General features: G+C 43.0%; 127 protein-coding genes, 1 tRNA gene, 3 pseudogenes, 3 riboswitches and 1 other annotated feature (2 of these 135 running past the window's edge). Of the genes and pseudogenes, 87 read left to right on the forward strand and 44 right to left on the reverse strand.

Translation table 11 applies throughout. The features are described from left to right. Both MKY10_RS05885 and MKY10_RS05890 read right to left on the reverse strand, forming a co-directional pair. On the reverse strand, window positions 1-1,626 hold the 5' portion of the coding sequence (locus MKY10_RS05885) for a bifunctional homocysteine S-methyltransferase/methylenetetrahydrofolate reductase (RefSeq protein ID WP_003245847.1). Its footprint begins 213 nt before the window's first position; the window shows 1,626 of its 1,839 coding nt (coding positions 1-1,626); its start codon is at window positions 1,624-1,626; its stop codon lies off the left edge, out of view. An 89-nt stretch (window positions 1,627-1,715) separates the two neighbouring features. Next, window positions 1,716-1,833, reverse strand: a riboswitch (SAM riboswitch). A 106-nt stretch (window positions 1,834-1,939) separates the two neighbouring features. After that, a complete protein-coding gene (locus MKY10_RS05890) occupies window positions 1,940-2,431 on the reverse strand; it encodes a YajQ family cyclic di-GMP-binding protein (protein ID WP_014479415.1) in 492 nt (163 codons plus the stop codon). Window positions 2,432-2,529: 98 nt separating this feature from the next. On the opposite strand from MKY10_RS05890, the pseudogene MKY10_RS05895 reads away from it, so the two are divergent. Then, a pseudogene (locus MKY10_RS05895) lies at window positions 2,530-3,427 on the forward strand (S1 RNA-binding domain-containing protein). 52 nt (window positions 3,428-3,479) lie between these two features. Here the strand turns inward: MKY10_RS05895 and MKY10_RS05900 are convergent. Genes MKY10_RS05900 through MKY10_RS05910 form a run of 3 tightly spaced genes read right to left on the reverse strand, consistent with a single transcriptional unit; the run spans window position 3,480 to window position 5,511 of the window. Further along, the gene (locus tag MKY10_RS05900; RefSeq protein ID WP_003244950.1) at window positions 3,480-4,064 is read right to left on the reverse strand and encodes a sporulation delaying protein family toxin; all 585 of its coding nucleotides are present in this window, start codon (window positions 4,062-4,064) and stop codon (window positions 3,480-3,482) included. Further along, on the reverse strand, window positions 4,061-4,990 hold the full coding sequence (locus tag MKY10_RS05905) for a sporulation-delaying protein SdpB family protein (RefSeq protein ID WP_032730460.1): 930 nt from the start codon (window positions 4,988-4,990) through the stop codon (window positions 4,061-4,063). The genes MKY10_RS05900 and MKY10_RS05905 overlap by 4 nt, the downstream gene beginning before the upstream one ends. Then, window positions 4,975-5,511, reverse strand: coding sequence for an SdpA family antimicrobial peptide system protein (locus tag MKY10_RS05910; RefSeq protein ID WP_003245405.1), 537 nt, complete (start codon window positions 5,509-5,511; stop codon window positions 4,975-4,977). Before MKY10_RS05910 ends, MKY10_RS05905 begins: the two co-directional genes overlap by 16 nt. 177 nt (window positions 5,512-5,688) lie before the next feature. On the opposite strand from MKY10_RS05910, the gene MKY10_RS05915 reads away from it, so the two are divergent. The 4 genes from MKY10_RS05915 to nprB all read left to right on the forward strand — a co-directional run bounded on the left by MKY10_RS05915 (window position 5,689) and on the right by nprB (window position 8,685). After that, window positions 5,689-6,036, forward strand: coding sequence for a PadR family transcriptional regulator (locus MKY10_RS05915; protein WP_003245674.1), 348 nt, complete (start codon window positions 5,689-5,691; stop codon window positions 6,034-6,036). Further along, on the forward strand, window positions 6,033-6,620 hold the full coding sequence (locus MKY10_RS05920; protein WP_061891211.1) for a hypothetical protein: 588 nt from the start codon (window positions 6,033-6,035) through the stop codon (window positions 6,618-6,620). Before MKY10_RS05915 ends, MKY10_RS05920 begins: the two co-directional genes overlap by 4 nt. Window positions 6,621-6,639: 19 nt before the next feature. After that, on the forward strand, window positions 6,640-6,933 hold the full coding sequence (locus tag MKY10_RS05925; protein ID WP_003233021.1) for a DUF3784 domain-containing protein: 294 nt from the start codon (window positions 6,640-6,642) through the stop codon (window positions 6,931-6,933). 135 nt (window positions 6,934-7,068) lie between these two features. Further along, on the forward strand, window positions 7,069-8,685 hold the full coding sequence (nprB, locus tag MKY10_RS05930; protein ID WP_019712362.1) for a neutral protease NprB: 1,617 nt from the start codon (window positions 7,069-7,071) through the stop codon (window positions 8,683-8,685). 46 nt (window positions 8,686-8,731) lie between these two features. Here nprB and MKY10_RS05935 read toward each other — a convergent pair whose 3' ends face one another. Then, complete coding sequence (locus MKY10_RS05935; protein WP_003245785.1) at window positions 8,732-9,583, reverse strand: DegV family protein; 852 nt, start codon at window positions 9,581-9,583, stop codon at window positions 8,732-8,734. A 137-nt stretch (window positions 9,584-9,720) separates the two neighbouring features. Here MKY10_RS05935 and MKY10_RS05940 point away from each other — a divergent pair, with 137 nt between their 5' ends. Both MKY10_RS05940 and MKY10_RS05945 read left to right on the forward strand, forming a co-directional pair. Then, window positions 9,721-10,563, forward strand: coding sequence for a YitT family protein (locus tag MKY10_RS05940; protein ID WP_003245017.1), 843 nt, complete (start codon window positions 9,721-9,723; stop codon window positions 10,561-10,563). An 18-nt stretch (window positions 10,564-10,581) separates the two neighbouring features. Next, on the forward strand, window positions 10,582-11,037 hold the full coding sequence (locus MKY10_RS05945; RefSeq protein ID WP_014479419.1) for a BsuPI-related putative proteinase inhibitor: 456 nt from the start codon (window positions 10,582-10,584) through the stop codon (window positions 11,035-11,037). Window positions 11,038-11,067: 30 nt separating this feature from the next. Here the strand turns inward: MKY10_RS05945 and MKY10_RS05950 are convergent, their stop codons facing one another. The 3 genes from MKY10_RS05950 to yitU all read right to left on the reverse strand — a co-directional run bounded on the left by MKY10_RS05950 (window position 11,068) and on the right by yitU (window position 12,334). After that, the gene (locus MKY10_RS05950) at window positions 11,068-11,265 is read right to left on the reverse strand and encodes a DUF3813 domain-containing protein (protein ID WP_003233010.1); all 198 of its coding nucleotides are present in this window, start codon (window positions 11,263-11,265) and stop codon (window positions 11,068-11,070) included. Further along, window positions 11,266-11,418, reverse strand: a complete 153-nt coding sequence (locus MKY10_RS05955) for a hypothetical protein (RefSeq protein WP_017695668.1) — start codon at window positions 11,416-11,418, stop codon at window positions 11,266-11,268. A gap of 103 nt (window positions 11,419-11,521) precedes the next feature. Beyond that, window positions 11,522-12,334 (reverse strand): 5-amino-6-(5-phospho-D-ribitylamino)uracil phosphatase YitU, encoded by an 813-nt coding sequence (gene yitU, locus MKY10_RS05960; protein WP_003233007.1) that lies wholly within the window; start codon window positions 12,332-12,334, stop codon window positions 11,522-11,524. 120 nt (window positions 12,335-12,454) lie between these two features. On the opposite strand from yitU, the gene MKY10_RS05965 reads away from it, so the two are divergent. The 13 genes from MKY10_RS05965 (at window position 12,455) to MKY10_RS06025 (ending at window position 25,717) form a co-directional block, all read left to right on the forward strand. Further along, window positions 12,455-13,222: a prolyl oligopeptidase family serine peptidase gene (locus MKY10_RS05965; protein ID WP_003233006.1), complete on the forward strand. Its 768-nt coding sequence runs from the start codon at window positions 12,455-12,457 to the stop codon at window positions 13,220-13,222. A 63-nt stretch (window positions 13,223-13,285) separates the two neighbouring features. Next, the gene (locus MKY10_RS05970) at window positions 13,286-13,594 is read left to right on the forward strand and encodes a metal-sulfur cluster assembly factor (protein ID WP_003232998.1); all 309 of its coding nucleotides are present in this window, start codon (window positions 13,286-13,288) and stop codon (window positions 13,592-13,594) included. Between the two features lie 64 nt (window positions 13,595-13,658). Next, window positions 13,659-13,829, forward strand: coding sequence for a YqaE/Pmp3 family membrane protein (locus MKY10_RS05975; protein WP_003232996.1), 171 nt, complete (start codon window positions 13,659-13,661; stop codon window positions 13,827-13,829). Between the two features lie 60 nt (window positions 13,830-13,889). Next, a complete protein-coding gene (locus MKY10_RS05980; RefSeq protein WP_003232994.1) occupies window positions 13,890-15,320 on the forward strand; it encodes an FAD-binding oxidoreductase in 1,431 nt (476 codons plus the stop codon). Beyond that, window positions 15,320-15,859, forward strand: a complete 540-nt coding sequence (locus tag MKY10_RS05985) for an MFS transporter (RefSeq protein WP_003232993.1) — start codon at window positions 15,320-15,322, stop codon at window positions 15,857-15,859. Before MKY10_RS05980 ends, MKY10_RS05985 begins: the two co-directional genes overlap by 1 nt. 206 nt (window positions 15,860-16,065) lie before the next feature. Beyond that, window positions 16,066-17,103 (forward strand): N-acetyl-gamma-glutamyl-phosphate reductase, encoded by a 1,038-nt coding sequence (argC, locus tag MKY10_RS05990; protein ID WP_003232991.1) that lies wholly within the window; start codon window positions 16,066-16,068, stop codon window positions 17,101-17,103. A 19-nt stretch (window positions 17,104-17,122) separates the two neighbouring features. Further along, window positions 17,123-18,343 carry a bifunctional ornithine acetyltransferase/N-acetylglutamate synthase gene (gene argJ, locus MKY10_RS05995; protein WP_003232989.1) on the forward strand — a complete coding sequence of 407 codons (1,221 nt, stop codon included), beginning with the start codon at window positions 17,123-17,125 and terminating at the stop codon, window positions 18,341-18,343. Window positions 18,344-18,357: 14 nt separating this feature from the next. Beyond that, window positions 18,358-19,134: an acetylglutamate kinase gene (argB, locus tag MKY10_RS06000; RefSeq protein WP_003232987.1), complete on the forward strand. Its 777-nt coding sequence runs from the start codon at window positions 18,358-18,360 to the stop codon at window positions 19,132-19,134. Further along, on the forward strand, window positions 19,131-20,288 hold the full coding sequence (locus tag MKY10_RS06005) for an acetylornithine transaminase (RefSeq protein WP_113713001.1): 1,158 nt from the start codon (window positions 19,131-19,133) through the stop codon (window positions 20,286-20,288). Before argB ends, MKY10_RS06005 begins: the two co-directional genes overlap by 4 nt. 70 nt (window positions 20,289-20,358) lie before the next feature. Further along, the gene (locus MKY10_RS06010; protein ID WP_003232984.1) at window positions 20,359-21,420 is read left to right on the forward strand and encodes a carbamoyl phosphate synthase small subunit; all 1,062 of its coding nucleotides are present in this window, start codon (window positions 20,359-20,361) and stop codon (window positions 21,418-21,420) included. Beyond that, the gene (locus tag MKY10_RS06015; RefSeq protein ID WP_003232982.1) at window positions 21,413-24,505 is read left to right on the forward strand and encodes a carbamoyl phosphate synthase large subunit; all 3,093 of its coding nucleotides are present in this window, start codon (window positions 21,413-21,415) and stop codon (window positions 24,503-24,505) included. The genes MKY10_RS06010 and MKY10_RS06015 overlap by 8 nt, the downstream gene beginning before the upstream one ends. Then, window positions 24,493-25,452 (forward strand): ornithine carbamoyltransferase, encoded by a 960-nt coding sequence (argF, locus tag MKY10_RS06020; protein WP_003232980.1) that lies wholly within the window; start codon window positions 24,493-24,495, stop codon window positions 25,450-25,452. Before MKY10_RS06015 ends, argF begins: the two co-directional genes overlap by 13 nt. Before the next feature lie 85 nt (window positions 25,453-25,537). Continuing rightward, a complete protein-coding gene (locus tag MKY10_RS06025) occupies window positions 25,538-25,717 on the forward strand; it encodes a YjzC family protein (RefSeq protein ID WP_003245356.1) in 180 nt (59 codons plus the stop codon). Window positions 25,718-25,762: 45 nt separating this feature from the next. On the opposite strand, the gene MKY10_RS06030 is transcribed toward MKY10_RS06025, so the two are convergent. Further along, window positions 25,763-25,948 carry a DUF2929 domain-containing protein gene (locus MKY10_RS06030; RefSeq protein ID WP_003245236.1) on the reverse strand — a complete coding sequence of 62 codons (186 nt, stop codon included), beginning with the start codon at window positions 25,946-25,948 and terminating at the stop codon, window positions 25,763-25,765. Window positions 25,949-26,196: 248 nt separating this feature from the next. On the opposite strand from MKY10_RS06030, the gene MKY10_RS06035 reads away from it, so the two are divergent. The 4 genes from MKY10_RS06035 (at window position 26,197) to comZ (ending at window position 28,820) form a co-directional block, all read left to right on the forward strand. Beyond that, on the forward strand, window positions 26,197-26,931 hold the full coding sequence (locus tag MKY10_RS06035) for a hypothetical protein (RefSeq protein WP_003245223.1): 735 nt from the start codon (window positions 26,197-26,199) through the stop codon (window positions 26,929-26,931). 81 nt (window positions 26,932-27,012) lie between these two features. Continuing rightward, window positions 27,013-27,570 carry a hypothetical protein gene (locus MKY10_RS06040; protein WP_003232974.1) on the forward strand — a complete coding sequence of 186 codons (558 nt, stop codon included), beginning with the start codon at window positions 27,013-27,015 and terminating at the stop codon, window positions 27,568-27,570. A gap of 90 nt (window positions 27,571-27,660) precedes the next feature. Then, window positions 27,661-28,614 (forward strand): transcriptional regulator Med, encoded by a 954-nt coding sequence (med, locus tag MKY10_RS06045; protein WP_003245494.1) that lies wholly within the window; start codon window positions 27,661-27,663, stop codon window positions 28,612-28,614. Between the two features lie 14 nt (window positions 28,615-28,628). Then, window positions 28,629-28,820, forward strand: a complete 192-nt coding sequence (gene comZ, locus MKY10_RS06050) for a ComG operon transcriptional repressor ComZ (RefSeq protein ID WP_003224559.1) — start codon at window positions 28,629-28,631, stop codon at window positions 28,818-28,820. Between the two features lie 29 nt (window positions 28,821-28,849). Here comZ and yjzB read toward each other — a convergent pair whose 3' ends face one another. Next, a complete protein-coding gene (gene yjzB, locus MKY10_RS06055) occupies window positions 28,850-29,089 on the reverse strand; it encodes a spore coat protein YjzB (protein ID WP_003232972.1) in 240 nt (79 codons plus the stop codon). 164 nt (window positions 29,090-29,253) lie between these two features. Between yjzB and fabH the strand changes: the two genes are divergently transcribed. The 9 genes from fabH (at window position 29,254) to MKY10_RS06100 (ending at window position 39,109) form a co-directional block, all read left to right on the forward strand. Beyond that, window positions 29,254-30,192 carry a beta-ketoacyl-ACP synthase III gene (gene fabH, locus MKY10_RS06060; protein WP_003232971.1) on the forward strand — a complete coding sequence of 313 codons (939 nt, stop codon included), beginning with the start codon at window positions 29,254-29,256 and terminating at the stop codon, window positions 30,190-30,192. 22 nt (window positions 30,193-30,214) lie between these two features. Beyond that, complete coding sequence (fabF, locus tag MKY10_RS06065) at window positions 30,215-31,456, forward strand: beta-ketoacyl-ACP synthase II (protein ID WP_003244890.1); 1,242 nt, start codon at window positions 30,215-30,217, stop codon at window positions 31,454-31,456. Between the two features lie 75 nt (window positions 31,457-31,531). Further along, entirely contained in the window at window positions 31,532-32,317 is a 786-nt protein-coding gene (locus MKY10_RS06070) for a DUF2268 domain-containing protein (RefSeq protein ID WP_003232967.1), read from the forward strand. A 191-nt stretch (window positions 32,318-32,508) separates the two neighbouring features. Further along, complete coding sequence (appD, locus tag MKY10_RS06075) at window positions 32,509-33,495, forward strand: oligopeptide ABC transporter ATP-binding protein AppD (protein WP_003232965.1); 987 nt, start codon at window positions 32,509-32,511, stop codon at window positions 33,493-33,495. Then, window positions 33,492-34,481, forward strand: a complete 990-nt coding sequence (gene appF, locus MKY10_RS06080; RefSeq protein ID WP_003232964.1) for an oligopeptide ABC transporter ATP-binding protein AppF — start codon at window positions 33,492-33,494, stop codon at window positions 34,479-34,481. Before appD ends, appF begins: the two co-directional genes overlap by 4 nt. 87 nt (window positions 34,482-34,568) lie before the next feature. Then, complete coding sequence (locus MKY10_RS06085) at window positions 34,569-36,197, forward strand: peptide-binding protein (RefSeq protein ID WP_015252363.1); 1,629 nt, start codon at window positions 34,569-34,571, stop codon at window positions 36,195-36,197. A gap of 74 nt (window positions 36,198-36,271) precedes the next feature. Next, on the forward strand, window positions 36,272-37,222 hold the full coding sequence (locus MKY10_RS06090; RefSeq protein ID WP_015252362.1) for an ABC transporter permease: 951 nt from the start codon (window positions 36,272-36,274) through the stop codon (window positions 37,220-37,222). 15 nt (window positions 37,223-37,237) lie between these two features. Next, window positions 37,238-38,152, forward strand: coding sequence for an oligopeptide ABC transporter permease (gene opp4C / locus MKY10_RS06095; protein ID WP_114523659.1), 915 nt, complete (start codon window positions 37,238-37,240; stop codon window positions 38,150-38,152). Window positions 38,153-38,356: 204 nt separating this feature from the next. Then, complete coding sequence (locus tag MKY10_RS06100; RefSeq protein ID WP_003239298.1) at window positions 38,357-39,109, forward strand: YjbA family protein; 753 nt, start codon at window positions 38,357-38,359, stop codon at window positions 39,107-39,109. A 34-nt stretch (window positions 39,110-39,143) separates the two neighbouring features. On the opposite strand, the gene trpS is transcribed toward MKY10_RS06100, so the two are convergent. After that, complete coding sequence (gene trpS, locus MKY10_RS06105; protein ID WP_003245134.1) at window positions 39,144-40,136, reverse strand: tryptophan--tRNA ligase; 993 nt, start codon at window positions 40,134-40,136, stop codon at window positions 39,144-39,146. A gap of 58 nt (window positions 40,137-40,194) precedes the next feature. Next, window positions 40,195-40,409: a binding site (T-box leader), on the reverse strand. 470 nt (window positions 40,410-40,879) lie between these two features. On the opposite strand from trpS, the gene oppA reads away from it, so the two are divergent. From oppA to spx, 8 genes are all read left to right on the forward strand, one after another. Then, the gene (oppA, locus tag MKY10_RS06110) at window positions 40,880-42,517 is read left to right on the forward strand and encodes an oligopeptide ABC transporter substrate-binding protein OppA (RefSeq protein WP_015252360.1); all 1,638 of its coding nucleotides are present in this window, start codon (window positions 40,880-40,882) and stop codon (window positions 42,515-42,517) included. Between the two features lie 107 nt (window positions 42,518-42,624). Then, entirely contained in the window at window positions 42,625-43,560 is a 936-nt protein-coding gene (gene oppB / locus MKY10_RS06115; RefSeq protein ID WP_003245554.1) for an oligopeptide ABC transporter permease OppB, read from the forward strand. 3 nt (window positions 43,561-43,563) lie between these two features. Continuing rightward, window positions 43,564-44,481 carry an oligopeptide ABC transporter permease OppC gene (gene oppC, locus MKY10_RS06120; protein WP_015252359.1) on the forward strand — a complete coding sequence of 306 codons (918 nt, stop codon included), beginning with the start codon at window positions 43,564-43,566 and terminating at the stop codon, window positions 44,479-44,481. 4 nt (window positions 44,482-44,485) lie between these two features. Continuing rightward, complete coding sequence (oppD, locus tag MKY10_RS06125; protein ID WP_015252358.1) at window positions 44,486-45,562, forward strand: oligopeptide ABC transporter ATP-binding protein OppD; 1,077 nt, start codon at window positions 44,486-44,488, stop codon at window positions 45,560-45,562. 1 nt (window position 45,563) lies between these two features. Further along, on the forward strand, window positions 45,564-46,481 hold the full coding sequence (oppF, locus tag MKY10_RS06130) for an oligopeptide ABC transporter ATP-binding protein OppF (protein WP_003245567.1): 918 nt from the start codon (window positions 45,564-45,566) through the stop codon (window positions 46,479-46,481). 106 nt (window positions 46,482-46,587) lie between these two features. After that, window positions 46,588-47,805, forward strand: coding sequence for an MFS transporter (locus tag MKY10_RS06135; protein WP_080019554.1), 1,218 nt, complete (start codon window positions 46,588-46,590; stop codon window positions 47,803-47,805). Between the two features lie 163 nt (window positions 47,806-47,968). After that, the gene (locus tag MKY10_RS06140) at window positions 47,969-48,547 is read left to right on the forward strand and encodes a GNAT family N-acetyltransferase (protein ID WP_003244921.1); all 579 of its coding nucleotides are present in this window, start codon (window positions 47,969-47,971) and stop codon (window positions 48,545-48,547) included. A 180-nt stretch (window positions 48,548-48,727) separates the two neighbouring features. Then, the gene (spx, locus tag MKY10_RS06145) at window positions 48,728-49,123 is read left to right on the forward strand and encodes a transcriptional regulator Spx (RefSeq protein WP_014476435.1); all 396 of its coding nucleotides are present in this window, start codon (window positions 48,728-48,730) and stop codon (window positions 49,121-49,123) included. Window positions 49,124-49,165: 42 nt separating this feature from the next. On the opposite strand, the gene MKY10_RS06150 is transcribed toward spx, so the two are convergent. Further along, on the reverse strand, window positions 49,166-49,822 hold the full coding sequence (locus tag MKY10_RS06150; RefSeq protein ID WP_015252355.1) for a YjbE family putative metal transport protein: 657 nt from the start codon (window positions 49,820-49,822) through the stop codon (window positions 49,166-49,168). A 169-nt stretch (window positions 49,823-49,991) separates the two neighbouring features. Between MKY10_RS06150 and MKY10_RS06155 the strand changes: the two genes are divergently transcribed. Continuing rightward, window positions 49,992-50,132 (forward strand): hypothetical protein, encoded by a 141-nt coding sequence (locus MKY10_RS06155; RefSeq protein ID WP_119122854.1) that lies wholly within the window; start codon window positions 49,992-49,994, stop codon window positions 50,130-50,132. After that, window positions 50,099-50,755 carry an adaptor protein MecA gene (gene mecA / locus MKY10_RS06160; protein ID WP_015252354.1) on the forward strand — a complete coding sequence of 219 codons (657 nt, stop codon included), beginning with the start codon at window positions 50,099-50,101 and terminating at the stop codon, window positions 50,753-50,755. The genes MKY10_RS06155 and mecA overlap by 34 nt, the downstream gene beginning before the upstream one ends. On the opposite strand, the gene MKY10_RS06165 is transcribed toward mecA, so the two are convergent. Beyond that, window positions 50,750-50,872: a hypothetical protein gene (locus MKY10_RS06165; RefSeq protein ID WP_003245684.1), complete on the reverse strand. Its 123-nt coding sequence runs from the start codon at window positions 50,870-50,872 to the stop codon at window positions 50,750-50,752. The genes mecA and MKY10_RS06165 overlap by 6 nt on opposite strands. 43 nt (window positions 50,873-50,915) lie before the next feature. Here MKY10_RS06165 and coiA point away from each other — a divergent pair, with 43 nt between their 5' ends. Continuing rightward, window positions 50,916-52,067, forward strand: coding sequence for a competence protein CoiA (gene coiA / locus MKY10_RS06170; protein WP_044052564.1), 1,152 nt, complete (start codon window positions 50,916-50,918; stop codon window positions 52,065-52,067). Window positions 52,068-52,296: 229 nt separating this feature from the next. Next, window positions 52,297-54,126, forward strand: a complete 1,830-nt coding sequence (pepF, locus tag MKY10_RS06175; protein WP_003245178.1) for an oligoendopeptidase F — start codon at window positions 52,297-52,299, stop codon at window positions 54,124-54,126. A 37-nt stretch (window positions 54,127-54,163) separates the two neighbouring features. On the opposite strand, the gene MKY10_RS06180 is transcribed toward pepF, so the two are convergent. The 5 genes from MKY10_RS06180 to MKY10_RS06200 all read right to left on the reverse strand — a co-directional run bounded on the left by MKY10_RS06180 (window position 54,164) and on the right by MKY10_RS06200 (window position 57,515). Then, complete coding sequence (locus MKY10_RS06180; protein WP_003244944.1) at window positions 54,164-54,331, reverse strand: hypothetical protein; 168 nt, start codon at window positions 54,329-54,331, stop codon at window positions 54,164-54,166. A 313-nt stretch (window positions 54,332-54,644) separates the two neighbouring features. After that, window positions 54,645-55,544, reverse strand: coding sequence for a protease adaptor protein SpxH (gene spxH / locus MKY10_RS06185; protein WP_003245184.1), 900 nt, complete (start codon window positions 55,542-55,544; stop codon window positions 54,645-54,647). Next, the gene (locus MKY10_RS06190; protein WP_003232928.1) at window positions 55,541-55,939 is read right to left on the reverse strand and encodes a group 2 truncated hemoglobin YjbI; all 399 of its coding nucleotides are present in this window, start codon (window positions 55,937-55,939) and stop codon (window positions 55,541-55,543) included. The genes spxH and MKY10_RS06190 overlap by 4 nt, the downstream gene beginning before the upstream one ends. A gap of 254 nt (window positions 55,940-56,193) precedes the next feature. After that, a complete protein-coding gene (gene cwlQ / locus MKY10_RS06195; RefSeq protein ID WP_033883583.1) occupies window positions 56,194-56,928 on the reverse strand; it encodes a bifunctional muramidase/murein lytic transglycosylase in 735 nt (244 codons plus the stop codon). Between the two features lie 14 nt (window positions 56,929-56,942). Then, window positions 56,943-57,515 (reverse strand): CYTH domain-containing protein, encoded by a 573-nt coding sequence (locus tag MKY10_RS06200; protein WP_015252351.1) that lies wholly within the window; start codon window positions 57,513-57,515, stop codon window positions 56,943-56,945. 124 nt (window positions 57,516-57,639) lie between these two features. On the opposite strand from MKY10_RS06200, the gene MKY10_RS06205 reads away from it, so the two are divergent. Genes MKY10_RS06205 through MKY10_RS06220 form a run of 4 tightly spaced genes read left to right on the forward strand, consistent with a single transcriptional unit; the run spans window position 57,640 to window position 60,405 of the window. Continuing rightward, complete coding sequence (locus MKY10_RS06205; RefSeq protein WP_015252350.1) at window positions 57,640-58,008, forward strand: hypothetical protein; 369 nt, start codon at window positions 57,640-57,642, stop codon at window positions 58,006-58,008. A gap of 28 nt (window positions 58,009-58,036) precedes the next feature. Continuing rightward, the gene (gene yjbM, locus MKY10_RS06210; RefSeq protein ID WP_003245294.1) at window positions 58,037-58,672 is read left to right on the forward strand and encodes a GTP diphosphokinase; all 636 of its coding nucleotides are present in this window, start codon (window positions 58,037-58,039) and stop codon (window positions 58,670-58,672) included. An 18-nt stretch (window positions 58,673-58,690) separates the two neighbouring features. After that, window positions 58,691-59,491 (forward strand): NAD kinase, encoded by an 801-nt coding sequence (locus MKY10_RS06215; protein ID WP_003232918.1) that lies wholly within the window; start codon window positions 58,691-58,693, stop codon window positions 59,489-59,491. Window positions 59,492-59,505: 14 nt separating this feature from the next. Further along, on the forward strand, window positions 59,506-60,405 hold the full coding sequence (locus MKY10_RS06220; RefSeq protein ID WP_021479542.1) for an RluA family pseudouridine synthase: 900 nt from the start codon (window positions 59,506-59,508) through the stop codon (window positions 60,403-60,405). Between the two features lie 12 nt (window positions 60,406-60,417). Here MKY10_RS06220 and prpE read toward each other — a convergent pair whose 3' ends face one another. Beyond that, window positions 60,418-61,152, reverse strand: a complete 735-nt coding sequence (prpE, locus tag MKY10_RS06225; RefSeq protein ID WP_003244765.1) for a bis(5'-nucleosyl)-tetraphosphatase PrpE — start codon at window positions 61,150-61,152, stop codon at window positions 60,418-60,420. 234 nt (window positions 61,153-61,386) lie between these two features. On the opposite strand from prpE, the gene MKY10_RS06230 reads away from it, so the two are divergent. From MKY10_RS06230 to cotO, 10 genes are all read left to right on the forward strand, one after another. Then, window positions 61,387-63,231 (forward strand): monovalent cation:proton antiporter family protein, encoded by a 1,845-nt coding sequence (locus tag MKY10_RS06230; RefSeq protein ID WP_015252348.1) that lies wholly within the window; start codon window positions 61,387-61,389, stop codon window positions 63,229-63,231. A gap of 61 nt (window positions 63,232-63,292) precedes the next feature. After that, window positions 63,293-63,401, forward strand: a riboswitch (TPP riboswitch). Window positions 63,402-63,479: 78 nt separating this feature from the next. Beyond that, window positions 63,480-64,190 carry a thiaminase II gene (gene tenA, locus MKY10_RS06235; protein ID WP_003232909.1) on the forward strand — a complete coding sequence of 237 codons (711 nt, stop codon included), beginning with the start codon at window positions 63,480-63,482 and terminating at the stop codon, window positions 64,188-64,190. Continuing rightward, a complete protein-coding gene (tenI, locus tag MKY10_RS06240; protein WP_015252347.1) occupies window positions 64,165-64,782 on the forward strand; it encodes a thiazole tautomerase TenI in 618 nt (205 codons plus the stop codon). Before tenA ends, tenI begins: the two co-directional genes overlap by 26 nt. Next, entirely contained in the window at window positions 64,766-65,875 is a 1,110-nt protein-coding gene (thiO, locus tag MKY10_RS06245; RefSeq protein WP_015252346.1) for a glycine oxidase ThiO, read from the forward strand. Before tenI ends, thiO begins: the two co-directional genes overlap by 17 nt. Then, a complete protein-coding gene (gene thiS / locus MKY10_RS06250; RefSeq protein WP_015252345.1) occupies window positions 65,875-66,075 on the forward strand; it encodes a sulfur carrier protein ThiS in 201 nt (66 codons plus the stop codon). The genes thiO and thiS overlap by 1 nt, the downstream gene beginning before the upstream one ends. After that, on the forward strand, window positions 66,072-66,842 hold the full coding sequence (gene thiG / locus MKY10_RS06255) for a thiazole synthase (RefSeq protein WP_010886483.1): 771 nt from the start codon (window positions 66,072-66,074) through the stop codon (window positions 66,840-66,842). Before thiS ends, thiG begins: the two co-directional genes overlap by 4 nt. Then, entirely contained in the window at window positions 66,839-67,849 is a 1,011-nt protein-coding gene (thiF, locus tag MKY10_RS06260; RefSeq protein WP_015252344.1) for a thiazole biosynthesis adenylyltransferase ThiF, read from the forward strand. Before thiG ends, thiF begins: the two co-directional genes overlap by 4 nt. An 18-nt stretch (window positions 67,850-67,867) precedes the next feature. Next, the gene (gene thiD, locus MKY10_RS06265) at window positions 67,868-68,683 is read left to right on the forward strand and encodes a bifunctional hydroxymethylpyrimidine kinase/phosphomethylpyrimidine kinase (protein WP_015252343.1); all 816 of its coding nucleotides are present in this window, start codon (window positions 67,868-67,870) and stop codon (window positions 68,681-68,683) included. 135 nt (window positions 68,684-68,818) lie between these two features. After that, on the forward strand, window positions 68,819-69,595 hold the full coding sequence (gene fabI, locus MKY10_RS06270; RefSeq protein ID WP_003232896.1) for an enoyl-ACP reductase FabI: 777 nt from the start codon (window positions 68,819-68,821) through the stop codon (window positions 69,593-69,595). Between the two features lie 100 nt (window positions 69,596-69,695). Then, on the forward strand, window positions 69,696-70,379 hold the full coding sequence (gene cotO / locus MKY10_RS06275) for a spore coat protein CotO (RefSeq protein WP_080348081.1): 684 nt from the start codon (window positions 69,696-69,698) through the stop codon (window positions 70,377-70,379). A gap of 92 nt (window positions 70,380-70,471) precedes the next feature. On the opposite strand, the gene cotZ is transcribed toward cotO, so the two are convergent. From cotZ to MKY10_RS06300, 5 genes are all read right to left on the reverse strand, one after another. Next, window positions 70,472-70,921 carry a spore coat protein CotZ gene (gene cotZ, locus MKY10_RS06280; RefSeq protein ID WP_014479464.1) on the reverse strand — a complete coding sequence of 150 codons (450 nt, stop codon included), beginning with the start codon at window positions 70,919-70,921 and terminating at the stop codon, window positions 70,472-70,474. A 127-nt stretch (window positions 70,922-71,048) separates the two neighbouring features. Further along, a complete protein-coding gene (gene cotY / locus MKY10_RS06285; protein WP_014479465.1) occupies window positions 71,049-71,537 on the reverse strand; it encodes a spore coat protein CotY in 489 nt (162 codons plus the stop codon). A gap of 151 nt (window positions 71,538-71,688) precedes the next feature. Then, the gene (gene cotX, locus MKY10_RS06290) at window positions 71,689-72,201 is read right to left on the reverse strand and encodes a spore coat protein CotX (protein WP_015252341.1); all 513 of its coding nucleotides are present in this window, start codon (window positions 72,199-72,201) and stop codon (window positions 71,689-71,691) included. 94 nt (window positions 72,202-72,295) lie between these two features. Beyond that, entirely contained in the window at window positions 72,296-72,619 is a 324-nt protein-coding gene (locus MKY10_RS06295; protein ID WP_015252340.1) for a hypothetical protein, read from the reverse strand. 39 nt (window positions 72,620-72,658) lie between these two features. Further along, a complete protein-coding gene (locus MKY10_RS06300) occupies window positions 72,659-73,045 on the reverse strand; it encodes a spore coat protein (RefSeq protein ID WP_029726269.1) in 387 nt (128 codons plus the stop codon). A 159-nt stretch (window positions 73,046-73,204) separates the two neighbouring features. Between MKY10_RS06300 and yjcA the strand changes: the two genes are divergently transcribed. The 4 genes from yjcA to spoVIF all read left to right on the forward strand — a co-directional run bounded on the left by yjcA (window position 73,205) and on the right by spoVIF (window position 74,662). After that, entirely contained in the window at window positions 73,205-73,561 is a 357-nt protein-coding gene (yjcA, locus tag MKY10_RS06305) for a sporulation protein YjcA (RefSeq protein ID WP_014476457.1), read from the forward strand. A 279-nt stretch (window positions 73,562-73,840) separates the two neighbouring features. Then, on the forward strand, window positions 73,841-74,047 hold the full coding sequence (locus MKY10_RS06310; RefSeq protein ID WP_017695696.1) for a hypothetical protein: 207 nt from the start codon (window positions 73,841-73,843) through the stop codon (window positions 74,045-74,047). An 81-nt stretch (window positions 74,048-74,128) separates the two neighbouring features. Next, window positions 74,129-74,275 (forward strand): sporulation protein YjcZ, encoded by a 147-nt coding sequence (yjcZ, locus tag MKY10_RS06315; RefSeq protein WP_015252337.1) that lies wholly within the window; start codon window positions 74,129-74,131, stop codon window positions 74,273-74,275. Between the two features lie 132 nt (window positions 74,276-74,407). Continuing rightward, window positions 74,408-74,662 (forward strand): sporulation-specific transcription regulator SopVIF, encoded by a 255-nt coding sequence (gene spoVIF / locus MKY10_RS06320; RefSeq protein ID WP_003232870.1) that lies wholly within the window; start codon window positions 74,408-74,410, stop codon window positions 74,660-74,662. A gap of 73 nt (window positions 74,663-74,735) precedes the next feature. Here the strand turns inward: spoVIF and MKY10_RS06325 are convergent, their stop codons facing one another. Further along, window positions 74,736-77,015, reverse strand: a complete 2,280-nt coding sequence (locus tag MKY10_RS06325; protein ID WP_339226307.1) for an ATP-dependent helicase — start codon at window positions 77,013-77,015, stop codon at window positions 74,736-74,738. Window positions 77,016-77,131: 116 nt separating this feature from the next. Between MKY10_RS06325 and MKY10_RS06330 the strand changes: the two genes are divergently transcribed. After that, window positions 77,132-77,386 carry a hypothetical protein gene (locus MKY10_RS06330; protein WP_003232866.1) on the forward strand — a complete coding sequence of 85 codons (255 nt, stop codon included), beginning with the start codon at window positions 77,132-77,134 and terminating at the stop codon, window positions 77,384-77,386. A gap of 73 nt (window positions 77,387-77,459) precedes the next feature. Here MKY10_RS06330 and MKY10_RS06335 read toward each other — a convergent pair whose 3' ends face one another. Genes MKY10_RS06335 through MKY10_RS06345 form a run of 3 tightly spaced genes read right to left on the reverse strand, consistent with a single transcriptional unit; the run spans window position 77,460 to window position 79,160 of the window. After that, entirely contained in the window at window positions 77,460-77,882 is a 423-nt protein-coding gene (locus tag MKY10_RS06335; RefSeq protein ID WP_015252333.1) for a GNAT family N-acetyltransferase, read from the reverse strand. A gap of 3 nt (window positions 77,883-77,885) precedes the next feature. Then, the gene (locus MKY10_RS06340) at window positions 77,886-78,401 is read right to left on the reverse strand and encodes a YjcG family protein (protein WP_003232861.1); all 516 of its coding nucleotides are present in this window, start codon (window positions 78,399-78,401) and stop codon (window positions 77,886-77,888) included. Window positions 78,402-78,437: 36 nt separating this feature from the next. Beyond that, window positions 78,438-79,160, reverse strand: a complete 723-nt coding sequence (locus tag MKY10_RS06345; protein ID WP_015252332.1) for an esterase family protein — start codon at window positions 79,158-79,160, stop codon at window positions 78,438-78,440. Between the two features lie 530 nt (window positions 79,161-79,690). On the opposite strand from MKY10_RS06345, the gene MKY10_RS06350 reads away from it, so the two are divergent. From MKY10_RS06350 to metC, 5 genes are all read left to right on the forward strand, one after another. Further along, window positions 79,691-80,890, forward strand: coding sequence for a hypothetical protein (locus MKY10_RS06350; protein ID WP_048655262.1), 1,200 nt, complete (start codon window positions 79,691-79,693; stop codon window positions 80,888-80,890). Continuing rightward, window positions 80,874-82,850, forward strand: a complete 1,977-nt coding sequence (locus MKY10_RS06355) for an AAA family ATPase (protein WP_044052559.1) — start codon at window positions 80,874-80,876, stop codon at window positions 82,848-82,850. Before MKY10_RS06350 ends, MKY10_RS06355 begins: the two co-directional genes overlap by 17 nt. Next, window positions 82,834-84,663, forward strand: coding sequence for a DUF2357 domain-containing protein (locus MKY10_RS06360; protein ID WP_048655263.1), 1,830 nt, complete (start codon window positions 82,834-82,836; stop codon window positions 84,661-84,663). Before MKY10_RS06355 ends, MKY10_RS06360 begins: the two co-directional genes overlap by 17 nt. Before the next feature lie 86 nt (window positions 84,664-84,749). Next, a riboswitch (SAM riboswitch) is annotated at window positions 84,750-84,870 on the forward strand. Window positions 84,871-84,937: 67 nt separating this feature from the next. Further along, window positions 84,938-86,059: a cystathionine gamma-synthase/O-acetylhomoserine thiolyase gene (gene metI / locus MKY10_RS06365; RefSeq protein ID WP_003232857.1), complete on the forward strand. Its 1,122-nt coding sequence runs from the start codon at window positions 84,938-84,940 to the stop codon at window positions 86,057-86,059. Beyond that, on the forward strand, window positions 86,052-87,224 hold the full coding sequence (gene metC, locus MKY10_RS06370) for a cystathionine beta-lyase (protein ID WP_015252329.1): 1,173 nt from the start codon (window positions 86,052-86,054) through the stop codon (window positions 87,222-87,224). The genes metI and metC overlap by 8 nt, the downstream gene beginning before the upstream one ends. 32 nt (window positions 87,225-87,256) lie before the next feature. Here metC and MKY10_RS06375 read toward each other — a convergent pair whose 3' ends face one another. Both MKY10_RS06375 and MKY10_RS06380 read right to left on the reverse strand, forming a co-directional pair. Further along, entirely contained in the window at window positions 87,257-87,802 is a 546-nt protein-coding gene (locus MKY10_RS06375; RefSeq protein ID WP_015252328.1) for a GNAT family protein, read from the reverse strand. Between the two features lie 69 nt (window positions 87,803-87,871). Then, entirely contained in the window at window positions 87,872-89,062 is a 1,191-nt protein-coding gene (locus MKY10_RS06380; protein ID WP_015252327.1) for a DUF819 family protein, read from the reverse strand. A 172-nt stretch (window positions 89,063-89,234) separates the two neighbouring features. On the opposite strand from MKY10_RS06380, the gene MKY10_RS06385 reads away from it, so the two are divergent. Further along, window positions 89,235-89,307 (forward strand) — tRNA-Val (locus MKY10_RS06385). A 303-nt stretch (window positions 89,308-89,610) separates the two neighbouring features. Here the strand turns inward: MKY10_RS06385 and MKY10_RS06390 are convergent. Further along, entirely contained in the window at window positions 89,611-89,745 is a 135-nt protein-coding gene (locus MKY10_RS06390; RefSeq protein ID WP_272904528.1) for a hypothetical protein, read from the reverse strand. Window positions 89,746-89,918: 173 nt separating this feature from the next. Between MKY10_RS06390 and MKY10_RS06395 the strand changes: the two genes are divergently transcribed. Further along, window positions 89,919-90,077 (forward strand): hypothetical protein, encoded by a 159-nt coding sequence (locus MKY10_RS06395; protein ID WP_003245507.1) that lies wholly within the window; start codon window positions 89,919-89,921, stop codon window positions 90,075-90,077. Window positions 90,078-90,147: 70 nt separating this feature from the next. Here MKY10_RS06395 and MKY10_RS06400 read toward each other — a convergent pair whose 3' ends face one another. After that, on the reverse strand, window positions 90,148-91,377 hold the full coding sequence (locus MKY10_RS06400; protein ID WP_003245203.1) for an amidase domain-containing protein: 1,230 nt from the start codon (window positions 91,375-91,377) through the stop codon (window positions 90,148-90,150). Window positions 91,378-91,502: 125 nt separating this feature from the next. On the opposite strand from MKY10_RS06400, the gene MKY10_RS06405 reads away from it, so the two are divergent. From MKY10_RS06405 to MKY10_RS06440, 8 genes and pseudogenes are all read left to right on the forward strand, one after another. After that, entirely contained in the window at window positions 91,503-91,823 is a 321-nt protein-coding gene (locus MKY10_RS06405; RefSeq protein WP_009967025.1) for a hypothetical protein, read from the forward strand. Window positions 91,824-91,964: 141 nt separating this feature from the next. Further along, entirely contained in the window at window positions 91,965-92,096 is a 132-nt protein-coding gene (locus MKY10_RS06410) for a hypothetical protein (RefSeq protein ID WP_009967026.1), read from the forward strand. Window positions 92,097-92,111: 15 nt separating this feature from the next. Beyond that, a pseudogene (locus MKY10_RS06415) lies at window positions 92,112-92,281 on the forward strand (hypothetical protein). A 36-nt stretch (window positions 92,282-92,317) separates the two neighbouring features. After that, the gene (locus tag MKY10_RS06420; RefSeq protein WP_048655264.1) at window positions 92,318-92,779 is read left to right on the forward strand and encodes a hypothetical protein; all 462 of its coding nucleotides are present in this window, start codon (window positions 92,318-92,320) and stop codon (window positions 92,777-92,779) included. 265 nt (window positions 92,780-93,044) lie between these two features. Next, the gene (locus tag MKY10_RS06425; RefSeq protein ID WP_044052556.1) at window positions 93,045-93,278 is read left to right on the forward strand and encodes a hypothetical protein; all 234 of its coding nucleotides are present in this window, start codon (window positions 93,045-93,047) and stop codon (window positions 93,276-93,278) included. Window positions 93,279-93,385: 107 nt separating this feature from the next. After that, window positions 93,386-93,913 (forward strand): annotated as a pseudogene (gene terS, locus MKY10_RS06430) (phage terminase small subunit). 173 nt (window positions 93,914-94,086) lie between these two features. Next, the gene (locus tag MKY10_RS06435) at window positions 94,087-94,404 is read left to right on the forward strand and encodes a putative quinol monooxygenase (protein WP_015252322.1); all 318 of its coding nucleotides are present in this window, start codon (window positions 94,087-94,089) and stop codon (window positions 94,402-94,404) included. A gap of 236 nt (window positions 94,405-94,640) precedes the next feature. Next, window positions 94,641-95,396, forward strand: coding sequence for an SDR family oxidoreductase (locus MKY10_RS06440; protein ID WP_015252321.1), 756 nt, complete (start codon window positions 94,641-94,643; stop codon window positions 95,394-95,396). Between the two features lie 158 nt (window positions 95,397-95,554). Here the strand turns inward: MKY10_RS06440 and MKY10_RS06445 are convergent, their stop codons facing one another. After that, complete coding sequence (locus MKY10_RS06445; RefSeq protein WP_003232839.1) at window positions 95,555-95,902, reverse strand: Ig-like domain-containing protein; 348 nt, start codon at window positions 95,900-95,902, stop codon at window positions 95,555-95,557. A gap of 561 nt (window positions 95,903-96,463) precedes the next feature. Here MKY10_RS06445 and manR point away from each other — a divergent pair. From manR to MKY10_RS06465, 4 genes are all read left to right on the forward strand, one after another. Continuing rightward, window positions 96,464-98,410 carry a mannose transport/utilization transcriptional regulator ManR gene (gene manR / locus MKY10_RS06450; protein ID WP_015252320.1) on the forward strand — a complete coding sequence of 649 codons (1,947 nt, stop codon included), beginning with the start codon at window positions 96,464-96,466 and terminating at the stop codon, window positions 98,408-98,410. 148 nt (window positions 98,411-98,558) lie between these two features. Beyond that, complete coding sequence (gene manP, locus MKY10_RS06455; RefSeq protein ID WP_015252319.1) at window positions 98,559-100,511, forward strand: PTS mannose transporter subunit IIABC; 1,953 nt, start codon at window positions 98,559-98,561, stop codon at window positions 100,509-100,511. A 14-nt stretch (window positions 100,512-100,525) separates the two neighbouring features. Beyond that, complete coding sequence (manA, locus tag MKY10_RS06460) at window positions 100,526-101,473, forward strand: mannose-6-phosphate isomerase, class I (RefSeq protein ID WP_003232833.1); 948 nt, start codon at window positions 100,526-100,528, stop codon at window positions 101,471-101,473. A 169-nt stretch (window positions 101,474-101,642) separates the two neighbouring features. Further along, the gene (locus MKY10_RS06465; RefSeq protein ID WP_015252318.1) at window positions 101,643-102,125 is read left to right on the forward strand and encodes a YjdF family protein; all 483 of its coding nucleotides are present in this window, start codon (window positions 101,643-101,645) and stop codon (window positions 102,123-102,125) included. A gap of 45 nt (window positions 102,126-102,170) precedes the next feature. Here the strand turns inward: MKY10_RS06465 and MKY10_RS06470 are convergent, their stop codons facing one another. Both MKY10_RS06470 and MKY10_RS06475 read right to left on the reverse strand, forming a co-directional pair. Next, window positions 102,171-102,677, reverse strand: a complete 507-nt coding sequence (locus tag MKY10_RS06470) for a GNAT family N-acetyltransferase (protein ID WP_015252317.1) — start codon at window positions 102,675-102,677, stop codon at window positions 102,171-102,173. Between the two features lie 218 nt (window positions 102,678-102,895). Beyond that, on the reverse strand, window positions 102,896-103,291 hold the full coding sequence (locus tag MKY10_RS06475; protein WP_009967031.1) for a hypothetical protein: 396 nt from the start codon (window positions 103,289-103,291) through the stop codon (window positions 102,896-102,898). 228 nt (window positions 103,292-103,519) lie between these two features. Here MKY10_RS06475 and ybaK point away from each other — a divergent pair, with 228 nt between their 5' ends. Further along, a complete protein-coding gene (gene ybaK, locus MKY10_RS06480; RefSeq protein WP_015252316.1) occupies window positions 103,520-103,999 on the forward strand; it encodes a Cys-tRNA(Pro) deacylase in 480 nt (159 codons plus the stop codon). A gap of 39 nt (window positions 104,000-104,038) precedes the next feature. Here the strand turns inward: ybaK and MKY10_RS06485 are convergent, their stop codons facing one another. The 4 genes from MKY10_RS06485 to cotT all read right to left on the reverse strand — a co-directional run bounded on the left by MKY10_RS06485 (window position 104,039) and on the right by cotT (window position 106,675). Then, the gene (locus MKY10_RS06485; protein WP_041344716.1) at window positions 104,039-104,233 is read right to left on the reverse strand and encodes a DUF4177 domain-containing protein; all 195 of its coding nucleotides are present in this window, start codon (window positions 104,231-104,233) and stop codon (window positions 104,039-104,041) included. A 132-nt stretch (window positions 104,234-104,365) separates the two neighbouring features. Continuing rightward, window positions 104,366-104,695, reverse strand: a complete 330-nt coding sequence (locus MKY10_RS06490; protein ID WP_003232822.1) for a YjdJ family protein — start codon at window positions 104,693-104,695, stop codon at window positions 104,366-104,368. A 619-nt stretch (window positions 104,696-105,314) separates the two neighbouring features. Beyond that, window positions 105,315-106,304, reverse strand: coding sequence for a heme o synthase (cyoE, locus tag MKY10_RS06495; RefSeq protein ID WP_114523682.1), 990 nt, complete (start codon window positions 106,302-106,304; stop codon window positions 105,315-105,317). A 122-nt stretch (window positions 106,305-106,426) separates the two neighbouring features. Further along, the gene (gene cotT / locus MKY10_RS06500; RefSeq protein WP_003245601.1) at window positions 106,427-106,675 is read right to left on the reverse strand and encodes a spore coat protein CotT; all 249 of its coding nucleotides are present in this window, start codon (window positions 106,673-106,675) and stop codon (window positions 106,427-106,429) included. Window positions 106,676-106,928: 253 nt separating this feature from the next. On the opposite strand from cotT, the gene pdaC reads away from it, so the two are divergent. Beyond that, window positions 106,929-108,332, forward strand: coding sequence for a peptidoglycan-N-acetylmuramic acid deacetylase PdaC (gene pdaC / locus MKY10_RS06505; RefSeq protein WP_046160296.1), 1,404 nt, complete (start codon window positions 106,929-106,931; stop codon window positions 108,330-108,332). Between the two features lie 39 nt (window positions 108,333-108,371). On the opposite strand, the gene MKY10_RS06510 is transcribed toward pdaC, so the two are convergent. Further along, entirely contained in the window at window positions 108,372-108,845 is a 474-nt protein-coding gene (locus tag MKY10_RS06510) for a YjfA family protein (RefSeq protein ID WP_014663593.1), read from the reverse strand. Window positions 108,846-108,973: 128 nt separating this feature from the next. After that, window positions 108,974-109,141 carry a YjfB family protein gene (locus tag MKY10_RS06515; protein WP_339226316.1) on the reverse strand — a complete coding sequence of 56 codons (168 nt, stop codon included), beginning with the start codon at window positions 109,139-109,141 and terminating at the stop codon, window positions 108,974-108,976. 126 nt (window positions 109,142-109,267) lie between these two features. On the opposite strand from MKY10_RS06515, the gene MKY10_RS06520 reads away from it, so the two are divergent. Then, window positions 109,268-110,167, forward strand: coding sequence for a DUF2268 domain-containing protein (locus MKY10_RS06520; protein ID WP_046160297.1), 900 nt, complete (start codon window positions 109,268-109,270; stop codon window positions 110,165-110,167). Between the two features lie 8 nt (window positions 110,168-110,175). Here the strand turns inward: MKY10_RS06520 and MKY10_RS06525 are convergent, their stop codons facing one another. Together MKY10_RS06525 and MKY10_RS06530 are read right to left on the reverse strand one after the other, a co-directional pair. Continuing rightward, window positions 110,176-110,574 carry a DUF2809 domain-containing protein gene (locus MKY10_RS06525; protein ID WP_017697549.1) on the reverse strand — a complete coding sequence of 133 codons (399 nt, stop codon included), beginning with the start codon at window positions 110,572-110,574 and terminating at the stop codon, window positions 110,176-110,178. Between the two features lie 100 nt (window positions 110,575-110,674). Further along, window positions 110,675-111,250 carry a YjgB family protein gene (locus MKY10_RS06530; protein WP_014476503.1) on the reverse strand — a complete coding sequence of 192 codons (576 nt, stop codon included), beginning with the start codon at window positions 111,248-111,250 and terminating at the stop codon, window positions 110,675-110,677. A gap of 145 nt (window positions 111,251-111,395) precedes the next feature. Between MKY10_RS06530 and fdhF the strand changes: the two genes are divergently transcribed. Then, window positions 111,396-113,498, forward strand: partial view of a formate dehydrogenase subunit alpha gene (fdhF, locus tag MKY10_RS06535; protein ID WP_061891203.1) — the 5' portion only. 855 nt of this gene lie beyond the right edge of the window; 2,103 of the gene's 2,958 nt are visible here — the first part of the coding sequence; its start codon is at window positions 111,396-111,398; the stop codon falls past the right edge of the window.

Raw genomic sequence — 113,498 nt, forward strand, 5'->3', positions numbered from 1 at the left:
ATCAGACAGCTTAATGCCGGGAATTTCATTATGGATGAATTCGGCATTCCGGCTGCTTGTCAGCGGCATGATGCCGATATAGATCGGCGTCTTCAGATGTTTTGTTTCGTTATGGATATCGACAAGCTGCTGCTCGGAATAGACAGGCTGAGAAACAAAATAATCTGCGCCGCAATCTATTTTTTTCTCAAGCCGTTTTACCGCTTTATCCAGATGGCGGACGTTAGGATTAAATGCGGCGGCAACTGAGAAATTCGTTTTCTTGCCGAGCGGTTTTCCAGACAGAGACAGACCTTCATTGAATTGTTTGATCAGCCTGATTAAATCAAAAGATGTTAAATCATATACAGACGTCGCACCAGGAAAATCCCCGATTTTAGAAGGGTCACCTGTAATAGCAAGCACGTCATTCAGCCCTAACGTATCAAGGCCCATTAAATGTGACTGTAAGCCGATAATGTTACGGTCACGGCACGTAATATGGACAAGGGAACGCATATCGAGCTGCTGCTTGACAAGGGCACCGCAGGCAACATTGCTGATCCGCGGGGTCGCCAAAGAATTGTCGGCGAGTGTCAGGGCATCGATTCCCGCTTCTTTTAATTCAGCAGCCGCCGATAGAAATTTGTCAAAGCTTAGTTTTTTCGGCGGGTCCAGTTCTACGATAATAGAGCGTTTTTTCGCTGCGATCTCATCCAGGCCGGGCTCGGTTCGCTCGTGATGAACAGAAATGAATTCTTTGGCCCGGGTTTTGACTTCTTTTTCCGTAATCGGAGCCAGCCCGCCAACTGCTTCCGCCATCGCCCTGATGTGATTCGGCGTTGTGCCGCAGCAGCCGCCGATAATCCGCGCACCTTGCTTACGGAATTCTGACGCGCTGTTTTGAAAATACGTGTCGTCTGTTTCATAGACGAGCCGTCCCTCTTCAAGCGAAGGAAGACTGCTGTTCGGATAAACGGATAAGAATACGTCATCAAAAATCGGCACTTCGCTTAGCGCTTCAATCATGTGATAAGGGCCGAGGCGGCAGTTAATGCCGACAATATCAGCTCCGAGATCCGCAATCGAGCGCAATGCGTCAGAAAGCGGCGTTCCGTCCTGCAATACGCCTTGCTCGTGCATGGAGACATTGAGCATAATCGGAAGATCAGTCTCTTTGCGCGCGATTTTCAGCACTTCACGGGCTTCTTCCAAATCATAATATGTTTCTAACAGCAAGCCATCCGGCTCTTCATGCAGCAGCAGATACAGCTGCTCGCGGAAGCTGCGCTTAATTTCGTCAAGACTGTATGCGTTTTTATTAAATGTGCGTATGCCGCCCATCGTTCCAAGCACGTATGCATCGCCTGCTGAAGCCCGCGCGATCTTTACGGCCTCCTGATTCATTTTTTTGATGTCATCCTCAAGCCCGTGTCTGGATAATTTAATATAGTTGGCCCCGTACGTATTCGTTTGAATAATGTTGGCTCCCGCTTCAACGTACGCTTTATGTATGCGCTGAATTTCCTCCGGCTTTGAAATATTGAGCTCCTCAAAACACCTGTCAATGCCATAGGAGTAGAGGAGCGTCCCCATGGCGCCGTCACCGATTAACACCTGTCTTTGCAAATCTTCTAAAAGTCCCATTGTCTGCCTCCTTTATTCACATCAGCAAGGAAAAAAGAGAAATAAAAAAAGTCCTCTTAAGAAGAAGACTTTGTCAGTGATTTTGTCTCTTCTTATCTTCCAAGCTGTTCGAGCTTGCTGGATTTAGCACCTTGGTCATGGCTGATCGCCATTACACCGGTTGCTGAAGCTTCGTCGGGCCAGTCCCTCTGCTTCTCTTGATAAGAACGGATATGAAATTTTCGTGTCAGGAAGTGCCAAAAGATACCTGGCGTTTTTCCCTTTCTCCAAATTTACCGAAAATAAAGACAATAATCAATAGGAATCAGAAAATTTATCTGAAATTTATAAATTGAACGTCAATTGGCAGATCTGCTCCCCGCACAGCTGAGATAATCTGCTGCAGGTCATCTTTGTTTTTTCCGGTGACACGCACTTGATCATCCTGCACCTGAGACTTTACTTTCAGTCCGGAGTTTTTGATGATCGTATTGATTTTTTTTGCGTTGTCCTTGTCAATGCCTTGAACAAGCTTTGCACGCTGGCGTACCGTTCCGCCTGACGCGTTTTCAACCTTGCCGTACTCAATGTTTTTTGTCGGTACGTTTCGTTTAATCAATTTGCTGACCAGCACATCTTTCAGCTGGCTTAATTTGAATTCGTCATCGGAAACGAGGACGAGCTCCTCTTTATCTAAAGAAATGTCGCTTTTGCTGCCTTTAAAGTCATATCGGGTACTGATTTCCTTCAGTGCAATTTGGATTGCGTTTTGCACTTCAGGCAATTCCACCTTGGATACAATATCAAATGAGCTTTCTTTAGCCATATGAAAACCTCCATAACATTTAACTTATGTGTTGATTATAGTAGAATAAAGAGAAACTTCCAACAGAACAAAGAATCAATTTGTGATGATTGGAAAAAATGTTAACAAAATCCGCAGAGGAATAAGCGGAACAGGAAGGACGATAGCATGAGACCAGGGCAGCAATTAACCTTGAGTATAGATCACCAAACCGACTTCGGTTACTTTTTAACCGATGGGGAAGATACGATTCTCTTACATAACAGTGAAATGACTGAGGATATCGAGGACAGAGACGAAGTAGAAGTCTTTATATACGTCGACCAGCAGGAAAGGCTTGCGGCCACGATGAAAATTCCGGTCATCAGCGCGGATGAATATGGCTGGGTTGAAGTGGTGGATAAAGTGGAAGATATGGGCGTTTTCGTTGATGTCGGTTTATCGAAGGACGCACTAGTCGCAACTGAGCATTTGCCGCCGTACGAAGATGTCTGGCCGCAAAAAGGGGACAAACTTTACTGTATGCTGAAGGTGACGAACCGGGGGCGCATGTTTGCGAAACCAGCGCCGGAAGATATCATCAGCGAACTGTTTACCGACGCTTCAGAAGATCTGATGAATAAAGAGCTGACAGGTACGGTGTACAGGCTGATCGCATCGGGTTCATTCGTGATCACGGATGACGGTATCCGCTGTTTTATTCACCCGTCAGAAAGAAAAGAGGAGCCAAGACTGGGTTCAAGAGTCACAGGCCGAGTGATTCAAGTGAAAGAAGACGGTTCAGTCAACTTGTCGCTGCTTCCGAGAAAACAGGATGCAATGTCAGTTGATGCTGAGTGCATTCTAACGTATATGAGAATGAGAAACGGTGCCATGCCGTACAGTGACAAAAGCCAGCCTGACGATATCAGAGAACGTTTTAATATGAGCAAAGCCGCCTTTAAACGCGCACTGGGCCATTTGATGAAAAACGGAAAAGTGTATCAGGAAAATGGATGGACATACGAGAAAAAATAGCATGAAAACGGCTCGCCTGCAGCAGACTGCGGAGCGAGCCGTTTTTTTATGTCTAGTTTAATTCATCAACCAGTGTTCTGATTGCCATTTCGCGATCCACATTGTCTGAAATCGCAATCGGCGTAATATCAATGGCGAGAATGATCAGAATCAGGGCACCTGCTGCAGCAACATAAGAAACATAATAGAAATAGTTAGCGGTATCAACAGTGTTGACAAGCTCGGCCTGAACTCTGGATGTATCATCCTTAGAAGCGGCGATTTCCTTTGCAGCTTCTACTTTTTCTTCAACGATTTGACCTGCTTTTTTCAGCAGTTCATCCACTTTCAATGCATCTTTGCTGTAAACAGCTTTCTTCAGGTTATCAAAAAAGTCAGCATCCTCTTTTTTAATATCAGCGACAACCTGATTGGCAAAAGCCTTTGCCTGTTTTGTGTTGAGTTTGTCTGTCATCGCTTTATTAAAGACCTCTGGAAGCTGTTTGCCAACTTCCCCTTGGGCAAACACAAAGCCTTTAAAAATTTCCTCACCTGAATACTCAAGCTGCTTTGCCTGTGCCACACTTTCTTGCTGCTTCACCAAAAACACAGTCGTCACCAATACAACCGACAAAAATACTAGAAACGCCTTCTTCAAACTGAAACCTCTCCCTTCTTGTGTTTTTTATTCCACAACAGTCTGCGAATATATGTAAATTGAATCGTGGAATCGATAGGAGTGAGATACAATATCAAAATGCCGGCCATGATAATCGAAAAACTGATGAGGCCCAGCATGACTGCAAAAATCTCATGCATAAAAACAGCGATGATCAAAATCAATCTCCAATGCTTCTTCGGCGCAAACAGCGCCGCGAAGATGACAATTTGAACCAGCAGCGTCCCCCATGTCGGAATCACCACGAACGGACTTGTTACAATTGGCTTCGTTAACGCCTGAAAAAAGCCGTTGAAGCCTATGGTTTTTTCCTGGGCGAAATAATAGACGGCCGTTCCGTCCACCCATTCCTGCTGAGACAGCTTAGCGACGGTAGAGTGAAAATAAAGCACCGCCACTTGGATTCTGATCACAAAATAAGAAATAAAAGCTGTTATTTTTCCAAGTGTTCTTTTGCCCTCTATAGGTCTCGTACTCCAATGCCATTTTCTCGGATCGGTCAGCGTGATGGGAAGCAATAAAAAGGTCATGACGGCTGCTGCCTGCTCGCCTCCGTCGATGACGATCAGCGATGACTGCAGACTGTAACTGACATACCAATGCAGAACCCCGGTGATTCTGGGGCGCCAGCCAATGACAACAAGCACCAGAATGACAATGCAGACCCACCTGAAAAGATTTAACATCATATAGTTATTTTCGCCGAGGCAAAAGAGACTGAGATTCATTTTACAAGCTGGATAGCTGCTGATCCCGCTGGCTGGCTTCATAATGAGGCTCGGGTGATTGATGAGCAGCGTCAGCAGGCTGGATAGCGCAATGATGCTTCGCGCGAGGCCGTATACATTTGTCCACGGGTTTCTTTCGTCCCATCTGGTGATGGTCTGTTTTATGTTTTCGAGCATGAAATCACAACCTTGACTATGCTTTTTACCTGATAAGACGAAGGGGTGTATTTAGAATAGCTCCAAGGAACAATATCCTCTTTCGTCAAATAGTAGCTGCCACAAAGCAGCGGGCGGGGAGCGGGTGTTTTTAATTGCACGGTTTTGGCTTTGCTTTTGCATGCGCCGAGGTCCTTTTCTTTACATGCTGTCCACTGTTCCTTGCCGACTTGGCTGTAGATCACGCCCATTTCAACGCCTTGTGACCGCCCATACCGATACAGGCCGAATAGGTTGTCAGCCCTCATATTGGGCCATCTGACCTTGGCGCTGGCATTTTCAGCCTCATATAAGCCGATTGCAGTATCACGCGGATTTTTGCTGAAAAAGCCCCAGCCCTGAGGGAGGATGCTGGACATGAGAAATTTGGAGTCCTTTGTCAGCGGAATCGGGGTTGTCCCTAAGCTGCCAATAATAGAAAACAGAAATAGCGAACCCCAAAGGATTGAAAAAATGACAAAAAATGATATCGATTTCTGCATTCGACTGCTCCTTTTAACCTGAAGAATCGTTTTTACACTTTTCATAATATAAAAACATTTATGTAATAAAAAGGTTAAAAAGTATGAGAAATTCCATTTTTGTTAAAAGAAAAAACAGGACATTTTACACTGCTATATGTGATTGATATATAGTGGTTTTTTCGATATATTTAAACCATGAAAACGAATCAAGTTAATGACCGCTGGATTGTTCAATTTCGAAAAGGGATTTTCGAGCTGGCCATCCTATCCCTTCTGCGTTCTAAACCGATGTACGGTTATGAGCTGACGTCATCCTTAAAAACCACCTCGGCTCTGGCTATTTCAGAGGGAGCGATTTATCCGATTCTGAAACGTATGACCGAGAAGGGATGGATCGAATTTTTTTGGGAAGATTCACTGGACGGCCCGAAAAGAAAGTATTACAAAATGACACAAAAAGGAGAAGAAATGTTAAAAGAACGGCTGGAGAAATACCTGGAAACCCATCAAGCCTTACTGTCTTTATCGGGGGATTTGCTATGAATGGACAGCTTATCATTGACCGATACATGGAGGAACTAAATGCAGAGCTGGCGAATATGCCTGATGTAGAGAGAGAAAACGCTATCGACGAATTAAAGGGGCATATCACCGCATTCGTTCAAGACAGAATCAAAGCCGGCCTTAGTGAAGAGGAACTGCAGGAAGCTGTTGAATCTGAATTTTCTCATCCGAAGGAGCTTGCCGAATTGATGATAGGTGATGGGGGAGAGACGAAAAGGAGGAGGTCTTTATTGGGCAAAAGCTGGCTTTCGGTCCTTCTCATTGTCACGATTATCGCCCTGCCGCTGCTGCCGTCCGACTTCAGACATCTGCCGCTGGCTGTTTATTTAATGGTGCTCGCCGGATATGTATGGAAGCGGAAAAAATTGATGATGTTTGCAGGTGTCAGAAAAAACAAAATGCGCTCTCAAAAGGAGATTGTTACGATTTCGCGAGTCGGTGCGGTTTATCTGCTGTTTTTAGCAGTGGTGCTTCTTTTGAGCCCGTTCCTCAATGCGCTTGTCGTCCTGCTGCTGATTGCAGTAAGCTGCGCCGCTTTTTTTCTTTTTCTTAACATCAAGTAATCTTGTAGGAGGCTGTAAGATGGAAATCAGCATCAATTATCTATTAATTGTCATCGCGCTTTTATTCTTTGTGGTTGCCTATTTTGTCGGAATCAAAAAACAAACCTGGATGCTGGCTGGGTTTAACGAGGCGCGTATACGGGATAAAGACCGGCTGGCCAGAATAGCAGGCTACTTTTTCTTGAATTCCGGTTTGTTCATTTTGCTGAATAGTTTTATCTCATTTCAAGGTCAGGAGCAGCTCATACCTCCGCTTATACTGGCATATGGAGCAGGGGTTATTATTTATGTCAATAAAAAATTAGTAGAGTAGAAAAAGAAGGGCAGAGCGAAATATCTCTGCCCTTCTTTTTTGGGAAAATAAGAACGAAGCACCACATACAAGTTTTTGTATTTTTGATAGGATGAAGAAAAATGGTAGATTCCAAAATAGGAAGGATGTGGTGTTTTGCGCAACCTGACCAAGACATCTCTATTACTGGCCGGCTTATGCACGGCGGCCCAAATGGTTTTTGTAACACATGCCTCAGCTGATCAAAGCATCAAATACGACCATACGTATCAAACCCCTTCATACATCATCGAAAAGTCACCGCAGAAGCCGGTACAAAACACAACCCAGAAAGAATCGCTATTTTCCTATCTTGACAAGCATCAAACGCAGTTTAAGCTCAAAGGGAATGCGAACAGCCATTTTCGTGTTTCGAAAACCATAAAGGATCCAAAGACAAAACAAACGTTTTTTAAATTAACGGAGGTTTACAAAGGAATTCCGATTTACGGCTTTGAACAAGCGGTCGCGATGAAGGAAAACAAACAAGTGAAAAGTTTCTTTGGAAAGGTGCATCCGCAAATCAAGGACGTCTCCATCACACCGTCTATTTCTGAGAAAAAAGCAATACATGCAGCAAGGCGTGAGCTCGAGGCTTCCATTGGAAAAATCGAATATCTTGATGGGGAACCAAAAGGCGAATTATATATCTATCCACACGACGGTGAATATGATCTCGCCTACCTTGTGAGACTCTCGACATCTGAACCTGAGCCTGGCTATTGGCATTATTTCATCGATGCCAAAAACGGAAAGGTCATTGAGTCCTTTAATGCCATTCATGAAACGGCAGGTACAGGAATCGGCGTATCAGGTGATGAAAAAAGCTTTGACGTCAGAGAACAAAATGGGCGCTTTTATTTGGCTGACGAAACAAGGGGAAAAGGGATCAATACATTTGACGCGAAGAACCTGAACGAAACCTTGTTTACGCTTTTGTCTCAACTGATCGGGTATACGGGCAAAGAAATAGTCAGCAGCACGTCCGTATTTAATGAACCTGCGGCTGTAGACGCACACGCAAATGCGCAAGCCGTTTACGATTATTACAGCAAGACATTTGGCCGTGATTCTTTTGATCAAAACGGAGCAAGGATTACGTCTACCGTGCATGTCGGCAAACAATGGAACAATGCTGCGTGGAACGGTGTCCAGATGGTATACGGGGATGGAGACGGTTCGAAATTTAAGCCGCTGTCTGGATCGCTCGACATTGTCGCGCATGAAATCACACACGCAGTCACACAGTATTCCGCCGGTCTTTTATATCAAGGAGAACCCGGTGCATTAAATGAGTCCATTTCTGACATTATGGGCGCGATGGCTGACCGTGATGATTGGGAGATCGGCGAAGATGTCTATACTCCTGGTATTGCAGGAGATTCATTGCGGTCATTGGAGGACCCATCTAAGCAGGGAAATCCAGATCATTACTCGAACCGCTACACAGGAACAGAGGATTATGGCGGAGTCCATATCAATTCGTCCATTCACAATAAAGCAGCTTATCTTCTTGCAGAAGGAGGCGTGCACCACGGTGTACAGGTTGAAGGGATTGGGCGTGAAGCAAGTGAACAAATTTACTATCGGGCTTTAACATATTATGTAACGGCATCTACAGATTTCAGCATGATGAAGCAAGCGGCGATTGAAGCTGCCAATGATTTATACGGTGAAGGCTCAAAGCAATCAGTTTCAGTCGAAAAGGCGTATGAGGCTGTCGGCATTCTATGAGCAAACAAAAACAGTCAGGACACAGAGTCTGACTGTTTTTGTTTGCTCATTTTCTTAAAAAGAATATCGCCAATGTACCTGGGCCGGCATGCGAGCCGATTGCTGAACTGATTGGATGCATAATGATTTCTTTCGGCTTGAACGCTTCCTCAATCAGGTGTTTCATGTCCGTGGCTTTTTCTTTGTTCGCGGCGTAGCTAATCCCGACGGTTTGATTGCTCCAATCATCCCCGCGCTCTTTCATAAGCTCGATGATCCGTTTGAAAAGTTTCTTCTGTCCGCGGATTTTTTCCAGAGGCACAAGCTTGCCGTCCTCCATCTGAAGCAGCGGTTTAATATTCAACAGGCCGCCGACAAAAGCGGACGTTTTGGATATCCGGCCGCCCCTCGCGAGATATGTTAAATCATCAACGGTAAAAATGTGTTCAAGCTGGCTGCAAAAGTTCTTTACAGACGTTTCAATTTCTTGTATTGTATTCCCGTTGATACAGAGATCGGCAGCATGCCGGACAGCCAGACCGTATCCTAATGAAGCGCATTTGGAATCAATGACCCGCAAATCGAAATCGGGGAATTCCTCCTTCACTTCATTGGCGATCATTACAGCTGTCTGATACGTGCCGGAGAGACCTGAGGAAAAGGCAATGTAAAGAGCGGGATCACCTGTTTCGGCATATTGCAAAAACACATTTTTAATTGTTTGCGGTGAGGCTTGGGATGTCTTAGGCGTTTCTCCATTTTGCATCGCTTCAAATATTTGATCCGCATGAATTGTGACTGCATCTTCGAATTCTTTATCGCCGAGAGAAACCCTGAGCGGAATAAAGCCAATGCCTTTTTCTTCAAAATAAGAACGAGGCAAATCAGTGGCGCTGTCAGCGATGAGATGAACTGTCATATTGCTTCCCTTCTTTCCGTTATCGCTCGTTATCATGAGAGTTAAGCCAACTATATCATATTAATTTGCCAAAATCGTGTTCAAATATTTGTTTTAAGGGAAAACATAATAAAGAAGAAAGAGCGGAGGAACATGCCATGGTACTAGATCAAACAAAAAAATTACTCATCGTCATCATCGGCGCTTTACTCAATGCTGCCGGGCTGAACTTATTTTTGATACCTGCAGATGTATATGCCAGCGGATTTACAGGTGTTGCCCAGCTTTTATCAAGCGTCGTTGATCAATATGCCCCCTTTTACATATCGACGGGAACGCTCTTGTTCCTCTTAAACATTCCAGTCGGTATTTTAGGATGGCTGAAGGTCGGCAAATCGTTTACAGTGTACAGCATTTTAAGTGTCGCACTCACTACTCTGTTTATGGGGATCCTGCCGGAAACAAGCCTGTCACATGACATTTTGCTGAACGCGGTGTTCGGCGGCGTCATTTCCGCAGTCGGTATCGGCTTAACATTAAAATACGGAGCTTCGACAGGCGGGCTTGATATCGTCGCCATGGTGCTTGCAAAGTGGAAGGATAAACCCGTCGGCACGTATTTCTTCATTCTGAACGGGATTATCATCTTGACGGCAGGATTATTGCAAGGTTGGGAGAAAGCATTATATACCCTGGTTACACTATATGTGACAACGAGGGTGATCGACGCCATTCACACTCGCCACATGAAGCTTACGGCAATGATTGTGACGAAAAAAGCGGACGAAATCAAGGAAGCCATTTACGGAAAAATGGTGCGCGGCATCACAACTGTTCCGGCAAAAGGAGCTTTTACGAACGAACAGAAAGAAATGATGATTATCGTCATCACGAGGTATGAACTGTACGATTTAGAAAAGATCGTCAAAGAAGTTGATCCGAAAGCATTTACGAACATTGTTCAAACGACAGGGATTTTTGGTTTCTTTAGAAAAGACTGACGAAAGCAGGTGGAAGTCGTGAAACGGCTGCTTGTGATGCTCCTCCCCGTGCTGCTTTTGATAGGCTGCGGGAAAGATGAGCAGACAGAACCCGATAAGGAGGTATCAGGCGGAATGGAGAATCAAGAGGTTGTTTTATCTATTGACGCAATTCAGGAGCCTGAACAAATCAAGTTTAACATGTCGCTGAAGAACCAAAGCGAACGTGCTATTGAGTTTCAATTCAGCACAGGGCAAAAATTTGAACTTGTCGTGTATGATTCTGAGCACAAAGAAAGATACCGTTATTCGAAAGACAAAATGTTTACGCAGGCTTTTCAAAACCTGACGCTTGAATCCGGAGAAACATATGATTTCTCTGATGTGTGGAAGGAAGTCCCTGAGCCCGGAACCTATGAGGTAAAGGTGACATTTAAGGGCAGGGCGGAAAATCTTAAGCAGGTTCAGGCTGTTCAGCAGTTTGAAGTCAAATAAGAGGCTATGGCGAGTCGCCATAGCCTTTTTTTATTGCAGTTTGTCCAGCTGATTCTGAAATTGATGCAGCTGGCGACGTTCCGCATCTGTCGAATTGGCATACGCAGAAGATACAGCATTTTTGGCTCTCAGAATCGCTTGCTCCTGATCGCCTTCCTCAAAGCCGTTTGTCACCATGACCGCCTGTTGAACAAATGATTTTGCCTGCTGAAACAGTTCATTTCTCATTTAATATTCAACCTGGCTTTCGGCCGAGTCTCGTGCCGCGGCATGCTGGTGAGCTTCTTCTAAAGTAGACCGATATGGAAATCTTGCGGCGTGTAGCCCGATGGAGTCTTTACCCTGCTGAATAAACCTTCTGGATTTGCTTCGTTTACCCATTTTGAGACTGCCCCCTTCCATACTTTGACGAGATGAGTCGTCTTCAATAGTATGGTGGGGTAAAGTAAGGTTTATGAGTGGGAAAAATTAATACGGGCCTTCTTTAAAGTGAGAAATATTCTTTCAAAAACCTTGCCACGCCGTCCTCTTCATTTGTAGCCGTTGTTCGGTTGGCAATCTGTTTGACCGCGTCAATTCCATTTCCCATTGCAACGCCGCAGCCTGCAAATTCAAGCATTTCCAAATCGTTATCCTCATCCCCGAAAGCAATGATCCGCTCCCTCGGCACGCCGTAATAATCGCTGATTTTCTGCAGGCCGACCGCTTTATTCATGCCGCTTTTGATAATTTCAATGACATGCCACGGAGCGGCCCATCTTCTATGGTCGATTACCTCGGCATGCACATCCGATAAATATGAGCGTATTGCCGGCACATCCTCTTCTTTTGCATGTATGAGTACAGACGTCACATCTTCACCGAGATTTTCCCGCAAGTCTCCGACTGTTACATTTGTTGTGTTCATGTTAAAGGCATCTATCAGGTGCTCATCATGGTAATGAAAGTATACGTCGTCAATCACTTCAGCAAGCACGTTATGTACGTTGTAGCTCTCGCTGATATCCACGAGCTGTTTGACAACATCAAGCGGCAGTGACGTATGATACCGTCCCCAGCTGTCGTCTTGCGGATGATGGACAAATGCTCCGTTAAAATTGACAATTGGCGTTGTCAGCTCCATCTGCTGGTAGTACATGGAACTTGAACGATACGGACGGCCTGTTGAGATGCAGACATAATGCCCGTCATCTTTTAGGCGCTGTATCGTATGAAGGGTGTTTTCAGATATGGTTTTATCATCCTTTAATAATGTTCCATCTAAATCTAATGCGATTAAATAGGGTTTTGTCTCCATGAAAAGCTCCTTTAACCTTAGATTTTGCTTGTTTTGCCTTACTTACAGTGTAGCTTTTTACCATCTTTATTGTCTACATGTTACACTTATGATTATGGTTATCCTAAGGAGGGGCACATTGTGATACAAATTGAGAATCAAACCGTTTCCGGTATTCCGTTTTTACATATTGTAAAGGAAGAGAACAGGCACCGCGCTGTTCCTCTCGTGATCTTTATACATGGTTTTACAAGCGCGAAGGAACACAACCTTCATATTGCTTATCTGCTTGCGGAGAAGGGTTTTAGAGCCGTTCTGCCGGAGGCTTTGCACCATGGGGAACGGGGAGAAGAAATGGCTGTTGAAGAGCTGGCGGGGCATTTTTGGGATATCGTCCTCAACGAGATTGAAGAGATCGGCGTACTTAAAAACCATTTTGAAAAAGAGGGCCTGATAGACGGCGGCCGCATCGGTCTCGCAGGCACGTCAATGGGCGGCATCACAACGCTTGGCGCTTTGACTGCATATGATTGGATAAAAGCCGGCGTCAGCCTGATGGGAAGCCCGAATTACGTGGAGCTGTTTCAGCAGCAGATTGACCATATTCAATCTCAGGGCATTGAAATCGATGTGCCGGAAGAGAAGGTACAGCAGCTGATGAAACGTCTCGAGTTGCGGGATCTCAGCCTTCAGCCGGAGAAACTGCAACAGCGCCCGCTTTTATTTTGGCACGGCGCAAAAGATAAAGTTGTGCCTTACGCGCCGACCCGGAAATTTTATGACACGATTAAATCCCATTACAGCGAGCAGCCGGAACGCCTGCAATTTATCGGAGATGAAAACGCTGACCATAAAGTCCCGCGGGCAGCTGTGTTAAAAACGATTGAATGGTTTGAAACGTACTTATAAAGCACTAAGTTATTAACAAGAGCTGAATTTACGTTATACTGTAGAAAAAAGGAGTGAGGGAACGTGGAAGAAGCATTAAAAGAAAACATCATGGGCGCCCTGGAACAGGTTGTCGATCCTGAGCTTGGCGTTGATATCGTGAACCTCGGCTTGGTATATGACGTTGATATGGATGAAGATGGCTTGACGCACATCACCATGACGCTAACATCAATGGGATGCCCTTTAGCGCCGATTATCGTGGATGAGGTGAAAAAAGCATTAGCGGACCTTCCTGAAGTGAAAGACACAGAGGTTCACATTGTATGGAATCCGCCTTGGACTAGGGATAAAATGTCCAGATACGCAAAAATTGCGCTTGGCATTCAATAAAACAAAAAAGGACAGCCTGACATGTGAGGCTGTCCTTTTTTACAGCTGAAAGGAGTGAAAGGAAATGATGTACCTGCTGGCAGTTTTATGCCCGCCGCTTGCTGTTTTGTTTTCGGGAAAACCGTTTCAGGCCTTGCTGAATCTCATATTGACCTGTATCTTTTGGCTGCCGGGCGCGATTCACGCCTGCTTTATCGTCGCCGACCGCCGTGCCGAAAAACGGGCAAGAAGATAATTTGGAAAAATGAGGACGCAGTCATGGTATAATGGTCATAAAAACAGCAGGGAGAGCACTATGAAAAAGAAATTGCTTGCATTCGCGCTTTGTACTGGCGCGTATGCGGCCCTGTTTGCGTACTCTGTGAACTCAGAGCAAAAAACAGCCACAAGCGAGATGACGGATGTCAGCCGCCTGATGCCTGTAAAAATAAAGCAGACAGTGAAAGGGCAGGAAGAGGAAATGCTCATTGACACAGTCAAAGAGGCAAATCGAAAAAACATAAAAATTTCAATCGCCGGGGCCCAGCACTCCATGGGCGGCCATACATATTATGAGGACGGCATCGTTCTCGACATGACGGGCTACAACAAAATCCTGTCACTCGATCAAGAGAAGAAAACCATCAGGGTGCAAAGCGGTGCAACGTGGAATGATATCCAGAAATACGTGAATCCATACGGACTCGCGGTAAAAGTCATGCAGTCACAAAACATTTTTACAATCGGCGGATCTCTCAGCGCAAATGCACACGGACGTGATATTCGCTACGGCTCGCTAATTGATACAGTCAAATCATTCCGGCTTTTAAAAGCTGACGGGATGATTATCACTGTCACTCCAAAAGATGATTTGTTTACGGCGGTCATCGGAGGGTACGGCCTTTTTGGCGTGATTCTTGATGTAACGCTTGAGCTGACAGATGATGAGCTGTATGTCATGAAGACAGAAAAAATGAATTACAGCACATACTCAGACTATTTTTCAAAGCATGTAAAAGGAAATCCAGATGTCCGAATGCATCTGGCGCGAATTTCAACAGCGAAAAAAGGATTTCTGAAAGACATGTATGTCACGAATTACGTATTGGCTAATCATCAGGATCAGCTGTCCTCATACAGCGAACTTAAAGAAGACGAGTATACGGGAGCCACAAAGTTTGCACTCGGCTTGTCAAGACGGTATGAATGGGGGAGGAATTGGCTGTGGGACACACAGCAATCCTATTTCCTGAGCCAGAACGGCACAGAGATTTCACGCAATAACGTCATGCGGTCCGAATCAAAGTTTCTTGAGTATGAAAACAATGACAACACAGATGTTTTGCAAGAATACTTTGTGCCCGTGAAGGAGTATGGGTCCTATATTGATGACCTGAGACAAACGCTGTCGGACGAAGATCTGAACCTGCTGAACATTACGATCCGCTACGTGCAGAAAAATGAAAAGGCCGACCTTTCCTATGCGAAGGACGATATGTTTTCGCTCGTACTATTAATAAACGAGGGCTTTTCAAAAGAAGACCAGGCAGATACCGCCCGAATCATCAGGCGCATGACAGACGTTGCCATCAAGCACGGCGGCAGCTATTATCTGCCTTATATGACCTACCAGACAAAAGCGCAAATGAGACAGGCATATCCGAAAAGTGAAGCGTTTTTTCAGAAAAAACGAACCTATGACCCGGATGAGCGCTTTATGAATTACTTTTATCAGAGGTATAAATAATGGGGAAAAACAAATTAAAATGGCTGACATTATCACAAAGCAGCGTGTTTTTCGCAAGCAGCTTAATCTTTCCGTTTTATATTCTGTTTGTGAAAAATATCGGCTCAAGCTACACACAGTTCGGTTTTTCCTACGGATTGTTCGGGTTGAGCGGAGCGCTTATTTACCCGCTCCTCGGACGGCTGTCTGAAAGGTTTGACAGCCGTTATTTTCTGCTTCTGAACTCGTGGGGGATGGCTGTTCTGCTTTTATATGTCCCGCATATCGGAAGCGTCGTTCAAGTGTATATCGTCCAAGTGCTGTTAGGGCTCTTTGGAGCGATGCAAAAGCATGGAGAAAAAGTGCTGATCGCTAATTTTACAGACAGTGGAGAGCGTGGAAAGAAGATCGGGAATTACCATTTTTGGACAGCTGTCTTTTCAGCAGCAGCCATTATGCTCGGGGGCTTTCTCGCTGACTTTTTCACAGTGCAAATGATTTTTTATGCAAGCTCTATTCTATATTTTTTGAGTGGATTGATGATGATGAAAACAGGCTGACGCGGTCAGCCTGTTTTTTTATGCGGCTGAAATGCGGCACCGCATCAACGTTTTTGTGCTGGAGTCGTGCTGATTTTTTTTGAGCGGAATTCCCATTGAACAGAAAATTTATAAATGAATAAAAATATTAAATATACGATTGAATTAATTTTTATTCATGTTATAATGTTAAATAATTTCACAAAGACCAAGAGGGTGAACTTGTTTTGAAAATAGGAATTGTAGGTGCTACAGGATATGGAGGCACCGAACTTGTCAGGATTCTTTCGCATCATCCTCATGCAGAGGAATGCATACTTTATTCATCCAGCGGAGAAGGGAATGTCTATAGCGAGGGTTATCCTCATCTTACCGGCTTAGCGGATCAGCAGCTGAAGCCGATTGATATGAATACGATCAAACACGAAATAGATATCATGTTTCTCGCTGCGCCGCCCGGAGTATCAAGTGAATTGACTCCAAAGCTGGCAGACGCGGGAATTCCGGTTATTGATCTGTCAGGTGATCTGAGGATAAAAGAACCGGCTGAATATGAAAAATGGTATAAACGGACAGCGGCACCGAAGGCGGTGATTCAAGAGGCGGTATACGGTCTGGCAGAACTGAATCAACTGCAAATTCAACAGGCGAAACTCATTGCCAATCCAGGCTGTTTTCCAACAGCTGTTTTGCTTGGCCTCGCGCCATTGGCTCAAAAGAAACTGCTCGATGAATCTTTCGTTATCGTTGACGCGAAGACCGGTGTTTCCGGAGCGGGAAGAAAAGCATCCATGGGAACTCATTTTTCTGAGCTGAACGACAATTTTAAAATTTATAAAGTCAATGAACATCAGCACACGCCGGAAATTGAGCAGGCGCTGAATGAATGGCAGCCAGGTCTCGGGCCCATTACATTTTCGGCTCACTTGGTTCCGATGACAAGGGGCATCATGGCGACGATGTATACCAGATTAACCTGTGACCTAACCGCAGATGACCTGCATGATTTATATTCGGAATTTTACCAAGATTCATATTTTGTGAGAGTGAGGCCAAAAGGTCAGTACCCGCAAACGAAAGAAGTGTACGGCAGCAATTTCTGTGATATCGCCGTGACCCTCGATGAGAGAACGAACAGAGTCACGATCGTCTCGGTAATCGATAATTTAATGAAGGGTGCCGCCGGTCAGGCAGTGCAAAACTTTAATTTGATGAATGGCTGGAATGAAGAAACTGGACTCACCATCACGCCAATTTATCCATAGAACGGGAGAGAATCGAACCATGATTCAGTTAAGTGAAGATCAAATTGTAAAAGTAACAGGTGATGTATCCTCGCCAAAAGGGTTTCAGGCAAAGGGTGTGCATTGCGGACTGCGCTACTCGAAAAAAGACCTCGGCGTCATTATCAGCGAGACACCGGCCGTGAGTGCAGCAGTTTATACCCAAAGCCACTTTCAGGCTGCTCCGATCAAAGTGACACAAGACAGCTTAAAGCACGGACCGACACTGAAAGCCGTCATCGTCAACAGCGCCATTGCCAACGCCTGCACGGGAGAACAGGGCTTAAAGGACGCATACACAATGCGGGAGAGCTTTGCTTCACAGCTTGGCATTGAGCCGGAGCTTGTCGCTGTTTCATCAACGGGTGTCATCGGCGAGCATTTAGACATGGAAAAAATCCACGCGGGGATCGAACTGCTGAAAGAAACACCTGCGGGATCAGGCGATTTTGAGGAAGCGATTTTAACAACTGATACGGTGATCAAGCAGACGTGCTATGAACTGGCAATCGGCGGCAAAACAGTCACGATCGGCGGAGCGGCCAAAGGCTCTGGGATGATACACCCGAACATGGCCACGATGCTGGGATTTGTGACAACTGACGCGGCAATCGAAGAAAAAGCGCTGCAAAAGGCGCTTCGGGAAATCACTGACGTTTCATTTAACCAAATCACAGTTGACGGAGAAACATCCACGAACGACATGGTATTAGTTATGGCGAATGGCTGCGCCGAAAACGAGTGCCTGACAGAAGACCATCCAGACTGGCCGGTCTTTAAAAAAGCGCTCTTGCTCACTTGTGAGGATCTAGCTAAAGAGATTGCCAGAGACGGAGAAGGCGCGACAAAACTAATTGAAGCCCAAGTACAGGGAGCGAAAAACAATCTTGATGCAAACGTCATTGCCAAAAAGATTGTCGGCTCAAATCTTGTAAAAACGGCAGTATACGGAACAGATGCCAACTGGGGGCGGATCATCGGAGCCATCGGACACTCCGCAGCACAGGTGACGGCAGAAGAAGTAGAGGTTTATCTTGGCGGCCAATGCCTGTTTAAGAATAACGAACCTCAGCCATTCTCTGAATCTATCGCCAAGGAATACCTTGAAGGAGATGAAATCACCATTGTCATCAAGATGGCTGAAGGGGACGGAAACGGGAGAGCGTGGGGCTGTGACCTGACCTATGACTATATCAAAATTAACGCGAGCTATCGCACGTAATAAAGGGGAGCGAAATGAAGAAAACAATCGTTTTTAAATGCGGGGGAAGCGTCATCCGTGAGCTGTCGGAGGAATTTTATCAAAATCTGAAAGAGCTGAGGGCGTCAGGCTGGAAGCTGGCAATCGTACATGGCGGGGGACCGGAAATCACAAATATGCTGAAACGGTTAAATATCAAGACAGAGTTTTCGGGCGGACAGAGGAAAACAACGAAGCCGGTGCTGGAAGTGGCGGAAATGGTTTTATCCGGTTCTGTCAATAAATTTTTCGTTGCTGAGCTTGCCAAACACGGACTGCGAGCCGCGGGCATTTCTGGTAAGGATGGCGGTCTTTTGGAGGCTGATTATCTAGATCCGGAAACATACGGAGAAGTGGGAGAAATCAAAAAAGTCGATGCGTCCATGGTGAACGCGCTGATGGAAAATGGCATCATCCCCGTTATTGCGCCGCTGTCTATGACAAGCGACTGCAAAACGCTGAATGTAAATGCTGATCTGGCTGCTTCAGCAGTCGCCGGAGCGCTTGAAGCCGATAAGCTGATGTTCGTCACGGATGTCGATGGAATCATGAAGGAAAAGCAGCGTCTGGACGTCCTGACCCCTAAGGAGATTCAGATGCTGATCAAGCAGGAAGTGATCACAGGAGGGATGATCCCGAAGGTCAATTCAGCCTTGTCAGCTTTATCAGATCAGGTGTCTGAAGTCATGATCGTAAACGGTAAAGGATCATTCTTCGCAGAACAAACCTTTCAAGGGACAAAAATTGTCAAAGCAAAGGAGGCTGTTTCATGAGCAGCTTGTTTCAAACCTACGGCCGTTGGGATATTGACATCAAAAAAGCAAAGGGAACGTACGTTGAGGATCAAAACGGCAAAACGTACCTTGATTTCATTCAGGGGATTGCGGTATCAAATCTAGGACACTGCCATGAAGCGGTGACAGAGGCAGTCAAAAAACAGCTTGACAGCGTATGGCACGTATCCAACCTGTTTCAAAACAGTCTCCAAGAGCAAGCGGCGCAGAAGCTGGCAGCGCATAGTGCGGGAGATCTTGTCTTTTTCTGCAACAGCGGCGCGGAGGCGAATGAAGGTGCGATAAAGCTTGCCAGAAAAGCAACTGGAAAAACAAAAATCATCACTTTTCTTCAGTCGTTCCATGGCCGCACGTATGCAGGGATGGCTGCGACCGGACAGGATAAAATCAAAACAGGCTTCGGCCCGATGCTTGGAGGCTTTCACTACCTGCCATACAATGATCCTTCTGCTTTTAAAGCTCTTGGGGAGGAAGGCGATATTGCCGCGGTGATGCTTGAAACAGTGCAGGGAGAAGGAGGAGTCAATCCGGCGAGTGCTGAATTTTTATCAGCCGTACAGTCGTTTTGCAAGGAAAAGCAAGCCCTTCTCATTATTGATGAAATCCAGACCGGCATCGGACGGACGGGAAAAGGCTTCGCATATGAGCACTTCGGACTCTCACCGGATATCATCACAGTCGCCAAAGGATTGGGAAACGGCTTTCCGGTCGGCGCTGTCATCGGAAAGAAACAGCTTGGAGAAGCGTTTACCCTTGGTTCTCACGGAACGACTTTCGGAGGAAACATGCTGGCGATGGCTGCTGTGAATGCCACATTGCAAATTGTATTCCAGCCTGACTTTTTGCAAGAGGCTGCTGACAAAGGGGCGTTTTTAAAAGAACAGCTTGAGGCAGAGCTAAAGAGCCCTTTTGTTAAACAAATCCGAGGTAAAGGATTAATGCTTGGAATTGAGTGTGATGGCCCGGTTGCTGACATTATTGCTGAATTGCAGACATTAGGCTTGCTTGTATTGCCGGCCGGCCCGAACGTGATTCGGCTGCTGCCGCCGCTCACCGTGACTAAGGATGAAATAGCAGAAGCCGTCAGCAAGCTGAAACAGGCAATCGCTCATCATTCCGCTGTAAACCAGTGATTTTTTTTCGATATAAAGGCATAAAAATTCATTTTTATAATTAATTATTCATCAAGAGGTGGGCTGTTAGATGGAAGGTTATTTAGTGTTAGAAGATGGGACATCGTTCAGCGGCGAGCTGGACGGTCATGAAAACTGCACGGGAGAAGCTGTTTTTTTCACAGGAATGACAGGCTACCAGGAAGTGCTGACAGATCCATCATATAAGGGACAGATTATTGTATTTACCTACCCGCTGATTGGCAACTACGGCATAAATGAAAAGGATTTTGAAAGCAAGAAACCGCAAGTAAAAGCCGCGGTTGTCTATGAGGCGTGTGATCACTTTTCTCATTATGAAGCGGTATACAGCCTCAAGGAGTATCTACAGAAATGGAATATTCCGCTGTTAACCCATGTTGATACGAGGGCTGTCGTGAAGAAAATCCGGGCAAACGGGACGATGGGTGCGACAGTCACAGCCTCTAAAGAAGGAGCTGAGATTGCCCTTCAACCAGAGAATGTGGCAGAGCAGGCTTCCGCCCAGGAAATCAGCACATTCGGCGACGGGAATAAACATATCGCTCTCATTGATTTTGGCTATAAAAAGTCAATCGCATCATCACTTGTCAAACGAGGCTGCAAGGTTACCGTGGTGCCATACCAGCAAATGGAGGCCGTATACAACATCAAACCCGATGGAATTGTGCTATCGAACGGACCTGGAGATCCGAAAGCCATTCAGCCATATTTAGGAAAGATCAAAAGCATCATCAGCCGCTTTCCCACTCTAGGCATTTGTCTCGGACATCAGCTGATCGCGCTCGCGTTTGGAGGGAATACTTTTAAGCTGCCATTCGGGCACAGGGGAGCTAATCATCCGGTCATCGACCGTAAGACGAAACGGGTCTTTATGACAAGCCAAAACCACAGCTATGTGGTTGATGAACAGTCGATTAATGAAGAAGAGCTCACCATCAGGTTTCATCATGTCAATGATACGTCAGTTGAAGGGCTTGCCCATAAAAAACTGCCTGTCATGAGTGTTCAATTCCACCCGGAAGCCCATCCCGGACCTGCGGAAAGCGAATGGATTTTTGATGATTATCTAAAGAATGTGATACCAGCAAGGAGAGAAATCGCGCATGCCTAAAGACACCAGTATTTCAAGCATATTAGTAATTGGCTCAGGCCCGATCATCATCGGGCAGGCGGCAGAATTTGATTATTCAGGCACTCAAGGGTGCATCGCGCTGAAGGAGGAGGGCTACCGGGTAATTCTCGTCAACAGCAATCCGGCGACAATTATGACTGATGAAGCCTTCGCTGATGAAATTTATTTTGAGCCTCTGACAGCAGAAAGCCTGACAGCCATCATTAAGAAAGAACGGCCTGATGGGCTTCTTGCCAATTTAGGCGGTCAGACCGCGTTGAATTTAGCGGTGGAGCTTGAAGAAACGGGTGTTTTAAAAGAGCACGGCGTCAAACTCCTCGGCACATCCGTTGAAACGATACAAAAAGGAGAGGACCGGGAAAAATTCCGTTCGTTAATGAATGAATTAAAACAGCCTGTGCCGGAGAGTGAAATTGTTGATAACGAGGCCGATGCCCTCCATTTTGCGGAATCCATCGGTTTTCCTGTTATTATCAGACCAGCTTACACATTAGGCGGAAAGGGCGGAGGAATCGCCCCTGATAAAGAAGCCTTTACAGCTATGATTAAGCAGGCGCTATTAGCAAGCCCGATCAATCAATGCCTTGTCGAAAAAAGCATTGCCGGCTTTAAAGAAATTGAATATGAAGTCATGCGTGACAGCAATAACACATGCATTACCGTCTGCAATATGGAAAATATCGATCCGGTCGGCGTGCATACAGGTGACTCTATCGTTGTGGCGCCGTCACAAACATTGACAGACGAAGACTATCAAATGCTGCGGACAGCAAGTCTGACGATCATCTCAGCACTTGATGTTGTAGGCGGCTGCAACATTCAATTCGCGCTTGATCCATTCAGCAAGCAATATTACGTCATTGAAGTGAATCCGCGTGTAAGCCGGTCATCGGCTCTCGCATCTAAAGCGACCGGTTATCCGATTGCGAAGATGGCCGCGAAACTGGCAGTCGGATACACTCTTGACGAGCTGAAAAATCCGCTCACAGGCTCGACTTACGCAAGCTTTGAACCGGCACTGGATTATGTGATCGTCAAATTTCCGCGCTGGCCGTTTGATAAATTCAAAAACGCAGACCGCAAGCTTGGCACAAAAATGAAAGCCACCGGTGAAGTGATGGCGATTGAACGGAATTTAGAAGCGGCGATACAAAAGGCAGCCGCGTCGCTTGAATTAAAAAATATCGGGACACACCTTCCAGAGCTCAGCGGGTTGTCAATTGATACGCTATGGGATTTGGCAATCACTCCGGATGACCGCAGATTTTTCGTTGTCATGGAGCTGTTGAGCCGCAGCGTCTCGATTGATGACATCCATGAAAAAACAAAAATTGATCCGTTTTTCCTTCATACCTTTGACAACATCATCAAATTGGAAAACCGCCTGATGGAAGCAGGGAGCGATCTCTCTTTTGAATTATTGAAGAAAGCAAAGGAAAAGGGATTCTCAGACGCAACGATTGCCTCGCTGATCAGCAAAACAGAAGAAGAGGTGCGCGCGCTTCGCAAGGAGATGGGCATTACGCCTTCCTTTAAAATCGTAGATACATGCGCGGCAGAGTTTGATGCGAAAACAAACTATTTTTACTCCACATATTTCGGAGAGACCGATGGAGACATCAGCCGCAAAGAGAAAAAACGCGCGCTCATTATCGGATCAGGCCCGATTCGGATCGGCCAAGGCGTTGAATTTGATTACAGTGCTGTTCACGGTGTGCTGACACTGCAAGAGCTTGGGTTCGAAACCATCATGATTAACAATAACCCGGAAACTGTCAGCACCGATTATGAAATTGCGGACCGCCTGTATTTTGAACCGATGACAACGGAGCATATTGTAAACGTGGCGGAGCAGGAAAATATTGATTTTGCAATTGTGCAATTTGGCGGTCAAACTGCAATCAATGCTGCTGAAGCGCTCGAAAAAGCCGGCATTACTCTTCTTGGCACATCATTTCAAACGCTCGACGTGTTAGAGGATCGGGATCAATTTTATCAGCTTCTTGACGAGCTGGGATTGAAGCACGCAAAAGGAGAAATTGCTTATACAAAAGAAGAAGCCGCTTCAAAAGCGAGTGAGATCGGCTATCCGGTGTTAATCCGCCCATCTTACGTTATCGGCGGAATGGGCATGATCATTGTTGACTCGCAAGCCCAGCTTTCTCAGCTGCTGAATGATGAGGACAGCATGCCATACCCGATTTTAATTGATCAGTATGTGTCTGGAAAGGAAGTCGAAATTGATTTGATTTCCGACGGCGAGGAAGTCTTTATCCCGACATATACCGAGCATATTGAACGGGCAGGTGTCCATTCAGGGGACAGTTTTGCCATTCTTCCCGGACCGTCCATCACGAGCGGGCTGCAGCAGGGCATGAAAGATGCGGCACAAAAAATTGCCCGAAAACTTTCATTTAAAGGCATCATGAACATTCAATTTGTGATCGACAATGGAAACATACTCGTTCTTGAAGTGAATCCGAGAGCGAGCCGCACGGTTCCTGTCGTCAGCAAAGTAATGGGCGTTCCGATGATTCCGCTCGCCACACGTCTGCTGGCGGGAGCGTCCTTAAAAGATCTAAATCCGGCAGTTCAAAATCATCATGGAGTTGCCGTGAAGTTCCCTGTTTTTTCTTCTCATGCGATCCAGGATGTGGATGTCAAGCTTGGACCGGAAATGAAATCAACGGGAGAAGGCATGTGTGTCGCATATGATTCTAACAGCGCCTTGAAAAAAATCTATACAAGAGTCTGGAGTCAAAAAGGAAGCATTTATTTGCAAAACGTTCCGGAAGATGTGAAGGAGTTAGCAGAAAACGCAGGTTTTACAATACATGAAGGAACATTTGCCTCATGGATGGAACAGGAAGGAAACTCGCTCCACATTAATCTGAGCGGTTCTGAAGAAGCACGCAAAGAACGTTTGGAAGCCATGACGCACGGCATCCCCGTCTTTACAGAAGAAGAAACTGTGCGGGCGTTTTTACAAAGCGGTTCAGGCCATCCGCAGCCTGTATCTCTCAAAGACCTCTATAAAAAGGAAGTGGCATCATGCACACAGTGACGCAAACCAGTTTATACGGAAAAGATTTATTAACGTTAAAGGACCTTAGTGAAGAAGATATAAACGCCTTGCTCGCAGAAGCCGGTGAGCTGAAACAAAACAAAATTCAGCCTATATTCCATGGCAAAACCTTGGCGATGATTTTTGAAAAATCATCAACGCGGACCCGTGTTTCATTTGAAGCGGGCATGGCGCAGCTGGGCGGGAGCGCCCTCTTTCTAAGCCAGAAAGATCTGCAGCTGGGGCGCGGTGAGACTGTCGCTGATACGGCAAAAGTGCTGTCAGGCTATGTGGATGCCATCATGATCCGGACCTTTGAACATGAAAAGGTGGAGGAACTTGCCAAAGAAGCTGACATTCCGGTGATCAATGGACTTACCGATAAATACCACCCATGCCAGGCGCTGGCGGATCTCTTGACGATTAAGGAGATAAAAGGGAAGCTTAAAGGCGTAAAAGTCGCGTACATCGGTGACGGAAATAACGTGGCGCACTCCTTGATGATCGGCTGCGCGAAAATGGGCTGTGATATCTCGATCGCTTCACCAAAGGGATATGAAGTGTTAGATGAAGCAGCTGAAGCGGCAAAGACATATGCACTTCAATCCGGCTCTTCTGTCACGCTGACAGATGATCCGATTGAAGCTGTAAAAGACGCGGACGTGATTTATTCTGATGTGTTTACAAGCATGGGGCAGGAAGCGGAAGAGCAAGAACGTCTTGCTGTCTTTGCGCCTTATCAGGTGAATGCGGCGCTGGTCAGCCATGCCAAGCCTGACTATACATTTTTACATTGTCTCCCTGCGCATCGCGAGGAAGAAGTGACTGCGGAGATTATTGACGGGCCGAACTCTGCAGTGTTCCAGCAGGCGGAAAACCGTCTTCATGTGCAAAAAGCACTGCTGAAGGCCATTTTATATAAAGGGGAATCATCAAAAAACTGCTGAGCCAAACTCAGCAGTTTTTTTGATGGCAACATATTCACAGCCGCTTAGGCGCATACTACAGCAAAAAGGAAAAGGAGGAAAAACAGTGGGACAGCAGCACCAATTCCGGCCCGGACAGAAAGCGCCTAATAACGGTGTCTACGTAGAAATCGGCGAGACAGGGAGCATGGTTAAAAACCCTCAAAAGGTCCATCTGTCAGCAGGGGAAATGTTCCCCGAAACATCAAACCACAACCGGCTGTGGACCTACAAAAGAAAGCCGTGACCACTAAAAAACCCAAAACAATAAATGTTTTGGGTTTTTGGCTTTTTAATGCTGGCTTGCATTTTTGTTCATAGGCATGATTTCTGCTAAAACCATGATTAAGACATACAGTACAACAGCAATGACAGATGATGTTTTGAAATTATACGTAACGCTGTTCATGCTTGCAACCAAGTAGCATGCCATATGTGATAAAAGGAACGTCCAAATAAAGGCAATAATATATCGCACGTTTCCACCTCGTCCTTCTCATTCTATTCTAAAAGTTATCATACCATACAAAAAGCGAAGGGGGAATCCAATTTTAGCAGAAAGTGAGGTGACAAAAGAGTCTGATTCGTCACACTTTAATGGTAAAATATAAAACGTCAATCAGTATAATAGCCAAAAATGTAAAAGGCTAGGACTTTACCTTATTCGTTTCTTTTCTATTTACATAAGATAGCGTGAGATGAAGTGTGAAAGGAGGCGGGCAAGCGATGGGAATAACGGAAAGATACTTTCAACTGGGAACGGAGCATAATGTCATTCATCTGCCCTATCGCCCGAACGGCTTCGGCATCTTTATCTTGGGGGACAGAACCCACTTTGTCGGACATGATTCAAGCTTTTGGCAGCAGCATTATGGCAGAAATCAGCTTCTGAGCATGTTGATGAATGAAGGATACACTCTTTTTAACAGCAATCTGTTCGGAAGGCATTGGGGGGCGGAAAAAGCAGTCACCTATGCCAAACAGCTGATACATTCTGTGCTGAAGCAGGAAATCCTCAATCCGAAGATTCATATTTTAGCAGAAGGCATGGGTGCTCTCGTGGCCGATGAACTGCTTCGTTTTTCCCCGGATCATATCCGCTCAGCCGCAATGTTGAATCCTTGTCTCGATCTTCAGGCACATTATGAATCGGAAAAAGAAAATAAATTTTTCTATAAGCAATTTTTGAAAGAAGTATCGAAAAGCTACGGAATTTCTGAAAAAGAAGCGGAAGCGATTCGTTATAAAACAATTCAAAGCTACCCGAGCGGCGTACCGGTTCATATATGGCAGCGTATGACCGGAGCTCCATATCCCTACAGCGTACATGCGGAAGTTTTCAAGGAAAAACAGCAAAAGCAAGGCTCACCGGTCGACATGACATTTCATTTATTTGAGCATCCAAGCAGAATTTATGCATCAATTTGCAAATTCTTTCATAGTCATGAAAAAGAATTATAGAGAATATAATGACAACAGCCTTCTCTTTTGCGGAGGCTGTTTTGTTTTGGGAAATGAAAAACCGGAAGGGCGGCAGATGCAATGGAATCAACGCTGATTGTAGGTGCGGACGAATTTTTCGGCCTTTCATTATGTGAGCGAATGATGGATGAAGGCATACATGTTGACGTTGTTCTGGCGGAAACAGAAGATAAAATGAGACAAATGTACTTAGAAGAAAGACTCATGTGGCTTGGGAGAAATGAACTCTTTCGCCAGCTTGAACACATTGGAGACCAAAATTATGATACAATTTGTATCCAGTTCGGAAGTTTTTTGCCTTTAGACCAATATGATTCTCCTTATATTTTAGTATATGAAGAAGACCGAAAAGAATGGGATAAACGTGAAAAAACAGGCTCGGAAAAAACCGTGATCCTGCCGAAAATGTACGGGCCATGGAAAGAAGAAACAGAGGAAGACGGCTATTACACAAACGACGTGGCTGACGAGTTGCTGAGATTCCTGTTAGAACCAAGCCGTCATAGCAAAGATCAGCTTTTTGAATTGCAAGTCACAGAGAAAACCTCAAAAGAAGAAGCAAAAACAAAAATTATCGAGTGGAAAAGACAATTTTCATCAATTTTCGACAAATATTAAGAAAAACCTTCCATGTTTCGAGTTTTCTAGATACAATAAACGTATAAAAATAATACATGTTATAGCTTGTCAAAAGGAGTTGAACATGACTTGATCACAAGGCTTGTCATGATCTTTTCTGTCCTCCTTTTATTGAGTGGATGTGGACAAACTCCGTTCAAAGGAAAAATTGAGAAGGTCGGCATGCTCTTTCCTGATACGATTAATGACCTCGTATGGGGCACAAAAGGGTATAAAGGATTACTGAATATACAATCCAAATACAATGTGGACGTCTATTATAAAGAAGGCGTTAAAACAGAAGAAGATATCATAAATGCGATTGAGGATTTTCATAAGAGGGGCGTCAATCTGCTCTACGGCCATGGGAGTGAATATGCTGAGGTGTTTAACTTGGTCGGCGAAGATTATCCAGATATGGAATTCGTCATTTCCAATGCGAAAGCGAAAGCTGATAATGTAACAAGTGTCCATTTTAGCGGGGAAGCAATGGGCTTTTTTGGAGGAATGACTGCTGCCCATATGTCGAAAACGAATCAGGTCGGTGTAATTGCTTCCTTTACGTGGCAGCCTGAGGTTGACGGTTTTATCAAAGGGGCCAAGTATGAAAATCCGGATATAGAGGTAAATACGAAATATACGGATCATTGGGATGATGATACAACAGCAGTAAAGCTTTATCAGAAAATGAAGAACGAAGGCGCGGATGTTGTGTATCCCGCCGGAGACGGGTATAATGTTCCTGTTATTCAGCAAATCAAAAAAGACGGTCTTTATGCCATAGGCTACGTCACAGATCAATCGGATCTGGGCGAGAATACCGTATTAACCAGCACGGTGCAAAATGTGGACAAGGCCTATGAAATCATTGCTGAACAATTTAATAAAGGCACCCTTGAGGGCGGCGATCATTACTACGACCTGAACACGGGAGTCGTTGAGATGGGAACATTCAGCCCGCTCGTCGATCAAGACTTTCAGCAAAGAATCGCCAAGCTGATCAAAACATACAACAAAACAGGCGAGCTGCCAAAAAACGAGTAATGGAGTGACGTCACATGCAGCACGAAAAATCACTTGAATTCTTGCAAATTGCCATGAAATATCTCCCTGAAGCGAAAGAACAGCTTGAGAAATCAGGCATTGAGCTCTCAATGGAGGCCATCCAGCCGTTTATGAATCTATTTACAACGGTAATGGCGGAAGCTTATGAGCTTGGCAAGTCTGACGCTAAATCTGAAACAGAATAAGAAGAAGCCACTTTTTTGAAAGTAGCTTTTCACATGATTTTCTTTTTAATAGCGGAGAGCATGGGCGCAAGCTCCTTTAAAGCGGGCTTGATTTGATCAAGAGAGTTCATAATTGAACCGATTTGGTCCATAATATGCATGTAATTAATCGTCTCTTCGTCGTTTGTCTGAGAAACCTGAGAAACTTCCTCTTGCTGTTCCTCCTCCTTCTCTTCTGTTGGTTTTGCTGCATCGCCGAACATCATTCTTGAAAACACATCCAACTGCATACGCCTCCTTTCCATATACCATACTCTATGAGTAAGATGAACTGATAGTTTAGACGAATATATTGCCATGTGAAAAAAAATAGGATAGAATTAGTACCTGATACTAATAATTGATCACAACCTGATTGATCTTCTAAATTTAAGATATAAAGGAGTCTTCCCTAATGAAAGCTGGAATACTTGGTGTTGGACGTTACATTCCTGAGAAGGTTTTAACAAATCATGATCTTGAAAAAATGGTTGAAACTTCTGACGAGTGGATTCGTACAAGAACAGGAATAGAAGAAAGAAGAATCGCAGCAGATGATGTGTTTTCATCACATATGGCTGTTGCAGCAGCGAAAAATGCGCTGGAACAAGCTGAAGTGGCTGCTGAGGATCTGGATATGATCTTGGTTGCAACTGTTACACCTGATCAGTCATTCCCTACGGTCTCTTGTATGATTCAAGAACAACTCGGCGCGAAGAAAGCGTGTGCTATGGATATCAGCGCGGCTTGTGCGGGCTTCATGTACGGGGTTGTAACCGGTAAACAATTTATTGAATCCGGAACCTACAAGCATGTTCTAGTTGTTGGTGTAGAGAAGCTCTCAAGCATTACCGACTGGGAAGACCGCAATACAGCCGTTCTGTTTGGAGACGGAGCAGGCGCTGCGGTAGTCGGGCCAGTCAGTGATGACAGAGGAATCCTTTCATTTGAACTAGGAGCCGACGGCACAGGCGGTCAGCACTTGTATCTGAATGAAAAACGACATACAATCATGAATGGACGAGAAGTTTTCAAATTTGCAGTCCGCCAAATGGGAGAATCATGCGTAAATGTCATTGAAAAAGCCGGACTTTCAAAAGAGGATGTCGACTTTTTGATTCCGCATCAGGCGAACATCCGTATCATGGAAGCTGCTCGCGAGCGTTTAGAGCTTCCTGTCGAAAAGATGTCTAAAACTGTTCATAAATATGGAAATACTTCTGCCGCATCCATTCCGATCTCTCTTGTAGAAGAATTGGAAGCCGGTAAAATCAAAGACGGCGATGTGGTCGTTATGGTAGGGTTCGGCGGAGGACTAACATGGGGCGCCATTGCAATCCGCTGGGGCCGATAAAAAAAGGTGAGGTGCACACAAGATGACTAAAAAAAGAGTAGTTGTTACAGGACTTGGAGCATTATCTCCACTTGGCAACGACGTCGATACAAGTTGGAATAACGCAATCAACGGTGTGTCCGGAATCGGTCCGATCACTCGTGTTGACGCTGAAGAATATCCGGCAAAAGTTGCCGCTGAATTAAAAGATTTTAATGTTGAAGATTATATGGATAAAAAAGAAGCCAGAAAAATGGACCGCTTTACACAATATGCGGTTGTGGCTGCGAAAATGGCGGTTGAAGATGCAGATCTTAACATTACCGATGAGATCGCGCCGAGAGTCGGTGTTTGGGTAGGCTCCGGTATCGGAGGACTTGAAACACTAGAGTCTCAATTTGAAATCTTCTTAACAAAAGGCCCAAGACGGGTAAGCCCGTTTTTCGTGCCAATGATGATTCCTGACATGGCGACAGGCCAGATTTCTATTGCATTAGGAGCAAAAGGGGTGAACTCTTGTACGGTTACAGCATGTGCTACAGGAACGAACTCCATCGGTGACGCGTTTAAGGTTATTCAGCGCGGTGATGCAGACGTGATGGTCACAGGCGGAACAGAAGCGCCGCTGACAAGAATGTCATTCGCCGGCTTTAGTGCCAACAAAGCGCTGTCTACTAATCCAGATCCGAAAACAGCGAGCCGCCCGTTTGATAAAAACCGTGATGGCTTTGTCATGGGGGAAGGTGCAGGGATTATCGTTCTTGAAGAACTTGAGCATGCCCTGGCCCGCGGCGCTAAAATTTACGGAGAAATTGTCGGCTACGGCTCAACCGGAGACGCTTATCATATCACAGCGCCGGCCCAAGACGGTGAAGGCGGAGCGAGAGCGATGCAAGAAGCCATTAAAGATGCAGGCATTGCACCTGAAGAAATTGATTACATCAATGCTCACGGGACAAGCACGTATTACAACGACAAATACGAAACAATGGCGATTAAGACCGTTTTTGGCGAGCATGCGCATAAACTTGCGGTAAGCTCTACAAAATCGATGACAGGCCACCTCTTAGGAGCAGCCGGCGGTATTGAAGCCATTTTCTCTATCCTGGCCATTAAAGAAGGCGTGATTCCGCCGACAATCAATATTCAAACACCTGACGAAGAATGTGATTTGGATTATGTGCCTGATGAAGCCCGCAGACAGGAACTTAATTATGTTCTCAGCAACTCATTAGGATTCGGCGGACACAACGCAACATTAATCTTTAAAAAATATCAATCATAATCAAGCCAAACCGGCTGCCCTTAAAGGGTAGCCGGTTTTTTTTGTGTGCATAGGATTAAAAGAGGAGGCGATCACATGAGTGTAGAACAAACATATAGCTGGCTCAGGAAGGCCGGTTCAATAGATGATTTGGCGCATTACATTATCCCGCTTTTTTCAGGTGCGGAGAAAAAGAACTGGAAGGGCATTCTGGGGCATCTTCAGCATCATGGGATGTTTAAAAACATAAAAGAGGGTATTCAGACGGTTTCCAAGCTGAAGGAAAAAGGTTTTTACGGACATATCCAAAAGGAAGAACAGTACCTCAAAAACAAATGGCAAGGTCCTGATGTACCAATTGTTACGCTGCCGGTTGATGAACGAAACAGGAGAATCCGTTTAGAATTCGGATCAAAATCAGGACTCGCCTTTCAAGACAAAATGTTCCTTTTTCTTTCGTCAGATTTAGATTTTGGGTCGGTATCTGCCCTTATGACGCATGAGTATCATCACGTTTGCCGGTTAGGTCATCTGACAAAAGAGGAAAAGGATGTCACATTACTTGATACAATCATCATGGAAGGGCTGGCGGAATATGCTGTTTATGAGAGGTTCGGCCGAAGTCAAACGGCTGAATGGACGACTTGGTATACACCGGAACAGCTTCAGGCTTTATATGAAAAAAAGATTGCGCCCCATCGGGATATCAAACGGGATAATCGATTATTTCCCCAGCTGTTATTCGGCAAAGGATATCAGCCAAAAATGCTTGGATACGCAGTTGGATTCAATATTGTAAAAAAATATTTAACCGCCAGCAAGGCAAGCACCGCAGACGGGCTGTCCATTCCTGCTGAGACCTTTTTGGATGCAATGCTTTAAAAGGATAAAATAATGGAATTTCATTAATAATATTACATTTATCCTAAAAAATTCTTGATTTTGCAAAATGATTGTAATAATATACAACTATAAAATTTTTCGATAATTCAATATTATTTATTATTTCTGAATAAAGGGATTGCTTTCTCTTGAAAACGTTTGACAACAAGAGGGGGGAAAGGGGAGCTAGCATGAGCACACTTTTAGAAGTGAATAATTTAAAGACTTATTTTTTCAGGAAAAAGGAGCCGATCCCTGCGGTTGACGGAGTCGATTTTCACATCAGCAAAGGCGAAACCGTCGCGCTTGTAGGTGAATCGGGCTCCGGAAAAAGCATTACTTCTTTATCAATTATGGGCCTCGTCCAAAGCTCAGGCGGAAAAATCATGGACGGCTCTATTAAACTCGAAGACAAAGACCTCACCTCATTCACTGAAAACGATTATTGCAAAATCCGCGGTAACGAAGTATCCATGATCTTTCAGGAACCAATGACCTCCCTTAATCCGGTGTTAACAATCGGAGAACAAATTACCGAAGTGCTGATTTACCATAAAAACATGAAGAAAAAAGAAGCCCGTCAACGAGCTGTTGAACTCTTGCAGATGGTCGGTTTCTCCCGGGCGGAGCAAATTATGAAGGAGTACCCGCATCGGCTGTCCGGCGGTATGAGACAGAGGGTGATGATTGCCATCGCACTGAGCTGTAATCCTAAACTGCTCATTGCTGATGAACCAACGACAGCGCTGGACGTGACAATACAAGCCCAGGTGCTGGAGCTCATGAAAGATCTCTGTCAGAAGTTCAATACATCGATTCTTCTCATCACACACGACTTAGGTGTCGTGTCTGAAGCTGCCGATAGAGTGATTGTCATGTACTGCGGACAAGTCGTAGAAAACGCCACTGTTGATGACTTATTTTTAGAACCGCTTCATCCGTATACAGAAGGCCTGCTTACGTCAATTCCTGTTATAGATGGAGAGATTGATAAATTAAATGCGATTAAAGGCAGTGTGCCTACACCGGATAATCTGCCGCCGGGGTGCCGTTTTGCCCCAAGGTGCCCGAAAGCTATGGATAAGTGCTGGACAAATCAGCCTTCGCTTTTGACACACAAAAGCGGAAGAACGGTGAGATGCTTTTTATATGAGGAAGAGGGTGCCGAACAATCATGACAGCAGCTAATCAAGAAACAATCTTAGAGCTTCGTGACGTAAAAAAATACTTTCCGATCCGGTCAGGCCTTTTTCAAAGAAAAGTCGGTGATGTAAAAGCGGTGGATGGTGTTTCATTTTCGTTAAAAAAAGGAGAAACACTCGGAATCGTTGGAGAGTCGGGCTGCGGAAAATCGACTGCCGGCAGAACGATGATCAGACTGTACAAACCGACAGAGGGCCAAATTCTTTTTAAAGGGCAGGATATTTCCAATCTGTCAGAGGAGAAGCTGCGGAAGAGTGTCCGCAAAAATATTCAAATGGTTTTCCAAGATCCATTTGCTTCGTTAAACCCGAGAAAGACCCTGCGTTCCATCATAAAGGAGCCGTTTAATACGCACAACATGTATACCATGCGTGAACGAAACGAAAAAGTTGAAGAGCTGCTTGCAAGAGTAGGGCTTCACCCGTCGTTTGCCGGCCGTTATCCCCATGAGTTTTCAGGCGGCCAGCGTCAGCGGATCGGCATTGCCAGAGCACTCACTTTGAATCCAGAGCTGATCATTGCAGATGAGCCGGTTTCCGCACTTGATGTATCCATTCAGGCCCAAGTGATTAACTTGATGGAGGAATTACAGGAAGAATTTAATCTTACGTATCTATTTATCTCTCATGATCTGAGTGTCGTCCGCCATATCAGCGACAGAGTCGGAGTAATGTATCTTGGCAAAATGATGGAACTGACCGGCAAGCATGAGCTTTATGACAACCCGCTTCACCCATATACCCAAGCGCTTTTATCCTCCGTTCCGGTTACAAGAAAAAGAGGTTCTGTCAAACGTGAACGCATTGTCCTGAAGGGAGAACTGCCTAGTCCGGCCAACCCGCCAAAAGGCTGCGTATTCCACACAAGATGTCCTGTTGCAAAACCGATATGCAAGGAACAAATACCAGAATTTAAAGAAGCTGCTCCCAGCCACTTTGTGGCTTGTCACCTTTATAGCTAATGTTGCCCGCACAGCTTTGAGAGGGGGTATGCACACTACATAAACAACAGCTGAGAAGAACGAACATTTCAAGAGGGGGAATATCTAATGAAAAGACGGAAAACCGCACTGATGATGCTAAGTGTATTGATGGTCCTGGCCATCTTTTTATCAGCCTGTTCGGGCTCAAAATCGAGCAGCAGCAGTGAGAAAAAATCAGCAGGCAAACCGCAGCAAGGCGGGGATTTGGTTGTTGGTTCTACTGGGGAGCCAACGTTGTTTAATCCACTCTATTCTACAGACGTTTCCAGTTCAGATATTGAAGGGATGATCTATAGTACATTATTAGAAACGGATGAAAAACTAAATGTGAAACCTGCTTTAGCTGAGAAAGTAACGGAATCCAAAGATGGCCTGACTTATGATGTCAAAATTAGAAAAGGTGTAAAATTCCATGATGGAAAAGAACTTACAGCCGATGACGTTGTTTTCACTTATAGCATCCCTTTAAACAAGGACTATAATGGTGAACGCGGTTCTGGTTTTGAATCACTAAAATCTGTTACAAAAAAAGGTGATTATGAAATTGAATTTAAATTAAAGAAAAAGGATGCGTATTTTTACAATGTTGTTTTAGGCAGTTACGGTATTCTGCCTAAACACATTTTAGGGAAAGTGCCAGTTGCAGATTTAGGCGAAAATGAATTTAACAGGAAGAATCCAATTGGTTCGGGTCCATTCAAGTTTGTTGAATGGAAGAAGGGCGATTATGTAAAACTTGAAGCAAATGATGACTATTATGGCGGAAGACCATATTTAGATACAGTGACAGTTAAGACGATTCCTGATTCTAATGCCGCTGTTGCTCAGTTAAAAGCTGGGGATATTGACTTCTTTGTTGTACCGGGCACAGACATTGAGACAGTTAAAACATTTGATAATGTTCAAGTTAAATCAGATCTTGGTTTGAACTACAGCTATATTGGATGGAATGAAAAAAACGAATTATTTAAAGACAAAAAAGTCCGCCAAGCTCTTACGTATGCGCTTGATCGAAAAGCAATGGTAGATCAGGTGTTAAATGGTGATGGTAAAGTTGCAAACGTTCCTGAAAGTCCGCTTTCTTGGAACTATCCAAAAGGTGATGTACCTACATTTGATTACAATCCTAAAAAAGCTAAAAAGCTCTTGGGAGAAGCAGGATGGAAAGATACAGATGGAGACGGTTACCTTGATAAGGACGGAAAAAAATTCTCATTTACCATTAAAACTAACCAGGGTAATAAGATTCGGGAGGATTTAGCAGTTGTTGTTCAGCAGCAACTTAAAGAAGTAGGAATTGAAGCAAAACCGCAAATTGTGGAATTTAGTGCTCTAATCGAACAGACAAATCCACCAAATTGGGATTATGATGCATTGTTGCTCGGATGGAGTCTAGCTACGTTCCCTGACCAATACACGATCTTCCATTCAAGTCAGTCTAAAAATGGATTGAACAATATTTGGTACAAAAACCCTGAGGTTGATAAACTTTTGGTTGAGGCAAAGTCAATTACAAACAGAGAAGAATATCAGAAAAAATATGAAGAAATCTATAAATTGATTGCTGAGGACCAGCCTTATTCATTCCTGTTTTATTACAATTATCATAGGGCAATCCCGACAAACATGCATGGATATGTATTCCATCCGAAAAATGACTTATATCATATTGAAAAATGGTGGCTTGAACAATAATAGTTAAATCCCTAGAGAGGTGAGGATTATGCATCCTTTCCTCTTTATCCTATTTTAGAAAAGGGGACAAGAATATGGTTACATATATTGTTCGTCGAACATTAATGTCTCTGCCAATTCTTTTGGGCATTACAATTTTATCATTTGCGATAATGAAAGCGGCACCAGGTGATCCGATGTCACTTATGATGGATCCGACAATCAGCCAAGCTGACAGAGCCAAATTTATTGAAAAGTACGGGCTCAATGATCCAGAACCTGTTCAGTACTTAAAATGGCTTGGGAACATGCTCCAAGGCGACTTTGGGACATCTATTGTGAAAAAGGGGACACCAGTTTCCGATCTAATCCTTTCACGTTTGCCAAATACTCTGGTGCTTATGGTTTTTTCAACTCTTGTTGCTCTTCTGATTTCAATTCCTTTCGGTGTTCTTTCTGCAAAACGCCCTTATTCTAAGCTTGACTATGGTATAACCGTCACGTCATTTTTGGGGCTGGCAATACCAAATTTCTGGTTCGGATTAATTCTTATTATGGTTCTTTCCGTAAATCTCGGTTGGTTTCCTACGGGAGGTGTCGGCACTTTAAACGCTGACTTTAACATTTTTGATAGGCTCCATCATTTAATTTTACCTGCGTTTGTTTTAGCAACTGCGGATATGGCAGGTATTACTCGTTATACAAGATCAAGTATGCTTGATGTATTAAAGCAAGATTATATAAGAACAGCTCGAGCCAAAGGATTCAAAGAAAATAAAGTGATTTTCAAACATGGTTTGAGAAATGGCCTGCTTCCTGTTATTACAATTTTCGGATTGATGATTCCGTCATTTATTGGCGGTGCGGTCGTGGTGGAACAGATTTTTACTTGGCCAGGATTAGGAAAGTTATTTATTGATTCGGCATTCTCTCGAGATTATCCGGTTATTATGGCCATGACTGTGATTTCTGCTGTGTTGGTTGTACTGGGGAACTTGATTGCAGATATTTTGTATGCATTAGTTGATCCGAGAATTGAATATTAAAAGGGGGAGACACATATGGCACATCCAAACACTGCGGCTCCCTCTAATGAGGTAAAGCTAAAAGAAAATATTGGAAAAAAACCAGAAACAATGACTAGGATCTTTTTTGAGAAATTTTTCAAAAATAAGCTTGCTGTTGTTGGGGGTATCATATTAACAGTTATTATTTTAATGGCAGTCTTTGCCCCTTTTATTGCGCCTTACTCACCTGAGAGTCAATCACTTTTAAACAAACTGAAGCCGCCAAGCCCTAAAAATCTAATGGGAACGGATAAGTTTGGGCGAGATATATTTACAAGGGTGTTATATGGAGCTCGTGTGTCTTTATTAGTCGGTTTTGCTTCCGTAATTGGTGCGATTACTATAGGTACGGTTGTTGGAGCTGTAGCAGGGTACTTTAAAGGAATAGTAGATGCTGTATTAATGAGGGCTGTCGACGTAGTCTTATCTATTCCTGATATTTTTCTGCTTATTACCTTGGTTACAATTTTTCAACCCGGAATGGATAAGTTAATTTTGATTTTTTCTTTGACGGGCTGGACTACAACAGCGAGACTAGTCAGAGGTGAGTTTTTATCTCTAAGGTCAAGGGAATTTGTATTGGCTGCTAAAACAATAGGCACAAAAAATCACAAAATTATTTTTTCGCATATATTGCCGAATTGTATTGGGCCAATTATTGTTTCCGCTACTCTAAAAGTAGGCAGTGTCATTCTAGCTGAATCAACGCTAAGCTATTTGGGTTTCGGTATCCAGCCGCCAATTGCTAGCTGGGGAAACATGCTTCAGGATGCTCAAAACTTTACATTAATGATTCAAGCATGGTGGTACCCGTTATTTCCCGGGCTATTTATTTTAATGACCGTTTTATGCTTCAACTTTGTCGGTGATGGCCTGCGGGATGCGCTTGACCCGAAAAATATTAAATAAAAATGAATATCATATCTGTGATAAAATATCACCAAATCAGAAAAAAGCAGGTCTCCTTTTGTCAGAAAATATACAAAGAGATCTGCTTTTTATGATTCTTACATAAACCCAGTGATTCCAGATTTCCTCAATCTCTTTGGAATAATTTCTCTATCCCTTGCCTATACTGTGGACAACAGTTTTTATAAAAGTGAGGGGTTAGAGATGTTATTTCTTCATGATGTGTGGGTCAATTGGTTTGAAGGGGAAGAAAATGGCTACAATGTATGCCACTTTCACGAATGGCGCAAGGAAGATACGGTTGAGCTTTTGGATCAGGTGCCGCTGTTAAGGGTGCCGTCAGTACTGTTTCATTACATAGAAAACGATTTGTCAGAGCTTCCGAAAGGTTTGCTTGAAGACGTACATCAGAAATCGTACATTCGAAAAAATCATGAGCGGACAAAGCTTGAGTATTGTTTTGTCGTAACAGACGGAATCGGCATTTTAGCTGTTGACACGATCGGCTACACGATCCCTGTCAGAAAAAGCCGTCTAATCCCAAGACAGGAGCAGCTCGTTTATGAAATGGTAAAAGATGTAGAGCCTGAAACATATGAATTTGAGCCAAAGAAGCTGGAATCCTCCAAGGAATATCACATCTTATCATTAGCACCAGAACATGTCAGAGGACTGACAAGAAAAGAACGGCAAATTAAGCAGCTGATGTTTATGGCGCTTGACCAATTAAAAGGGCTGAAAAACCGAGCGGAAATTGGCTACTGGTACACAGAGTGGAATCCGCATATGTATGAACAAATCAAAAGGATGAGCTTTGAAGAGATTTGGGACATGCTGTATAACGAAACAATTGAAGGCTGGTCGGACAAACACCTAGCTTTTTGCGAAAACCTAATAAAAGGACAGCCTTTTTTCGAAAAGCTTTGGGAAATGGAAAACGAATCAAAGGTCAACTGAAAAAAACCGCTCTTTGCAAAGAGCGGTTTTTTGATTAGCGTCTTTTTCTTCCAAGACCCATGGCATTCTCCATTTTTTTCAGCATTTTGTTTGCTGTCCGGTTCGCTCGTTCCGCGCCTTCATCAAGAATCCGGTCTAATTCTTCAGATTCTATGAGCTCATAATAGCGGTCCTGGATCGGTTTTAATGCGTTCACCACGACTTCTGCCAAATCACCTTTAAACTCGCCGTAGCCTTTTCCTTCGTATTTTGCTTCAAGCTCTTCAATTGTCGTATTGCCGAGGATTGAATAAATTGTAAGAAGGTTTGAAACGCCCGGTTTGTTTTCCTTATCAAATTTGACAATGCCTTCAGAATCCGTTACAGCGCTTTTGATTTTCTTTTCAAGCTGCTTCGGCTCATCCAGCAGGGTAATATAAGCTTTCTGGTTCGGATCAGATTTGCTCATCTTCTTCAGCGGATCATTCAGAGACATGATGCGTGCACCGACTTTTGGAATTTTCACTTCCGGAATCGTGAAGATGTCGTTGTATTTTTTGTTGAAGCGTTCTGCGAGATTCCGCGTCAGCTCAAGGTGCTGCTTTTGATCCTCACCGACAGGCACAAGATCCGTTCCGTACAGCAGAATATCAGCGGCCATTAGCGGCGGATATGTTAACAGGCCGGAGACGACAGCTTCATTGCCTTTGGATTTGTCCTTAAATTGAGTCATCCGCTCAAGCTCGCCGATATATGCGACACACTGCATCATCCATCCGGCCTGCGCATGCGCGGGGACCTCTGATTGAATAAACAATGTTGCTTTTTCTGGATCAAGTCCGACAGCTAAGTAAAGCGCTGCGAGATTGCGGATATTCTTTCTAAGCTCAAGCCGGTCTTGAGGAACAGTTATCGCATGCTGGTCCACGATGCAAAAATAGCTGTTATAATCATGCTGCAGTTCGACAAACTGCTTCATTGCACCGATATAGTTGCCGAGCGTCACTGAGCCGCTTGGCTGAATGCCTGAAAAAATCGTTTGTTTCATGAAAACATCAACCTCATTTCTTAAAACATAATAAAAAAGGCTCATTCTTCCCCTGTAAAAAAGGGACGAATGAACCGTGGTACCACCCTGATTATTCCATTAAAATGGAATCACTCTGACGTTTGTAACGGAGACTGCTCCGGCTGAGCCTACTTTTTTCCAGTTCGGTCAGCTGCTCCAAAGTCCATTCCACATTGCCCGTTATCTGCTCCCAGCACCGCAGACTCTCTTCAAACAGGTGAAACGTGTACTACTCTTTTTCATAGCAAGCTTTTCTTTTGATTGCTTCATTATAAATCAATTATAACCAATTGTCATCATGAAAAAACATTCTTTTTTCCAGTAAAATTGTAATAATATAAATAACACGAGTGCTGTAAAATCCTTAAATGATAACTGCTATCAGCGTAAAAACAGGCAGATATTATATGTAAAAAGCAATATGGGCAGAAAACACATGAAAAAGTTTTTAATCAATTTATGCTTTAAATGGTAGAAGGATATTATGTTCATGGAAGAAAAACTAACGAAGTTTAAATATTTTAAATTGATAAAATAATATTGCAATAAATTATTTGTTTCATTATAATGAACTTGTTCACTCTATTGTTACAGCTTTTTTACAAAAATAATCAGAAAAGACGGAACAGAATAAAAGTTGTGGAAACTCAGGTTCATTTGTCTGATATTTCTGAGGATTTAGCCGTAAGGAGCTGAAAATTATTATTAGGGGGTTTGCGAATATGAAAAAACGTTGGTCGATTGTCACGTTGATGCTCATTTTCACTCTCGTGCTGAGCGCGTGCGGCTTTGGCGGCAGCGGATCAAACGGTGAAGGGAAAAAGGACAGTAAAGGAAAGACGACACTTAACATTAATATTAAAACTGAGCCGTTCTCCTTACATCCGGGATTGGCAAATGATTCAGTATCAGGCGGTGTTATCCGTCAGACTTTTGAAGGATTGACACGTATCAATGCAGATGGTGAGCCTGAAGAAGGCATGGCTTCTAAAATTGAAACGAGCAAGGACGGAAAGACATATACATTTACCATTCGTGATGGTGTGAAATGGTCTAATGGAGACCCTGTAACTGCACAAGATTTTGAATATGCTTGGAAATGGGCGCTTGACCCTAATAATGAATCACAATACGCTTACCAGCTCTACTACATAAAAGGTGCTGAAGCGGCGAATACCGGAAAAGGCAGCCTAGACGATGTGGCAGTAAAAGCTGTGAATGACAAAACGCTGAAGGTTGAATTAAATAACCCGACTCCATATTTCACTGAATTAACTGCGTTCTATACGTATATGCCGATCAATAAGAAAATTGCAGAGAAAAATAAAAAGTGGAATACAAATGCCGGAGATGATTATGTATCAAACGGGCCGTTCAAAATGACGGCATGGAAACACAGCGGCTCTATTACTCTCGAAAAAAATGACCAGTATTGGGATAAAGACAAAGTCAAACTGAAGAAAATCGATATGGTTATGATCAACAATAACAATACGGAACTAAAAAAATTCCAAGCTGGCGAACTTGATTGGGCCGGTATGCCGCTCGGACAGCTTCCGACAGAATCCCTGCCGACCTTGAAAAAAGACGGTTCTTTACATGTTGAGCCGATTGCAGGTGTGTATTGGTACAAATTCAACACTGAAGCTAAGCCATTAGACAACGTAAATATCCGTAAAGCTTTAACATATTCGCTTGACCGTCAGTCGATTGTTAAAAACGTTACGCAAGGAGAGCAAATCCCGGCAATGGCTGCAGTGCCGCCTACAATGAAGGGATTTGAGGATAACAAGGAAGGATACTTCAAAGACAATGATGTCAAAACAGCAAAAGAATACCTTGATAAAGGCCTAAAAGAAATGGGCTTAAGCAAGGCATCTGATTTGCCAAAAATCAAATTGTCTTACAACACTGACGACGCACACGCGAAAATCGCTCAAGCAGTACAAGAAATGTGGAAGAAAAATTTAGGCGTTGATGTTGAGCTTGATAACTCAGAGTGGAATGTCTATATTGATAAGCTCCACAGCCAAGATTATCAAATCGGCCGTATGGGCTGGCTCGGCGACTTCAATGATCCTATCAACTTCCTTGAATTGTTCCGTGACAAAAACGGAGGAAATAACGATACAGGCTGGGAAAATCCAGAATTCAAAAAGCTTCTGAATCAGTCACAAACTGAAACAGATAAAACAAAACGTGCAGAGCTGCTGAAAAAAGCAGAAGGTATTTTCATTGATGAAATGCCGGTTGCCCCAATCTATTTCTATACTGATACTTGGGTACAGGATGAAAACCTAAAAGGTGTTATCATGCCAGGTACTGGTGAGGTTTATTTCAGAAACGCATATTTTAAATAAGGCTACGTCTGAAAATAAAAGACCTCAAGGTATATGGGGAGAAAAGCCCCATATACCTTTCTTACTGATGGAGTATAAAAATGTAAAAACCATGGAGGTGTTCCCCCTTGCTAAAATATATCGGAAGACGTTTAGTCTATATGATTATCACACTATTTGTGATTGTAACTGTGACATTCTTCTTAATGCAAGCAGCACCGGGCGGGCCATTTTCAGGTGAGAAAAAGCTTCCGCCTGAAATTGAAGCAAATTTAAATGCGCATTATGGCTTGGACAAGCCGCTGTTTGTACAATATGTCAGTTATTTGAAATCAGTTGCAATGTGGGATTTCGGACCGTCATTTAAATATAAAGGTCAGAGTGTTAACGACCTGATCAGTTCAGGTTTCCCCGTTTCATTTACTCTTGGAGCAGAAGCTATTCTCCTCGCTTTAGCGTTAGGTGTATTGTTTGGGGTCATTGCAGCCCTTTACCATAATAAGTGGCAGGATTATACCGTCGCGATTTTAACGATATTTGGTATTTCGGTTCCGAGCTTTATCATGGCGGCTGTTCTGCAATATGTGTTCTCCATGAAGCTTGGGCTGTTTCCGGTCGCGGGGTGGGATTCCTGGGCATACACCTTTTTGCCTTCAATCGCACTTGCTTCCATGCCGATGGCGTTTATTGCCAGACTTTCCCGTTCAAGCATGATCGAAGTGTTAAACAGTGATTATATCCGCACAGCGAAAGCGAAAGGGCTGTCCCGCCCAGCGGTTACAGTGCGGCACGCCATTCGAAACGCGCTTTTGCCGGTTGTTACATATATGGGCCCGATGGCCGCACAGGTCTTAACGGGGAGCTTCATTATTGAAACCATTTTTGGGATCCCGGGGCTTGGTGCACACTTCGTCAACAGTATTACAAACCGTGATTATACGGTCATTATGGGTGTAACGGTGTTCTTCAGTGTCATCCTGTTATTGTGTGTATTAATCGTAGATGTGTTATACGGCATTATTGATCCAAGAATCAAGCTTTCCAAAGCAAAGAAAGGAGCCTAGGCCATGCAGAACATTCCAAAAAACATGTTTGAACCAGCCGCAGCGAATGCCGGCGATGCAGAAAAAATAAGTAAAAAGAGCCTTTCCCTCTGGAAAGATGCGATGCTTCGCTTCCGCAGCAATAAGCTTGCAATGGTCGGGCTTATCATTATCGTACTTATTATCCTTATGGCAATTTTTGCGCCGATGTTCTCAAGGTATGATTATTCAACTACTAATCTCTTAAATGCGGATAAGCCGCCTTCAAAAGATCACTGGTTCGGAACAGATGATCTTGGACGAGACATTTTCGTCCGTACATGGGTAGGGGCTCGAATCTCAATCTTTATCGGTGTTGCAGCTGCTATTCTCGATTTGCTGATCGGCGTCATTTGGGGGAGCATTTCAGGCTTCCGCGGAGGCAGAACGGACGAAATCATGATGCGTATCGCTGATATCCTTTGGGCAGTTCCTTCATTATTAATGGTTATCTTACTGATGGTTGTTCTTCCGAAAGGTCTATTTACGATTATTATTGCCATGACGATTACAGGCTGGATTAATATGGCCAGAATCGTGCGCGGACAAGTGCTGCAGCTGAAGAATCAGGAGTATGTGCTTGCTTCACAGACACTGGGTGCAAAAACATCCCGTCTTCTGTTTAAACATATCGTGCCAAACGCAATGGGTTCTATTTTGGTCACGATGACACTGACAGTTCCTACTGCGATTTTCACAGAAGCCTTTTTAAGCTATTTGGGACTTGGTGTTCCGGCTCCGCTGGCAAGCTGGGGAACGATGGCTTCTGACGGATTGCCTGCATTGACCTATTATCCGTGGCGTTTATTCTTCCCTGCCGGATTTATCTGCATTACAATGTTTGGTTTCAACGTTGTCGGCGACGGATTAAGAGACGCATTGGATCCTAAGTTACGTAAATAAGGGAGTGATACGGGTGACACGCCTATTAGAAGTAAAAGATTTAGCAATTTCATTTAAAACATATGGCGGAGAGGTCCAGGCGATCCGCGGAGTGAATTTCCATCTGGATAAAGGGGAGACGCTGGCCATTGTTGGAGAATCAGGTTCCGGAAAAAGTGTAACCTCTCAAGCGATTATGAAGCTGATTCCAATGCCTCCGGGTTATTTCAAACGCGGTGAGATCCTGTTTGAAGGGAAGGATCTGGTGCCGCTGTCCGAAAAAGAAATGCAAAATGTCCGAGGAAAAGAGATCGGCATGATATTTCAGGATCCGATGACCTCCTTAAATCCAACGATGAAGGTCGGTAAACAAATTACGGAAGTGCTTTTTAAACACGAAAAGATCTCGAAGGAAGCGGCTAAAAAACGCGCGGTTGAACTGCTGGAATTAGTCGGTATCCCGATGCCGGAAAAGCGGGTGAACCAATTTCCGCACGAATTTTCAGGCGGAATGAGGCAGCGGGTTGTCATTGCCATGGCGCTTGCAGCGAATCCGAAGCTTCTGATCGCCGATGAGCCGACAACTGCTCTTGATGTAACGATTCAAGCGCAAATTTTGGAATTAATGAAGGATTTGCAAAAGAAAATTGACACGTCCATCATCTTTATCACACACGATCTTGGTGTTGTGGCTAACGTTGCTGACCGGGTCGCTGTCATGTACGCGGGACAGATTGTAGAAACCGGTACGGTAGACGAAATCTTCTACGATCCGAGACATCCGTACACTTGGGGGCTTCTTGCATCCATGCCGACACTGGAAAGTTCAGGAGAGGAAGAGCTGACTGCCATTCCGGGCACACCGCCTGATTTGACAAACCCGCCAAAAGGAGATGCTTTTGCCCTGCGGAGCCCTTATGCGATGAAAATCGATTTTGAACAGGAGCCGCCAATGTTTAAGGTATCTGATACTCATTATGTCAAATCGTGGCTGCTTCATCCTGACGCGCCAAAGGTAGAGCCGCCTGAAGCGGTAAAAGCGAAAATGCGTAAACTGGCAAATACGTATGAAAAACCTGTCTTAGTGAGAGAAGGTGAATGAATTGACTGAAAAATTATTAGAAATCAAACATTTAAAACAGCACTTTGTCACACCAAGGGGAACGGTCAAGGCTGTAGATGATTTATCATTTGATATCTATAAAGGTGAAACATTAGGGCTGGTTGGTGAATCAGGCTGCGGTAAATCGACAACAGGCCGAAGCATTATCCGGCTGTACGAAGCAACCGATGGTGAGGTGCTGTTCAACGGCGAAAATGTGCACGGGAGAAAATCGCGGAAAAAGCTGCTGGAATTCAACCGCAAAATGCAGATGATTTTCCAAGACCCATATGCATCCCTGAATCCGAGAATGACAGTTGCTGATATTATTGCTGAAGGCCTTGATATTCATAAGCTGGCGAAAACGAAAAAAGAGCGGATGCAGAGGGTCCATGAACTATTGGAAACAGTTGGTTTAAACAAGGAACACGCGAACCGTTATCCGCATGAATTTTCCGGCGGCCAGCGCCAAAGAATCGGGATTGCCAGAGCTCTTGCTGTTGATCCGGAATTCATTATCGCGGATGAGCCGATTTCCGCTTTGGATGTATCCATTCAAGCGCAGGTCGTGAATTTAATGAAAGAACTGCAAAAAGAAAAAGGGCTCACATACCTGTTTATTGCCCACGATTTATCGATGGTCAAATACATCAGTGACCGCATTGGAGTCATGTATTTCGGGAAACTGGTTGAGCTTGCGCCGGCAGATGAGCTTTATGAAAATCCGCTTCACCCATATACAAAATCATTGCTTTCTGCAATTCCGCTTCCTGATCCGGACTATGAGAGAAATCGCGTTCGCCAGAAATATGATCCGTCCGTCCATCAATTAAAGGATGGGGAAACGATGGAATTCCGTGAAGTCAAACCGGGACATTTTGTGATGTGCACGGAAGCCGAATTTAAAGCTTTTTCATGATTCATCAATCCTTCAAGAGAATCTCTTGAAGGATTTTTTTGCGTCCTCATAGAAAGTGAGAATGATAACATTTACAATTAGAGGAAAAAAGCGGAGGCGAAATACGATTCAATTTCTGCATAACAAAAATGTTTTTGCGCTATTGCTGTCTCAATCTTTTCAATCTTTAGCAGGAGTCCTCGTCACAATCGTTTTAATGGTCCGGGTCTATCAAATGACTGACTCCGTTTTTTTGGCGGGCCTTATTTTATCGTTCATGTCGTTTGCGAGTATAGCAGCAAGCTTTTGCGTCTCTCCGGTGCTTCGCATTCTCGGTTTTAAAAAGGTGCTTGCGGGAGCGAATCTGCTGAGAGCGGTCTTTACAATCCTGATGGCATACAGCGTCACTCATCACGGACAGGCATTCTTTTGGATTACGCTGCTGTTTGTGTTCTGTTTTTCCTTCGCGGGCGCTTTTTTTCAGCCGGCAAGATTTGCGCTGCTGCCAATTATTGTTCCAAAGAAGCAATATGTAAAAGCGAATGGTGTGATCTCCCTCTCGAATCAATTGTTCTTAACAGCAGGCTGGGGCCTTGGAGGCCTTCTGACGTACGCCGTCCCTTTTGAACTCGTTGTCGGCGCTGCCATTTGCCTGTTTGTTCTATCGGGAGCTTCCATCAGTGTGCTGCATGTAAATGAAGAAGAGGCTGTAGGAACTGCTGAAACAGCATCTGCCAGAAGTATATGGAAGGATTTAATGATCATCCCTATTGTAAGAGACATTACTGTAATGGACATGATAGAAGCTTTGGCGGGTTCCGTATGGTCATCTGCTATTCTCCTCGCATTTACTGCGGCTGTTTTGCATGAAACAGAGGTGTGGTGGGGGATGTTTAACGCTTCCTATTTTATAGGCGCAATTGTCGGCAGTGTGATTGCCATTCGTTTTTCTTCTTTTTTTGAGCGGAATATGGGCTATGCCATTATGTTCAGCTCACTTGTAATGTCGGCGCTGACCCTTTTGTTTTCATTTTCTCCAGTCCCATTTTTATGCGCTCTGGCTTGTGCTGCAATGGGGCCTTTTTATCAGGTGCGTGATATTTGCCAGGAAACCATGCTGCAGGAGGTTATTCCCGAGCAGAAACGAATCGGAATCATGGCTGCAAAAAATGCGATTTTGACTCCTTGGTCAGGCGTCACCTACTCCATTATGGGGCTAGTGGCTGATGCTGCTGGTGCGAAAATAGCTTTTATCGCGGCTGTTGCATTATATATTATGACATTTCTGATTGCACTGGCGCAGCCCCGTCTGGTTCATTACAGGCGGGAAAATCGAGTTCAATGAGAAACAATTCAAAATGAACGGAGCAGCTGGCTCCGTTTTTGCTGAAAAAAAATGAAACCATGGCGGAAGTTCGCACGTCTTTATAGATGTAAGGCTGTTTAAACAAGAAGAAATGGGGTATATCTAAAAGTATGAAGACAACGAACTCATAAGGAGCAAATCAATGAACTGGTATGAAAAGCTTAGCGAGTACTTTCCAATTGAAGAAATGAAATCAAAAGCGCATATGGAAGCTCTTCTGAAAGAGCGAAGCGATATTTATCATAAAGATGAAGGCAAACATCATATTTTAATGTTTGCGGAATTCGATTCTTTTATCTTCGTTGATTATCTGTATGTGTCTAAGGATGCAAGAGGGCAGGGACTTGGCGGCAAATTGATCGCGAAGCTGAAAAAGAAAAATAAGCCCATATTGCTCGAGGTGGAACCTGTGGATGAAGATGATACTGATACAGAAAAACGCCTGAGGTTTTATCAAAGAGAGCATTTCAAGCATGCTCAGTCAATTGGGTACCGGCGCCGGTCATTGGCTACGAATGAAGTAAACAAGATGGAGATTCTGTACTGGTCACCGAAAACAGAATCAGAAGAAGAAATTCTTGAAGCCATGAAACAGACATATGAAAACATTCATACTTATAAAGATGAGAAATGGTACGGAGAATCGTACGAAAAAACGGATGAGGTCTTGGAAATCATCGATGAAGAAAAACAAAAAAATATTTTCGATCAGTTAAGCTAATTGAGAATAAGAACATATCATGAACATTAAAAATTTGCTGGATTGACACATTTTTTTCTTAGGATACTGTTCACACTTACTTTTTTATAGTATAATACCTGTAAAGATTCCTTTTTTAGAGTAATTTCAATTTAAGAATAAAATAGATGTTCATCCTACTAATTAGAGGAGTGAAGATGAATGGTTACACTATACACATCACCAAGCTGTACTTCATGCAGAAAGGCGAGAGCGTGGCTCGAGGAGCACGATATTCCATTTGTAGAAAGAAACATTTTCTCTGAACCTTTATCAATTGATGAAATAAAACAAATTCTTCGAATGACTGAGGACGGAACAGATGAAATCATCTCAACCCGTTCAAAAGTATTCCAAAAACTCAATGTGAACGTTGAATCTATGCCGTTGCAAGATTTGTACCGCTTGATCAACGAGCATCCAGGGTTGCTTCGCCGTCCGATCATCATCGACGAAAAACGTTTGCAGGTCGGATATAACGAAGACGAAATCAGACGTTTCCTGCCAAGAAAAGTTCGCTCTTTCCAATTAAGAGAAGCACAGCGTTTGGCAAACTAATAGATCGTATCATCAAAAGAAGGCTGAGTCATCAGCCTTCTTTTATTTTTCAACCTGCTGGTAATAAATGCTCGCAAGGATGACAAACGCAACCGTCAAAATGGGGAGGAGCGTTTCAACTGTGCCGTGCTGCGCCATAAAAAGAGACAGCTTTTTGTCTCTGACAATCATTTCTCCGCCAGTATAAGCAAGCAGCCCGCTTCCCGCGTAAATCAGAAGCGGTATTTTCTCTAGTGCAATATGGATGAGTTTGCTGCCCCAAATAATAACCGGAACCGATACACACAAACCTATAAAAACGAGAGAAAACTCACCGTGTGATGCTCCCGCAACTGCGATGACGTTGTCCAGCGACATAAAGAGATCTGCAAGCACAATCGTTCGTATCGCTCTCCACAGGGAGGTGCTGCTTTTAATGTGTTTCGTGTCTTTTTTTTCAATTAGCAGCTGATATCCTAAATACAGCAGGAAAATTCCGCCGGCGCACTGCAAGAACGGAATGTTCAAAAGATATACAGCTGCACTTGTTAATCCGATTCTCATGGCAACGGCAATAAATGTTCCGAGAATAATGGCTTGCTGTCTTTGCTTGTCCGGCAAATGTCTGCTGGCCATGGCAATGACAACCGCATTATCTCCGCCGAGGATCAGGTCAATCCCAACAATGACAAGCAGAGAAATCAGATAGTCATGCTCCATGAAGCGGCACCTCGCTTTCAGTCCTTCGCTTGTACTACTACTATATGAGACAGGTCGTATTTTATGATATCAGCCGCCTGAACTGCCGTTTTTTAGGCAAAGGTGCATTTTTATTTCTTTTGTGACTGTTTTATCATAAAATAGAAATACAAAGGAATTCACACTGGCCTTGGTTAAGGTTAAGATGTGGACGGAATGGGTAAAGTGTAGTAAAGTACAATTAATCGGGAGCTTAGATGTCCCTTCAACATCTTATATAGAAGGGAAGGTTGGCAAATGGAAATTGAAAGAATTAACGAGCATACAGTAAAATTTTATATGTCTTACGGAGATATTGAAGATCGCGGTTTTGACAGAGAAGAAATTTGGTATAACCGTGAGCGCAGTGAAGAACTATTCTGGGAAGTCATGGATGAAGTTCATGAAGAAGAGGAATTCGCTGTGGAAGGCCCACTTTGGATTCAAGTTCAGGCACTGGACAAAGGATTAGAAATCATCGTCACAAAAGCCCAGCTTTCCAAAGACGGACAAAAGCTCGAACTGCCGATTCCTGAGGATAAAAAGCAAGAACCAGCATCTGAGGATCTTGACGCCTTGCTGGATGATTTCCAGAAAGAAGAGCAAGCCGTCAATCAGGAAGAGAAGGAGCAAAAGCTTCAATTTGTCTTGCGATTTGGCGATTTTGAGGATGTTATTTCTCTATCTAATTTGAACGTTAACGGAAGCAAAACGACTTTATATTCGTTTGAGAACCGATATTATTTATATGTAGATTTTGGCAATATGACTGATGAAGAGGTTGAAAATCAACTAAGCATCCTGCTGGAGTACGCAAATGAATCCTCAATCAGCATACACCGTCTTGAAGAGTACGGCAAGCTGATTATTTCAGAGCATGCTCTAGAAACGATAAAAAAACACTTTGCATCATAGCAAACCGATTTCCTTCCGGAAATCGGTTTTTTTTATGCACGAAAATGCCATTTTAGAGATGTGAAAAATCAAAAACATATAGACAAGCAGAAAATACAGCGAACAGGAGTTGATCATCTTTTCCAGAAAGTATACTTCATCTGGAAAGGAGAGATGACAATTGTTTAGTGCTGTGACTGAAGACGGCCAAATGTTTCACCTTCTAGGCGCTCAGCAAAACCAGAAATTAAAGCGGAGACGGTTCTTCTGTCCGGTATGCGGAGGAGAGCTAGCTGTGAAGCTCGGACTTCAAAAAGCGCCGCATTTTGCCCATAAACAGAACAAGTCCTGCTCCATAGACATCGAACCGGAAAGCGCCTACCACTTAGAAGGAAAAAGACAGCTGTATGTATGGCTGAAAACACAACGGGCTTCACCAATATTGGAGCCGTATATAAGGACAATCAACCAAAGACCGGACGTCATGGCAAGAATCAAGGAGCATATGCTTGCTGTTGAATATCAATGCGCCACTATCGCTCCAGATGTCTTTCAAAAGCGGACAGAGGGCTTCAAACAAGAAGGAATCATCCCGCAGTGGATTATGGGATACAGCCGCTTAAAACGGACTGCTTCGTCCTTTTATCAGCTTTCAACTTTTCATTGGCAGTTTATCAATGCAAGTCCATACAGAGAACTGATATGTTATTGTCCTGAAAGGCGTTCTTTTCTCCGGCTCAGCCACATCATTCCATTCTACACAAACCATTCTTATTCCTCAGTCCAAACGATCCCTATTCATCGGGCAGGTGTAGGCGATCTTTTTTTCACTGAACCGAAACCCTCAATTCAATATTCAGGCTGGACGAAAGCGATTCACCGTTTTCGCCATAAACCCCATCGGTTTAACTCAAAGGAAACAAATCGCCTTAGGCTGCTGTTTTATGAGAAACGGCAGACGCCTTTTTCTTTTCTGCCGACTGAAGTGTTTGTTCCTGTTAGAAAAGGGGCAGTTTTTAAGAGTCCGGTTTTTGTGTGGCAGGGGTTTCTTTATTTGTTTATGACGGATCTTGGAGATAAACGTGCGCCAATTCGTTTTTCAGCCGTTTTGCAGCAGTGCAAACTGCACATTCATAATAAGAACATTGCACTCAGGTTCGAATGCAGCGAAGAGTGTCTTTCAGAAGCGGTTAAACAGTATATTGATTTTTTGTGCAAGAAGGGATTTTTAAGGGAGACTCAGAAAGAAGTATATGTGCTGAATCAGCCTGCAGGCGGCATACACTCCATGCAGGATCTCATAGAAAGAGACCGCAGCTGTTTTATAGAATGAGTTTGTCTTATTTGGCTCACCCTAAGACAAAGGTGGTGGGCAGGCTGTGAAAGGCACAAAAGGAAAGGTTTTTCGTGTTTTTACTGCTTTTTTGGCATTCGTTCTCTTCATTACTGCATATGATTTGACAAAAGGCAGTGAAAAACCGGAAGATATTCACAACACAAGTTTATTGAGAAACAGCTGTTTTTTCAATTGGCTTGAATCAAAGAAGACGAGGGGGATCACCATGGCTGAGGAAAAAAAAGCAAACCAACTGCCTGACAGAAGTGAGGTAAAGGCAGAAGACACATGGAGACTTGAGGATATTTTTCCTAGTGATGAGGCCTGGAATAAAGAATTTCAAGCTGTAAAAGAATTAATTCCGAATTTATCTAAGTATAAAGGAAAGCTGGCAGATTCAGCTGATCATTTATACGAGGCTCTTACGTATCAAGATAAAGTGATGGAGCGGCTGGGTAGGCTGTACACATATGCGCATATGCGCTCTGACCAGGATACTGGGAACTCCTTTTACCAGGGGCTGAATGACAAGGCGGGAAACCTGTATACACAGGCCGCAAGCGCGACAGCTTATCTGGTTCCGGAGATTTTATCCATAGAAGAAGACAAACTGCAGCAGTTCATTCTTGAAAAAGAAGAATTAAAGCTGTACTCTCATGCGATTGAGGAGATTACAAAGGAACGTCCGCATGTGCTGAGCGAGAAGGAAGAGGCGCTGCTTGCTGAAGCCTCCGAGGTACTGGGGTCATCTTCAAATACATTCAGCGTGTTAAATAACGCAGATATTACGTTTCCGTCCATTAAAGACGAAGATGGGAATGAGAAACAGATCACTCACGGCAACTTTATTAATTTCTTGGAAAGTGAAAACCGTGAAGTCCGCAAAAATGCGTTTGACGCAGTGTATAAAACGTACGGACAATATAAAAATACAATGGCCACGACGCTTAGCGGCACTGTGAAAAAGGACAACTTCTACGCGAGAGTGAAAAAGTACAAGTCCGCGCGTGAGGCTGCGCTTTCTAACAACAGTATTCCTGAGGAAGTATACGATAACCTTGTTAAGACGATTAATAAGCATTTGCCGCTCCTGCACCGCTATATTGCGCTAAGAAAGAAAGTGCTTGAACTTGATGAAGTGCATATTTATGACCTGTATACACCGCTTGTGAAAGATGCGGGGATGAAGGTGACATACGAGGAAGCCAAAGATTACATGCTGAAAGGCCTCGCACCATTAGGGGAAGAATATGCCTCTATCCTAAAAGAAGGCCTGGAAAACCGCTGGGTTGACGTTTACGAAAATAAAGGCAAACGCAATGGGGCTTATTCATCAGGAGCTTACGGCACGAATCCGTATATTTTGATGAACTGGCATAATAACGTCAATAATCTCTTTACGCTTGTGCACGAGTTTGGACATTCCGTACACAGCTACTATACGAGAAAGCACCAGCCTTATCCATACGGCAATTACAGCATCTTTGTCGCGGAAGTTGCCTCTACGACAAATGAAGCGCTCCTTGGCGAATATTTGCTGAATAATTTAGAGGATGAAAAACAGCGCTTATATATTCTCAACCATATGCTTGAGGGCTTCAGGGGAACGGTCTTCAGACAAACGATGTTCGCTGAATTTGAACATCTGATTCATACAAAGGCGCAAGAAGGCGAGCCGCTTACACCTGAGCTTCTGACAAATGTCTATTACGACCTGAATAAAAAGTATTTTGGAGACGGCATGGTGATTGATAAGGAAATCGGCCTTGAATGGTCGCGTATTCCGCACTTCTATTACAATTACTATGTGTATCAGTATGCGACAGGGTACAGCGCTGCCCAAGCATTAAGCAGCCAGATTTTGAAGGAAGGAAAGCCGGCGGTTGACCGTTATATTGACTTCCTGAAAGCGGGAAGCTCACAATACCCGATTGATGTCCTGAAAAAAGCGGGTGTTGATATGACGTCTCCAGAGCCAATCGAAGCCGCGTGCAAAATGTTTGAAGAAAAACTTGATGAAATGGAAGAGCTGCTGATGAAAGTCAAGCAGTCTTAAAAAAGTAAGCCTGTGCGGAAATGAAGCACAGGCTTTTTTAAAACCCTTTAAAGGTTTTCCGGTGATTCAAGCGGTAGAGGGTAAACAAAATAGACAGAAACAGCAGAGGAGAGGTAATATAAAGCGGCAGCATATGCATCATGCCTAAGATATTCAGACAGAAAAAAACGGCAATGCACACAATTGAGATCAAAGTAGACATCATGGCGATCCTCCTCGTCCTTTTTCCTTATAAGGATATGAGTGAATGCACTTCGTTATGTTTTGTGACAAAAATATGAACATTAAGCATAGAGGTTGTCAAAAGTCGACATCTTTTGTTATCATAAGGATGTGAAATTGATCACAAACAAACATTACCCCTTTGTTTGACCGTGAAAAATTTCTCCCATCCCCTTTGTTGTCGTTAAGACATATGAAACCGCGCTTATCCCGGCGCGGTTTCTTTAGTGCTAAAAATGGAACGTACGTTTGGTTATGGCATAAAAAAACAGCCTCAAGCATATGCACGCCTGCGGCTATTTTTCACATGATTGATATTCATCAGAATAAGTGCTGAGAGACTTCCAAAACATTCCGTGTTTGGCTTCTACTTTGGCAACCTTTTTAGCAAACGCCAGTTTTTTCATTTCTTTTTCTACCTCTTCAAGGCTCAGGTCATATACAAGAGCAATTTCCTTCGAGGCAACGAAGCGGAAATATTCAATAAAACATTCTAAAGGCGGTGTTTCCGAAGGCTTCGGCTCGTCGCCAAGCATCTCAAATAAAATTTCTTCATATACATCATATGAGTAGCTGCCAGGAACTTTAAGCCCTTCATCCTCATGCTGCGTATTAAAAAACGTCAGTGTCGGATTAACAGAAACATCCATCTCAGCAGCAATTTTCATGTCACATTGAAGCGCCTTGACCGCGCTTTGAGAATGCAGATCTTTTTTGAATTCTTCAAGATCGAGACTTGTATTTTCAGCAATCTCCAAAAGCACGTTTTCATCCGTAATATTTTTCTTTGAAACAAATAGGCTCTCCTGCATATTTCTGAGAAATTGCATGCCGGCTTTTCGGCCTTGCAATTCGGCTGCTTTAAAAGCGAGAGCAGCCATATAAGGCGATGAAAGCGGCTGATCCTGTTCGAACCAGACATTGCCGTCACATGACATGCCAGAGCGGCTCGCGATCTTTTCCCATGCTTCTGCGAGAAGATGCTTTTTTCGCTTTTTATTTAAAGCGGTAAGGCTTGCGGAAGCGATAATGCGTAAGGTGAAAAAACGTCCGTATCTGATTTTCAGCTTTTTGATGACGGGCTCTAAGGACCAGCATTCAGGACATAAAGGGTCTACAAACATATAAATTTCAAGCGGTTTTTTTGGATGACCGTGGCAATGGGCGAAGTATAGCTCATGCTGATAGTTTGTCAAGATGATCGATCCTCCGCTTCCGTTTGATTCACCATATGCCTTGCTGTCAACTCCAGCCGGCCAAACAAAAACTCACGAATTTCGCCCTCCAGCCCTACATGGTCCATTGCGTCCTTCATACAGCTGAGCCACGCATCAGCTCTCTCGTTTGTAATTGGAAAGGGAAGATGCCTTGCTCTGAGCATAGGATGGCCGTGCTCCTCAGTATAAAGCGGAGGCCCGCCTAAATACTGAGTTAAGAATTGCTTCTGTTTCCTGGCGGTTTCTGTCAAATCGCTTGGAAAAATCGGCTTCAGCAAAGGATGAGACGCGACACGCTCATAAAAAGTATCAACAAGTTGCGATAGAAGTTCCTCTCCAATCGCTTCATAAGGTGCGTTAAACGATTGTCCCATGTTGACTACTCCTTTAAATATGGCTAATAGGAATCATAAATCCTATTGCAAAAAGTAATTTTCTGTATTTCATTGTTTCATCTAGATTTATTTTAGCAACAAGGCATCATTTCTACAAACAAACTGCCTTTTATGCGTTTGATGACTCATTTCGGCTGACAGCCGGGGTTTGTATTTCATATCATATCACATAAAAATCAGGAATGCGTAAGATTTCACTTCGCAAAAAAACCAGAGGGAAAGAGCACCTCTGGTTACGCGTAATAAGCTGAAGTTATTTTTTTTACATAGTTTTGCGTTTCTTGGAAAGGAGGAATGCCTCCGTATCGGTCAACATTCCCCGGTCCGGCGTTGTAAGCCGCTAATGCCATAGACACATTGCCGTCGTATTTATCCAGCATTTGTTTTAAATATTTCGTTCCGCCCTCCACATTTTGCTGCGGATCAAGCGGATTGGAAACGCCAAGTGAGCTTGCTGTTGACGGCATCAGCTGCATGAGGCCCATCGCACCTGCTCCGCTGACCGCTTTTGCATTAAAGCCTGATTCCTGTTTGATGACGGCGCGGATCAGTTTTTCATCAACGCCATATTTATCAGCGGCTTTTTTAATCGCACTGTCAATAGAAAAGTCTCCCGAACTGATCTGATTTGCTTCATGTTTGTTTGAAGCTGAATCTGCAGCAGATGTTTCAGTGCTTTCTGCCGCTTTTGTGATTGAACCTGAATTGCTGCTCGTATATGAGTTAAGCCCATACGCTGAAAGCAGTGACGGCGCTGTTGTATTCGCGCTGTTCAGCATGCTGAGCGGGCTTGGCGATGAAGAAGGTGCTGATTGCTGAGATGTCAGACCGTTTGTATATTGGCTGAGCAAAGAACTGAAACTTGAAAGCGGGCTTTCCGTATTCTGAGTGTCCGTGCTGCTGCGTGCATTAGATATGGACTGTAATGCCTGAAGCTGAAGTAATGCTGCCCAATTCGTTACATTCACGATGTCATTCCACCTTATATAGACTTTCGTTTTTCTTCATAAAAACGCAGAATTTTATTTTTGGTTTCGCGCTGAGGAATGCTGAATTGCTGAAGCAGCTTTTCGAAGGCTTGTCTGCCCTCATGCCAATCCGCCGCCTCAAATTCAATTTCATAGTCCTCTTTATTTAAATATCGGCTGTGGTCTAAAACTATTAAGCCTTTTTCTGTTTCTTTTTCCGCACGGTTTGTTGCTAAAGATCCAAAGTATTGAATGGCATCCGTATCGATCTGAAGCTTGTGCAGCTGGTCCTTCACAGGGCCCTCGGGAACTGAAAATCCAGCGAGATCTGATACCTCTGAAAGCTGTTGGTGCGTTTCCAGAAGCCCCACATCAGCCGGCTCCTTTAATGTAAGGACATACTTTCCGTTTTTTCTGCGGATACGAAGCGCAGCATGTTTTTGTTTCAGCGCGAAGCTGTCTGTATCAAAATAATGATTCTTTTGATCTGTAAAATCTTTTTCTGTCAGCTGGAGTGCCGCTGCTATGTTTTTGAATTCTTGTTTGGTCAGCATGTTTTTAAATTCGATTTCAATCTCTTGGCTCATGATGCTCTTCCTTTCCGCCCTGTAAATCTTATTTTTACTATTATCTCTTTAGATGTTAGGTTTATCAATATCGAGCTCGATATGATAAAATGAATCTGTACTTTGTTTAAAAAAGGAGAGCATTATGCAAAACAGAATCGAAATTTTGAATGCAACATTATCGGATGATCAGCTTCGCCTTGCCTGTCAGACAGAAGGAAACGAAGCGGAACGCAAGCCGTCAGGTCAAATGCTTGTTGATTCTGACCACTTTGCTTTTGTATACATACTTGAATTAGCTGATTCTTTTGAATATGTCATTATAAAGGAACATGTATGGCCGGAACTGAAGCAGGCCCATGCACAAAAAATACCGGTTGTTTTAGAGGCAGGAGACCAAACAATTGAACTGGCAGGCCTGCATAAGGAGCTGGAATATCTTTTAGAAAATATAAAAGATAATGCAAACTATGGAGAAGAAATGGAAGAAAAAGTGAAACGCGTGTTTTTATAGAAACTGGTTCGGAATTGGGGGATGTATGATGGATGACAAACAATGGGAGCGTTTTTTAGTGCCGTACCGCCAGGCTGTCGAAGAGTTGAAAGTGAAGCTCAAGGGGATCCGCACACTATATGAATACGAGGACGACCATTCACCGATCGAATTTGTGACCGGACGCGTCAAGCCTGTGGCGAGCATACTTGAAAAAGCGAGACGGAAAAGCATACCGCTGCATGAAATTGAAACCATGCAGGACATTGCTGGCCTTAGAATCATGTGCCAATTTGTCGATGACATCCAAATCGTAAAAGAGATGCTTTTTGCCAGAAAAGATTTCACCGTTGTGGATCAGAGGGATTATATTGCGGAACATAAAGAGAGCGGATACCGATCATACCATCTTGTTGTGCTGTACCCTTTGCAGACGGTATCCGGAGAAAAGCATGTTCTCGTAGAAATACAGATCCGTACACTGGCGATGAATTTTTGGGCGACCATTGAACATTCATTGAATTATAAATACAGCGGAAACATTCCTGAAAAAGTAAAACTAAGGCTTCAGCGCGCTTCTGAAGCGGCTTCCCGGCTTGATGAAGAGATGTCGGAGATCAGGGGTGAAGTACAGGAAGCTCAAGCTGCCTTTTCAAGAAAGAAAAAAGGAAGCGAGCAACAATAGGTAAAGGGGAAGAAGAGCATGAAATTTGCCGTATCATCAAAAGGAGATCAAGTTTCTGATACGCTGAAAAGCAAAATACAGGCGTATTTATTGGATTTTGATATGGAACTGGATGAAAATGAACCGGAAATCGTTATTTCAGTCGGAGGCGACGGAACGCTTTTGTATGCTTTTCACAGATACAGCGACCGCTTGGACAAAACAGCATTTGTCGGCGTTCACACAGGTCATCTGGGTTTTTATGCAGACTGGGTTCCTCATGAAATTGAAAAACTTGTTCTTGCCATCGCGAAAACGCCGTATCATACAGTCGAATATCCGCTTCTCGAAGTCATTGTGACCTATCACGAAAACGAGCGGGAAGAAAGATACTTAGCTTTGAATGAATGTACGATTAAAAGCATCGAAGGAAGCCTTGTTGCTGATGTGGAAATCAAAGGGCAGCTCTTTGAAACCTTCCGGGGCGACGGCCTCTGCCTGTCAACTCCATCAGGCAGCACAGCCTACAATAAGGCGCTGGGCGGAGCGATTATCCATCCGTCTATCAGGGCGATCCAGCTTGCGGAAATGGCTTCAATTAATAACCGCGTGTTCCGTACGGTCGGGTCACCTCTGCTTCTCCCATCCCATCATGATTGCATGATTAAGCCGAGAAACGAAGTTGACTTTCAAGTGACGATTGACCATTTAACCCTTCTCCATAAGGATGTAAAGTCGATCCGCTGCCAAGTTGCATCCGAAAAAGTGCGGTTTGCGAGATTCCGTCCGTTTCCATTTTGGAAAAGAGTCCAGGATTCGTTTATTGGAAAAGGTGAATAGAAAGAGGACATATCGTGGAGCATTTTTTTATCAGAAAGAACATTACTTCCGCTGAGGACGGGATGACTGTAAAGGAATATGCCAGTGAACTGGGAATTTCAAAACGTCTGCTGACCGATATTAAGTTTGGCGGGGGCGACCTGCAGATTAACGGTGAGCATGTGACGGTCAAATACGTTTTGAAAGAGGGAGATCTTCTTATCGTGAAGTTTCCTGAGGAGCAGGTGAGCGAGACGCTGTTGGCAGAGCCTGTTCCGCTCGATATCCTTTATGAGGATGAACATGTGCTTGTGATAAACAAGCAGCCGTATGTGTCATCAATCCCTTCGAGAGAGCACCCCTCCGGCAGCATTGCCAATGGAATTATTGATCATTATCAAACAACCGGAGTGAGGGCGACAGTTCATCTTGTCACCCGGTTAGACCGGGATACATCAGGTGTCATGCTTGTTGCCAAGCATCGATTTGCCCACTCCATTTTATCGTCTGCGCAAAAAAACGGCCTTGTGAAACGCCGGTATGCGGCAGTGGTTCACGGGCGGATGGCACAGATGGAGGGAACAGTCGATGCTCCGATTGGCAGACATCCTGACAGTATAATTGAACGGACGGTAACGCCAGACGGCCAGAAGGCTGTTACGCATTTTTACGTCACATGTGCAAATGACGATATGACCTCGGTGACGTTGCAGCTTGAGACTGGACGAACCCATCAAATTCGTGTTCATATGAGTTATCTCGGGCACCCGTTGTGCGGCGATACACTGTACGGCGGAACGAGACAGGAAATTGGCCGGCAGGCTCTGCACAGCGAGCATCTTTCGTTTATCCATCCGCTGACACAGGAGAACATGACGTTTCATGCTCCACTGCCTCAGGATATGAGAAAACTGATAAAAGGAGAGAATCATTGATTCTCTCCTTTTTTATATGGGGCGAAATCTTGATTCGTCGTAAGGCAGGGAGCTTGGAACAGAGACGGTTTCTATTTCTGGAAAACGAAAGCCTGTCAGTTGATTTCCGAACACGCAGCCTGTATCAATGTTGATGGTGCGATTGACCTTCCGAGGCTCTTTCACAGGTGTATGACCGTATACCACCCAAGCCTTTCCGTTATAGGCTGCCGCCCAATCACGCCTGATGGGTCTGCCGTCCGGATATGTTTCACCCGTCACGTCACCGTAAAGCACAAAGTCCTTCACTCTGCGGGTATATTTGCCGATATCGTCAGCTCTTATGCCAGCATGGGCGACAACTAATTCTCCATTATGTAAGATGTCGTAAAGCGGCGCTGTTTCGTACAGCTTCATAAACTGTTCGCTGACTGATTTTTTCTCATCTTTGGAAAGTTCCTCAAGCTCTGCCGCTGTTGTTTCGAGACCATGCATCACTTTTACCGGATTTCCTTTTAAGTAACGATATAATTTATTGCAATGGTTTCCCGGGACATAACGTACAGCGCCTTTTTCGTAAGCGCCGGCTACAAATCGGATGACCTCTATCGATTTGGGCCCTCTGTCAGTTAAATCTCCGGCAAAAACAAGCACCCTGCCTTCTTCATGGACAGGTACTCCATTTTTGATTGTATAGCCAAGCTTTTGGATTAATGCAGTCATTTCGTCATAGCAGCCATGAATATCGCTGATGATATCGTAAGCCATGCGGTCTCCTCCTTACCGATTGTTTTATTTATTATGAAGCAAAGTGTTGTGAGTCATCACAAGCTTTTATGTGCAAATTATAGAAGAAGAATCATTTTCTAAACAGGATTAAGACCTTATCACTTTATTTTTCATCATCACCCTTGTTAAAATCGCGTTATGTTTTTTAAAAATGAGGTTTTGTTCTCTGAGTGAGAACTAGCATAACCCTGACTTAAAAAGGAGGTTCTGATTATGGCGCATACATCTGTCGCATCTTTAGTTGTTGTACTTATCGTTGCATTTTTGACACCCATCCTTTTGCATCGGTTTAAACTCAGCATCCCGGTTGTTGTTGCTGAAATCATTATGGGGCTGATAATTGGGAAAAGCGGCCTTAATTTAGTTGTGGAGGGTGACACCTGGCTCCAGACACTCTCTATGCTCGGATTTATCTTTTTAATGTTTTTAAGCGGGCTTGAAATTGATTTTTCGTCGTTTGAGAAAGGAAAGAAAAAGCAGTTCCTGCCGAATGGCAAGGAAGCGCCGAATACGTTTGCTGCGGCATCTGTTATTTTCGTCGGTATTTTTATTTTATCATTGCTCTTGTCCTATGGGTTCGTCTTGGCCGGATTTATCCAAAATGCATTTTTGATGACCCTGATTATTTCAACGATTTCATTAGGCGTTGTCGTTCCAACATTAAAAGAAGAACGGATCATGAATTCGAATATCGGGCAGATTATTTTGCTTGTTGCTGTTATTGCTGATTTGGCCACGATGATTCTTCTTGCTGTTTTTTCTTCTTTATACGGAGAGGACAGCGGAAACATGTGGCTCCTGATGATTCTGTTTGCGGCCGGAGTGGTGCTTTACTTTTTCGGCCGGGTCTTCAAACATCGCTCTTTTGTTCAATCCATGTCAAAAGGGACGATCCAGATCGGGACGCGTGCCATTTTTACGTTAATCATTGTACTCGTTGCCCTGTCTGAATCACTTGGGGCGGAAAATATTCTTGGCGCTTTCTTAGCGGGGGTTCTCGTTTCCCTGCTTTCGCCAAACAAAGAACTTGTTCAGCAGCTGGATTCATTTGGTTATGGGTTCTTAATACCGATTTTCTTTGTGATGGTCGGTGTGAAGCTGGATATTTGGACTCTTTTCCAGGATAAAACAATTTTAATCATGATTCCGCTCCTGCTGCTGGCGCTGTTAGTCAGCAAAATCATTCCTGTCATGTACTTAAAGAAGTGGTATGATAACCGAACCATTTTCGCGTCTGGTTTCTTGCTGACATCAACGCTTTCGCTCGTGATTGCCGCTGCAACAATCGGGCAGCAGCTTCACGTGATTAGTGCAAATATGTCAGGAGCGCTAATTTTAGTAGCCGTCATTGCAAGTATTTTTACGCCGATCTGTTTTAAAAAATTATACAAACGGGAAGAGCAGCCGGAGGAGAAAAAGACGATTACGTTCATTGGCGCCAATCAAATGACTTTGCCTGTCACACTCGAATTGCCAGCGGAAGAGTATGACGTGCGTGTTGTACACGTCTACCAAGAGAATGCGGAGGAAAAGCTGTCAGAATCAGTGTTTGCTGTTGAAACAATTTCTGACTATGAACACGAGACGCTTGAATCACTCGGCATTTTTGAAACGGATATCCTCGTTGTGGCGACAGGAAATGAAGATATGAATGCAGACATTGCATTACTTGCAAAAGAAAAAGGTACAGAAAGAGTCATTGCAAGCGTAGGATCACCGGAGCATGAAGCAGCTCTGAAGGAGCAGGGAATCAGCATCTTTTCTATTCTGCTGTCGACAAAAACGCTGCTTCGCGCACTGATTGAAGCGCCTGGCGTCATGAAGCTGCTCACGAACCAAGAGTCTTCGCTGTATCAAATTAATATGGAGAACAGTAAATATGATGGTGTCATTTTACGGGAATTCCCTTTAACAGGTGACGTCATCTTTGTCAGGATCTTCAGAGGTGTGGACAGCATCGTTCCTCATGGGGATACAAGGCTGAAACTTGGAGACCGTTTAATTGTCACCGGATCTCGGGGGTACGTAACGGATCTTAAGAAAACATTGGAAGGATAAATCTTGACCAAATAAGGATTCGTGTTAATATAGAGGTGCAGAACAATTCAATATGTATTCGTTTAACCACTAGGGGTGTCCTTCATAAGGGCTGAGATAAAAGTGTGACTTTTAGACCCTCATAACTTGAACAGGTTCAGACCTGCGTAGGGAAGTGGAGCGGTATTTGTGTTATTTTACTATGCCAATTCCAAACCACTTTTCCTTGCGGGAAAGTGGTTTTTTTATTTTCAGAGGGGGAATGATTTGTGAAGTTTTCAGAAGAATGCCGCAGTGCAGCCGCAGAATGGTGGGAGGGGAGCTTTGTCCATCCGTTCGTTCAAGGAATCGGTGACGGAACGCTTCCGATTGACCGTTTTAAATACTACGTACTTCAGGATTCCTATTATTTAACGCATTTTGCAAAGGTGCAGTCATTTGGCGCCGCTTATGCGAAGGACCTTTATACAACGGGGCGGATGGCAAGCCATGCCCAAGGTACATATGAGGCGGAAATGGCGCTTCATCGGGAGTTTGCCGAGCTGTTGGAAATCAGCGAGGAAGAGCGTAAGGCGTTTAAGCCGTCTCCTACTGCGTACTCTTACACATCCCATATGTACCGTTCGGTTTTAAGCGGGAATTTCGCTGAAATCTTAGCGGCCCTGCTGCCATGCTATTGGCTCTATTACGAGGTTGGTGAGAAATTGCTGCATTGTGATCCGGGGCATCCAATTTATCAGAAGTGGATTGGCACATATGGCGGTGATTGGTTTAGACAACAGGTCGAGGAGCAAATCAACCGCTTTGATGAGCTGGCGGAAAACAGCACGGAGGAAGTGCGTGCCAAGATGAAAGAGAATTTTGTCATCTCCAGCTACTATGAATATCAATTTTGGGGAATGGCCTATCGAAAAGAAGGCTGGTCTGACAGCGCCATAAAAGAGGTGGAGGAATGTGGAGCTTCACGCCATAACGGATGACAGCAAGCCGGTAGAAGAGCTAGCGAGAATCATCATTACGATTCAGAATGAAGTTGATTTTATTCACATTCGGGAACGCTCAAAATCGGCGGCGGATATTTTGAAACTGCTCGATCTTATTTTTGAAGGCGGTATAGATAAACGAAAACTGGTGATGAACGGGCGCGTGGATATTGCACTTTTCTCTACTATTCACCGCGTGCAGCTGCCAAGCGGCAGCTTTTCACCGAAGCAGGTCAGAGCCAGATTTCCACACCTTCATATCGGGAGGTCGGTGCATTCACTGGAGGAAGCGGTTCAAGCAGAAAAGGAAGACGCGGACTACGTGCTGTTCGGCCATGTGTTTGAAACGGATTGCAAAAAGGGTCTTGAAGGCAGAGGAGTATCTTTGCTGTCAGATATCAAACAGCGGATTTCCATCCCGGTTATAGCCATCGGGGGGATGACGCCGGACAGGTTAAGAGACGTAAAACAAGCAGGGGCAGACGGCATTGCTGTTATGTCAGGAATTTTCTCTTCCGCTGAACCTTTGGAAGCAGCCAGACGATATTCCCGCAAGCTAAAGGAGATGCGCTATGAAAAGGCATTATGAAGCAGTGGTGATTGGAGGCGGAATTATCGGTTCCGCAATTGCTTATTATTTGGCAAAGGAAAACAAAAACACCGCATTGTTTGAAAGCGGAACAATGGGCGGCAGAACGACAAGTGCCGCTGCCGGAATGCTGGGCGCCCATGCCGAATGCGAGGAACGTGACGCGTTTTTTGATTTCGCCATGCACAGCCAGCGTCTGTACAAAGGTCTTGGAGAAGAGCTTTATGCATTATCCGGTGTGGATATCAGGCAGCATAACGGCGGTATGTTTAAGCTTGCATTTTCTGAAGAAGATGTGCTGCAGCTGAGACAGATGGACGATTTGGACTCTGTCAGCTGGTATTCAAAAGAAGAGGTGTTAGAAAAAGAGCCGTATGCGTCTGGTGACATCTTTGGTGCATCTTTTATTCAGGATGATGTGCATGTGGAGCCTTATTTTGTTTGCAAGGCGTATGTGAAAGCAGCAAAAATGCTTGGGGCGGAGATTTTTGAGCATACGCCCGTCCTGCATGTCGAACGTGACGGTGAAGCCCTGTCCATCAAGACCCCTAGCGGAGACGTATGGGCTAATCATGTTGTCGTTGCCAGCGGGGTGTGGAGCGGAATGTTTTTTAAACAGCTTGGACTGAACAATGCTTTTCTCCCTGTAAAAGGGGAGTGCCTGTCCGTTTGGAATGATGATATCCCGCTGACAAAAACGCTTTACCATGATCACTGCTATATCGTACCGAGAAAAAGCGGCAAACTGGTTGTCGGCGCGACAATGAAGCCGGGGGACTGGAGTGAAGCACCGGATCTTGGCGGATTGGAATCCGTTATGAAAAAAGCAAAAACGATGCTGCCGGCTATACAGAATATGAAGGTGGATCGTTTTTGGGCGGGACTCCGGCCGGGAACAAAGGATGGAAAACCGTACATCGGCAGACATCCTGAGGACAGCCGTATTTTATTTGCGGCGGGCCATTTCAGAAACGGGATCCTGCTTGCTCCCGCAACGGGCGCTTTGATCAGTGATCTCATCATGAATAAAGAGGTCAACCAAGACTGGCTGCACGCATTCCGAATTGATCGCAAGGAGGCGGTTCAGATATGATGCTACAGCTGAACGGTAAAGACGTGAAGTGGGAAAAAGACGCAGGTACAATTCAAGACCTGCTGGCGTCGTATCAGCTTGAAAATAAAATCGTTATCGTGGAAAGAAATAAAGAAATAATCGGGAAAGAACGCTATCACGAGGTTGAGCTTTGTGATCGTGATGTCATTGAAATTGTCCATTTTGTAGGAGGCGGATGAGCATGTTAACAATTGGCGGAAAATCATTTCAATCAAGATTGCTGCTGGGCACGGGGAAATACCCATCGTTTGACATTCAAAAGGAAGCAGTAGCTGTTTCTGAGTCTGATATTTTAACATTTGCTGTAAGGAGAATGAACATCTTTGAAGCATCTCAGCCGAATTTTTTGGAACAGCTTGATTTATCCAAATATACGCTTCTCCCGAATACAGCGGGCGCCAGCACTGCTGAAGAAGCGGTTCGGATTGCAAGGCTGGCGAAAGCGTCAGGCCTTTGTGACATGATTAAAGTTGAAGTCATCGGATGCAGCCGTTCCTTGCTGCCTGACCCTGTTGAGACATTAAAAGCGTCTGAACAGCTTCTTGAAGAAGGCTTTATTGTGCTCCCGTACACGTCGGATGACGTTGTGCTGGCGAGAAAGCTGGAAGAGCTCGGCGTTCATGCCATCATGCCGGGTGCATCTCCGATTGGATCAGGACAAGGAATCTTAAATCCTTTGAATCTGTCATTTATTATTGAACAGGCGAAAGTGCCGGTCATCGTGGATGCGGGAATCGGCTCGCCTAAAGATGCGGCATACGCAATGGAGCTTGGAGCGGATGGCGTACTGCTCAATACGGCTGTATCGGGCGCTGACGATCCTGTGAAAATGGCTCGTGCCATGAAGCTCGCAGTGGAAGCAGGGCGCCTTTCTTATGAGGCGGGCCGCATCCCGCTTAAGCAATACGGAACGGCAAGCAGTCCGGGAGAAGGTCTTCCTGTATGACGGGCAGGTATTCAAGGCAGGAGCTGTTTGCTCCGATCGGCCCATTCGGCCAGAAAAAATTGAAAGAAGCGCGCGCCGTGATTATCGGCGCCGGCGCGCTCGGAACAGCCAGTGCAGAAATGCTGGTGAGAGCGGGAGTCGGCTCTGTGAAAATTGCCGACAGAGATTATGTTGAATGGAGCAACCTCCAGCGCCAGCAGCTTTATACAGAAGATGATGTCAAAAAAGAAATGCCGAAAGCAGCTGCTGCGGAGCGCCGTCTCCGTTCGATTAACAGCGATGTTGATGTGACCGGCCTTGTCATGGATGTGACAGCAGAAAATATCTTCGAGCTGATTAGGGATGCATCAATTATAGTGGATGCGGCTGATAATTTTGAAACCCGCCTGATCGTAAATGATGCTGCGGTAAAGGAAGGGATTCCTTTTCTTTACGGTGCCTGTGTAGGGAGCTACGGCCTCACCTTTACCGTGGTGCCGGGTTCTACTCCTTGCCTGCATTGCTTGCTCGATACACTTCCGATTGGCGGAGCAACATGTGACACAGCCGGCATCATCAGTCCGGCTGTTTTGCAGGTAGCAGTCTTTCAGGTAACAGATGCACTGAAGCTGCTGACGGGAGAGGAGTGCGAGCCGGTGCTGCGCTCCTTTGATTTGTGGAAAAATGAGCGGTCAGAAGTGAGAGCAGCCAGTCTCAAACATGACGCATGCCCAAGCTGCGGCACAAAGGATTTTCCGTTTTTGTCATATGAAAATCAAACAAAAGCGGCTGTATTGTGCGGCAGGAACACGGTGCAGATCAGATCATCTATTACGAAAGAAGCGGATCTTGAAGCGCTTGCCGGTCAGCTGAGGCAGGCCGGGCTTGAAGTAACTGCGAACCCGTATTTAATTTCCTGCCGCTCGGATGATATGAAAATGGTGCTGTTCCGGGACGGCAGAGCTTTGATCCATGGAACAAATGATATTGCCCGGGCAAAATCCATTTATCATAAATGGATCGGGTAATAAAAGGAGTGTAGTGTAATGAGTATATATAAAGCATTGACAATCGCCGGATCAGATTCAGGCGGCGGCGCAGGGATACAAGCTGATATTAAAACCTTTCAAGAGCTTGATGTATTCGGAATGTCTGCGATTACAGCGGTAACCGCTCAAAATACGCTTGGCGTTCATGGGGTGCATCCGCTGACTGTAGAGGCGTTGAGACAGCAAATTGACGCTGTTGCTGAGGATTTGAGACCGGATGCAGTCAAAACGGGAATGCTCTGGAATGCCGACATGATTGAAGAAGTGGCAAGAAAAATTGACGAGCACGGATTCAATCGTGTAATTGTTGATCCGGTTATGATCGCAAAGGGCGGGGCATCCTTGCTGCGTGATGAGTCAGTTGCCACCTTAAAGGAGTTGCTCATTCCAAGAAGCTACGCGATTACGCCGAATGTCCCGGAAGCAGAAACGCTGACAGGAATGACAATCAGCTCGCTGGATGACCGGAAAAAAGCAGCCGAGCAGCTCGTCAAGATGGGTGCGCAGCATGTCATTATCAAAGGCGGGCACCAGCCTGAAGACAATCACATTACTGACCTTCTTTTTGATGGCAGCATGTTTATGCAAATCACCCATCCTTATATCAATACGAAGCATACGCATGGCACAGGCTGCACCTTTGCTGCGGCTTTAACGGCCCAAACGGCTAAAGGAGACAGCATCCATCAGGCATTTGAGATTGCGGCCAACTTTGTCCGCGAAGCGGTGGAAAATACGCTCGGCATCGGATCGGGACACGGGCCGACAAACCATTTCGCTTTTAAACGAAACAGCTTAAATACAAGCCGATGAGATCACCAGCTGATGGTGATCTCTTTTGCGTTTGCTACGGTATGCGCTTTTCATCTGGACAAGGTTATGATATGATAGAAATTAAGATCAGGTACTAATACTATGTCTTTATTAAATATAGGAGGCTTTATACATATGAATTTTTCACTTGAAGGCCGCAACATTGTTGTGATGGGGGTAGCCAACAAACGCAGCATCGCCTGGGGCATTGCGCGTTCTTTACATGAAGCGGGTGCACGTTTGATTTTCACATATGCAGGCGAACGCTTGGAGAAATCTGTTCATGAGCTTGCCGGAACGTTAGACCGCAACGATTCCATCATCCTTCCTTGCGATGTAACAAACGACGCAGAAATCGAAACTTGCTTCGCAAGCATTAAGGAGCAGGTCGGTGTAATCCACGGTATCGCGCATTGTATCGCGTTTGCCAACAAAGAAGAGCTTGTCGGCGAATACTTAAACACAAATCGTGACGGCTTCCTTTTGGCTCATAACATCAGCTCATATTCTCTGACTGCTGTTGTCAAAGCGGCACGTCCGATGATGACTGAAGGCGGAAGCATTGTCACTTTGACGTACCTTGGCGGAGAGCTTGTGATGCCAAACTACAACGTTATGGGTGTAGCAAAAGCTTCTCTTGATGCAAGTGTGAAATATTTAGCTGCTGACTTAGGAAAAGAAAATATCCGCGTCAACAGCATTTCTGCCGGCCCGATCAGAACATTATCTGCTAAAGGCATCAGCGATTTCAACTCTATCTTAAAAGACATCGAAGAGCGTGCACCGCTTCGCCGCACGACAACACCTGAAGAAGTGGGCGATACAGCTGCGTTCTTGTTCAGCGATATGTCCCGCGGGATTACAGGTGAAAATCTTCACGTTGATTCAGGTTTCCATATCACTGCCCGCTAAGCAGGATCTATATCAAGCAATCCCGAATAGGGATTGCTTTTTTATTTCTTCTGATTTTCAGCTTTCTGTCATATAGATAGAATATGACACAATCGGAGGGATGAAGATGTCTAATAAGAAAAGAAACGCGGATAAAAAACCGCTCATGTATATTGTTCAGCCGGATTATGCAGAAACTACAAGGTCATCCATGCAGGAGATTGTCATCAAAAGAAAGGCCGACAAACCTGCTCCGCCAAAAGCTGAGGAAAAGCCGGCTTATCATGAGAAGCAGCAGGAGGAAGCCGTGGCACAGGATGTCCTGCAAGAAGACCAAAAGCCTGCAGCCGAACCAGTGAGTCAGCAAACACAAGAGGCGAGAGAGCCAGAGAACATAAAAAGCCAAGAGGAACAGAGAGCAGAGCCGCAGGCCGTAGAAGAAACCGTCGAACACGAGCCCTCGAAAGCAGAAAAAAAGGAAGAGCCTGCACTTGAGGACCGGAAGCCTGAGAAAGAACCGGAAGCTGTCCATAGTGCTGATAAAGCGGAGGAAAAAGCACCGCCGGCACGAAAAGTGAAAAAACCGATGAGCAAGATGACGATCCACGAAAAAATTGATTTTTTAACAAAGCTGCCTCATAACATGCCGAGAGCGCTTTGTTTGATTGAAGCCAATGGAAGAACGTACAGGGGCGTGATTGTCGGAAGAAGAAATGATTCCGTCCTGCTTCGAACAACCGGAAACGGAGCCCCAACCGAACTGGCAATCGATGATATTACCTCTTTGCACCCGCTCGGTTTTTAACGAAAAAGAAAAAAGCTGCCCGGCTGATGTTGCCGGACAGCTTTTTTACATAGAGAAAAGCCTGCAGGCTTGCAAGCTTTTCCAGCTTATGATTAATGCTGATGATGTGTACGATTGATTAATCGAGGATTTAAGCAGTTGATTGCGCAGAAGCAGTCTAAGTCAACTTCAATACAGTAGTTCGTTTTTTCGAGTCGGAACACTTCACACACCGTATCTTTATCGGTGAAGTCCAAAATGTGTTTGTGTTCGTCAAATGCGATTAATAATGACAGTGTTGCGCAGCTTCCATGCACTCTTTCGACCCTGAAAAATACTGTATTAAAGCAAGGGCCGTTATCGAGTTCGCCGACATTTCCGAAGGCGACTAATGGCGTTGATTTTGATGTAAATATTGCAAAAGGCACTGTGTCGCCTAACGAATGGCTTACAGATAAAAGCTTAGAGTGGCAGCCGGTCGGGCAGTCTTCTTCAACAGCGTTTTGCAGATCTTCAATATTTTCTACAGCTTCACGCACGCAGCTTGATGTTTTCTGGCTCATATTATCCCTCCTGCCTTATAAATTTGAGACTGGCGAAATGATGGAGAGTCAGCTGCCTCACGCTGGAAGCAGCTGAATGATTTGCACCTGTAATAGAGTTTGGAAGGGGATTCCTCTTTACAAGTGTTTATCCATTGTGATGATGCTTTTTATCTTTGTGAGGCGATGTTCTGTCAACTAGCTCTGGTGACAGGCACTGAATCGCGCAGAAGCATCCGAGATCCACTTCAATGCAGAAATCTGTTTTTTCTAGCCCGAAGAAATCCGGGTCGCAAGGGTGGCAAACACTTAAGGTATCGCCTTTGACATCGACAGGGCGTAAAATAGACAGTGTTGCACAGCAATCACATAATTTTTCAACGCGGAAGAAAATGGATTCAAAGCATTGCATATCATCCACAAATCCCCCCACGTTTCCGAATGTGGAGAACAATCCGCCTTTTTTATCAAACAAGAGAAACGGAATTGTGTCTTTACCTGCAATTGTCGGATTCAAAAGGTTTGTATAGCAGCCAGTCGGACACTGTTCCTCAACTGCCTCCTGCTCTGCTAAAATCTTTTCCACTGCATCGCATACACAGTTCTCATGCCGGCCATGGGTTTTTCCGCAGCTCATTGATTTCAGCTCCTTCTTTATAGGGTATTTGACTTTAGTCCTTAACAACATATGTACCCGTGCCCCACTTGGTGTGGGTGAACGTCTATATATTCATCATATGCTTGGAAAATAAGAAAAAGCAGAGCGTTTTTAGCTCTGCTTTTAGGTTCTAGAGGACAAGAGTGATGACTAGGACAGCGATCAGAACGTTTGTAGCTGTAGAGACAAGGGTTGCGATATCGGCATCTACTGTTGTGACGTTTACGCCGCGGGAGCATTCGATAAGAAGTTTCTGGCGGTTTACTTGCTTGTTAGCTGTAAGCTGCAATAAATCTTGTGCGACTAATTCAGCAATAACGCCATCTGCAATGGAGGTGAGAGCTACTGTCAAGACAGCTGCATTAAGCGCTGTTACAATAGATGTTACGGCTTGAACGTCTGTAGATGAAACGTTGATGTCACAAGAGTCTCTAATAATAATTGTCTCATCTGAGACTTGTTTGTTGAGATTTGCCTGAGCTAGATCTTGGTCGATAAAGGCGTTGTTGTCATTGCCAAACCCATTGTTATTGCAGCAAATATCGCAATTGCATTTTCTTTCTTCTTTTTCTTTCTCTTTGTGCTCTAACGGATGGTCACAGTCAGGATCAAGTGCAACCCAAGAGTATGGTCTGCTTTCCATATCTATTCCTCCTTTTCTTTTACTGTTATTAAATGAGCGAGCCTCTTACTTTGACTGAGGCATTTATCTTGATGATGTGCCCTATTTTTTATGATTAATTTGAATTGTTATTGTTTTGCCGTCTTTGTCTGAGCTGTTCAATGAGCTGCTCTCTGCGGCTAAGCGGTTTATCGCTCTTTTGCTCTTGTACGGCTTCTTCTTCTTTTTTCTTCTTGTGTTTTTCAGCTAGCTCCGCTGATTTCGCTTGCAGGTCTTTTACCATATTCAAAAGCATTTCTTTTTCTTCATCTGATACTTTTTTCATTTTGTCTTTTGTGATGCCGTGTTTTACAAATATGTTTTGGACCAGCATTTTCATCATTGGATCAACTTCTGGGAGCTTTTCAAGCTCTTCTTTGATTTTATCGTTATCTGACATTTGTTCTCACCTCAACTTTTAGTTTGTGAAAAGAAAGGGTTAAAGGATGTCGAATTCAAGGAGCATACTGTTTAACACCTGAAGCAAGATTTGTACAAAGGTTATTATTTCGTCTGCAGACAAAGTAATCTTGATGTTTCGGCTGTTGATAATTTTAATGATGGTTCTTTTTTTGATTTGAGAGTTATCAAGAATGAGTATTTCGCTTGCTACTGTGTCGGCCAAGTCCTCGTCGGCAATAACGAGCTGTGTCAACAGGATAATCAATGTTGTAACCAAGGCTTGTATAGAAAGGGCAGCTGTTATATGTGACGTATCTATTGTGATATTTTCGCAATCAATCACTTCGATCTGCTGCTCGAATTCGCTTGATAATTGCTCAAATATGTCAGGATGCAGGGATTCAATTTTTGTTTCAAATGACATAACCTTCACTCCTTTCTTATCCATACTCTATATAATGCAAATGGGGTGCAGAGCGGAATAATAAAAATAACCAATTTTCTGCCGGACAAGATACAATTCATGAAGAATAGGGTTTTCGCATATATGTGAAGGGATCATGATTGGCAAAGGAGTGAACGAGTGGTTATAAATGGGCTGACAATTGTTCTTCTATCGCTTGCGGTCTTTCGGCTCGCCCGCCTGCTGGTGTTTGACACGATTATGGCGCCGCTTCGCAGTCTGTTTCATGAAGAGAAGGAAGAAAAGGATGCGGACGGGAACATTGAAACCTATATCGTGATTAAGGGAACCGGTGTCAGGGCGTTTATTGGTGAATTGCTGAGCTGCTATTGGTGCACAGGCGTGTGGTGCGCCGGCTTTTTGATTTTATGCCAAGCGTTGATCCCGCAAGCGGCGCAGTGGCTGATTTTACTTTTGGCGATCGCCGGCCTTGCCGGCATCATAGAAACGCTCGTATCAAAATGGCTACAAGAATGAGGCGTTACCACCAGCAACTTTTCACTAGCATCAGCATAAAGTAGCATATATGACATAAGGAAAGGAAGGGGACAAAATGAACCAACATAATAAACCTTCCCAAAAATCTCCATATACAGATTCATCGTATCAATCAAAAAAGATAAAAAAGAAAGGCTGCGGGTGCGGAAATAAAAAGAAAAAGCCTCAATAGCCTGGCAAAGAAACCGGAGAACTCCGGTTTTTTGTTTTTTAACGGAGCGGCCTCGCTCAGCATATATCATAAGCGGGGGGATAAAAGTGAATGAGTTTGAAAAATGGATAGAAGGAAGATATGAACCACACGAACAAAAGCAAAAAGAGTATGAAGACACGATGGGCCGTATCAGAAAAGACTTGGATGCATTTGATAAAGCCGGTCTGGAATTTGAAGATGAGATTGAAGAGCTGGCTGAAAAAACGGAGGCCTTACTTAAGAAACATCAAGCTCAATATGATCAATCATAAATCCGCAAACGCCCTATGCGAATATCCAAGCCGATCCAATCAGCTCACATAGTGTATAGAGAGTAAAGGAGGTGCTTATCTATGGGCTTTGGATACGGATTCGGCGGCGGCTACGGCGGCTGTTATGGCGGTTATGCTGGCGGTTACGGCGGCGGCTATGGTTCAACATTTGTTTTGTTGGTCGTATTATTCATTCTCCTCATCATCGTAGGTGCATCTTTCTTTTAAGATGTATTGAGGAAGTACGGGTTATAACCCGTGCTTCCTTGCCTTGTGTTTATTTTTAAAAATGTTGGAAAAGCACATTGTATTATGTGCATTCATACAATACCGTATTACTCCGCCAAAAGGAGGCGCATTATGGATAATCAATTTTTTAAGAACATCGAAAAGAAAACAGGTGTGAAGATGCAGGATGTAATGAATCTTGCCGGATCACTCCAAAACGCTAATTTTAAAGATGAAAATACAGTGCGCAGTGTGATTAACCGCGTAGCGCAGATGGCAAACAGACGCGTGCCAAAAGAATTAGAAGATAAAATTGTGGAATCTATTACAAGCGGAAAAGAAAAGCTTGATTTTGGCACGATTTCTAAAATGATGGATAATAAATAAGTGGATGGCCTGGCTGACTCACTGCAGCGGGCCTTTTTTTACAGTAAAAACCCGGCAGTAATCTGCCGGGCTGTTAATGATGCAAGGGCTGTCTTGCTTTCTGTAGCAGGGGATACAAAAATCTTGAGCGGTTGGCTGTTTTGCCGCGCCTGTTAGCGGGGCAAGACAAATATAAATGCTGTTTCGCCCGGGTCATGGCTACATATAAAAGACGTCTTTCCTCCTCAAGAGCGGCCTCGTCTCCTTTTCTTGCCGTTTCTAATGAGAAATCGTGCGGAATCGAGCCGTCTACAGTGCCTAACACGTAGACTGTTTTGAATTCAAGGCCTTTTGACCGGTGAATGGTCATCAGCTGAACGCCATGTTCATCCGTTCTGTTTTTCTCAGCGGCCCTCATATGGTCTACGTGGGCAAGAAAGTCAGGAATCGTTTTGAACTTCTTGGCGACAACCTTGATGTCGCGCAGGTCATCGGAACCTTTTTCTAGCTTGTTGCCCTCATTGCCCCGCTTTTTTAAATACTCGGAGAAGCCCATTTTTCCTTCTGCAAAGGTGATGGCTTCTACGGGCTTCATCGTGCGGAGGCTTGCAAAAAACGGTACGATTTTCTTGATTTTTTCCAGCTGGAATGGCTTCAGATCAGGCAATTTGGCCAGCGCTTTGATCATGGTACAGTCCTCTGTAATCGAGAGCGCCTTCAGCGTATTCAAAGCGGACTGTTTTAAAAACAAGGCGGGAAGCAAATGTTTAATCGCCTCGGTGTCATCCTCATTTTGGCTGGCATACAAGTAGGCGAGAATCTGGCGGACGATCCGTCTGCTGTAAAACGATTGGACGCCGCGGTCAGCTGTATACGGAATTGACGATTGATGAAGCCTTTCATATATAGCACGGCCTCCGCTGTTTGTGCGGTAAAGAACCGCAAAGTCTTCTGGACTGGCTCCATTTTGAATTTTTTCTTTGATATCGGAAACGACCATTGTGGCTTCTTCCTCTTCATCATAAGGATAAAACAGCACAGGGACCTGAATGTCATCGCGGGCCGCTTCAAGCGTTTTGGCATATCTGTTTTTGTTCTTTTTCACAACGATATCAGCACTAGAGACGATCGGGTGCGTAGACCTGTAGTTCGCAGTTAAATAGATCGTCTTCGCTCCCGGATAATCCTTTTGAAAATCAAGAATGAAAGACGGATTGCTTCCGCGAAACGCGTAGATGGACTGGTCATCGTCTCCGACACAGCACAGGTTTTGCTCCGGACTGGCGAGCATTTGCATGATTTTGTATTGAACCGGATTAATGTCCTGAAACTCATCAATTAAGATATACGTAAACCGAGATTGATATTGTTCCAGAAGGTCAGGCCGCTCGATAAACAATTCATAGCAGGCTGAAGCCATGTCATCAAAATCAAATTGGCTGTGTTCTTTTTTCTGGCGTTCATAATGTTCATATAAACGATAAACTTGTTTTTCCCACTCATCTTTTAGAGGGATGCGTTCATTTGGGACATAAGTGTTTTTCCAAAAACCGATCTGCTGCAGAGCTTGGTCAACTGGGAATTCTTTCTCATCGATGCCTTCTTCATAGAGTGCTTTTTTGATATATTGTTCCCGCTGCCACTCCATTTTCAGCAGATGCTCACCGTTCCATTTAGCAGAATTAGAGTGATACAAGATCTTATAAAACAGACTGTGGAATGTTCCTGTCACAAGTCTTCTGACTTTTGCCGGCTGTAATCCGTACTGGTTGGCCATACGCTCTTTCATTTCAGCGACAGCTTTTGTTGTAAAGGTGACAAGCAGCATATTTTCAGGCGGTATGCCTAAGTGTTCGATCATGTGGGCGGCACGGGCTGTCAGCACCCGTGTTTTTCCGCTCCCCGCACCTGCAAGCACAAGCAGCGGGCCCTCTGTTTCCGTGACAGCTTTCAGCTGATCCGTGTTTAAACCGACAGACGGAAAAAGGCTCGTATCGGGTTCTATTGTTTTTGGCACAAATAGTGTTCTTGGTTTAATGCTTCTAGGACGGTGCCATTCTGTAACAGCTGGGGACGGGTCAGCGGCGATCGCTTTTCCCTTGGGTAAACGAATGACACCAGATTCCTGATCATCTTCTTTTTTCCCCTCTTTAGAGGGCTTCGGTTCGCACGCCTCCTCACATGCCGGAAAATCGCCTGGCTGGCGATGGATAAACTCTGGCGGATCGGCGATGTTAAGCCGTAACAAAACGGGCTTTCCGCAATGAGAACAAAATAAATGTCCTTTTATTCCCTCTTCAAAGAGGAATTGATAATGTTCTCTCGAATATGTATGTAAATGTATGATTCTATCATTCAGTCGGGCGCATTTCAAAAAGGGGTCCTCCCAATCAAAAGGTGTTCATTACAGACAATGACTATCATATCAAAAGAAATGTGTTTCAAAAAGTAAGTTTAAGGGAAAAGAGACAGCAGAGGGGTGGGTATTGTATGATATATGCAGGTCAAATTCAGAACCAGCAATACGCTCAATATGCTAATAGAACGATTGGACATAAGCAGGATTATGCCGGAACCGAAAAAATCAGCTATGTCCCGTTTCAGCGGGTATACAAAGAATTGGAAAAGCAGCAGGAGAATCAAACGGCCGCTGAAAGAAAAGTAAACGAGATGAAACGTAAGCGCTCTCTTTATAAGAGATTGCGAGAAAAAGGAATGGGCACATATATTAATCGATATGTATAAAAAACCGTTCATACGAGAGAACGGTTTTTTTTATGTGCAGTAAAAATCCGGATCTCAAAAGATCCGGATGCGTTCAGTCCTTCATCATTTGTAAGTGCGGAATGCCGGCATCGAGGAATTCTTTTTCAGAAAGCACGCGATACCCGTGTTTCTTGTAAAACGGCACAGCCTGTGTTTGCGCGTTTAAAATGAAACCGGAAGCGCCTCCGTCTGCCGCGGCTTTTTCGAGCGCTTTCATAATGATGCCGCCGACACCGGCTGAGCGGTGGCTTTTCAGTACGCAAATCCGCTCTAACTTGCCGTAGCCGTCCTTCATACGCCATCTTCCGGCACCGACAGGCTTTTCACCGTCATACACGACGATATGCTCTGACTCATTTTCAAGTTCGTCAATTTCTTCTTCAGCAGGCACGTTTTGTTCTTTGACAAAGACTTCTTCTCTTACATAGAATGCATCTTTCAGTTGGTCTTCATTTTTTGCGATAACTGCTTTCAAACATTATTCTCCTCTGCCTAGCAAGAAGGTTTCATATACTGTCCACGATCCGTTTTCCAACTGGTAAAGCAAGTGGAAACGGTCAACGATTTCTTCATGCGACACTTCCTGCATTTTTAATTGTCCCAGTACATCTGAATGCTCATCGTCGGAAAGATTTTGGCCGACCGTCACATGCGGAACGAAATTATATTCCTGTTCTCCTGCCAACACACCGGTGTATAGCTTTTCATTGAGTGTTTTTAACTCTTCCGTCGGTTCTGCTTTGATGTAAATGACATTATTGACAGGCGCAAATGAGCTGTATTTTGTCATTTTGAGAACGAGTGGGTGGGACTCTTTTGCGATGTTTCTTAAATGTGATACGAGCTGATCCGCTTTCTCCTCCGCGCATTCAAAGGATGCTCTCAGCGTCAAATGAGGCGGGATCAGAGAGTAGCTTGGGTCATAGCGCTTTCTGTAAGAGTTTGCAAGGTCTTGGAGCTTTTTTGATGGAAATAAAACGATTCCGTATTTCATATTATGTCCCTCCTGGAAATAAAGTATGATAGAGTGTTAAAGCATTTTTTTCAGCGCCGGGGTGATGAGCGGCTGCCAGTATGTCCATTTGTGGTCTCCGTCAAATGGCTCAAAATAATAATCGGAAAGCTTCTTCTCCAGCAGCTGCTTCAGCTCCTGGTTCGGTTCTGTAAAGTCCAGAATGTTCCCGTCTGTCGTGTGGACGTCAGTTTCTTTTGTTCCGATTTGGTGATAAATAGAGAGGTGTTTGATATCGTCTGACTGTTTTACGGCTTCTAGTACGTGTTTGTCAACATAGGGAGACTGCATGATGATGTTGCCAAACATATTCGGATAATCAAGCGCTGTCATAAGTGACACGGTCGCTCCGAGCGAATCACCGATCAGGGTTCGGCCATAACCGATCTGATAGGTTGGATACTCATCATCTGCAAAAGGAACGAGCTCATGGGCGATGAACCGTTTATACGCCGAAAATTTTGAACCCTCCGGATGATAGGTGTTTCTGCGCTCTTTTACATCCTTATAGGGAACACCGATAATAATGCTCCGGTCTATTTCGTGTTTCGACAGCAATTCCTCAACCTGTCTGCCGATTCTCCCCAGCCTGAAATAATCGTGGCCGTCCTGTGCGATAATGACATGGTATTTATAAAGCGGGGAGTAGTTGGACGGCAGATAAACAAGCAAGGTCATTTCCTCGTTAAGCTCTTTTGAAAAGAATTTCTTTTCTTGCACTGTGCCGTTTTTCGGTGCCATAAAAACATTCCTCCAGGACATCACTATACTTTCTTGCATTTTCAATTATTGTACCATGAATTATTAGAAATTTCTCTCTTTAATTGTTTAGAGGAAAAGCATAGTCACATAAAAATCTTTTCAAAATCCATCTAGTGTTGAGTTCAAAAAAATGAATTTATTTTTATAAGCTTATTTATAAAGTATTAAGATTTAAAATACATTTCTTCAATTTATATCAGTTAATTAAAACAGGGCTGAGAAATTATTTAAAGATCTAACTCGAGAAAGATTGAAACTTGTTGAAGGTAAGCTTAATATCCTATATACTTTACTGTAATATTCTACAAAGGTATTTTTTTCTAAAATTTTAATGATAGTGGGAGAGGATTGATTAAGCATGAACCTTTATATTTAAATTTATTGATTGAAAACTCTAAGTATATAAACAATTGAAAGAAAAACATTGATTCTAATTCGTCAAACTAAATATTTAATATTACGCACTCAAAAAAATTGATACGATTTAAGTGAGAAAGAAGGCCGGAATAATGGCGGTAAAAGATATTTGGAAATGGATAATATCGAGGTTGGATAGTGATATTTTGTATGAAATATACAATAAGGAGAATATTGTTTGTCCGGGGTTTCGAGTAAATTCAAAAACTGCAATCAAACAAAATAGAACTCGGTTAAGTGCCAATTTATTAACAAAAAGTGCACATAAAAAAATGTTAATCTGGTTCGAAAACATAAGTTTATCAGTAATTCGTAAAAATAAATATGGGATAATGGAAATCAATGAACTGGTAGATGTATGTCAAGTATATGGTGCAGTAAATATTTTAATTAAGCTCATTAGTGAAAATGAGGAAAAAAAAGCAAGTCAATTGTTTGCAACTTTACAGGAGGAAGCAAATGAATTGTTGGATATTTCAAACTTAATACTCAATGAGAAAGGAATGTTTGAAGAGAGTGCTAAAAAAGCTGAAAAAATAAATTCAGAAGAAAATCTAAATGATCATCGAACTAAGAGTGTCAAGCAAGAAGAAAAAAGAATAAAGAAATTAGAACAAAAAATGGAAAAACTCGAAATTCAATATAAAAAACGTGAGATAAGTTATAAATCTAGAATTGAACAAGAAGAAAAAAAACTACAGGATGCTCAATTGAAACTAAGTGAATATAATGGAAAACACGCAGAATTAGTCAAAGAAAAAGATCTACTGGTGCAAAAAAACCTACAACTCGAAAAAAAAATAAAGCAATTTGAAAAAGAAATAAAAATATTAAAAGAACATAAAAACCAATGGAACGAAGAGCGAAAAGAATTAGAAGAAATTATTGTAACTGTAAATCAGAAATTAGAGGAGTTTCAATCAGAACCAAATAATAAAGGGATAAATGAAATGTTAAGAGAAACTGCAATTTCGAAAGAAGAGCGAATGAGGATTTTAGTAATTGGTAAACCAGCACAAACTTCCCACTTTTTAAGAGAATACTTGGATTTTACATTTGTTGATGGAGAAGAGATAAGTAATGAGTTAAATAAAATGAACATGGATGAAGTTTGGGTCTTAATGTATGAACTTTCTTTTCGAGATAAGTTGGAATTACAGGAGAATAAACTTTATCATAATTTGGAAGGTGGAAAAGTAAAAGTTTGTGAGGATTTTACTGCTGTAAAAGAACACTTAAAAAGACTTGAATTAGAGGAAACGGAGCCAAACCAATATGTATGGAACAACTAAATGGAATATTGATTTTGCAGGGATACTAACAGCAGATAAGGAGATAGCAACTTCATCAGGAATAAAAAGAATCATTGTTAATAAGAATGGTGACTTACAATTTTACATTCGAATTATATCTATTCCGCCTGAAAACTTTCCGCGTGACGTGAAAGATGTATGTTTTTTTACCGATGAGTTAACTCAATGGGGGTTTGTTGACAACCTTACTTTAAGTGATGAGGAGCGGAAGGAAGAGTTATTAAGGTTTTTAGATCGATTTATTTTATTTTTTAATATTGAACACAAAAGAGGTCGCTCATTAGATGACTATTATACCGCTAAAAATATTTCAATTCACAAAAAAGCTGATAATTTTAAAGAAGGAGTATATTTACAATCTATTCCTATCTTTTCAGAAAAGACTACTGATCGTACACAAAAAATGTTTGAGCAACAGTTAGTAAATCAGAGATTGGTAGGCGATAATAAACAAATCTCGAAAGAAGAAGATGATACGCCTACAATGGTGTTGTGGCGCAGCGACGATGGAACAAAGTTTACGGTTTACGGTTCTTTTGAGAAACATGAAACAGCATACGGTGGCTTTAAGTTTTATGCATATAATGACTTTGTAAATAAAATATCACTACCAACTGATACACTTTTAGATTCGTATATAAAAGATGATGTGTTATTTGTAACTAGTGAGATGTACGATCTATTGCAAGTTAAGCTCGAGCAAGATGGGGAAACCATTGAGGTTAATGAAAAGAATCAGATTAACCAAGAAACAGTAACAGAGCCTGTAATACAAAAAGAACCAATAAATTTTGAAGATAAAGCTTCTCAAGCGTCATATGATCAAGAGGAAGAGTTTATGAGAGCGTTTGAAGCTATGTGTAAACAAATGGGCCTGTATTATGACCAAAAAGATTTATATAATTTCCACACAGCCATGAAAACAGGTAGTCTTGTAATACTTGCTGGTATGAGTGGGACAGGTAAATCTAAATTAGTGCAGTGTTATTCGAATGCATTAAAATTAAATAAAGATAATTTATTGTTTATACCTGTAAGTCCATCGTGGCAAGAAGACTCTGATCTTATTGGATATGTTGATAAACTACATAATGTTTATAGAGCAGGTGATTCTGGATTAGTAAATGTATTGCGACATGCTAATACTCATCCTAGCGACATGCATATAGTATGTTTTGATGAAATGAATTTAGCTCGAGTAGAACACTACTTTTCGCAATTTCTATCTGTGCTTGAACTAGAAGAAAATAAACGTGTGATACAGCTATATAATGAGGATTATACAAAGCCTTATAATCATGATCAGTATCCACCTTCTTTGCGTATTGGTGGCAATGTAATGTTTGTGGGGACTGTTAATTTGGATGAATCTACGCATCATTTCTCGGACAAAGTTTTAGATCGTGCTAATGTTATTACATTAACTATGCAATCATACGCAGATATTTTTCAAATGGAAGATGAGAGATTAAATGATATTGCAAGTGGAATGGAGACGGCAAACGAAGTAGTATATTCATTTGATGTTTATAAAACCTTTAAGAGTAAAGAACGTCGAATTACTTTAACAGAGGATGAATCTAATTTGCTTTGGAAATTACATAATTCGTTACAAAATAGCAATAACAATCTTGGTGTAGGCTGGCGTATTGTCCGACAAATTAGTTCATTTTTAAATAACTTGCCTTCTTCATCGCCACTCACTCGTGAAGAAGCCTTTGATTTGCAAGTGGTGCAACGAATTTTAACAAAGGTACGTGGCTCAGAAGAGCAGTATATTGAACTAGTAGGGCGCTTTAGCAATGAAGATAAGAAAGTCACTCATAGCCAATTGTTAGATGCTTTAGAATTAATGCCCGCTTCTTATACTTTTGAGAAATCAAAGAAAGTAATTATAGGTAAAGCGAAGGAGTTACAGCTACATGGATTTACCATTTAGTGTAATTTTTTATCAAAAAAGAGGATCAAACACGATTGCGAACGAAGTAAAGACATTTGTGAAAAATGAACTTGATTTATACACAAAGCCTATTGATGATGCTGTTGTCGTAACAGAAAATTTATACTTAAGTGTAGATTTTCAGTGCAATGACAGGGAAGCTCGTTTTCATATGGATGGGCTAGATACTTTGCCTATGAAGTATTTAGAAGAGTACGGAGAGGAAGTGTACTTAGCGCCAACAGAAGGAGCTTCGCAAATACTATTTGATAATGTTACAAATCGAAATAAAAACTTAGATACACATATGGATGGTTATTATCCATTTATACCCGGTTACTATCGTATAAAAATTGTGGTTAACAATGTATTTTATTATTCATGGTTAAAAGTATTGCCTAAACAAATAAGTGAATCTCAATGGACTAGTATGAGAGATGATATTGAAAATACATTACATGGATTAGCACAAGATTTAGTGCATTCACATGCGAGTGTAGGTTTTCGAAGCGATGTGCCATTACCCTTGCATGTTTTGCGGAAGGTATATATTATACAAAAAAACTATGGGAAATGGAGCCAAGCGCTCCAATCTATTCAACAAAAGCCACGTATACGTATACAAAAACACTATGCACTTATTCAGCAAGGAAAAGCAAAAGCTTCTGATGTCAAAAGTGTGCGATATCGGGCTCGACACCCAGAGAGTAAGGACTATGTATATCAACCATCACATGTTCGAAGTTATGACTTAGGGGAGAACCAATGGCTAATAAAAATTTTACGGTTTATTACTAAAGAAATTAATGAACTATTGGATTATATTGATATCCATAAAAGAAATACAAAGCAGGAAATAGAGAAACGATCTAGATACTTTACAGAGGAACATGAACAAATTCGTTTAAAGAAAAAAGTACTAGATCAGCTAAATATTTATGAAAAATCAATGAAAAGAATCCGAAGCACTTGTTCTAGTAGCTTACATGCTGAGTGGATGCAAGAAGTAAGCATCAAGGAAACAAGGAGTATTCCTTATACATTACAGCTCGATTACCGTTATCGTCAGATATATCATTTGTACCGTATGCTAAAGAATGATACTGTTTCCGTTTCATTTGATAGCAAGTATGATTATTTTTGGAAAAGAACAGATCTATTATATGAAATTTGGGGATTTATTCAAATTATAAAAGGCCTGCAAGAGGCTTCCATTGGATTCTGCATACAGAGCGGGTGGATTTATAACACGAGAGAATCCTTACAGTCTATATGTGTACCTTTTTTGGATGCGGGAACAACAATAATTTTTAAAAGAGATGACATTACTTTGCATTTAATCTATGATGAGCATCTTGCAGTTAATAGGGAAGAAACAGATCGAGATCATCCCTCTTTTACGAATGGTTTACATACACGTCCTGACGTACGTATAGATATTTTTAATCAAGTGGAATTTATTGGTAGTATAATGATGGACTTTAAATATCGACCTATTTGGAATATATGGGATAATAGGAAAATTGCCGGAAGAAATCAAAATGATACAATGCGACAATTATTATCTTATCGTAATAATGTTACATCTCCCTACTTATTTGAACATTCTAGTCCAGGTTCGTGGAATAGTTATAGAAGTGTAAATGAGTCTTGGGCTATTTATCCGTCTAACATCCGTAATCCAAATGTGAAAGATCCATTAGAAGACTATGGTATTCGTTTGGTTGAATTAACACCAGAAATTAACCAAGCTTCTTTTCATAAGCATCTTTTAGAGGCTATTCAAAATATTATAGACAGAGCAAGGCATTAAGCCCTTAAAAAAATAAAAGGAAAACAGTGTTGAAATAAACTGTGAATTGCGCTAATATAAAACAATCAGAAAATTGAAATCGATATTTCTTATCGTGAGAGGTGGAGGGACTGGCCCTTAGAAACCTCAGCAACCGGCTTGTTTTGCATGTGCAAAGCGCCAAGGTGCTAAATCCAGCAAGCGTTTTTTATGCTTGGAAGATAAGAAGAAGCGTTAAACCCCTTCTTCTTATGAAGAAGGGGTTTTTATTTTGAAAAGGGAAGGTGTCAGCTATATGTCACAGCACGTTGAAACGAAATTAGCCCAAATTGGGAACCGAAGCGATGAAGTCACGGGAACAGTGAGTGCTCCTATTTATTTATCAACAGCATACCGCCACAGAGGGATCGGAGAATCAACTGGATTTGATTATGTCCGCACAAAAAATCCGACACGCCAGCTTGTTGAGGACGCCATCGCTAACTTAGAAAACGGCGCAAGAGGGCTTGCCTTTAGTTCAGGAATGGCTGCTATCCAAACGATTATGGCGCTGTTTAAAAGCGGAGATGAACTGATTGTTTCATCGGACCTATATGGCGGCACGTACCGTTTATTTGAAAATGAATGGAAAAAATACGGATTGACTTTTCATTATGATGATTTCAGCGATGAGGACTGTTTACGCTCTAAGATTACGCCGAATACAAAAGCGGTGTTTGTGGAAACGCCGACAAACCCCCTCATGCAGGAGGCGGACATTGAACATATTGCCCGGATTACAAAGGAGCACGGTCTTCTGCTGATCGTAGATAATACATTTTATACACCGGTCTTGCAGCGGCCGCTTGAGCTGGGAGCTGACATTGTCATTCACAGCGCAACCAAGTATTTAGGCGGGCATAACGATCTGCTTGCTGGACTTGTCGTGGTGAAGGATGAGCGGCTCGGAGAGGAAATGTTTCAGCATCAAAATGCGATCGGCGCCGTCCTGCCGCCATTTGATTCGTGGCTTCTGATGAGAGGAATGAAGACGCTGAGCCTCAGAATGCGCCAGCATCAGGCAAACGCGCAGGAGCTTGCGGCGTTTTTAGAAGAGCAGGAAGAAATTTCGGATGTGCTGTATCCCGGAAAAGGCGGCATGCTGTCCTTCCGTCTGCAAAAAGAAGAATGGGTCAATCCGTTTTTAAAAGCACTGAAGACCATTTGTTTTGCAGAAAGTCTCGGCGGGGTGGAAAGCTTTATTACATACCCTGCGACCCAGACGCACATGGATATTCCTGAAGAGATCCGCATCGCAAACGGGGTGTGCAATCGGTTGCTGCGCTTTTCTGTCGGAATTGAACATGCGGAAGATTTAAAAGAGGATCTAAAACAGGCATTATGTCAGGTCAAAGAGGGAGCTGTTTCATTTGAGTAAACATAATTGGACGCTGGAAACCCAGCTCGTGCACAATCCATTTAAAACAGACGGCGGAACCGGGGCGGTCAGTGTACCGATTCAGCACGCCTCGACTTTTCACCAACCTTCATTTGAAGAGTTCGGGGCATATGATTACAGCCGCTCTGGCACGCCGACAAGAACAGCTCTCGAAGAAACAATTGCCGCACTGGAAGGCGGAACAAGAGGATTTGCTTTCAGTTCAGGCATGGCTGCCATCTCAACAGCATTTTTACTGCTGTCACAGGGTGATCACGTTCTTGTGACAGAAGATGTATACGGCGGAACCTTCCGTATGGTGACAGAGGTGCTGACCCGGTTTGGCATTGAGCATACGTTTGTCGACATGACGGATCGTAATGAAGTGGCGCGGAGCATCAAGCCGAACACAAAGGTCATTTATATGGAGACGCCATCAAATCCGACACTTGGGATTACGGATATTAAAGCGATTGTTCAGCTTGCAAAAGAAAACGGATGTCTGACCTTTCTGGACAATACATTCATGACACCGGCACTGCAGCGTCCGCTTGATCTCGGCGTGGATATTGTACTTCACAGCGCGACAAAATTCTTAAGCGGACACAGCGATGTGCTCTCAGGTTTAGCTGCTGTCAAAGATGAAGAGCTTGGGAAGCAGCTGTATAAGCTGCAAAACGCGTTCGGCGCTGTCCTTGGCGTACAGGATTGCTGGCTTGTCCTGCGCGGATTAAAAACATTGCAGGTCCGTTTAGAGAAAGCGAGTCAAACAGCCCAGCGGCTTGCGGAATTTTTCCAGAAGCATCCGGCGGTGAAGCGCGTGTATTATCCGGGACTGGCTGATCATCCTGGCGCTGAAACCCATAAAAGCCAGTCAACGGGAGCGGGCGCCGTGCTATCTTTTGAGCTTGAAAGCAAAGAGGCCGTTAAGAAGTTAGTCGAGAATGTGTCACTGCCGGTCTTCGCTGTCAGCCTTGGCGCCGTGGAATCGATTTTGTCCTTTCCGGCAACGATGTCTCACGCGGCAATGCCTAAGGAAGAGCGTGAAAAACGCGGTATCACTGATGGCCTGCTCCGTCTGAGTGTGGGCGTCGAACATGCAGACGATTTAGAACACGATTTCGAACAAGCGCTGAAAGAAATTGCTCCAGTTGCGGTTCGTTAAAAAAGAAGCCGGGGATGGCCCGGCTTCTTTTATTATTGTTCGTCATCAGGATTCAGAATCGCGAGGACTTGATGATCCTCCCAAACGCCATTAATTTTTACATTTTTTCGGGCGATGCCTTCTTTATGAAATCCCGCTTTTTCTAAAACACGCATGGACCCGAGATTACGGGGCATCACACCGGCTTCAATCCGATGCAGTTTCAATTCGTGGAACGCATAATCAACAACCAATCTGACTGCCTCTGTCATAATGCCCTTTCCATTATGGGCTTTGTCTAAAAAATACCCGATGAACGCAGTTTGCAGCGCGCCACGGATGATTTGAAAGAGCGAAACCGTCCCGATTAATCTATCGTCTGACGCTGTAAAGATGCCAAAATGATATTCTTCATCTTTCTCAAGTCTTTCCTGATACTCGGTTATTCGTTTTCTTTGCCCTTCAACCGTATAGTAATCGTCTGCGCGTATCATAGAAAACTGTTCGAAAAAATCCCGATTTTCGCTTTGCAGCCTCAAATTTTCTTCGGCATCCTTTCCTTCTAAAGGTCTAACATAAATGGTTTTTCCTTTTAACATACAGTGATCTCTCCGTTCTCATGTCAGCATTCCTCTTACATTATTCTCAGGGAAATGCAAATATCCTTTTTATAAGAAGGAAGAAAACCAATTTCCAATAAAAGTGCCAACATAGTTGCCGATTAAGTAGCCGAGCGTACCGACAAGCATGATCGGGGCGACAAGCTCCCGCCATCCCTTGGCAATTGCCATCGCAGCCGCAGTCGTCGGTCCCCCGACAGTAGCATTGACGGCGAGCAGAATTTCTTCAAGCCGCACACGGAACAATTTTCCGGCAGCTAAGGAAACTGCTAAATTGCTGATCGCAATGATAAACACGAATAATAGAATAAGAGGCGCATTCGTGAAGATTAAGCGCAGATCTGCAGGAATGCCGATCACCACAAAAAACAAATAAATCAAAAAGGTTCCAAGCTCCTGAGATCCATTGAGCCTTTCAAAAAAACGCGGGAAAAGAAAAATGATAAGAACAGTTAAAGACGTAAGCACCAGGTACTGATCGCCAAGCGTACCGGTCAGCAGGGGATGAGAAAAAATGCTTTTAAAATAACCGGAAACCTTCATACTAACCGCAACAAGCGCGAAAGCGGCACCGGCATTAAAAGCGATATCCTTTAAGGAAATATCCTTCCGTTTCCAATAGCTTTCAGCACTGTTTCCGCTGTTTTCATCGGCTTTTACCTTCTCTTCAAACGGCATGGCATAATGCCGCTGAAACCATTTGAGTGCAGGAATGCTGATTAAAATAAAAAACAAAAGCGCCATCATAAAATTATCAGCCACAACGGTAGCCGACACATATTCACCAGGCGTCTCAAATTTTGCCGCCATCGCCGCAAAGTTGACCCCGCCGCCGATATAAGAGGCGCTGATCATCCCGCCGATTTTATCTAAGTAAGGAATATGCTGTTTAAGTAGAAAAAAAGCAAGAATGCTCCCAAGCACAGTGCCAGCGGAGCTAATCAGAAAAATAAACAGCAAACGCCTGCTTTCCTTAAAAATTTGCCGAACATTGATCTGAAACAGCAAAAGGGGAATCGCAAGCGGCACCACATAAGCCCACACAGTATCATACACAGGCGACTCAACAGGAAGCACTCCTACATTTGTAAACACCATAGCACCTGCAAGGGCGATAATAGCGCCCGACACAGCGGACGCCCACTTAAAGCGCTGCTCCAGCCCGATGCTCACTGCCGCCCACACCGCAATAAACCCCCATAATACCCAAACATCATCGGAAGAAATCAAAGAATGCAAAACCCCATCACCTCTATTGTTAGAAAATTAAGACATATTATAATAGCCGGGGAACGGAACAGCAAGTCCAAAAAAAGTTTTTCTAAAAAAGCAGTTGACGAATAGAAGGGAAGGTTATATAATAGAACTTGTCAGAAAGACAATAACATACCCAGCAACACATACATATCATGATTCCGTAGCTCAGCTGGGAGAGCGCTACCTTGACAGGGTAGAGGTCGCTGGTTCGAGCCCAGTCGGAATCATAGCTTAAACCCTTGCTACGCAAGGGTTTTTTATTTTGCTTTAATAAAGCCGGTTTATCAAATTCGCGAGTTGTTGGCAAACTGTTGGCGAAATTAATTGACCGCAGTCCAAAAACTACCTCCAAACTTACTTGATTAGTTCAATAGTAACAAACGAAAGATCGGATTTCTGTTAAATCTTCATTGATAATAGCCAGTCCAAGACCGTCACTTCAGCCATGCATCTTTTAAATAAAATTTTGTACTGAAAACATCAATTGTATTTTTAAATTCTGCTCTAGAATCAGCCCCTTTATAATAATCTTAATAAATTGCTTGGGGTGATACTGATTCGTGATTTGTGCTATGGTTTGCAAGGCTTGTAGCAAAAGCAGGAGCAACAGAAACGAGTAAAGCAAGGGATAATGCAAAACCAGTTAAAGCTTTTTTCAATTTCATTTTAAGCACTTCTTTTTTTAAAATACAACTTTATTATTAAATGGAATACAAAAATATCCAAGGTGTTTTTTGTTAGTAATTTGAGTTAGAGGGATTGGATGGCACTTAGAATATTGTTTCTGCTGATGGGGTGTTGATTCTGGATATATTTCCAACACGATTACAGGCCGGACATGAAAGCGAATCTTGCTTTGATCGGGGCAATCATTTCATTTACGGCTGCGGTTTACTTTAAAGATATTGATGTATTGAGAGAAGAGGGAAAACAAATGAACGGAATTTCTGAGCGTTGGAACACGTTTAAATTACAAAAATCCCCTGAACCACTCTAGATCAGGGGATTGCTTTCCCAACAGCTTATTAAGTAGCGGAAGGCATGATCAACGATTTAGTATCAATTTATTAATTGCGAATACTAGAAACATACCGTTTTCCGCCTTCCTTAGAAGTAACATATTCTCGAGGAACATTAAGTCTATTGGTAGAATGATAACTTACATAAAGTTTCATATTTGCTCGGCTCGTTACGATAGCCGTATGATCCATCCAACCATCAGCATAGCGAAGACCTATTTTATTATGGTAATCATAGTGATATACATCTCCAAGCTTTACATTTGAATATGTATCAGAAACAGTCTTCATTTTTATTCCGCCAGCTTTTAAAATGTATGATCTAAAGGCTCCTGCATTAACCCAAGCATCTGTATAGGGTTTCCATTCTTTAAAGTACGGCATTCTTCCAGCTCTTAATGCTTGGGAAACAAAGTTAGTACAATCTTTGTCTTTATAATATTTATAGTTTTTATTTGGTTTTAAGGCATATTTTTCTGCATATTTCATTGCAGCGTAACCACTATATCCTTTAACAGATGTTGCAGTCACAGTTAGTTGATTAGAGTTAGCAGCATTGAAGTTCATACTTACTGGTTTATCTTCACTTTTCACTTCTTCTTTATCATCATTTTTCACTTCTTGCTTATAATTTTTTAAAAATTCATCTAATTTAACATCCGAAGAATATTCTTCATCATTTTCATATTGTAGAGTTGAAGAAGAATTATTTAATTGTGTTACATTTAGTTGCTTAGAAGAATTACTCAATGGTATTACATTTAGTTGATTAGAAGAATTTTTAACTTGAGAGAAACTTAGATTAGAAGTATTTGTTGATTGAGAACTTTGTTTATTAGAAGTTGTTTTGGGAATTTCAAGTTTAATATTATCGCCCAGAGATGTTGTTACTTTTTCAACACCAAAAACAAAGTTTCGAGTAATATAAGCTTCAACAATTAGCTTATTGTTTTTTTCAGAAGTCTTAACATCGTCTATATCGTATGTAAACTCGTGGAATTTTTGTTTGTCCACTTTACTTAACGCAGAATACAGTAAGACTCCTTCGTCGGAATCAGTCAATTTAGACTCTTTAGGATGCGCTAAAGGAGTGTTGTGTTCAAAATCATATTTTTGTTGTTCTAACATATCCTTAACTTTTTCGTAACCAATCTCGTTGGTAATTGAAACATTTTCTTTAGTCTCTTTATTAGTAGTGGCTGCAAAAACTTCATTTGTTGACACTAATGGTGACAATGATAGACATAAAACTAGTGAAGCAAGTAATTCTTTTTTCATACGAAACCTCCAATAAAATCTAAATATAAGTAATATTTATCATTTACACCAATTGAAATATGGCATAAAATACATGTAATAATATAACATAAAAATAAATACATAAAAAGGTATCGGAGGAAAAAATGAAAAAGAAAACTAAAATTATACTTTCTCTCTTGGCAGCACTTATTGTTATATTGATAGTACTTCCAGTTCTATCTCCTGTTGTCTTTACAGCTTCTTCGGAAAAAGGAGCAATCAGACACGAAATTTATAAAAGAGGATATCCCTACCAAAGCTACTTTGCAGTTCTCCAGAAAAGAGAAGGAGACAATGAATCTGGGAATCTTTATTATGTAAATTGGCTAGATTGGAAAGATGAAACAGGACAAACTCCTCACTTATGCTATTCGAAAAAATCATCAGATGGTGAATACGAAGTAAGTTGTGGCACAGGGCCGTAAAAATAAATTTTAAAATTGAATAAGTCCATGACGGAAAGCCTGCGGACACTGATCGTTTTACAGAGAAATTTGTGCTTCGATCGGTGTCCGTTTTTTTTCGCAACTAACCATATGTCTATCGCGATTACTAGCTATGAAAGGATTAAACAGTCCAAAAAGAAACCATCACAGAAGCAACATGAGCGCTTAGATCGTTTCTGGCAACAAATGATGAACACTAACATGCAAACACTCAGACGTGGCAAAGGCGGCGCCTATAAACGCAGAAAGTAAAAGGGGAGTTTCAGGATGAAATACGGATTCGCTTATAAAAACGGAAAGCTTGTAAATATCTTTTGCGGCAAAGAAGAGCTCTATAACGAGTTGAAAGCCTTCTTGGTCAAAACCTTCAGTATCAGCGTGAAAGAGGTATCGAGGCCTCAATATATCGCAGAGCAAAGAGCAAACAATTGGAATGACACTTACTCTATTTAACTATCAGGAGGGAAAGGACAATGACAGATCAAATGATTGCATGGGAGATTGAGGAATGGATTCGTGATTATAAATTCATGCTGCGGGAGATCAAAAGGCTCAACCGTGTGTTGAACAAAGTAGACTTTATTAGCACAAAGCTCACTGCAACATACGGGGATGAAGCGGGCATGCCAAGGGGATCAGCAGGAGTCAGTCAGGCAGAATTGCGACAGATGGACCGAAGAGAAAGACGGCTTCACAAATATGAATCTATTGTGTATTACCTGGACAACGCTATGGAACACATTGAAGAAGAAAAGCACCGTATCGTTTATGATTGTATGATGGAGGGCATGAGCTACACTGCTATTGCAAACCACCTTGATTGCTCCCGAGATACCATCAGAAAGATCAAAACAGCCATAATCGGCAACATCGTCAATAAAGTCAAAGAAGCCAACTTTCTGCAATATTTGAACTCGTTTAAATCGGCGGTGTAAAATGGGAGGCAGGATCGGCGCGGCGGATTATTCCTGCGTCACCACCAATTTCATACAATGAGTAAAACCTCCCAGTGGTAAGCGAGGATCAACTCAACTGGGAGGTCTTACATAGTGAATCGGTGATAAAACAGCAGCAGTATTGCGTACATGTTAATATCCCCGACAAAATATGGTTTTATTCAACAGATTCGTTCGACAAATTTTGCGAATGTTACCATTGTCATACTCCTTAACCGATAATAAGGTAGGGGGGGTGAATAGCTTGAAGCCAATGGTAAAAGAATTTCATGATTTTTTAGAGAAGCAAGGGCATAGATCATGGGACGACATAGAAAAAGAAATGCAAGATGAGTTGTGGCGAATCGGAAATAAGTACAATGTATCGGGTCCTACTGTATTCCATGAGTATATGGACTGGAGAGCAAGTCAACTGAAGAAAATAAAGGTAGCATCCTGCGGGGTGCTTTTTTTGTTCCCTGTAAACTGCTTCCGGTAAGTCTCAGGATAGACAATTGGCGGTTAACGGCTTGAGCACGGTGGTGGTTTAGAGGGAATATCTTTTCCAAAACAACACGAATCAGAAGGGGGCGGCGGTGAATGTAGATGGCCGAAAAGCACATTCAGGCGTATAAGGATTACGTCAAAGGCATGAAATACAAGGACCTTGCCGAGAAATACGAGGTGTCAGTGAACACAATCAAATCGTGGAAGCAGCGGCATGGTTGGGAAAGAAAAAAGGGTGCATCCATTGAAAAAAGTGTGCACACAAAAAAAGGCGGTCAACCTGGCAACAAAAATGCAGTCGGGAACAACGGCGGCGCACCACAGAAGAATCAAAATGCTGTTACTCACGGCTTTTTCTCTAAATTCTTGCCAGAAGAGACGCTTGAAATCATGGAAGAGATTCAGGAACGCTCGCCTGCTGATATGATATGGGATCAAATTCAGATTCAATATGCGGCCATTCTTCGGGCGTAGCGCATTATGTTCGTTTCTGATAAGGAAGAAATGATCAAAGAGTTGAAAAAGAAAAGGTCCCTCATATCTGAGGTCAGCGAAATTGAAGATGGGCTTGTCATTAGTTTTAGTACGTGGTTTCGCTACAGATTTTACAGTGAAACAAACACCTAACACATTTCACATTGCTTCAGATTGCCTTCAAACTTGATAATATAACTTCTAAACCTTCCTATAAAATGAAGGTTTTTTATTTGATTTCAATTTTTAAATCCTTTACATACAGCGATTGATTAACTCGAGCAATCAATGTCGCAGTTATATTTATTTTTCAAGAAAATGTTATAATGAAAAGCCATAAAATGATAGGAGGGGGAATTTCGATGCATTACATAACGGCATGTTTAAAAATCATCAGTGATAAAGACCTTAATGAGATAATGAAGGAATTCAAAAAACTTGAGGAAGAAACGAACAAAGAAGAGGGTTGTATTACATTCCATGCTTATCCGCTTGAGCCATCAGAACGTAAAATAATGCTTTGGGAGATTTGGGAAAACGAAGAAGCTGTGAAAACCCATTTCACGAAAAAACACACAATAGACGTTCAAAAACAAGAATTAACGGAAGTAGAATGGTTAATGAAAAGCAATGTGAATGATTGAAAGGCTCTTTAAAAAGAGACATTCAATGACTTAGTATCAGCCACTTGTGACTAAGTAGTAAATTGTTGTCCAACTCTTATTTTTTCTATTTAATATTTTTTGAGACGAAAATGTTTTTTAAAGCTGATTTTAAAATGTATTCAAAGTCAGCTCTGTTTGATTTAATGGATTATATTCTTTGGATAACTTGTTACCATCATAATGGAGATACTCCGTATAAATTGGAGGTTAAAATAATGAGTCATTCTCAAGAAAAAATTGCACTAATTACAGGAGCAAGCAGTCAAGGGGATATTGGTACGGCTATTTGTCGTAAGTTAGCCTCACAGGGTATACATATCTTCTTTACTCACTGGAACTCTGATGCGGCCTGGATAGAAGAATTTCAACAAGAAATTTTACATATGGGTGTCCGCTGTGAGGAAATGAAAATTGATTTATCAGATGCACATGCTGCATTCACAATACATGAAAAAATTTCAGATAAATTAGGATATCCTTCCATCCTTATTAATAATGCAGCTCATTCCGCAAGTGATAATTATGTATCGTTAGATGCTAAATCACTTGATGAGCATTATGCGGTTAATATGAGATCGAATTTTCTTCTTTGTGTTGAATTCGCCCGTCGGTTTAAAAAATCTAATTTAATATCAGGAAGAATCATCAATATGACATCAGGGCAGGATTTAGGTCCTTTGCCTGGGGAGTTAGCGTATGCAGCAACTAAAGGAGCTATTTCTGCATTTACTAGGTCGTTATCACAAGAACTTGCACCATTGGGCATCACTGTTAACGCCGTAAACCCAGGTCCAACAGATTCTACATGGATGACAGATGAAATAAGAAATTTTCTTTCACCTAAATTTCCAATGGGGCGTATTGGCACACCAGATGATGCAGCACGAATGATTGCTTTTCTTGCAAGTGATGAGGCTGAATGGATAACGGGACAAATTATTCATTCAGAAGGTGGATTTATTCGGGGCTAAGCTACTGAAACACAATATACACCAATGTATGATGTATTCCCAAAACTAAATCTAAACTTGAAGCGCAATTGAAATAAAATAAGGTCCCTTCTCTTTTTAGAGGGGGACCTTATTTTATTCATGCATGTTTTGCATCCAGAAATCTGGCGAATAAGAGATTAATAAACCGTTACATATACTTTTCCGAATACTGCGGTACCTTTAAACAAAGTAATCGTGGCTTTCCCTTTTGATTTAGCCGTCACTAAACCATTTTGATCGACTTCAGCAACTTTTTGGTTATCAGTCCAATAACGAGTAGCTGAATTATTTTTAACAGAATAGGTTTCTCCAACTTTTAGAGGTAAATTATAGTCTTGAATTTTGATAACATGTGTAGGTGAAATAGAAATGTTCTTTACTTCAGTAGGTGTAGAGTTTATTTCATGAGCTGAAGCTACCCCGCTGACCGACAGAGCTAACGCAGAAATCGATAAAGCAGAAACAACAGTTTTTTTGAAATTCATTTTGAAACACTCCTTTAAAGTTTTTTGTCTTGCACTATAACAATTCAGCAAAAGTAATTATTTTCCTTGTAAATAAATGTTAATAATATGTGAACGATCAACTGATTTGAGCTAAGAATATTGTGTGCCCTGCACAGAGTTTGTATTTATGATGGAAAATTGCTGAGAGAGAATGGCCATCCTTAAAATGTTAATAAAACACATTTGATGGTTATTAGTTTGTTGAGCATGTGGGAATTTTGTTACCTGCACTTTATCTCCGAAGATACCAAATCACTTTTCTTCATCATGTTCTTACTTTCGTACTCATACATTAGAAAATCTTCGTTCTAAATAGGTGAAGAATTGGAGTATTTTTATGAATTTCTGCTGAATAACGATAAAAAATACATTACATAGCAAACTCAAAGAATATAAAAATCGCATTTTTCCGGAAGCTTCGGTAAAAAACGAAACTTTTGTCTCTATGATTTTATTTTATAATGTAAACGGTTTCTTATATAGTATACTTATACTATCAATTTGCTCAAGTAGATACTGACAGGAAGGATAGAAAAACAGATGGAATACATAAATACAAGACAAAAAGAGATTTTGTATCTGTTGTTATCTGAACCTGATGACTATTTAGTTGTGCAAGATTTCGCAGATAGGGTACAGTGTTCTGAAAAAACAATCCGGAATGATTTGAAAGTGATCGAGGATTATCTCAATGAGCATTCTCATGCACAGCTTATTCGAAAACCAGGGTTGGGCGTTTATTTACATATAGAAGAACAGGAAAGGACCTGGCTAAGCCAACAATTATATACTGAACATTTTTCTTCTAGGCAGCGGAGCGATGAAGAAAGAATGCTACACATTGCTTATGATTTATTAATGAATCCGAAGCCTGTTTCCGCAAAAGACATTGCCGCTCGGCATTTTGTCAATCGATCTTCCATTAAAAAGGATTTATACGCAGTAGAAGAGTGGCTGAAGCGTTTTGATCTCACACTGGTTTCTAGGCAGCGGCTTGGATTAAAGGTTGAAGGGAACGAAAGAAATAAAAGAAAGGCATTGGCAAGAATATCTGATTTGATCCACAATACAGCGTTTACCAGCCAATTTATTAAAAGTAAGTTTTTACATTATGAAGTAGACTTTGTGACGAAAGAAATCAAATCATTGCAAAAAAAGCATTCCCTCTATTTCACAGACGAAACGTTTGAAAGTTTGTTGCTGCATACATTGTTAATGGTCCGCCGCATCAAAATGAAGCAGCCGATTTCATTGTCCCCAAAAGAAATGGCGGCAGTAAAAAAGAAGAAAGAATATCAATGGACATTTGCTTGTTTACAGCGGCTTGAACCGGTTTTTGCAATTCGCTTCCCTGAAGAAGAAGCCGTGTACTTAACATTACATATATTGGGCGGTAAGGTTCGTTATCCATTGCAGACAGAAGAGAACCTTGAAAATGCTGTGCTTCCTAAGGTTGTAGGGCATTTAATCAATCGTGTTTCAGAGCTGAAAATGATGGATTTTCACAAGGATCAGGATTTGATCAATGGTTTGAACATTCATCTCAATACTGTGCTACAACGGCTGAGCTACGATCTTTCTGTAGCAAATCCTATGCTCAATGACATCAAAAAGATGTACCCTTATTTGTTCCACCTCATCATTGATGTTTTGGAAGACATCAATCAAACTTTTGATCTTCATATTCCTGAGGAAGAGGCAGCATATTTGACATTGCATTTTCAGGCAGCGATCGAACGGATGCAGGGCAGCAGCGAGACTCATAAAAAGGCGGTTATCGTCTGCCACATGGGGATTGGGATGTCACAATTGCTGCGGACAAAAATTGAACGGAAATGTCATCAAATCGCTGTAATGGCCTGTATTGCAAAGGCCGATTTAAAGGATTATATCAAAAAGCATGAGGATATTGATCTTGTCATATCCACCATTGCGCTGGAGAATATAACGGTTCCCCATATTGTTGTGTCTCCGCTTTTAGAGCCTGGTGAAGAGATGAAATTAAGTGCGTTTATACGTCAGCTGGGCGAATCACACCGCCAAAAACAAAAAACGTTTCAGATGCTGAACAATACGACTCCTTTTTTGGTTTTTTTGCAGCAGGAGGCAGAGCACCGCTACAAGTTAATCGAACAGCTGGCGACAGCTTTGTTTGAGAAAGGCTATGTTGATAAGGACTATGCGGTTCATGCGGTGATGAGGGAAAAAATGTCGGCGACAAATATTGGATCAGGCATTGCCATTCCTCATGCAAACGCTAAATTTATTAAACAATCAGCAATCGCGATTGCCACATTAAAGGAGCCGCTTGAATGGGGAAATGAAAAAGTTTCGCTCGTTTTTATGCTGGCTGTCAAACACGAGGATCAAACCATGACAAAGCAGCTGTTTAGCGAGCTTTCATATCTTAGCGAGCAGCCGGCCTTCGTCCAGAAGCTGACGAAAGAAGCCAATGTCATGACATTTTTATCTCATTTGGATTATTAAAGCAGGGATTATTCCTTGCTTTTTTTTGTTATAGGGAAAAATGCCTTTATTACCGGAACCTATGGTAAAAAAAAGCGATTTTAATGAGCTGATTTCGGTATACAGTTGAGACAAGATCTGATTATTCACACTTTAAAGGAGGTTTCCTATGAAACTGTTAGCGATTACATCTTGTCCGAATGGAATCGCCCATACGTATATGGCAGCGGAAAATCTGCAAAAAGCTGCTGACAGACTGGGCGTTAGCATCAAAGTTGAGACCCAGGGAGGGATTGGTGTCGAAAATAAGCTAACCGAAGAGGAAATTCGCGAAGCGGACGCAATCATTATTGCTGCAGACCGCTCGGTAAACAAAGACCGGTTTATAGGCAAAAAACTGCTGTCTGTGGGGGTACAGGACGGCATCCGCAAACCGGAAGAATTGATTCAAAAAGCTCTTAACGGGGATATACCGGTCTATCGTTCCGCTTTAAAATCGGAATCCGGTAATCATCAGGAGAAGAAACAAAATCCAATTTACCGTCATTTAATGAACGGCGTTTCATTTATGGTTCCTTTCATTGTTGTCGGCGGATTATTGATAGCGGTTGCATTAACTCTAGGAGGGGAGAAAACACCTAACGGCTTAGTTATTCCGGATGATTCCTTCTGGAAAACGATTGAACAGATCGGCAGTGCTTCATTTTCATTTATGATTCCGATTTTAGCCGGCTATATCGCCTATAGCATCGCTGATAAACCGGGACTTGTGCCAGGGATGATCGGCGGTTATATTGCGGCGACTGGAAGTTTTTATGACAGCGCAAGCGGCGCCGGATTCCTCGGGGGGATTATTGCCGGGTTTTTGGCTGGATACGCGGCACTTTGGATCAAAAAATTAAAAGTTCCAAAAGCAATCCAGCCGATTATGCCGATTATTATTATTCCGGTGTTTGCATCACTAATTGTAGGTTTAGCGTTTGTGTTTTTGATCGGCGCGCCTGTAGCTCAAATTTTCGCCTCTTTAACAGTTTGGCTGGCGGGGATGAAAGGGTCGAGCTCGATCCTTCTGGCATTGATTTTAGGGGCGATGATCTCATTTGATATGGGCGGTCCCGTAAATAAGGTGGCGTTTCTGTTTGGATCAGCAATGATTGGAGAAGGAAATTATGAAATTATGGGACCAATTGCTGTCGCCATTTGTATCCCCCCGATTGGCCTTGGCGTTGCGACGTTTTTAGGAAAAAGAAAATTCGAGGCATCTCAAAGAGAAATGGGGAAAGCGGCATTTACGATGGGTCTCTTCGGCATTACTGAAGGAGCGATTCCATTTGCGGCGCAGGACCCTCTGCGCGTTATTCCAAGTATTATGGCAGGCTCAATGACAGGTTCTGTGATAGCCATGATTGGCAATGTGGGAGACAGAGTGGCACACGGCGGACCTATCGTTGCAGTGCTTGGCGCAGTTGATCATGTCTTGATGTTTTTTATTGCTGTGATTGCAGGATCTCTTGTCACTGCTCTGTTCGTCAATGTACTAAAAAAGGATATTACGGCGTCTCCTGTGCTCAGTGAAACTGCACCGACCTCCGCGCCAAGTGAAGCTGCGGCAGCAAATGAAATAAAGCAGCCAATTCAAAGCCAAAAAGCTGAGATGTCGGAATTTAAAAAACTGACAGACATTATCAGCCCGGAATTAATTGAACCAAATTTATCGGGGGAAACGAGGGATGACATCATAGATGAATTGATTCAGAAATTGTCCCGAAGAGGTGCGCTGCTTTCAGAGAGCGGGTTTAAACAAGCCATTTTGAATCGTGAACAACAGGGAACAACGGCGATTGGCATGAATATCGCGATTCCGCACGGAAAGTCTGAGGCGGTCAGGGAGCCGAGTGTTTCCTTTGGGATCAAACGATCAGGCGTTGATTGGAATAGCCTAGATGGATCAGAAGCTAAATTAATCTTTATGATTGCTGTACCGAAAGAGAGCGGGGGAAACCAGCATCTCAAAATACTGCAGATGCTATCTCGTAAGCTAATGGATGACAATTATAGGGAGCGGCTGCTCTCCGTGCAAACAACAGAAGAAGCATACAAGCTGCTAGAAGAAATCGAATAAAGCGGGGGATTTTCATGACGACTGAACCGTTATTTTTCAAGCCTGTTTTCAAAGAAAGAATTTGGGGCGGGACCGCTTTAGCTGATTTTGGCTATACCATTCCGTCACAACGAACAGGGGAGTGCTGGGCTTTTGCCGCGCATCAAAATGGTCAAAGCGTTGTTCAAAACGGAATGTATAAGGGGTTCACGCTCAGCGAATTATGGGAACATCATAGACATTTATTCGGACAGCTTGAAGGGGACCGTTTCCCTCTGCTTACAAAAATATTAGATGCTGACCAGGACTTATCTGTTCAGGTGCATCCGAATGATGAATATGCCAACATACATGAAAACGGTGAGCTTGGAAAAACAGAATGCTGGTACATTATTGATTGCCAAAAAGATGCCGAGATTATTTATGGCCACAATGCAACAACAAAGGAAGAACTAACTACCATGATAGAGCGTGGAGAATGGGATGAGCTCTTGCGCCGTGTAAAGGTAAAGCCGGGGGATTTTTTCTATGTGCCAAGCGGTACTGTTCATGCGATTGGAAAAGGAATTCTTGCTTTGGAGACGCAGCAGAACTCAGACACAACCTACAGATTATATGATTATGATCGAAAAGATGCAGAAGGCAAGCTGCGCGAGCTTCATCTGAAAAAGAGCATCGAAGTGATAGAGGTCCCGTCTATTCCAGAACGGCATACAGTTCACCATGAACAAATTGAGGATTTGCTTACAACGACATTGATTGAATGCGCTTACTTTTCGGTGGGGAAATGGAACTTATCAGGATCAGCAAGCTTAAAGCAGCAAAAACCATTCCTTCTTATCAGTGTGATTGAAGGGGAGGGCCGTATGATCTCTGGTGAGTATGTCTATCCTTTCAAAAAAGGAGATCATATGTTGCTGCCTTACGGTCTTGGAGAATTTAAACTCGAAGGATATGCAGAATGTATCGTCTCCCATCTGTAACATGGCAGGGCTTGAGAAATAAATTTGCGAGTGAAGACGCCTATTCTCCAGCAATGATCTAAATAAAATAAGAGTTTAATAGTTGGAGAAGAAATGTTACACTCTTTTCTGTATATGGTAAAGAATGAAAAAACACGATTCGGTTGGTAGTCCGGATGCATTATTGACAATGTCAGTAACCTTCCCCTCCTCGGGATGTCCATCATTCTTTAATATCTTTTATGAGGAGGGAATCGTTATGAAATTAACGATTTACTACGATGGTCAGTTTTGGGTAGGCGTTGTTGAAGTTGTGGACAATGGAAAGCTAAGAGCCTTTCGTCATCTTTTTGGCAAAGAGCCGAGGGATTCTGAAGTATTAGAGTTTGTTCATAACCAACTCCTGAATATGTTGGCCCAAGCTGAGCAGGAAGGAGTTCGTTTACAAGGCAGACGTCAAAAAAAGATCAATCCAAAAAGATTGCAGCGCCAGGTTTCAAAAGAGTTGAAAAACGCCGGAGTAGCTTCTAAAGCTCAAGAGGCGATAAAGCTAGAGCTTGAAGCAAGAAAGCAAAAGAAAAAACAAATAATGAAAGAACAGCGAGAACATGTAAAAGAGCAAAGGTATATGCTCAAAAAGCAAAAAGCGAAAAAGAAGCACAGAGGTAAATAATCCAAACAAAAGCAGGCGCAGTGCCTGCTTTTGTAATTAAGGACTCTACTTTGTAACATATATCCAATGTTTATACTCCGCTGATTTATGATTCAATATAAACCCTAACTTCTCCAAGGTTTTTTGTGAGCCTAGATTATCATGTTCACATCTTGCGGTGATCCGGTTTACTGTTTCTTGGCTTAATGCCCAGTTTATTAGTTTTTGGGCGGCTTCCACACAATAACCTTTGCGGCGATGACTTTTATTTGTTGCAAAACCAATTTCAATCATGCCATTTTCGTCTGGGTCACCTAAAAATCCAGTTCCCCCAACAATTTCATGACTGTCCTTCTTTACAATAATCCATGAATCAAATCCTTTTGTTCCATTGTTTTTGACTAAAATCTCGCGGAAATAAGGTATCGCTTCAAAAAAATCAGAATTTGGCCATTCACCATTTGTTTCATAACCTAAGTCTTTGATAGCCTGATGATCTAGTTTAGACGCGGCGTTAAGAAGGGGAATATCAATCGTTTTTAAACGTAATCGATTCGTTTCAAGGAGAACCATATATTTAATCCTCTTTTCTTTTTACTGGGAATAATGATAACATATAACAATTTTCTCTGGTACCTTGGCAGTAGAGAAAGATGAAGAAATTGAGGGGAATTGAAAGATTGAAAGGTAAGAGTTTGCCCAAACCAAAAACGGGTAGGAAAATGCTGATGTTAATGTGTCCCTACCCGTTTTTCTGTTCCTGAATGCAGGGTTTCTGATAACATGTTGTGCTACCTTTTCGCAATCAAATAAAGCGATATGGCTCTTTGGGTTTGAACAGGATTATGAATGATAATGACCCATTGGTTTCTTCGTCTTGGAAAGCTTGCTACCGCATACAATGGAGCAGTATCGCGCGGAGTGAACCCACCATTTATCACGTTGATATCTCTTCCTTCAAGATGACAAACTAAGTATTCACCTGGATTGATGACCTGTTGGTTCGTCCATGCGTAAGAATAAAAGCCGTCTCCAAGATCTTCGGTGGAAGATGGGGGGACAAAGCCATCTACAGTCAATGTGATTTCTCTTCTTCGCTGTCTTTCTGAAAAATCTGGACTTCTTTGAGGGTTATGAGTATGTGAAAAGTAAGGAATTAACGCAGGGCCATAAAAGTAATGATACAAAGCAACCACTCCTTTATTTTCCATTCATACAAATTGTATGTGGGAGTTATTTGTTCATTCCTGTTTTGTTCCATGTAGACTAATAATGGACTATAGGCGTCCAAGGAAATCAATTTGTCCTTTCGTTGATTCAATGCTAGTAACCTTGAAAATGCAGGTTAGGATGATAGAATTTACATATTACTGCAAGAAGTTAGACATACATCATTTTGATAGTGGGTGAAAACAATGGCGAAAAAAATGGCAAAAACAAATGCGGTTCGTCTGATAGAACAGCAGAACATCTCTTATGAGGTATTAGGGTATAAAACAGACGGCCAGCCGGTAGATGGCATCTCTGTTGCGGAAAAAATCGGTTATCCTTTGAAATATGTATATAAAACGTTGGTTGCAGCTGCAGGAACAAATCATTATTATGTCTTTGTTGTACCCGTTGCAGAAGAGTTAGATGTAAAAAAGGCAGCAAAGGTGACAGGGGAAAAGAAAATAGAAATGATTGCAATGAAGGAGCTATTAGCGGTAACTGGCTATCTTCGCGGCGGCTGCTCGCCAATTGGCATGAAAAAATTGTTCCCGACCTATATTGATTCATCTGCAGAAACGCTTGATTTTATCATTGTGAGTGCAGGGAAAATCGGTATGCAGCTAAAGTTGGCGCCACAAGATTTAGCCAAATCATGTGATGCCGCATTTGCAGAAATTGTATAGATGCAGATATAGGGGAACGAAAAAGCTTAGTCATATCGATTAAGCTTTTTCCGCATCCCTTTCAAATATGATTTCAAAATAAGCAGCTGCCCCATACCCATCTATACTGGGAGCAAAAATCTGAACGAATCTCCAGCCTCTTTTCGCATAATTATGGATGATTTGCTGGTAGTCTTCTTTAGGCCTTCTTCTCATCGTACTCAGCTCAACTCTTACGAATTCATATTCTTTCATCGTTTAATCCCTCCTATTTAAGGTATACGCATAATTGAGCAAGAAGTTCCGAAAACCTAGGTTAAGGTCTGCCTCACTAAACACAGGAACATCTTGAAGAGTTAAGGGGCTATAAAAACGAATTTCACCGTGTCAGCAGTCTAAATGAATCTCTTGCTTATTGCATTTGACTGAGTATATAAGTAAAAAAAGAGCGGCCAGCACATATAAGAAGGAGATGATCATTAACGCACTCATAACAGGGTAGTGTTTAGCGGAGTAGATGAAAAAATCAAGCTGTGAAATTTGTTTGGGGCTGCTGACGGCATCAATTCCATTTAGCAGTTTTGAGAGTTTAGCAGTATAGTTCCAATCAAATCGATCTGAAACAAGCTCGCTTCCTTGATACCAATTAACAGCAGCTAAAAACAGAAATACCATAATAGAAAATCCAAGCTGAACAACTAAAAATATTCCCTTCACTTTTGTATGACCTCCAAATCTATGAATATGGGAAAATCAAACAATATATTACCACCGTATGGGTTATTCTTGCAATTTCACTTCCATACAACTCAAACGCAAGTCTATTTTTTTGTTTGTTTTTGGCTTATAATACCTGATGATGGAAAAAGAGTGCGGGTTTATAGATTAGAGAAACAAATGTATTTCTTAGCATTTTTTATTTGTGGAGAGAGTATAGAAGCATTCGATTAGATCTGCTTTTTCACAGAAACGCTTTTCATCTGTTTGCCTGAGCTTTACAATTGGCTGGCAAAAAAACAATGATTTCTTTCAATCAAAACATGCAACGATGCGACATATTTTATATCTTGATGACTTATCTCATTGCCTTTAAGTCATTCTATCGAGAAAGCGATGGTATTTTATGAACAAAGAAACCCTAAAAAACATACTCATGATTTTTTCAATATGCGCAACCCTCCGAGAAACCGATGGTATGCGCATAGCTGATAGCTGGATTTTGAGTGAGATTATACGATTTTTGATTTGCATGGTTGTGTTTTTTGCCATGACATTTCTATTAGATGCTGTTTTTCCAAACAAAAAAGAGTCACATTAATGTGTGGCTCTTTTTGCATCATCTGATCAGAAACATCATAAATGAATCGATCATCATGATAAAGAACAGCAAGCAAAAATAAATAAGCGAGTAGACAAACATATCCTTTGCCCACTTCACGTCATCGTCTGTTTTGAATCCTTTGATGCTTTTTTTGATCCATATGCCTCCGAGAACCAAGGCGGCTAAGAAATAAAATGGGCTTATATGGCCGGTGCCGAGAGAGAAAGGAAATAATAGCGTGACCGGCACCAGGACGGCAATATATTGCATCATTTTTATTTTTGTTACATGATTGCCTTTGACTACTGGCAAGAGCGGAACGCCAGCAGCGCGATATTCCTCTTTGCGTCTTATCCCAATCGCCCAAAAATGCGGCGGCTGCCACAGAAACATAATCGTGTACAACAGCACTGCCGTCATACTGAAGTCACCGATTACGGCACAATACCCCATCAATGGCGGCGCAGCTCCTGGGAAGCTCCCGACAAATGTGCTCCACACAGACGTTCGTTTCACCCATACCGTATAGATGATCGCATAAAAAATAAAGGCGGCCAGTCCGAGAAAGGCCGTTAATGGATTGAGGGAATAAAGCATGGCAAGACCTGCGATTCCTAAAACAGAGCCATATGTTAAGATCATGGCTGGCGGCATTTTCCCTGTGACCGAGGCCCTGCTGCGAGTGCGTGCCATTTTTGCGTCCATATGCCTATCAAAATAGTTGTTATAGACAGTGCCGGAAGCCATCACAAACGCGGTTCCCAACATTGCTGTTACCATTGTCATCAAAAAAGCCAAGCCGGTTAACGTTTTTTCTGCGCTTGCAAACGCGATCCAAAACCCGCCGAAGGCTGCTATCGAGTTTGATATGATAATGCCCGGCTTTGCAAGTTTGATAAAATCGTAAATGGTTACCCGGTTCGAAGCTTTTATGTATTTTGTTTCAGATATGGCTGCAGAATCTCTTGTATTCTTCAAAAATAGACGCCTCCCCCAAAACTGCATGCTTTTGTTATCGTAACAAGAGGGGGACGGAATCACAATTATTTCCTATATTTTTCATGATATTGTCATTTTTAAAACAAAAAAATGGGGAGCTGGACTGCCCCCATTTTGATATGCGGCGACTAGTAACCGTAACCTCCGCCATATCCTCCGCCATAACCGCCGCCGTAACCGTACCAAGGGTAGTAAGGCGGTCGCGGGCGCGGGTAGTAATAAGGTGGGCGCGGATAAAACGGGTAGAACGGATAATACGGTCTTGGATAATAATAAGGCGGATAAAATGGCGGTCTCGGACGCGGATAATAATAAGGCTGTCTTTCATCATAAGGGGTAATTTGTTCAAATGACTGTTCATTCAAAGGGTAATCCAAGAGGAAAACCTCCCTAGCTTTTTTTATTCCTTTTACCATATTCCTGATGCTTAAGTTGGGTGTATGTACATTCATGAAATTCGGTTTTTTTTATGATGAAATTCCTTAAAAAGGATTGACATGAACTTCTAAATCTCATAGTATTACAAATGTGAAATAAATGTTACTACAATGTTACAAAAACATTTCTAAATAGATACAGTTCCAACTGATGAAGAGTAAATCGAAATGGCTACGAAAGAAGGAGTTTTTGTTGTTGGCAAAAAGAATCAAATGGTTTCATGTATTAATAGCAGTTGTATGTGTGGTGGGCCTTATCGGCTTTTTCCATAATCATTCATTGAAAAAAGAAACGGTCATGAATAAAGTAAGAACTGATTCTCAATATGGGAATGTTGAGATCGCAACGCTTGTGAATGACGGGAAAACTTTTAATTACGCGGTTAACTATCCCGTTTTCAAAAATGAAAAAATGGATTCGGCATTAAAAAGATTCGCAGAAAAAGAGGTTCGTCAATTTCAAAAGGAAACAAAGGACGTTGACCAAGAGCATACGACAAAACGCAACGAATTAAATGTTGATTATAAAATTGTCCATTATGCCAAACAGACAGTGGCGATTGTATTTAATGAATATAAATACATCGGCGGGGCACACGGGCAAACCGTGAAAAAAACGTTTAACTATGATTTTAGTAAACAAGCGTTTCTTTCCATTGATGATATTTTCAAAGAGGACGCTGACTACTTACATAAGCTTTCGTTAATCGCTTATCACGAGCTGAAAAAGAATAAGGACATTGCCGCGGACGATGCACTGTTAAAGGAAGGGACGGCTCCGAAAAAAGAAAATTTCAGCCGCTTTGCCATCAAGGAGGATTATATCGAACTTTACTTTGACACATATCAGGTTGCAGCAGGCTATCTTGGAGAGCAATCGATTGCCATTAAGAAAAGTCTTTTGAAAGACATTCTGAAAGAACAATATATTGATAAAGCAAAAAATAAAAATAAAATCAAAGAACAAAAGCCGAAGCATGAAGTGATTTCTTTACCCAAAGAGGAAACGGTTGATCCAAATCAAAAAGTCATTGCGCTTACTTTCGACGACGGCCCGAATCCTGCGACAACAAATCAGATTCTAGACTCCTTGAAGAAATATAAGGGTCATGCCACGTTTTTTGTTTTGGGGAGCAGAGTTCAATATTATCCGGAAACGCTAATAAGAATGCTGAAAGAAGGAAATGAGGTGGGGAACCATTCATGGAGCCATCCGCTTCTCACAAGGCTTTCAGTGAAAGAAGCGTTAAAGCAGATCAATGATACGCAAGACATCATTGAAAAAATAAGCGGATACCGTCCGACGCTTGTAAGACCCCCATACGGCGGCATTAATGATGAACTGCGGAGTCAAATGAAAATGGATGTTGCGTTATGGGATGTTGACCCGGAAGATTGGAAAGACCGTAACAAAAAAACAATTGTTGACCGTGTCATGAGTCAGGCGAGAGATGGAAGAACCATTTTAATTCACGATATTTACCGTACCTCTGCTGATGCGGCCGATGAAATTATGAAAAAGCTCACCGATCAAGGATATCAATTGGTGACGGTTTCTCAGCTTGAAGAGGTTAAAAAACAAAGAGAAGCGAAATAAATTACAAAAGGCTGTCCGTACGGACAGCCTTTTTTCTATTTAATAAGAGCCTGTGGTGGCCCAAACATTTAAGTTTGGTCCTGAATACTTGCCAAAAGCGTAAGAAGTCCTTGGATCTAAATCATATACCATCGGTGTATAGCAAGACTTTTGGCCGGCCACCGCTTTTCCATTGCCGCCTGCAGAATCACAATTATATCTCTTGCCGTCCGTGTTCCGGGTAATCTCCGCATTTGCTTCAAAGCCAGACGTCAATGTATTATTCATCGTGATTTTTGCCCAAGCCGTTTTACATGTACTGCTGAATTTAAGCTCGACTACTCCGATGACTTGATTGCTTGCATTCACTAAGTTTGAGGATTTTTTTGTAGAGCCGCTGGACGCACAATCATTGTAATAAGGGCTTTTTCCATCGTAGGCATGGGTTTCCGCATTGGCGGGTACACCTTTGACGGCAAAAACAAATACTACTGCGAATAACACCAATGAAGCCTTCGTAAACAGTCTTTTCATATCCTTTATGACCTCCTTAATATGGCAAACAATAAATCATACGGAGGAACAATCAAAACATGCATGCTTTTTTGTGAACAATAAAGGCGGCCGGGAGGATGGAGTTATTGGCCGCCTTTGGTGTGAGGTTAAGCTTTTACATCAATGGTTTGTCCGAGAGTCGGATGCTGAATCATCTTTAAGGTTTGATCGGAATTTTGCTGGGCGGTGTCCAGCATTTTTTTCGTTAAAGCGATATTAACATTCTGGGCAAGGGATGCTTGATGCATTGCAACCGATAAAGCAGGAATATCCATCGTTCCACCTCCTATGCCTTACCTATCGGCGGCTTTGTATCATTTTACAGTGAAAAATGGCTTAATTTTCGCTGTTGACCCCTACGCTGCGGCATATCGTATGTTTTTGACAAGGAGGGAATCAGGATGAATCTTGTCATGGAAAAGACCTTTGAGCAATACGAAAAGCTGTTTTCAATGGAAGAACAGAAAAGAGAAGATGAATTTCGGTATACGATGATGAGGCCGTTTGAAAAGATGTGGACCGCCATCCATGTTCCGCTGAAAGCGAAGGAGCCAAACGGCTATGATGTGATCATGGCTGCGAAAATGCTTGGCTATTTGGATGTCCGTGATGTTGAAATCGGACAGAAAGCACTGCGAATACTGAAAGAATCACATGTTTCAGAGACTGCGGAATCTGCACTTCGGCAATGCATATTTTTTGATGAGCGCGAACAGCTGCGGGTGAATGCAAAGGAGATCAAATTCGGCCTTTATATCGCTGATCCAAATAAGCTTCAGCTGCAAAAAGGCTACTGCGGGTTTGGCGGGATACCGGGCTTTATTCATGTATGGATTAATCCGAACCATTATAACCTGCCAAGGATTCCTTCCATTATTGCTCATGAGTTTCATCATAATGTGCGGTTTTCGTATATAGATTTTCATCATGGCTCTGTAAGTGTCGGGGATTATCTTGTGATTGAAGGATTGGCGGAATCATTCGCCAGAGAGCTGTTTGGTACGGAACGATTGGGCCCTTGGGTAACTCGTTTTGATCATGAGGATTTGCAATATTCCATTGATGTGATTAATGAGGTGTTGGATGTGAAAGGAGTTTCGGAAGTCAGCCGTTATATGTTTGGTGATCCAATTGCTAACGACCAAGGCTTTAAGCCTGCAGGTTTATCGGCTTTTGCGGGTTATGCAGTTGGCTATCATGCCGTTCAGTCATTTATGAATCAACATCATATCACGATAAGCGAGGCCACACGTTTGGATGCGAAGACCATTCTTTCTCAAAGCGGGCTGTTTTCTACATGAAAAAAGCGTCACATACAGCGGCGCTTTTTGATTCCCAAAACCAGCAGTTCTATGGCGGCACAGGCGGCAATTCCGATTGTATATGCTTCGATATCGCTCCATAAAAAACCGTACCCCAGTACAAGCCCGCCAAGAGAAGTATCCCTAATCTGGTCGATCCATTCGGCATGATAGAGCTGGCTGAATTCAATGACAAAACAGAAAGAAAGACTGATAATGCCCGTTATCATTGTCTTCAGCTTCCGAAATAGAAATCCACATCCCGTGAAGATCATGGCGGCCCACAACGAGTCTCCCAGATAAGTATTGAGGGTATCAGGAAGAACACTGGAGAATGCTCTGGATCCAAGCCCCAGCCCAATGATCAGTACGGTGAAAACTGCATATATCCAACGATTTCGCTTCATTGCGAATTGATACCCCGTCTCTTTTTCATCTCCCTGTATTGTAAGGAATATATCTTTTATTTGTCCACTAAAAAAGCGGCTGAATAGCCGCATAGGGTGTTTATTTTGCTTTTAGGTTTACATGGTCGGCTGTCTGATCTGTGCCTATTACAAAATGGAGTTCATAGCGGCCTGTATCATATACATAATCGATTTCATCAGTAAACGGGACGGTTAACACCCGATTTGCTGGCCCTAATTGCTTCTGCAGCACTTCCGGCGTAACTCCGCCTAAATTCAGCTGACGTTCCACACCGGTTCCAAAGTAGCGGATTTCTGAAATTGTCATGTCTTTATGATAGGAAAATCCGTAGCCCGGCTGTCCCATATTCCAGTGATATAAATCAAATCGATTGTCTCCCCCGACTGGTCTTTCCGGTTCCCCAAACGCAGCATGGACATCGCCTTTTGTGCTTTTGTTAATGGTAAGGCCTTGCGCCTGCTGAGGCATTTCCCCTTTATAGGCGGTGTTATAGAGGTTTTTGACAAGCTCGGCGGCTGATTGATTCGTGTTTTCTGAGAGCGTGTTTGTTTGAGCTGCGGCCTTTGCCGGTGCTGAAAAGGACGCAGCCCCAAAGCCGGTAAAACAGCTTGTTACTGCTGCCGCCGCGGTAATAGCAGACATTGTCTTTTTCATGTTAATCCCTCCTAATTGATCTACCATTCCGTTTCCCCGTGTTTTTGCAACGAAACATGTGAGTGCGCTTTGTATGTTTTATTGAGTTGTTGTAAGGGAACTGAAATAGGTAATTCGGTATATAAAGCAAGAAAGGGGAATGGAGATGGCTGGCAAGAAAACAATCACAATAAACGGCGTTGAAATGGAAGCGTCCGAGGAACAGACGGTGCTGCAGCTTTTGAATAACAGCTCGATTGAAGTGCCGCAAGTTTGCTATCATCCAAGCTTAGGGCCGATTGAGACATGTGATACGTGCATCGTCAGCATCAATGGTGAGCTGAAGAGGTCGTGCTCCGCTGAATTAAAGGATGGGGATGTCATTGATACGCTCTCACCTGACGTGAAAAAAGCGCAGGTCATCGGGATGGACAAGATTTTATATAATCATGAGCTTTATTGTACAGTTTGCGATTACAACAATGGGGGATGCGAAATACATAATACGGTGAAGGAAATGAAAATCAATCACCAAAGCATTCCGTTTGATCACAAGCCATACCATAAGGATGAATCCCATCCGTTTTATCGGTATGATCCAGATCAATGTATATTGTGCGGACGCTGTGTTGAAGCATGCCAGGACGTTCAGGTAACTGAAACGCTGACCATTGACTGGGAGCGGAAACGCCCGCGCGTCATTTGGGATAACGACGTGCCGATCAATGAGTCGTCATGTGTGTCATGCGGTCATTGTTCAACGGTCTGTCCGTGCAACGCGATGATGGAAAAAGGAATGGAAGGGGAAGCCGGATATTTAACAGGCATCAATAACGAAACGCTGCGACCGATGATCGAGATCACGAAAGGCGTAGAGACAGGCTACGGCTCGATTCTCGCCATTTCTGATATGGAATCGGCCATGCGTGATGAACGAATCAAAAAAACGAAAACCGTCTGCACGTATTGCGGCGTCGGCTGCAGCTTTGATGTCTGGACAAAGGGCAGAGACATTCTGAAAGTAGAGCCGCAGGAGGAAGCGCCTGCCAACGGCATTTCTACTTGTGTAAAAGGCAAGTTCGGCTGGGATTTCGTCAACAGCGAAGAACGCCTGACAAAGCCGCTGATCCGGGAAGGCGACCATTTCCGTGAAGCAGAGTGGGAGGAGGCGTTATTGCTGATCGCCAGCAAGTTCACTGAATTAAAAGAGGCGTTTGGCCCGGATTCTCTCGCTTTTATTACATCTTCTAAATGTACAAATGAAGAATCCTATCTTATGCAAAAGCTGGCCAGAGGGGTCATTGGCACAAATAATGTGGACAACTGCTCCCGCTATTGCCAATCTCCTGCGACTGCCGGCCTGTTCCGGACAGTCGGCTATGGCGGTGATTCAGGATCAATTACAGATATCGCGCAAGCGGACCTTGTTTTGATTATCGGTTCGAACACGTCTGAGTCGCATCCAGTCTTATCCACTCGCATTAAACGGGCTCATAAGCTGAGAGGGCAGAAAGTGATCGTCGCGGATATCAGAAAACACGAAATGGCAGAACGCTCCGATTTATTTGTCCAGCCGCGTGCCGGATCGGATATCGTCTGGCTGAATGCGATCGCCAAATATTTAATAGAAAACGGCAAGGCCGATGAACGATTTTTGAGAGAAAGAGTGAACGGACGGGATGAATATGTAAAAAGCCTCGCGCCGTACACACTTGAATATGCTGAGGAGAAAACCGGGATTGATCAAGAAACCCTTATCCAAATGGCAGAGATGATCGGGCAAGCTGACAGTGTGTGTGCATTGTGGGCGATGGGCGTGACACAGCACATTGGAGGAAGCGACACGAGCACGGCGATCTCTAACCTGCTGCTTGTGACAGGAAACTACGGAAAACCGGGAGCAGGTTCTTACCCATTGCGCGGCCATAATAACGTACAGGGAGCAAGTGACTTTGGGAGCATGCCTGACAGAATGCCGGGCTATGAAAAAGTGACGGACGAACAAGTCCGCCAAAAATACGAGCGGGTGTGGGGCGTGCCGCTGCCGAAGGAGCCGGGTATGACCAACCACGAAATGATTGAAAAAATCCATTCCGGACAGTTGAAAGCGATGTATGTAAAAGGTGAAGAAATGGGCCTGGTGGATTCCAATATCAATCATGTACACGCCGCATATGAAAAGCTTGATTTCTTTGTGGTGCAGGACATTTTCCTATCACGTACAGCGGAGTTTGCTGATGTGGTTCTTCCTGCGAGCCCAAGCCTTGAA

This window comes from Bacillus sp. FSL P4-0290, assembly GCF_037975435.1.
Lineage (GTDB): Bacteria > Bacillota > Bacilli > Bacillales > Bacillaceae > Bacillus > Bacillus subtilis.

Bases quoted from the DNA above. Each gene is read 5' to 3' on its own strand.
- MKY10_RS05890 (WP_014479415.1), bottom strand. From the start codon at position 2,431: ATGGCTAAAGAAAGCTCATTTGATATTGTATCCAAGGTGGAATTGCCT.
- MKY10_RS05905 (WP_032730460.1), bottom strand. From the start codon at position 4,990: ATGCTCGAAAACATAAAACAGACCATCACCAGATGGGACGAAAGAAAC.
- MKY10_RS05910 (WP_003245405.1), bottom strand. From the start codon at position 5,511: ATGCAGAAATCGATATCATTTTTTGTCATTTTTTCAATCCTTTGGGGT.
- MKY10_RS05915 (WP_003245674.1), top strand. From the start codon at position 5,689: ATGAAAACGAATCAAGTTAATGACCGCTGGATTGTTCAATTTCGAAAA.
- MKY10_RS05920 (WP_061891211.1), top strand. From the start codon at position 6,033: ATGAATGGACAGCTTATCATTGACCGATACATGGAGGAACTAAATGCA.
- MKY10_RS05925 (WP_003233021.1), top strand. From the start codon at position 6,640: ATGGAAATCAGCATCAATTATCTATTAATTGTCATCGCGCTTTTATTC.
- MKY10_RS05935 (WP_003245785.1), bottom strand. From the start codon at position 9,583: ATGACAGTTCATCTCATCGCTGACAGCGCCACTGATTTGCCTCGTTCT.
- MKY10_RS05940 (WP_003245017.1), top strand. From the start codon at position 9,721: ATGGTACTAGATCAAACAAAAAAATTACTCATCGTCATCATCGGCGCT.
- MKY10_RS05950 (WP_003233010.1), bottom strand. From the start codon at position 11,265: ATGAGAAATGAACTGTTTCAGCAGGCAAAATCATTTGTTCAACAGGCG.
- MKY10_RS05955 (WP_017695668.1), bottom strand. From the start codon at position 11,418: ATGGGTAAACGAAGCAAATCCAGAAGGTTTATTCAGCAGGGTAAAGAC.
- yitU (WP_003233007.1), bottom strand. From the start codon at position 12,334: ATGGAGACAAAACCCTATTTAATCGCATTAGATTTAGATGGAACATTA.
- MKY10_RS05975 (WP_003232996.1), top strand. From the start codon at position 13,659: ATGATGTACCTGCTGGCAGTTTTATGCCCGCCGCTTGCTGTTTTGTTT.
- MKY10_RS05980 (WP_003232994.1), top strand. From the start codon at position 13,890: ATGAAAAAGAAATTGCTTGCATTCGCGCTTTGTACTGGCGCGTATGCG.
- MKY10_RS05985 (WP_003232993.1), top strand. From the start codon at position 15,320: ATGGGGAAAAACAAATTAAAATGGCTGACATTATCACAAAGCAGCGTG.
- argJ (WP_003232989.1), top strand. From the start codon at position 17,123: ATGATTCAGTTAAGTGAAGATCAAATTGTAAAAGTAACAGGTGATGTA.
- argB (WP_003232987.1), top strand. From the start codon at position 18,358: ATGAAGAAAACAATCGTTTTTAAATGCGGGGGAAGCGTCATCCGTGAG.
- MKY10_RS06005 (WP_113713001.1), top strand. From the start codon at position 19,131: ATGAGCAGCTTGTTTCAAACCTACGGCCGTTGGGATATTGACATCAAA.
- MKY10_RS06010 (WP_003232984.1), top strand. From the start codon at position 20,359: ATGGAAGGTTATTTAGTGTTAGAAGATGGGACATCGTTCAGCGGCGAG.
- MKY10_RS06015 (WP_003232982.1), top strand. From the start codon at position 21,413: ATGCCTAAAGACACCAGTATTTCAAGCATATTAGTAATTGGCTCAGGC.
- argF (WP_003232980.1), top strand. From the start codon at position 24,493: ATGCACACAGTGACGCAAACCAGTTTATACGGAAAAGATTTATTAACG.
- MKY10_RS06035 (WP_003245223.1), top strand. From the start codon at position 26,197: ATGGGAATAACGGAAAGATACTTTCAACTGGGAACGGAGCATAATGTC.
- MKY10_RS06040 (WP_003232974.1), top strand. From the start codon at position 27,013: ATGGAATCAACGCTGATTGTAGGTGCGGACGAATTTTTCGGCCTTTCA.
- comZ (WP_003224559.1), top strand. From the start codon at position 28,629: ATGCAGCACGAAAAATCACTTGAATTCTTGCAAATTGCCATGAAATAT.
- yjzB (WP_003232972.1), bottom strand. From the start codon at position 29,089: ATGCAGTTGGATGTGTTTTCAAGAATGATGTTCGGCGATGCAGCAAAA.
- fabH (WP_003232971.1), top strand. From the start codon at position 29,254: ATGAAAGCTGGAATACTTGGTGTTGGACGTTACATTCCTGAGAAGGTT.
- fabF (WP_003244890.1), top strand. From the start codon at position 30,215: ATGACTAAAAAAAGAGTAGTTGTTACAGGACTTGGAGCATTATCTCCA.
- MKY10_RS06070 (WP_003232967.1), top strand. From the start codon at position 31,532: ATGAGTGTAGAACAAACATATAGCTGGCTCAGGAAGGCCGGTTCAATA.
- appD (WP_003232965.1), top strand. From the start codon at position 32,509: ATGAGCACACTTTTAGAAGTGAATAATTTAAAGACTTATTTTTTCAGG.
- appF (WP_003232964.1), top strand. From the start codon at position 33,492: ATGACAGCAGCTAATCAAGAAACAATCTTAGAGCTTCGTGACGTAAAA.
- MKY10_RS06085 (WP_015252363.1), top strand. From the start codon at position 34,569: ATGAAAAGACGGAAAACCGCACTGATGATGCTAAGTGTATTGATGGTC.
- MKY10_RS06090 (WP_015252362.1), top strand. From the start codon at position 36,272: ATGGTTACATATATTGTTCGTCGAACATTAATGTCTCTGCCAATTCTT.
- opp4C (WP_114523659.1), top strand. From the start codon at position 37,238: ATGGCACATCCAAACACTGCGGCTCCCTCTAATGAGGTAAAGCTAAAA.
- MKY10_RS06100 (WP_003239298.1), top strand. From the start codon at position 38,357: ATGTTATTTCTTCATGATGTGTGGGTCAATTGGTTTGAAGGGGAAGAA.
- trpS (WP_003245134.1), bottom strand. From the start codon at position 40,136: ATGAAACAAACGATTTTTTCAGGCATTCAGCCAAGCGGCTCAGTGACG.
- oppA (WP_015252360.1), top strand. From the start codon at position 40,880: ATGAAAAAACGTTGGTCGATTGTCACGTTGATGCTCATTTTCACTCTC.
- oppC (WP_015252359.1), top strand. From the start codon at position 43,564: ATGCAGAACATTCCAAAAAACATGTTTGAACCAGCCGCAGCGAATGCC.
- MKY10_RS06140 (WP_003244921.1), top strand. From the start codon at position 47,969: ATGAACTGGTATGAAAAGCTTAGCGAGTACTTTCCAATTGAAGAAATG.
- spx (WP_014476435.1), top strand. From the start codon at position 48,728: ATGGTTACACTATACACATCACCAAGCTGTACTTCATGCAGAAAGGCG.
- MKY10_RS06150 (WP_015252355.1), bottom strand. From the start codon at position 49,822: ATGGAGCATGACTATCTGATTTCTCTGCTTGTCATTGTTGGGATTGAC.
- mecA (WP_015252354.1), top strand. From the start codon at position 50,099: ATGGAAATTGAAAGAATTAACGAGCATACAGTAAAATTTTATATGTCT.
- MKY10_RS06165 (WP_003245684.1), bottom strand. From the start codon at position 50,872: ATGATCAACTCCTGTTCGCTGTATTTTCTGCTTGTCTATATGTTTTTG.
- pepF (WP_003245178.1), top strand. From the start codon at position 52,297: ATGGCTGAGGAAAAAAAAGCAAACCAACTGCCTGACAGAAGTGAGGTA.
- MKY10_RS06180 (WP_003244944.1), bottom strand. From the start codon at position 54,331: ATGATGTCTACTTTGATCTCAATTGTGTGCATTGCCGTTTTTTTCTGT.
- MKY10_RS06190 (WP_003232928.1), bottom strand. From the start codon at position 55,939: ATGGGACAATCGTTTAACGCACCTTATGAAGCGATTGGAGAGGAACTT.
- MKY10_RS06200 (WP_015252351.1), bottom strand. From the start codon at position 57,515: ATGAGCCAAGAGATTGAAATCGAATTTAAAAACATGCTGACCAAACAA.
- MKY10_RS06205 (WP_015252350.1), top strand. From the start codon at position 57,640: ATGCAAAACAGAATCGAAATTTTGAATGCAACATTATCGGATGATCAG.
- yjbM (WP_003245294.1), top strand. From the start codon at position 58,037: ATGGATGACAAACAATGGGAGCGTTTTTTAGTGCCGTACCGCCAGGCT.
- MKY10_RS06215 (WP_003232918.1), top strand. From the start codon at position 58,691: ATGAAATTTGCCGTATCATCAAAAGGAGATCAAGTTTCTGATACGCTG.
- prpE (WP_003244765.1), bottom strand. From the start codon at position 61,152: ATGGCTTACGATATCATCAGCGATATTCATGGCTGCTATGACGAAATG.
- MKY10_RS06230 (WP_015252348.1), top strand. From the start codon at position 61,387: ATGGCGCATACATCTGTCGCATCTTTAGTTGTTGTACTTATCGTTGCA.
- thiO (WP_015252346.1), top strand. From the start codon at position 64,766: ATGAAAAGGCATTATGAAGCAGTGGTGATTGGAGGCGGAATTATCGGT.
- thiS (WP_015252345.1), top strand. From the start codon at position 65,875: ATGCTACAGCTGAACGGTAAAGACGTGAAGTGGGAAAAAGACGCAGGT.
- thiG (WP_010886483.1), top strand. From the start codon at position 66,072: ATGAGCATGTTAACAATTGGCGGAAAATCATTTCAATCAAGATTGCTG.
- thiF (WP_015252344.1), top strand. From the start codon at position 66,839: ATGACGGGCAGGTATTCAAGGCAGGAGCTGTTTGCTCCGATCGGCCCA.
- thiD (WP_015252343.1), top strand. From the start codon at position 67,868: ATGAGTATATATAAAGCATTGACAATCGCCGGATCAGATTCAGGCGGC.
- fabI (WP_003232896.1), top strand. From the start codon at position 68,819: ATGAATTTTTCACTTGAAGGCCGCAACATTGTTGTGATGGGGGTAGCC.
- cotO (WP_080348081.1), top strand. From the start codon at position 69,696: ATGAAGATGTCTAATAAGAAAAGAAACGCGGATAAAAAACCGCTCATG.
- cotZ (WP_014479464.1), bottom strand. From the start codon at position 70,921: ATGAGCCAGAAAACATCAAGCTGCGTGCGTGAAGCTGTAGAAAATATT.
- cotY (WP_014479465.1), bottom strand. From the start codon at position 71,537: ATGAGCTGCGGAAAAACCCATGGCCGGCATGAGAACTGTGTATGCGAT.
- cotX (WP_015252341.1), bottom strand. From the start codon at position 72,201: ATGGAAAGCAGACCATACTCTTGGGTTGCACTTGATCCTGACTGTGAC.
- MKY10_RS06295 (WP_015252340.1), bottom strand. From the start codon at position 72,619: ATGTCAGATAACGATAAAATCAAAGAAGAGCTTGAAAAGCTCCCAGAA.
- MKY10_RS06300 (WP_029726269.1), bottom strand. From the start codon at position 73,045: ATGTCATTTGAAACAAAAATTGAATCCCTGCATCCTGACATATTTGAG.
- yjcZ (WP_015252337.1), top strand. From the start codon at position 74,129: ATGGGCTTTGGATACGGATTCGGCGGCGGCTACGGCGGCTGTTATGGC.
- spoVIF (WP_003232870.1), top strand. From the start codon at position 74,408: ATGGATAATCAATTTTTTAAGAACATCGAAAAGAAAACAGGTGTGAAG.
- MKY10_RS06330 (WP_003232866.1), top strand. From the start codon at position 77,132: ATGATATATGCAGGTCAAATTCAGAACCAGCAATACGCTCAATATGCT.
- MKY10_RS06340 (WP_003232861.1), bottom strand. From the start codon at position 78,401: ATGAAATACGGAATCGTTTTATTTCCATCAAAAAAGCTCCAAGACCTT.
- MKY10_RS06345 (WP_015252332.1), bottom strand. From the start codon at position 79,160: ATGGCACCGAAAAACGGCACAGTGCAAGAAAAGAAATTCTTTTCAAAA.
- MKY10_RS06350 (WP_048655262.1), top strand. From the start codon at position 79,691: ATGGCGGTAAAAGATATTTGGAAATGGATAATATCGAGGTTGGATAGT.
- MKY10_RS06355 (WP_044052559.1), top strand. From the start codon at position 80,874: ATGTATGGAACAACTAAATGGAATATTGATTTTGCAGGGATACTAACA.
- MKY10_RS06360 (WP_048655263.1), top strand. From the start codon at position 82,834: ATGGATTTACCATTTAGTGTAATTTTTTATCAAAAAAGAGGATCAAAC.
- metI (WP_003232857.1), top strand. From the start codon at position 84,938: ATGTCACAGCACGTTGAAACGAAATTAGCCCAAATTGGGAACCGAAGC.
- MKY10_RS06375 (WP_015252328.1), bottom strand. From the start codon at position 87,802: ATGTTAAAAGGAAAAACCATTTATGTTAGACCTTTAGAAGGAAAGGAT.
- MKY10_RS06390 (WP_272904528.1), bottom strand. From the start codon at position 89,745: ATGAAATTGAAAAAAGCTTTAACTGGTTTTGCATTATCCCTTGCTTTA.
- MKY10_RS06395 (WP_003245507.1), top strand. From the start codon at position 89,919: ATGAAAGCGAATCTTGCTTTGATCGGGGCAATCATTTCATTTACGGCT.
- MKY10_RS06400 (WP_003245203.1), bottom strand. From the start codon at position 91,377: ATGAAAAAAGAATTACTTGCTTCACTAGTTTTATGTCTATCATTGTCA.
- MKY10_RS06405 (WP_009967025.1), top strand. From the start codon at position 91,503: ATGAAAAAGAAAACTAAAATTATACTTTCTCTCTTGGCAGCACTTATT.
- MKY10_RS06420 (WP_048655264.1), top strand. From the start codon at position 92,318: ATGACAGATCAAATGATTGCATGGGAGATTGAGGAATGGATTCGTGAT.
- MKY10_RS06435 (WP_015252322.1), top strand. From the start codon at position 94,087: ATGAAAAGCCATAAAATGATAGGAGGGGGAATTTCGATGCATTACATA.
- MKY10_RS06440 (WP_015252321.1), top strand. From the start codon at position 94,641: ATGAGTCATTCTCAAGAAAAAATTGCACTAATTACAGGAGCAAGCAGT.
- MKY10_RS06445 (WP_003232839.1), bottom strand. From the start codon at position 95,902: ATGAATTTCAAAAAAACTGTTGTTTCTGCTTTATCGATTTCTGCGTTA.
- manR (WP_015252320.1), top strand. From the start codon at position 96,464: ATGGAATACATAAATACAAGACAAAAAGAGATTTTGTATCTGTTGTTA.
- manP (WP_015252319.1), top strand. From the start codon at position 98,559: ATGAAACTGTTAGCGATTACATCTTGTCCGAATGGAATCGCCCATACG.
- manA (WP_003232833.1), top strand. From the start codon at position 100,526: ATGACGACTGAACCGTTATTTTTCAAGCCTGTTTTCAAAGAAAGAATT.
- MKY10_RS06465 (WP_015252318.1), top strand. From the start codon at position 101,643: ATGTCAGTAACCTTCCCCTCCTCGGGATGTCCATCATTCTTTAATATC.
- MKY10_RS06470 (WP_015252317.1), bottom strand. From the start codon at position 102,677: ATGGTTCTCCTTGAAACGAATCGATTACGTTTAAAAACGATTGATATT.
- ybaK (WP_015252316.1), top strand. From the start codon at position 103,520: ATGGCGAAAAAAATGGCAAAAACAAATGCGGTTCGTCTGATAGAACAG.
- MKY10_RS06485 (WP_041344716.1), bottom strand. From the start codon at position 104,233: ATGAAAGAATATGAATTCGTAAGAGTTGAGCTGAGTACGATGAGAAGA.
- cyoE (WP_114523682.1), bottom strand. From the start codon at position 106,304: ATGCAGTTTTGGGGGAGGCGTCTATTTTTGAAGAATACAAGAGATTCT.
- MKY10_RS06510 (WP_014663593.1), bottom strand. From the start codon at position 108,845: ATGAAAAGACTGTTTACGAAGGCTTCATTGGTGTTATTCGCAGTAGTA.
- MKY10_RS06515 (WP_339226316.1), bottom strand. From the start codon at position 109,141: ATGGATATTCCTGCTTTATCGGTTGCAATGCATCAAGCATCCCTTGCC.
- MKY10_RS06520 (WP_046160297.1), top strand. From the start codon at position 109,268: ATGAATCTTGTCATGGAAAAGACCTTTGAGCAATACGAAAAGCTGTTT.
- MKY10_RS06525 (WP_017697549.1), bottom strand. From the start codon at position 110,574: ATGAAGCGAAATCGTTGGATATATGCAGTTTTCACCGTACTGATCATT.
- MKY10_RS06530 (WP_014476503.1), bottom strand. From the start codon at position 111,250: ATGAAAAAGACAATGTCTGCTATTACCGCGGCGGCAGCAGTAACAAGC.